Consider the following 109426-nt stretch of genomic DNA (forward strand, 5'->3'; position numbering starts at 1 on the left):
CTGTGGCCGAAGCCGTCCAGGATCAGCAGGACCAGGGGACGATGGGTCGAGGGCATGGTGTGCGGGTTCCTGTAGTTTGTTGGTCGAACGAGATAAGGACGCGGATTTTAACCTGTTTGGCGGCCCGGGGTCAGGTATTGCATCCCGAAGATCTGGTTAAGATTTACTCACAATGGTGTATACTCCCGCCCTCTCCGGTCCCACGGGGCCGGAGCCGGATATTCGGTGCCGGCGCCATGGCGCCGGCGGGACGAGCAAAAACAAGACAAGAAGATAGGGGGACGAATTGGACTTCTTCGTCTTTATGAGTGAGCAGTGGCTGCTGGTCAGCCTGCTGGTGATCCTGTTATACGCGTTTGCCTTCAGCGAGCGCTTCCGGGCCGGTACGCCGGCCTCGGTGCACGAAGTGACCCGATTGATCAACGTGGATGGCGCACAGGTGCTGGATGTGCGCGATAAGGCTGAGTTCCGTGCCGGACATATCGTCGATGCGCTGAATATCCCCCATAGTGAAGTGGCGGACCGCATCGGCGAGCTGGAGAAGCTCAAGGACAAGCCGCTGATCGTGGCGGACAAGATCGGCCAGCACGCGGGCGCCGTGGGGCGCCAGCTGAAAGCGCGCGGCTTCCAGGTGCGTCGCCTGCAGGGCGGTATGTCCGAGTGGAGCAACCAGAACCTGCCGCTGGTCAAGGGCTAGCGGCACGGCGCCCCGGTGCGTCGATCGACTGAGTGGTACCCGACATGCAAGAAGTAACCATCTACACCACCCGCTTCTGTCCTTTCTGTGTGCGCGCCAAGTACCTGCTGGATCGCAAGCAGGTGCCCTACCGCGAGATTCCCGTGGACGGCAACCCGCAGAAGCGCGCCGAGATGACCGCCCGGGCCGGTGCCCGGACGGTGCCGCAGATCTGGGTCGGTGACGAGCATGTGGGTGGCTGTGACGAGCTGATGGCTGCGGAGCGCAGCGGCGAGCTGGACCGGTTGCTGCGGGCCTGAGGGGCATCACCCGCTCACCTGCGCCTGCTAGCGTCAGCGGATGGCTGGCAGCGGATCATCCAGGTGCCGGTTCCGCCCCTGGCGGGATTGTCACCCCGAACGTCAATTTATGGCCTTGAAATGGCATTCGCAGGCCCCATTGAAAGACCCATACAAGGAGTCTTTCTCAGGGAAGGCATAGAGATAAACCATTGAGCATAAAGAACAGGCAGTGACATGGCTGAAGAACAAAACGGCGCAGCGGCAAACGCAGAGGCTTCCAACGTACAATTCCAGATGCAGCGCATCTACCTGAAGGACCTGTCCTTCGAGACCCCGATGGGGGCTGAGGTTTTCAAGAAACAGTGGAAACCGCAGGTTAACCAGGAACTGAACACCAAGACCGCCAAGATCGAAGACGATCTGTACGAAGTGGCGCTGACCCTGACCATCACCGTCAAGCTGGAAGACGAGACCGCCTTCCTGGTGGAAGTACAGCAGGCCGGCCTGTTCGGCATCACCGGGCTGGAAGGCCAGCAGCTGGCACAGGCACTGAACACTGCCTGCCCGCAGATCCTCTTCCCGTACGCCCGCGAAGTGGTCGACAACGTGGTTACCAAGGGTTCCTTCCCGGCCCTGATGCTGCCGCCGATCAACTTCGACGCGCTGTTCTCTGCTGCCATGCAGCAGGCGCAGCAGCAGGCAGAGCAGGGTTCCGAGGAAAAAGCGGAAGCCTGATAGGCGGAAACTTCCCGCCCAGCGAAAAGGCCCCAACCGGGGCCTTTTTTCGTTTTGGGTTGCCACCGGCTTGCCGGGCCGCCAGAGAGTGGTAGTCTGGCGGCAATTGCCCCGGGGAGATAAGGATGGACTGGGATTTACCACGGCCGTTTGTCTGGCCGGTCACGGTGGAGGCCGTGCATGTCGATGGCCTGCACCACGCCAACAATGCGGAGTACGTCCGCTGGTGCGAGCGCGCCGGCTGGAACCACAGTGTGGAACTGGGGCTGGATGTCACTCATTACCAGGCTCTTGACCGGGGAATGGCAATTCGTCACGCCGAGTACGACTATATACTGGCGGCGAGGGAGGGCGACGAGCTGCTGTTTGGCACCTGGCTGACCAGGGTGGACGGGCGACTCAATATGACCCGTCGCTTCCAGGTGTTCCGCGCTGCCGACAGCGCGCTGGTCCTGCGGGCCCAGTGGCAGATGGTGTGCATTGAATTGTCCTCGGGCCGGCCGCGGCGCATGCCGGCGGAGTTCCGTGAGATCTATACCCCGGCGGTGGTGACTGACGAGTAGGGCGCCTCCCCGATGTAATAACCGATTACAGCCAGTGGAGAAGGATCATGACTGAAGAGTTTGTCACCCTGACGGATAACACCGGTGCCCTCAAGGGCCGGACTCTTTTCATCACCGGCGCCAGCCGCGGTATCGGGCGCGCCATCGCGCTCAAGTGCGCCGCTGACGGTGCCAATATCGTGATTGCGGCGAAGTCCGATGAGCCACACCCCAAGCTGCCCGGTACCATCCATTCGGTGGCGGCCGAGGTGGAGGCGGCAGGCGGCAAGGCGCTGGCGCTCAAGGTGGATGTGCGCGAGGAAGACCAGGTGGCTGAAGCCATGGCGCAGGCCGCGGATACTTTTGGTGGCATCGATGCGGTGGTCAATAATGCCGGTGCCATCAATCTCACCAATGTGGAGTCCACCTCGCCCAAGCGCTATGACCTGATGCAGACGGTCAACAGCCGCGCGGTTTACCTGACCGCCCACCTGGCGATTCCCTACCTGAAGAAATCCAGCTGCGGCCATATCCTCAGCCTGTCGCCGCCGATCAACCTGCAGCCGCAGTGGCTGGGGCCGTTTGCGCCCTACGCCCTGTCCAAGTTTGGTATGACCATCCTCAGCATGGGCCTGGCCGAGGAGCTGCACGAAGCCGGTATCAGTGTTGCAACCCTGTGGCCGCGCACCCTGGTGGCGACTGCGGCGATCGAGTTTGCGGTGGGCAACCGCGAGATGTTCCAGCAGAGCCGCAAGCCGGCGGTAATGGCTGATGCCGCCTACGAAATCCTGGTGACGGAAAACATGGCCCTGAGCGGCCGGCAGGTTATCGATGAGGAGCTGCTGGGGGAGCGCGGGGTAAGTGATTTTACGGATTACGCGCACAATCCGGACAATGCGGCCAACCTGGCCCTGGACCTGTTCCTGGATCCGTAAGCCGTCGTGGGGGAGGTAAGATGACGACTGACAATAACCTGTTTCAGGATGCGCTGGGCGAGCTGGGAGACGTGCGCCCGATCGAGCAGGAGCGCAAGGTCGCGCTCAGGAAGGATGACCCGCGCAACCGGGTAAACCGGCAGGCGCGTCGCGAGGCCGCCACTGCGGAAACCGCACGCGAACTGAACCCGCTGGGGGGGGAGTTCGTGGAGCCGGTGGATCCCTGGGATCCGCTGGAGTTCAAGCGCGATGGCGTACAGAACGGCGTTTACCGCAACCTGCGCCTGGGCAAGTACCGCGTGGATGCCCGCCTTGACCTGCACCGGCACACGGTGGAGATGGCCCGCCGGGCACTGTTCGAATTTGTGCGCGACTGCCTGGAAGCTGACGTGCGCTGCGCCCTGGTTACCCACGGCAAGGGCGAGGGGCGCAAGCAGCCGGCGCTGCTGAAAAGCTGTGTTAACGCCTGGCTGCCACAGTTGCCCGAGGTGCTGGCATTCCACAGCGCGCAGAAGCAGCATGGTGGCCTGGGGGCGACCTATGTGTTGCTGCGCAAGAGCGAGCGCAAGCGCCAGGACAACCTGGAGCGTCACCAGCGCCGCAAGTAAAGCCCTTCCCCCCGGCGCCGGGCGGACACAAGGTCCGCCCCTGCGGGCAGTGCGGGTAAACCCCAGGCCGAATTTCCTTGCCCTTTCGTGGTGGGGCCACAGACACGCCTCGATCCATTGCCACCGTAGCTGGAGGGGCGGACCTTGTGTCCGCCCTTTTCCTCACATGGCTAACCCCCTTTGTGATCGCCGGCGCAGGCCGTGATCCTGATATGTTCAGGTACAGCGGGAAACTGTCCACGATAAATATTTACCTGGGAGAGATTCTGGGAAAAATAAAGAGCTGGGCGTATGTGGGCAGGGAGTTTTCAGGGGATTTAATTTGTTTGTAATTTTTCCGGCCTATTATCCCTTTCCAGCGAATGGCTGACCGGCCGCACCGTCAAGGTCGTGTGGGTGGTGCAGGCTTCGTTGATCTTCTCTCATCATCTTGATTGCGTAAATCGCGCTTGCGGCCCACTGCGGGCCGCTTTCTTTTTATTCCCCGGTATTGGCCAGGTAACCGTCCGCGCGGGTTCAGGGTGGCGGGGTTTCCGCGGGCTGGAATTCCAGCCTGGTTGCGCCTGCAGCTCCCTCGAGAATCAACAGCTCGCCATCGAACGACAGTCGCTCGGTCTGCGGCAGGGCCAGCAGGAAATCCTGCTCCAGTTCGCTGCTGTCGCGAAGGTCGATCATCGGGGCAACCGCGGGGGCTTTCGGCCAGGAAAGCTGGTCGCCGGAGCGGGACAGCCGGCCAGTGTAGGGGTTGGAACCGGAGTTACCACGAACATACCCCAGTGCATCGCAGGTGAAGTAGGGGCGCTCCCGCATCAGTTTGCGCCACAGCAGGCCAGTACGATGCTCCCGGCCATCCACCTTCAGGCTTTTCAGTAGCCAGGGTTGCCCGCAGAGAGAGCGTGGTTCCAGGCTCCCTGCCATATCCTCGCTGCCCGCCAGGCCACAGCCGTGCAGGGCGCTGGCAAGGGTCAGCAGGCAGGCGGTCAGTATTGGCAGGCGGGGATTCACCATATCGGGAAACTCGTTGTTTTTCCGGTATTTAAGCGAATATCGGCCTGGGTTACTGTGTCCCAGTTCAAGACTGTGACCCAGTTCAAGGCTGTGGCCCGGTTAAGGACAGTACCCCGTCACAGCACTTTGCAGGACTGAAGGTGACGGGATCTATCAGTGTGATTACACGTCAGGGTTTGTGGGGGTCAGATTTCCGCCTTGACGAACTCGATGTAGATATCCCCCGGCGGGTCGCGCAGGATCAGGCGGTTGCCTCCGGACTTGGTAAAAGCCTGGCGGGTGCCGGCCAGCGCGCGCAGGAACTGGTTTTCCTGCTGCATCAGTGGCTCCGGCCCGGCCATCTTGGTGGATGCAAAGCTGGAAGTGTCCCAGAGGATCAGCCCGTTATCGGTAATCTGCAGGGAGCCGCGGTAGGTGTTGATGCCGCTCTTGCCCATCACGTTGCCTTCCCGGTTGCACAGGAAAGTGAAGCGGCCGGTATCCTCGACCGACACCATGTCACCATTGAGGCGCAGGCGCTTGAGTTCCCACCGGTTACCGCAGACACTGCCGAGGCTGCCGGCACTCTGGGTCACCTGGGGTTCGTCTGTGCCGATGCCGATACAACCGGTCACCACAATGGCCAGTCCCGCCAGCCATAATTGCGCCAGTCTACTCATAACCGTATCGCTCCATGCTCGCATGCAAAAAGGCGGCGCAACTTCCCTGCGCCCATGGCCAAGCTTAGTCCCTGCCCGATGCCACTGCCGCCGGTCCGGATGATTTCGGCGACAAGCTATGCTTACAGGGTGTTACACGCCCCCAGCTGGAATGGAACTGGAACCAAGGGATCCCGGCTTCACCATGTTCAGACGTACAAAAATTGTCGCGACACTCGGCCCGGCTACCGACAAGGCCGACGTGCTCGCACACCTGATCAGCGCCGGTGTGGATACCGTGCGTCTCAACTTTTCCCACGGCCAGGACAGCGACCACCGCCGCCGCGCCGATGAGGTCCGCGCCGAAGCAGCACGGCAGGGGCGGCATGTGGCTGTACTCGGGGACCTGCAGGGTCCGAAGATCCGGGTGGGGCGATTCAGTGAAGGCCGGGCTCACCTGGAAAAGGGCACTGCCTTCACCCTGGATCCACAATGGCAGTCCGGGGGCGGTAATGGCACTGGCGTATCGGTGGACTACCGGGAGCTGGCCGCCGACTGCGCCCCGGGCGATATCCTGTTACTGGACGACGGGCGCCTGCGCCTTGCGGTAGAAACCGTGGTCGACAATGTGGTGCACACCCGGGTCGAGGTGGGTGGCTGGTTGTCGAACAACAAGGGCATCAACAAGCTCGGTGGCGGGCTTACCGCGCCGGCACTGACCACCAAGGATCGCCACGATATCGAGCTGGCGGCGCAGCTGGAGGTCGATTACCTGGCGGTGTCCTTTCCCCGCGATGCCGATGATATCCAGCAGGCGCGGCAGCTGCTGCGCACCGCCGGCGGGCAGGCGCATATCGTCGCCAAGATCGAGCGCGCCGAAGCGGTAGCGGACGAGGAAAACCTGGATCGGCTGATCCTGGCCAGTGATGCAGTCATGGTGGCCCGGGGCGACCTTGCAGTTGAGATTGGCGACGCCGAACTGATGGGGGTGCAGAAATACCTGATCAAGCGCGCCCGCTACCTGAACCGGGTGGTAATCACTGCCACCCAGATGATGGAATCGATGATCTCCAGCCCGGTGCCCACCCGTGCCGAAGTGTGCGACGTGGCCAATGCGGTGCTGGACGGCACTGATGCTGTAATGCTGTCGGCGGAAACCGCGGCGGGGGATTACCCGGTGGATACCGTCGAGCATATGGCCGAGGTGATCCTGGGGGCCGAAAAGCACCGGGTCCTGCGCCGGCCGCCCCGGGTCATGCAGGATAATTATCCCGCCGGCGACGAGTGCATCGCCATGGCGGCGATGACCATCGCCAACCACTGCCGGGATATCAAGGCCATCATCTGCCAGACCGAAACCGGCAACACTGCCCTGCTGATGTCGCGTGTGCGCGCGGATATTCCCATCTTTGCCTTCTGCCGGCACCAGTCTTCCTGTAACCGGGTGGCACTTTACCGGGGGGTGGATCCGGTACACATGCAGGTCGAGGGGTTGGATGCGATGGCCCGGGATGAACAGGCAATCCGCCACCTCAAGCAGCGAGGGTTCCTGAAGCCCGGGGATTTTGCACTGGTCTCCCGCGGTTACCACCAGGACGTCGGTGGCAGTACCGATACATTGCGTATTATGCAGGTGGAGTAATACCGATGCCCGGGCGGCTTTCATTACCCGAGGGGGAAATCGTATAGTTAAGGCTGTACCGGGCAATAGCAGAAACTGGCGCAGCAATGCTGAACAGAAATATCGTGCGGGCCGGCGTGCTCGCCACTTTCGCAGTAACAATTGCAATATCAGGCGGGTGCGCTTCCCCCGGTGCACCGGTAGCGAAGCCCACCGGGCATACTTCACTCTCCTGCCAGGGAGACCCGGCGGTAGGTGTAATCGCCAGCGATGCCTCCCACAGGCGCCTGGCTGCGGCCTTCTTCCGTGAGGGCAGTCGCTTCCAGTTACGTAACCTGTATACCGAGGAAACGCAGGTGCTTTTCGATGGCAAGCCGATCTTCGAGCAGTGTTCCGGTATTGCCAGGACCATCGACAGCGAAGCGCGAGCCCGCGAGATCCTCAGGCTTGCCGGCACCGGGCACTGGCAAAAGCTGGTGGGCACCAGGGTATTTGCCTGTCGCAATGATCGCGCCGGCTGGTTTTTCTTCCTGAAAGAGCCGGGCGGTTTTATCGGCTACGCGGGCAAGCGCCAGTTGCCGGTATTCCTGGTCGGTATGCAATGCGAGCCGGACCAGTAGCCTGGAGTGCCTGCGCCGGCGCGACCGGTTTACGAGCGCACGCAACGCACCAGCGTTTTGGTTTCCAGCTCCTGTTCCACACAGTGAAATTTCTGGCCGTTCAGGCTCAGTGCTCTGGGGGATCCCTCGGGCGCGGTCGTGCTGGCACAACCGGCAACTCCTGTCGCCAAGGCCACTGCTAGCAGAATACAACCTAATTTCTGCACCGCAGATACCTCGTGTTTTCGGGTTTTCAGTCGGAAAAACAATGCATCTCCTGACAGCCTAGGGGAACCAGGTGTCAATGTGAGGCTTGCGGCGCCAATTTGTGCAAAGCCACGCCGATCACATCAGCCGGGCCTTTCGTCAAACCTGTAGGGGCGGACCTCGTGTCCGCCCTTTTCCTGCACAGCCCGCGATCCCGTGGCCAACCCACTGCAGGTGATATTTTCCCAGTAGCCGGCCGGGCGGACGCAAGGTCCGCCCCTGCTAGGAATCGTACGTAATCACCCGGAAGGCAGGATATCGGTAAGCGTCGGTGCCAGGATGGACGGGAGGTACAGAAACAAAAAAGCCGCGCTCCGAAAGGAGCGCGGCAAGTCGTATGCTCAAGGAGCGTGGGGAGCAATCCGGCTCCCCCGAGAGAAAAGTTCCTGTGAGAAGAAAGGTTAGAAGTTGTAGCTGCCGGTCAGGGCGATGGTGCGCGGGGCACCGTAGAACCCGGTATCGAAAGGCCCGCCGAAGGCGTAACCGGCGATGCGGTATTCCTCATCGGCCAGGTTTTTGCCCACCAGGCCCAGCTGCCAGCTGCTGTCCGGGCTGTAGTAGGTGGCTGTCATGTCCACCAGGGTATAGGCCTCCTGGTCCAGCAGGCTGGGTGTTTCGAAAATCTGCGTATCGGCACGGTAGGAGATGGTCGGGTTGATGACCAGTTCCGCACCGCTCTGGAAGGGCAGGGAATAGTTCAGCTGGAACATCGCGGTGGTATCCGGGGTGTTCTGCAGGTCGCGCTGATCGGATACGTCCACGCCGCCGGTGATGAATTCCAGGAATTCAGTATCAGCGTAACCCAGGGCCAGGTTGGCCATGAGGTTGTCAGTCATGGCGAGTGTTGCTTCCAGTTCAAGGCCCTGGATCCGGGCCTCACCGGCGTTCAGCACGGCACTGGCAAAGCCACCACCTTCGACGAACTGCTGAACAGTTACCTGCATATCTTTGTAGTCAGCGCGGAATGCGGCGGCGTTCAGGCGCAGGCGATTGTCGAAGAGATCCGATTTCACACCGAATTCATAGGTATCGACGGTCTCCGGGTCAAAGCCGTCAACAGTTGACGGCAGCTGGCTGGCATCGCCACGCATGTCGAAACCGCCACTCTTGAAGCCAGCGCTATAGGTCGCGTAGACCATGGTGTCGTCGTCGATCTGGTGGTCGATGCCGATATGCGGGGTGAACTCACCCCAGCTGTCACTGTTTTCATAGTCGGTCAGGGCGCCAAGGAAGATCGCCGGGTCGCCGCCGGGTTTGTACTTGTTGGCGAACAGCGGGCTGTAGGTGCCGGCAAAGTTGCCCTTGAATACTTCTGCATTTTTCTCGTCACGGGTGTAGCGACCGCCGAGGCTCAGGTTCCAGTCGGCAGCAAAGCTCCAGTTGTAGTGGGCGTAGGCCGACAGGCTGGTGGTATCAACGGAACCGGCAACCTGTTGGGTCAGGCCTACCGGAAGAATCGGGTTGGCGGGGTCCGGGTTGAGGTTCAGGTAACCCAGTACTGCGTCAAAGGCACCGGCGGCGGTACCGGTGTAGTAGTAAATGCCGGTTACCAGGTCGGAGTTGGTACCGGTCCAGTTCAGCTGGAATTCCTGCGAGGTCTGGTCGTCCTCGTAGTAGGCCGGCACATCGAAGTCCGGGCGATTGACACTGTCGAAGTCGATGGCGGTCTCGGTCTCACCCTGGCGGTAGGCAGTGGTGGACTTGAGGGTGACACTGTCAGAGACGTCCCACTCGGCGGTAACAGAAGCACCGCTGGTTTCCACCAGGTTGTCGTACAGCATGTTGGACTGGGTGTCGTAGACGCTATCGAGCACCGGCTCGCCAGCCAGGCCCGGGGCAAAGCGATGGCCGTGCTTGGGTGCGGATTTGTCTGTGGTCTGGTCTGCGGCAATACGCACCCAGAGGTTGTCCGACGGGTTGAGTTCCAGGGCTGCCCGGGCACTGACCACGTCTTTGTTGTACTGCTCGTCCCCGGTGATGACGTTCTCGCCATAGCCGTCGCGCTGGAAGCTGGCGATGGCGCCACCCAGGTAGACGCCGTCGGCGATGGCGGTGGAGCCGGCCACTTTCAGGTCGGTCTGGCTGTAGCTGCCCAGGGCGCCGCTGACACGGAGGGTCGGGTCACCGGTCATCTTCTTGGTGACGTATTTGACCGCACCACCGATGGTGTTCTTGCCGTACAGGGTACCCTGCGGGCCGCGCAGGACTTCCACGCGCTCAACGTCGAGGATGTCCAGTACAGCGCCCTGTGGGCGAGCCAGGTAAACGTCATCCACGTAGATACCAACACCCGGCTCGAAGCCCCACAGCGGATCCTGCTGGCCGATGCCGCGGATATAGGCAGTCAGGGTAGAGTTGGTGCCGCGGCTGGCCTGCAGGGTGGTGTTCGGGGACAGCTTCTGGATATCGGTCAGGTCGCTGACGCCGTTCTGCATCAGCACGTCTTCGCTGATCGCGGTCACGGCCACCGGAACTTCCTGCAGGGACTGCTCACGCTTCTGCGCGGTCACGGTGACTTCCTCCAGCGCCGGCTGTTGGGCGTAGCTGAAGGTGGCGCCGCAGGCCAGCATTACGCCGGCGGCCAGGGGGTGGAATTTTATTGCTCTCATCGTGGCACTCTCCATTCACCAATTTATGGTTTTTATCGATGGTTCCACTGTATCCGCTCATGGCCCACTTGCCTGTTAGACCAAGGTATGACGCGGTTACAGCTGCGGGTGGAGGACAACTGTCACTGGCTGGGGTAAGGTTTGACGAAACCGGCGGGAATACCCCGCGGTCGCAACTGCCCGCCCAGCGCGGGCAGTTAAAAAGAATAAACAAAAACGATTAGGTGTGCGCGTTTGTTTAGCCTGACCACACTGGCAGCCGTGGCCCTGGCCTACCTGCTGCTCCTGTTTGCCATTGCCTTCTGGGGTGACCGCCTGCCGGCGGCGCGTATCCGCCCGTTCAAGCCACTGATGCTCGCCCTGGCCGGTACCTACACCAGTGCCTGGATGTTCTTCGGTACCCCGGCGCAGGCGGTGGAGGAAGGCTGGCTGGTGCCGCCCACATTTGTCGGTGCCACCCTGATGCTGGTTTTCGGCGCGCCGCTGCTGGCCCGGTTTGTCAGGCTGTCCAAGCAGCAGGGCTCAACCTCCATTGCCGACTTTATCAGCGCGCAGTTCGGCGGTTCGGCCTGGCTCGCGGCGGCGGTCGCAGTGCTCGCCCTCGTGGCCATTCTGCCCTACCTGGCCCTGCAGTTACGTGCCGTTGCGGACAGTTTCCTGTTCCTTGGGGACAGCGGGGAGCTCAATTCCTCCGTGGTGACCGGGCTGGTCAGTGTCACCCTCGGCGCCTTCGCCCTGCTGTTCGGCACCCGCCATATCAACAGCAGCGAGCACCGCAATGGCATGTTGCTGGCGGTGGCCTTCGAGGCACTGGTGAAGATCGGCGCGATCGCGGCGGTGGCCTGGTTCGTGCTGGGTGGTGCCTACGACGGTGCGGCGGACCTGGTGCGCGAGGCGCTGACCAGTGAGCGCGCGGCGCGCCTGGAGAGCCAGCGGCCCGCGGACACCGGCTTCCTGGCGGTGGTGGTGCTGGGGATGGCCGCCATGTTCTGCCTGCCGCGGCAGTTCCATATCCTGATGATCGAGAGTGACAGCGAGCGGGATATCGGCCCGGTGCGCAAGCTGATCCCCCTCTACCTGGGGATCCTGTCCGCCGCCATCCTGGTGGTGGGTTACGGTGGCCTGTTGTGGCTGCCGGACAGCCAGGCCAACCCGGAGCGCTTCGTGCTCGGCATTCCCCTGCAGAGCGGCTCGCCGGCGCTGGCCCTGTTCGCATTCGTGGGCGGGCTCTCGGCCGGTTCCAGCATGGTGATCATCGCCACCATCGCCCTGTCTACCATGATTGCCAATACGCTGGTGGTGCCTTTCTGGCTGCAGCGCCTGCGGGCTCAGGCGGGCGCTGCCGGCCAGGGCGCACTGGGCTCCGACCTGCGGCGGGTGCGGCGGGTCATCATTGCGGTGATCATGCTGGCCGCCTTTGGTTTCAACGAGATCATGGACGCCGGCGTGCGGCTGGGTACCTTTGGCCTGCTGTCCCTGGCGCTGGTGGCCCAGCTGGCACCCTCGATGCTGGCGGCCGTGTGCTGGCCGGGGCACTGGCCGCGCCTGCGCGCCGGCGGCGTGGTGGCCGGCCTCGCAGTTGGTGCCGCCGTCTGGTCCCTGTCGGCGCTGCCGGCGGCCCTGGGCGGGAATGACCTGGTATCCGCGGCGCTGGGACTGGCCTGGAACCCGCTGTCGATTGCCGCCCTGTTCGGCCTGGGCCTGAATATGCTGGTGCTGCTGCTGGTGTCGGTGCTGCTGGACCGCTGGCGACCGCTGCATCGCGGCGGCGCCGAGGTGCCGGTGGACCGGGAGCGGCTGCGGGCCCTGCTGGCGCGGTTTGTCGGTGACGATGCCGCCGCCCGCACCTTCAGCGGTATTGAAACCGGTGCGCCGGGTGCGGCCGGTCCCGGGATAACCGAGCCCACCGCAGACGTCTATCGGGAAACGGTGGAGAAGATCTTGGCCGGGATCGTCGGCTCCACCAGTGCCCGGCGCCTGGTGCGCCAGCCGCTGGGCAGCGAGGATGGCGCGCAGACACTGGAGCAGGCCTCGGCCATCTACCAGTTTGGCCGCGGCCTGCTGCAGAGCAGCATCGACAATATCGACCAGGGCATCTCGGTGGTGGATGCCAACCTCAACCTGGTGGCCTGGAACCGGCGCTATGTGGAGCTGTTCCGCTATCCGCAGGAAATGATCTATGTGGGCCAGCCGGTGGCCGAACTGGTGCGCTACAACGCCAGTCGCGGCGAGTGCGGGCCGGGGGCGGTGGAGATGCATGTACAGAAGCGCGTCGACCACCTGCGTGCGGGCACGGCCTACCGTGTACAGCGGCACCGCACTGATGGCACGGTACTGGAGATCCGCGGCAATCCGTTACCGGGCGGCGGGTTTGTAACCACTTACACCGACGTTTCCGATTACCAGAATGCGCTGGCGGAACTCACCGAGGTGCGGGATTCCCTGGAGCAGAAGGTGACGGCGCGCACCGCCGAGCTGGAGCAGCTCAACAGCGAGCTGCACGCCGCCAGTGCCGGCAAGACCCGGTTCCTGGCAGCGGCCAGCCACGACCTGGTGCAGCCGCTCAATGCCGGCCGCCTGTTCCTCGATGCCCTCTCCGCGCGCCAGCTGGACCAGGACAGCCGTCGCCTGTTGACCCGGGCCGACAGCGCCCTGGCCGCGGCGGAACAGCTGATCACCGATATGCTGCAGATTGCGCGTATGGACGCCGGGGACATTCACCCGAAGATCCAGCCGGTGCCGCTGGACCGGATTCTCGACGACGCGGTGGCCCAGGCGCGCCTGGCCGCCGAGGCTCGCGGTATCCAGCTGCGCTATCGCCCCAGCGATGCCTGGGTACATACCGATGAGAAAATGCTGCGGCGGGTGGTGCAGAACCTGCTCGACAACGCGGTGAAGTACACCCGTGAGGGTGGCGTGCTGCTGGCGGTGCGCCGCCGCGGCAGCGGCGTCTCGCTGGAAGTGTGGGATACCGGCAGTGGTATCGAGGCCTCGCAGCAGCGGGATATTTTCCGCGAGTTCTGTCGTCTCGGTGGCGTCGAGCGCGAGCATGGCTATGGCCTGGGCCTGGCCACGGTGGAGCGGCTGTGCCGGTTGCTGGAATCGCCCATCAGCCTGTCCTCCGCCCCCGGGCATGGCAGCGTTTTCCGGGTGCTGTTGCCCCAGGCGCAACCGGTCACCGGTGGCCAGGTGATCCCGGCTGCGGCGCGCCCCGCGGGTCGCAGCCTCAACCTGGATGTGCTGTGCGTGGACAATGAACCCGCCATCCTCGAGGCGATGCAGGCGCTGCTGGGCGGCTGGGGTTGCCAGCTGCGCTGCGCCCTGGGCCGCGAAGAGGCGCTGGCCATGGCGCAACCGGACCTGTTGCTGATGGACTTCCACCTGGACGACGAATGCGACGGGATCGCCCTGGCGCGGGAGCTGATGGAGTACTGGGGCACCACCGTGCCCTGCGTGATCATTTCCGCGGAAAATACCGATACCGTGAAGGCCAGTGCCCAGCAGCGCGGCTGGCAGTTCCTGCAGAAACCCCTGCGCCCGGCAGCATTGCGGGCCCTGTTGCAGGCGCGCCAGCGCGACCTGGCGGGGGCAGTCGGCGAGGGCCCTGCGACCAAGGTCGTATAGCGGCGGGCAGGTGTCACGCGCAGTCTATCCGGAAGAACCCTGTAGGAGCGGCCCATGGCCGCGATTTTCCGGATGGCATGTCCGCAGCCAGATCGCGGCCATGGGCCGCTCCTACGGCAATCCCCTTTTATCTGCCGGGGGCGATGATGACAACAACGAGGTACCGAAAATAATGAAAAAATACCTGCTGGAAATTCTGATGTTCAGCGCCTATGCGCTGTTCGCCGCATCCTGGGTCTCCGGCGCGATGCTGACGCCGCAGATCCAGGCCTCATTCGGCGAGGAGGGCTTTGCCAACGCCACCTGGGGCAGCCTGATGATCACCATCGCCAAGATCGTGGGCAACCTGGCGGCGGCCATGGTGTTGGTGCGGCTGGGTGCCAAGCGCGCTTTCACGCTGGCCATGTTGCTGATTGCTGCCGGTGGCATCGGCGCTTTCGCCGGTGACTACAGCAGCTGGTTGCTGTCGCGGTTGGCGCTGGGCCTGGGTGGTGCGCTGGCCATTGTCTATTTCAACCCGGTGGTACTGCATTATTTTGCCGCCGAGGAACGCCCGCTGGTCAACGGGATCAACGCGGCCGCTTTCAATACCGGCAACCTGCTTGCGCTGTTGTCCACGGGTGCGTTGACCACCTGGCTGGGGAGCTGGGAGTCGGTGGTGGGCCTGTACGGCATCATGGTGGTGGCACTGGCCCTGCTGTGGTGGCTGGCGGCAGAGAACTTTTCCCCTGATGGCAACCGCCCCGGCGATGCGCCGGTGGAAAAATATGGCCTGCGCGAGGGGGTACGGGAGGGATTCAACTGGTGGCTGCCGCTGGCTTATTGCGGCGTGCTGACCTGCTACATCGCGGTCTTCTCGCTGTTTCCCCTGATTGACGGCTTTGCCGTGGCCAGCAGCCACCTGTCGGCAGTGATGATCGCCGCCGGTATGGTGGGCACGGTGGCCGGTATTATCGTCACCAAACGCTACCCGTTGCGCCTGCCGGTGCTGCGTTACGCGGGGCTGGCGCTGGTGATCTTCGCCGCCCTGATGCTGGCCAGTCGCAACCCGGTGATTGCCTATGCCGCGGCGGCGCTGGCAGGGTTCTTTATGTTCCTGCCCATGACCGCGCTGGTGACGCTGCCGCAGGAACTGCCGGGCATGACGCCGGGGCGTATCACCGTCACTTTCGCCATGTTCTGGTCTATCTCTTACCTGATCGCGACCCTGCTGATTTACGCCGCGGGATTACTGGCGGACATGAGTGGCGAGCCAGCGCTGGCGGCCTACTTTGCCGTGGCCTGCTCCGCATCCCTGTTCATATTCTCGTTCCTGTTGCCGGAGTCCGGCCGCGGGGTTAGCGAAGAAAAAACAGAAGCCGTGAATGAAGAGGGTGGTGAGGAAAATGCGACAGCTTGATGCAAAACTGGAGGAGTGGCTGCAGGGCTTCAATGCCCAGGTGGAACAGCTGAAGGCCGCGGGCTTCGAGCCCACGCCCATCACTGCCCGCGAGGGGCTGGCCAACCTGACCCGTGGCTTCGTCGAGGCGGGCCCGGATATGGCCGTGTGCGAAACCGTGGTGCCGGGCAAGCATTACAATGTGCCGGTGCGGATCTACCAGCCGGAAACAATGTCCCCCGGGCCGGCAATCATCTTCAGCCACGGCGGTGGCCATATGGCCGGCAGTGTGACCGTGTACGATCCCATCTGCCGCCGCATAGCAGCTGCCTGCGAGCGTACGGTGATCTCTGTCGATTACCGGCTGGCCCCTGAAAACCCCTTCCCGGCCGGTGTGGAAGACCTGCTGACCGTAGTGCGCGGTGCCGGCCCGGCATTGGACCGGAAGGGCATCGCCCACAATGGCCACTGGATCCTGGTGGGCGATTCCGGCGGCGGCGCCATGACCGCCAGCGCCTGCCGCCTGCTACAGCACGAGCGCCACAATGTGGCCGGCCAGGTGCTTATTTACCCGAGCCTGGACTACACCATGCAGCTGCCCTCCATTGTGGAGAATGGCAGCGGTTACCTGCTGGAAAAGGAAAAGATCGGCTGGTATTTCGACAATTATTTCCAGGGGGCGGAGAACCGCAGCCAGTGCTCCCCCCTTTATGGCGAGTTCACCGCCAACCTGCCGCCTAGCCTGGTTGTCACCGCGGAGTTCTGCCCCTTGCGGGATGAGGGGATTGCCTACGTAAAACGGCTCAACGATGCCGGCGTGGAGGCACAGTGCCTGCATTTCGATAACATGATCCACGCCTTCCTGAATATGGAGGCGCTGGTGCCGGATGCCTGTGCGCGCTTCTACCGCCATACGGCGGAGTTTGTGCACGGGCTGTCATAGCCCAGACCCAGGCGTGCCCGGTCGCGGCCAGCGGCCGCTCCTACGGAGTGAGCTGTAAATCCAATGCGAATAAACCGTAGGGGCGAACCTTGTGTTCGCCCGGGTCCTGTGGCCGTGCACTGTGGCCGGGCGGACACGAGGTCCGCCCCTACAGGGAAAACGGGCGTAACTTGATTTCTCTTGCCTGCCGGCGTCGAGAGCAGGTTCCCTACAGCTGGGTCAGCCCCTGCGCCTCGCGGATCAGTTGTTTGCGGTCGCGCAGCTCCAGCTTGCGCAGGATGGCGGTGACGTGGCTTTTGACGGTGGGCTCGGTAATGTCGAGCTCGTAGGCAATTTGCTTGTTCAGCTGGCCCTGGGCAATCATGTGAAAGATACGCAGCTGCTGGGGGGTCAGCAGCGCCAGCCGCTGGCCCAGGCCGTCCTGGCAGGGCTCGGCCAGCACCTCCTCATCGAACCACTGCTCTCCTTCAAGCACCGCGGCGATACAGCGGGCAATTTCCTCCGGCCGGGCTGTCTTTGACAGGAAACCGCTGGCGCCCAGGCTGGCCGCCTGCTGGATCACCGTGTTTTTGTCACTGCCGGAAACCACCACCACCGGGATCGCGGGGAAATCGTGGCGCACCTGGGCCAGGCCGTTGAAACCCTCGCTGCCGGGCATATTGAGGTCCAGCAGCAGCAGGTCGACATCGTGGGAGTTGAGCTGGGCCAGGGTCGAATCCAGGTCCTCGCTCTGCAGCAGCGCGGAGGACTGGAATTGCCGCGTCAGGGTTGCGGCGAGCGCGTCGCGATAGAGGGGATGGTCATCGGCAATCAGCAGTTGGTAACTCACAGGGCACCCTGATTTAACTTTATTGTGCGGGTGCCGGAAATACTACTGCGCGGTCCAGCCCCCGTCCACTGGCAGGGAGGCGCCGGTAATGGTTTCGGCGAACTCTCCGCAGAGGTAAACCACCAGCTCGCCAATCGCCTCCGGGCGTGTGGTGCGGGGCATGGGTTGCTTGGCGCCCACCAGTTGCGCCCGCGCCCGGTCCAGGTCGATCCCCTCTTCCCGGGCGATAGCCTCGATCTGGGGCTGGATCAGCGGCGTCTCCACCCAGCCGGGGCAGACCGCATTGGCGGTAACACCGCAATCGGCATTCTCCAGCGCCATCACCTTGGTCAGGCCGATCAGTCCGTGTTTGGCGGCGCAGTACGCTGCCTTCTCCGCCGAGGCCACCAGGCCATGCACGGAGGAAATATTGACTACCCGGCCCCAGCCAGCGGCCCGCATATCGGGCAACACTTCCCGGGCGAGGTAGAAGGCGGCACTGAGGTTTACAGAAATGATTTTTTGCCAGGCATCACTGGGAAATTCATGGCTGGCGGCGGTGTGCTGGATACCGGCATTGTTCACCAGCACGCCGGGATTGCCCAGGGCCTCGCGGGTGTCTGCTGCCAGCTCCTGGCAACCACTCTCCGAGGCAATATCCGCGTTGCTGAAACCGCTGTCGATAGCGTACGTCTCGCTGAATTCCCGCTGCAGCCTTTCCCCCTCTGCACGATCCACCAGGCCGTGCAGCATGATGGGGTGGCCGCTTCGGGCCAGGCTGTGGGCAATGGACAGGCCGATACCACTGGTGGAACCGGTAATCAGGGCTGGTTTCTTATTATTCCGCTGCACAGAAAACTCCCGCGGCTATGCCGTCGCCCTGGCCCTACCGAGCAATCTCAGGCCACAGGCGGACTGTTTATTCGACTGTGGAAAATCCTATCAGGGGGGCGTAGGCAGGTCTGTATGACCAAGGTATGAGGCAGGCATGCAGGTAGGCAGCAGCCAGGGGGATGGGCGTCAACCCATACCCCTGGTGGAAGCAGGTAATGCCTGCAATTCAGCGGCGCAGGCGATGGCTGCCGCCGCGGTAGCGGGTGCCGCCATGATAGCGGTGATGCCCCCGGTAGCGTGTACCGCCGTGATAATGCCGGCCGCCACGGTAATAGTTGTGGCCACGGTAGTGTCGGTAGCCTCGGTAGCGCGGGTAACCGCGATAGTAGCTGCGGTAGCGCGGGTGATACCGGTAGCGGTAGTAGCGTGGTGACGAGTAATAGAGGTACACGCTGCTGGATGGGTAGGTATAGGGATAGCTGGAGTAATAGCCTCCCGACGAGTAGCTACCCGAATAGTAGCCGTCGGTCGCACAGGCGCCGAGCGTGAGCGCTGCACAGACCGTGACGGCGACCAGTCCGGTCTTCAGGGTCCTGTTCATGACGTCAGTCTCCGGTTGGGAAAGTTCCGGTAATTACGGCATTCCCTGCGGCCATCAACTGGCCGCTCGCCTGGTCTATCCAATGCGGCGGGCCCGCCCGGGGACGCGCCTGCCACGCTGAATGCTCAAATTTCGATAGTCTGAAATCACAGTGGGCGGGGCCTGGCGGGTAGTGGCCGCGCCTGCTGGTAGCGGGGGCGGTAGCTGCCACCGCGCCAGTAATAATCCGGGTGGCGCACGTTATGGCAGACACCACCGCGGTTGCGGTGACAGTGGTAGTAGCGCCCCTGTACCCGGTAACGCGTATCACTGGAGTAGCTCCGGCTGACGTAGCCGTCACTGGTGCAGGCGGGCAGGGCCAGCGAGCCCGCGACGAGGACAGCAGTGCCGATGCCCGTGGGCAGCAGCCTGCCAGGTAGCCATTGCATAAGACCTCCACGCCCTATGGCGGGTAAAACGTCTTACATTCAGCCTAGCACCGATGGCGTAGATTTCATCAAATCCGCATCAATGCGGGGGAGTACGTGGAGTGGCGGCCGGATGGAAGGTAGGTGGCCGCCCGCTGGGGGCGGCCAGACAGGAAGTTACTCCCCGGGTTCGACGGTATTGGTGGCGATCACACTGGCATCCTCCAGCGCCGCGGCGAGGCCGGGAATAAAGTTCACACCCTGCTGCACTTGCATACTGGAACCCTCCAGGTCATCCCCAAAGGGCTGCAGGCGACCGCCCAGGCATTCGGACAGGAAAGCCTCTGAGGCAGCCATGAAGGACAGTCGGTTTTCCGGTTTCTGGAACCCGTGGCCCTCATCCGGGTACAGGATATAGCTGACCGGGATCTCCCGCTCTGCCATGGCCTGCACAATCTGGTCCGACTCCGCCTGCTTCACCCGCGGGTCATTGGCCCCCTGGCCGATCAGCAAGGGCCGCACGATCTGGTCGGCGCGATTGAGCGGTGAGCGTTCCGCCAGCATTTTCCTGCCCGACTCGGTCTCCGGGTTACCCACTGCCGCGTGCAGGGTATTGCGGAAGCTTTCCCAGTAGGGCGGGATGGATTCCAGCAGCGTGTTCAGGTTCGAGGGACCGACAATATCGACACCGCAGGCGAATTTCTCCGGTGTGAAGGTCAGGCCCACCAGGGTGGCGTAGCCACCATAGCTGCCGCCCATGATTGCCACTTCCCCGGGTGTGGTGATGCCCTGCTCGATGGCCCAGTCCACGGAATCAATCAGGTCGTCGTGCATGGCGCCGGCCCATTCACCATTGCCGGCATTGATAAACTCCTTGCCGAAGCCTGTGGAAGCGCGGAAGTTGACCTGCAGCACCGCGTAGCCACGGTTGGCCAGCCACTGGACCATGCCTGAATAACCGAAGGCATCGCGCCCCCAGGGGCCTCCGTGTACCAGCAGGACCATGGGCACCGGCGCCTCTGCATCGCCCTTGTTATCCACGTGCACCGGCAGCGTCAGGTAGGAAACCAGTTTCCTGCCGTCCCGCGAGGTGATGGTTTCCGGATACATGTTTGCCAGCGGCAGGCCGTCGAGTTTCGGGTGGGTCGAGAACATCGGTTCCAGCTTGTTGCTGTTGGTATCGAACACCATGTAAACCGGCGAGGCACTGGCGGTATCTTCGTAGAGGACCCACTTGCCCGCATCGAGGGTGGAGGCCAGGATACCCCAGTCGCCCTCTGTTTCCCTGTTCAGCACAGCGATATCGTTGGTGTAGGTGCCGTCGAGCGGAATCCACTCGTTGGTGTGGTACTGGACGGCATAGGCAATCGGTGTGTGCTTGCGGGGGTGCATAAGCACATCTGATATATCCGCTTTTTCCGATTCCGCCAGGACCTTTGAAGTCCCGCTTTCCAGCTGGTAGTGGACCAGCGTGGCCTTGTCGCGCCCGCGGCTGTCGAGCATGTAGATGCCGGCATTGGCGGCATCGAAGCCGAGGATGCTGGTAGTGAAGGTATCCTTCACGCCCACCTCGAACACTTCCTCCCAGCTGTCACCTGCCCGCGCGAAAACCTTGAAACCGCCGCTGGGGGTGGATTTAGTTGCAAGCCTCAGGGTGAGTTCGTTGTCAAAATAGAAGCTCCGATACCCGTCGTTTTCGTACAGCAGTTCACGCTCGGCGGTCTTCAGGTCGACGCGGTAAAGGTCGTGCCAGCGGGGATCGCGGTCATTCATGCCGACGATGACCTCACCCGGCCGGGATTCACTCTGGGCGATCATTTCTGCGCGGACCCCCTCATAGGGGGACAGATCGGTGATCTCGCCGCTATCCAGCTCGATGCTGTACAGGTGCCAGTTTTCATCACCATTCTTGTCGCGGGTAAACAGCAGGTGTTCGCTGTCCAGGGCCCAGAAATGCAGGGGGATACCACGGCCTGTATCGCGGGTCACGGGTTTGGCCGCATCGATATCACCGGCGGGGGCCACCCACAGGTTCATCACCCCATCCAATGGTGCGCGGAAACTCATCAGCTTGCCGTTCGGGCTCAGGCGGCCCTGGTAGCGGCTGGGATTGCCGAACAGCAGCTCCCGGTCAATCAGTTTGACCTGCTGGATCGCCGGTTCCGGAGCGGCTGCTTCGGTTTCGGCAGTGGCCTGTTTTTCGCCGCCACAGGCGACCAGTAAAACGGAGAGTGAAATCCCCCCGAGGAACCCCAGAGAACTCTTGCTATTCCGGTTCATGTCTTTTCCCTTTTTTATTGAGCTGTACCTCCCGTTACCGCGCTTGCAGCATTGCACAGGCAGTTTCAATCGGGAAGGGAAGGAAAACGGATCCGGCGGTGGTGGCGCTAATTTGATTTTATTGGGGGGCAATAAAAAGGCGCCGGTCGAAACCGGCGCCTTGTGTATGCTGATTGCAGCAGGGCGGCAGTGAAACGGCAGGGCCATTCACCCGGGGCTTACTCCCCGCTTGGCAGCATGTCCTGTTCCAGGAACGGCAGGTATGCGGCACTGGCCAGCAGTTGCTTGGCTTCCTCGATATCCGGGGCGAAGTAGCGGTCCTTGTCGTAGAAGCTGACGCGCTCGCGCAGCTTCGCCTTGGCCTGTTCCAGTTTATCGGTGCTCTTCAGCGGTGCACGGAAGTCCAGGCCCTGGCAGGCGGCCAGCAGTTCCACGGCGAGAATGCCGCAGGTATTGTCGGCCATGTCCCGCAGGCGGCGGCCGGCGAAAGTGGCCATGGAGACATGGTCTTCCTGGTTGGCGCTGGTAGGCAGGGAGTCGACGCTGGCCGGGTGGGCCAGGGACTTGTTCTCGCTCGCCAGTGCAGCGGAAGTCACCTGGGCGATCATAAAGCCGGAGTTCACCCCGCCATTTTCCACCAGGAAAGGCGGCAGGCCGGACAGGTTGGTGTCGATCAACAGCGCCATGCGGCGCTCGGAAAGTGCGCCGATCTCGGCCAGTGCCAGCGCCAGGTTGTCGGCGACCATTGCCACCGGCTCGGCGTGGAAGTTGCCACCGGAAATAATGTCAGAGTTTTCCGGATTTTCCTCGTCGGTAAATACCAGCGGGTTGTCCGACACACCGTTGGCTTCCGCCAGCAATACTTCCGCAGCAAAGCGGATCTGCTGCAGGCAGGCACCCATGACCTGCGGCTGGCAACGCAGGGAGTAGGGGTCCTGCACCTTTTCACAGAACTGGTGGGATTCGCCGATCTGGCTGCTGTCGCCCAGCAGCGCGCGATAGCTCGCCGCTACCTCGCGCTGCGCTTTCTGGCCGCGGACCATATGAATGCGGTCGTCGAATGGGCGGCGCGAGCCCTTGGCGGCTTCCAGCGACAGGGCGCCGGTGACGATACCGCCGGCGAACAGGTCCTCGGCGGCGAACAGGCCCAGCAGCGCAAAAGCGGTGGATGCCTGGGTGCCATTCAGCAGGGCCAGGCCCTCTTTCGGGGCCAGGGTCAGCGCTTCCAGGCCGGCCTTTTGCAGGCCTTCGGCGGCGGGCCGGCGCTGGCCATCGATAAAGCATTCGCCCTCGCCCAGCAGTACCACGCTCATATGCGCCAGCGGCGCCAGGTCACCGGAGGCGCCCACGGAACCCTTTTCGGGAATGGCCGGGAAGACGCCGGCATTGACCAGCTTGATCAGCGCATCGATGACCACCGGGCGCACACCGGAAAAGCCGCGCGCGAGTGAATTGATTTTCAGCACCATCAGCAACCGCACGGTGGCCTCGGCCATAAAGTGGCCGGTACCGGCAGCGTGGGACAGCACGATGGCGCGCTGCAGGGTTTCCAGGTCTTCCTTCTCAATCCGGGTGTTGGCCAGCAGGCCGAAACCGGTGTTGATACCGTAGACGGTGCGCCCTTCGCTCAGCACCTGTGCCACGGTTTTGGCGGATGCCTCGATCGCCGGGTAGGCGCCCTGGTCTAGGGACAGCTCAACCGGTTCACGGGCGACGCGGCGCAGCTGGGCCAGGCTCAGCTGGCCGGGGGTGATTTTCAGTTTGTACATAAATTCTCTCTTGTGCTTCGAGCGCGGAGCTCCAGCTCCGCTTCAGGCCCTGGGCCCGAGCCATATCAGGTTCCGGGGGCCGGCTTCGCCGGCGGGAGGAGCTGGCTGCGGAAGTGCCCTGGCTCCTCATTCCCGGGGTGTTAATCTTTCAGCATCGGCAGGTCGAGGCCCTGCTCGCGCGCACAATCCCTGGCGATGTCGTAACCGGCATCCGCATGGCGCATCACGCCGGTGGCCGGGTCGTTCCAGAGGACGCGCTCGATACGCTTGCGCGCCGCCTCGGTACCGTCACAGACGATCACTACGCCGGAGTGCTGGCTGAAGCCCATGCCCACACCACCGCCGTGGTGCAGAGAGACCCAGGTGGCACCGCTGGCGGTGTTCAGCAGGGCATTCAGCAGCGGCCAGTCGGAGACCGCGTCGGAACCGTCCTGCATGGCCTCGGTCTCGCGGTTGGGGCTGGCCACCGAGCCGCTGTCGAGGTGGTCGCGACCGATGACTACCGGTGCTTCCAGTTCACCGCTGGCCACCATCTCGTTGAAGGCCAGCGCCAGGCGCGCACGATCCTTCAGGCCCACCCAGCAGATACGTGCCGGCAGGCCCTGGAACTGGATGCGTTCGCGGGCCATATCCAGCCAGTTGTGCAGCTGCGGGTCGTCCGGGATCAGCTCCTTTACCTTGGCATCGGTCTTGTAGATGTCCTCCGGGTTGCCGGACAGCGCCGCCCAGCGGAAGGGGCCGATACCCTGGCAGAACAGCGGGCGGATGTAGGCGGGTACAAAGCCGGGGAAATCGAAGGCGTTCTTCACACCCTCTTCCAGTGCCATCTGGCGGATGTTGTTGCCGTAATCCAGGGTGGCGGCGCCGCGACGCTGCAGTTCCAGCATGGCTTCCACCTGCACGGCCATGGACTGCTTGGCCGCCTTCACCACGGCCGCCTCATCTTTCTTGCGCATCTCGGCGGCGTATTCCATCGTCCAGCCCTTCGGCAGGTAGCCGTTCAGCGGGTCGTGGGCGGAAGTCTGGTCGGTGACCGAGTCCGGGGTGATATTGCGCTCCACCAGTTCCGGGAAAACGTCGGCGGCATTACCGAGCAGGCCCACGGACACGGCTTCGCCTTTTTCCTTCGCGCTATTGATGATCTCCAGCGCCTCGTCGAGGGTAGTGGCCTTTTTGTCCACGTAGCCGGTGCGCAGGCGGAAGTCGATCCGGGTCTCGTCGCATTCCACGGCGATCATACAGAAGCCGGCCATGGTGGCTGCCAGTGGCTGGGCACCGCCCATGCCGCCGAGGCCACCGGTCAGGATCCACTTGCCGTTTGCCTCGCCGTCGAAGTGCTGGCGCGCCACTGCGGCGAAGGTTTCGTAAGTGCCCTGGACAATGCCCTGGGAACCGATGTAGATCCAGGAGCCGGCGGTCATCTGGCCGTACATGGCCAGGCCCTTTTTATCCAGCTCGTTGAAGTGCTCCCAGGTGGCCCAGTGCGGTACCAGGTTTGAGTTGGCAATCAGTACCCGCGGTGCATCGGCGTGGGTCTTGAATACACCCACCGGCTTGCCGGATTGCACCAGCAGGGTTTCGTCGTCTTCCAGGCGCTTCAGTACCTCGACAATCTTGTCGAAGCATTCCCAGTCCCGCGCGGCGCGGCCGATACCACCGTAGACCACCAGGTCCTCCGGGCGCTCGGCCACTTCCGGGTCCAGGTTGTTCATCAGCATGCGCAGAGGCGCCTCGGTCAGCCAGCTTTTGGCGTTCAACGCGCTGCCGTGGGGGGCGCGGATGGTGCGGCTCGGGTCGTGGCGTTTGTCGGTCATATCTGCCTCACGAAATATTGATAACTTTTCTTTCGTCTTTCCGGACTGCACCGGGATGACGAGGATTGCGTGTAGGGGCGCACCTTGTGTTCGCCCCGGGTCGGGGTTGCCAATGGGCCGATGTGCCCACCGCGGCCGGGGCAAACACAAGGTTCGCCCCTATAGAAAATCTCTAGAAACGCAGCTGTGCCCCCAGCCGGTAGCGGCTGCCCGGGTGCACCAGGCGCGCAAAGCTGACAATCCCGGAGCGGCTCATGGTGCGGCGCCAGATCTGCAGGCAGGCGTTGCCGGTCTCCACTTGCAGGGCGCCGGCGATTTCGTCTCCCGCGGCGATCGCCTCCACGGTGGTGTCCGCCTCGGTCAGCGGTGCCACCCTGGTCAGGTAGGCATTGGGGGTGACACGGCTGAAATCCTGTTCCAGGTAGTCGGGCGCCAGCTCCGGGTTGGTATAGCGCTCCTCCCACTGGATCGGCAGGTCGTTATCGCGGTGCACAATCACCGAGTGGAAGACCCGCGCACCCTCTGCCAGGCCCAGTGCCCGCGCCACACCTGCTGATGCTTCGGTCTCCTCGAGCAACAGGATAGTGCTGCTGTAGCTGTGGCCGCGGGCGGAAACCTCGTCGGCGATGTTGCGTACCTCCAGCAGTGACCCTGCCGGCACCGGCTCGGCGACGAAGGTGCCCAGGCCCTGGGTTCGCATCAGCACGCCCTCGTCGGTGAGCTCACTCAGGGCGCGGCGCGCGGTCATGCGGCTGACGCCGAACTCCCGCGCCAGGTGGTTTTCGGAGGGCACGCGAAAGTGCACCGGCCATTCGCCGCACTCGACCTTGTCGCGGATATGCCGCTTGATGGCGGCATATCGGGGTTCCCTGTCCTGGGCTGAGGGTTCTTTACCCATAGCTGAAGGCTCCTTGTTTGGCGTTGAGGGCTCTCTTGCAGTATTCATGGGCTCAGGTACAGTGCATGTCTTGCTTGTATATTCTTGTATATACAAGCTGCTACTATGGATTTGCCGCCGATGGCTGTCAAGCTGCCCGCTGGACTGTGGTCGGGGGCGCAGTCATATGATGTGAATTGCGCCAAGTGACCGGTATCGAACTATCGTTAATGGGAATCGCGGCCGATAGCGCCGCCTGATGGAATACCTATGACTGAACGCTGCGACCTGCTGATCAGCAATGTAAATGCCGCCACCATGGATCCGTCCCTGCCCGGTGGCTACGGCGCCGTGGAAGATGCCGCGGTGGCGGTTACCGGTGGCCGGATTGTCTGGATCGGGCCGCGCCGGGAGCTGCCCGAGTGCGCCGCCGACCAGGTCATCGACGGCGAGGGCCAATGGCTGACACCGGGGCTGGTGGACTGCCATACCCACCTGGTTTACGGCGGTCACCGTGCCTCCGAATTTGCCCGGCGGCTGGGTGGCGAGAGCTATGAGGAGGTCGCCCGTGCCGGTGGGGGCATCCTGTCGACGGTGCGCGCCACCCGCGCGGCCAGTGCCGAGCAGCTTTACCACGGTGCGGAGCCGCGCCTGAAGGCACTTTTGTCCGAGGGTGTCACTACCATAGAGGTGAAGTCCGGTTACGGCCTGGAGCTGGATACTGAATTGAAGCAGCTGCGCACCGCGCGCCGGCTGGCGCAGCACTACCCGGTGGACATCGTCACCACCTGCCTGGCCGCCCATGCGCTGCCGCCGGAATACGACGGCCGCGCCGATGAATACATCGACCTGGTGTGCGGGGAGATCCTGCCGGCAGTGGCGAAGGAACAGCTCGCGGATGCGGTGGATATGTTCTGTGAATCCATCGCCTTTTCGGTGGAGCAGTGCCAGCGGGTGATTGAGTGTGCCAGTGAGCTGGGCCTGCCGGTCAAGGCACATGCCGAGCAGTTGAGCAGCTCCGGCGCCACCAGTATGGCGGCGAAAGCCGGCGCCCTGTCGGTGGACCACATCGAGTACATTACCGATATGGATGTGGCCGCAATGGCCGAAAACGGAACCGTGGCAGTGTTGTTGCCCGGCGCTTTCTATACCCTGCGGGAGACGCGGGTGCCGCCAGTGGACAAGCTGCGCGCATCCGGGGTCAGCATGGCGCTGTCCACGGACCTCAACCCGGGCAGTTGCCCCATCGCGTCCCTGCGCCTGATGATGAACATGGGCTGCAACCTGTTCGGCCTGACACCGGCGGAAGCGCTTGCCGGGGTGACCCGCTCTGCGGCGCGGGCGCTGGGCCTGTGCTGCTCACGCGGGGTCCTGCGTGCAGGGCTGCGTGCGGACATGGTGCTGTGGCCCATGGATACACCGGACCAGCTGGCCTATGAATACGGGGCCATCAAGCCGACCGGGATTTTCTTTGGAGGTAAGAATGTTACAGCTGGCTGATATGCGCCTGTGGAGTGGTCGTACCGACTCCGAGGACGGCAAGGCGGGCGAGCGCTGGCACCAGCGCATCACCCCGCTGCAGCTGGACAGCGCGCCCGGGCTTGCGATCCTGGGTTTTTCTTCCGATGAAGGGGTGCGCCGTAACAAGGGCCGCATCGGTGCTGCCAAGGGGCCACGTATCCTGCGCCTGGCCATGGCCAACCTGCCGGCCACGTTTGACGCCCCACTGTACGATGCCGGCAATGTGCGCGTGGAAAAAGAGGACCTGGAATCCGCCCAGTCGCTGCTGGGTGCACGGGTCACCGAGTTGCTGGACGGCGGGCACTTTCCACTGGTCCTGGGTGGCGGCCACGAGATTGCCTACGGCAGTTACCAGGGCGTAGCCCGCTGGATGCGCGAGCTGCACCGGGACAAGACCCTGGGGATCATCAATTTTGATGCCCACCTGGACCTGCGTATTCCCGCGCCGAAAGGTTCATCCGGGACGCCTTTCTACCAGATTGCAGAACAGTGTGAGATTAACGGCAAGCCGTTTAATTACCTGTGTGTGGGCGCCGCCGACAATGCCAACACGCCGGCACTCTATAACCGCGCGGACGAACTCGGTGCGCAGGTTATCCGCGACCGGGAAATCACGCCCTGGAACCTGGACAATGTGCGGGAAATTATCGAGGGCTTTATCGGCGGGGTGGACCTGGTTTATTTAACGGTCTGCCTGGATGTCTTCCCGGCGGCGGTGATGCCGGCGGTCAGTGCCCCTTCCGCCCGCGGTGTGCCGCTGGAGCTGTTCGAGCCGCTGCTGGATACTGTGCTGGAATCCGGCAAGGTGTGCCTGGCGGATATGGCCGAGTTCAATCCCTACTTCGATATCGAGGATCACGCCGCGCGCACGGCGGCCCGGATCGGTTTCCAGATTGCCAATGGGGCTGCCGCTGCAAAATAAATGGTACCAGGCTCGGGTACGGGCCTGGGATGACACCTGCAGCGGGCGGCGTTCAGCCCGCTGATGACAGCGCCGGTAATGCGGTAAATAAAATGGTGGCTGCCAGCAGGACGACCGATGGCCACGTGTTCAGCAGCTTTTTCCATGGCCGCCCGGCATTTCTCAGGGTTGCTTGCATCCCATTGCCTCCTTTCGATCGGTAAGTATTGCCTTGGAGTAAGTAAAGTGCCCGATTGTTTCATCGGCCACTGAAAAATTCTTTCGTTTGCCCGGGGCTGTCACATTCACCGGTACTACCAGTCCACGAATCAGTCCCGCTGCAAATTTCCTCTCATCGCCAGGGGGCACCTGCCCCAGGTTGGCCTGGTCGTTGATGTCCCCGGAACAGGACTTGTTTGACATTGCTGGCTTCTCGGGGAGAGGGTGACGCGAGACGGCCTATTTCAGCCCGGGTATTTTGCCCCGCAAGGCAAAGGGGCCGATATAGCAGACCTGCGAAGTTATTGCGGGATCCTGTCGCGACGGTAAAACACGAGTCAGCAGGCCGGGCAACAGTGACAATGCTGGAATTGCAGTGACGACTGTGCCCGGCCCGCTGGGGGTGCTCTGCGGGCGTCAGGTGGTTACGTGCAAGCGTACTTCGATGTTGCCGCGGGTGGCGTTGGAGTAGGGGCAGACCTCGTGTGCGCGCTCGACCAGTTGTTCTGCCTCCGCCTGCTCCAGGCCGGGCAGGTTTACATGCAGGTCCACATCGAGGCCGAAGCCACCTTCCACCTGGCCAATGCCCACTTCACCGCGCACATTGGTCTCTGCTGGCACCGTGACCCTGGTCTGGCCGCCGACAAATTTCAATGCGCCGATAAAGCAGGCGGAATAGCCCGCAGCGAACAGTTGTTCCGGGTTGGTGGCCTCACCACCAGCACCACCCAGTTCTTTCGGGGTGGCCAGGTTGACGTCCAGCACCCCATCCGAGGAAACGGCCTTGCCGTCACGTCCGCCGGTTGCTGTGGCTGAAGCTTTGTAGAGTACTTTCATGATTTCATCTCTTCTCTGGGTCGGGTTGTGGCGCGATGCGCTGTTGCTCGCGCCAGCCTTGAATTCGGGAGAAGGTTATCGCGATAACAGTTATCGCGATAATTAAATGTGACTATGAACGCGATAGTCCCGGGCGGGGGTCGGTTCCGGTGTCAGAGATGGGTATTGATGGTGTCGCGCAGCGAATCCAGCTGCTGCTTCAGTTTGCGCGCAGTTTTCTCATCGAGTCCGCTGATGCAGAAAATGCGTTCGGGAACATCCCTGGCCTGCCGCTGCAGCTTCCTGCCCGCTGCCGACAGCAGGATCAGCACCCGGCGGTCGTCCTCCGGGTCGCGCCGGCGATCGATCAGTCCCTGGGTTTCCAGCCGGCGGATTACCGGGCTCAGGGCACCCTTGTCCTGCATCAGGCGGGCGCTGAGCTCAGTGGCGGTGATGCCGTCCCGCTCCCACAGCACCATCATCATCAGGTATTGCGGATAGGTGAGGCCCAGCTCATCCAGGATCGGCTTGTACAGCTTGCCCATTGCCAGCGACGTGGAGTAGAGACTGAAGCAGAGCTGGTTGTCGAGCCTGAGGTCATCATCTTTGGATCTGGGCATGGGGTGCCGGAACCTTACAGCAATCTGGGACCGCAAGTGTAAAGCAGGCCGCCCGGCACTTGTACACAGTCTTTCGGCATACTCCCTGCCGAAGGCTTCTCAGGGGCTTGTTGTCCAGGGTGTCCTCCGGCAGCTTTCCGGAATGGATTCAGGTGCCAATATGCAGGCGTACATCCACATTGCCGCGGGTGGCATTGGAGTAGGGGCATACCTCCTCATGGGCGCGGTTGGCGACTTTCTCCGCCTCCTCTTTGGCCATCCCGGGCAGGCTGATGTGAAGGTCGATATCGAGCCCGAAACCCTTCTCCTGCGGACCGATGCCCACCTCGGCGCGCACACTGGTGTCATCCGGCAGCTTCAGACCCCCTTTTTCGGCGACATGTTTCATGGCGCCGATAAAGCAGGCCGAGTAGCCGGCAGCAAAGAGCTGTTCCGGGTTGGTGCCGTCGCCACCACCGCCGCCCATCTCCTCGGGCACGTCCAGCTTGACGGCAAGTTTTCCGTCGGACGATTTGGCCTCGCCGTCACGGCCACCGGTGGCGGTAGCGACAGCGGTATAGAGGGTCTTCATTATTGCGCTCCCTGGTTCATTAATTGGTGCCCCAGCAGTGTAGCCAGCTCTTTCCCGGCCGGGGCGGGCCGGGCACGGCCAGGCTGACAAAAAATTTGTGTAAGCTTTTTGCCGCCGTCGGTACTGTAGAACCGGATGACACCAGGAAAGGGTTAAGGAGTAGCCTTGAAGGCCCGCGACACGCAGTTTCAGCAGCTTCTCAATGATTACGGCGCGGGCATTGCTCGTGTCGCGGGGACCTATGCCCGCACCACGGAGGAGCGGGATGACCTGTTGCAGGACATCTGGCTGGCCATCTGGCGGGCGCTGCCGGGCTTTCGGGGTGAGTCCAGTGTGAAGACCTTTATCTTCCGCATTGCGCACAATCGCAGTGTTACCGAGCTGGCCCGACGGCGACCGGACCAGGACGATACGTTGCTGGAAGGTGTGACAGATAGTGCGCCGGGCCCGGCCGAGCGGCTGGCAGGACAGCGGCAGTCAGAACAACTTCTCTCTGCGGTGCAGGCACTGTCGCTGGGTCTGCGCCAGGTCATCAGCCTGCGGCTGGAGGGGCTCAGTTACAGCGAGATTGCCGAGGTACTGGGTATCAGTGAATCCAATGTGGCGGTGCGCCTGAATCGTGCCCGCCAGCGACTGTCGAAACGGCTGGGAGAACACAGTGAGCGATAACCCCCATCAGGCGAACGACCACCCGGGACGTGATCCGGCGGATGATTGGTCCGGTCTGGAGAACCTCTGGCAGGAGCAGGTCCGGCCAGTGCCGGCAGGGGCAGAGATAATCCGGCATGTGCGTCGGCAGGAACGCCGGCTGCGCATCAACGCGGGTCTCGAGTGGCTGGTTGCTATCGCCCTGGTGACGTTTGCCCTGGTGCGACTCTTCTCCGCAGCATCCACAGAGAACATCCTGCTTGCGACGCTAATCCTCTTGCTGGTGGTATGGGCCCTGAATTTTTCTATCGCTAATCGCCGGGGATTGATGGAGCCCCATGGCGAATCCGTACAGGCGTACATGGACCTTGCCCTGCTACGTCTCCAGCGCCGCCGCCGCGGCGTGCGCTTCGCCTGGTTGTTGTATGCCGTGGAAATCTCGATCTTTATTCTCTGGGAGCTGGCCGAAAGGTTCGGGGGCATCGATACAGGCTTCAACCTGTTATCGCCCGGTGCGCTGGTAACTGTGCTGGCGATAACTGCAGTCATGGTTGCCTGGAGCCTGTTGGTCTGGCGCCAGACCGGTCGCGAAAAGCGCGTAATCGAGTCGCTCAGTCATTAAGCCGGGAAGAAATTTGTAAGGTTTGTTTTTGCGCTGGGACTGTAGGAATACATGTTTAGCAAGGAGCAAACCATGAAAACAAACCGATCTATTATCTGGCTGGGAATCCTGCCGGCGCTTATCGTGCCTGCTGCAATGGCGGGGCTTGCCGAGCGTCCCGGGGATAAATCGCCGCAAAACTGCTTCGGACTGCGGGTTGCCATTGTGCAGCCGGTTCAGCCCTTTGTGTGGGACCCGGGAATGGCAGGTGAAATCAATGTAATCCGGGGGCAGGCATGATGAGCGATATTGAAGCGCTGGTGCAGCAATTCTGGCAGGCGCTGCAGTCCATGGGGCTGCTCAAGGGCCTGCTGTTTGTCCTGTTTTTCCTGGCTGTCTGGTTCCTGCCGGCCCTGGTGGCGCTGGTGGCCAATCGTCGCCATGCGGGGAAGATATTTCTCGCCTGCATCCCGGCCATCGCTTCCTGGATTGCCTGGCTCGCACTGCTAGCCTGGGCGGCGACGGGACGCTACCAGCAGTGGGGGCGGAAGCCGGTGGCTGTTGAGACGCACCCCGATCCGGAGCGGTAGCCGTGCACGGGTCAAGGGGGTTGTCACAATCCGGCAATTGCAGCCTCCGGGGGCAGGGGTTATGTTATTGGCAATAACAATAACCAGCCGAGGTCCCCCATGGCCGAATCCGGGATGATCGCCAGCAATGCCCCCAAACCCAGCCGCCTGCGTATCGGGCGGCGCTATCGTGCCAACCGTCTTGATGGCCCCTACGATGCCATCCTGGTCGGCTCCGGTATCGGCAGCCTGACCACGGCGGCGCTGCTGAGTGAAGCGGGCAAAAAGGTCCTGGTGCTGGAGCAGCACTATACCGCCGGCGGCTTTACCCATGCCTATGACCGCAATGGCTATGAGTGGGATGTCGGCGTCCATTACATCGGTGATGTGGGCGGGCATCCCACCATGACCCGCCGCCTGTTCGATTTCCTCTCCGCAGGCGCGCTGGAATGGGCGCCGATGGACGGTACCTACGACCGGATCTGTATCGGCGAGCAACAGTATGACCTGCGCGCGGGGCCGGAGAATTTCAGGCGGGAGTTATTACAGAGTTTTCCGGGCGAGGAAAAAACGCTCGACCGGTATTTCGAGCGTATCGCAGCGGTGGGCAAAGCCATGCCACTGCTGACCATGGAAAAACTCCTGCCGCGCTGGTGCGCTCCAGGCCTTTCACTGTTGAAGAAATGGCGCCTTCCCTCCTACCTCAACCGCACCACTTACGAGGTGCTGCGCGAACTCACTGACAATGAGGAGCTGATCGCGGTACTGACCGGCCAGTGGGGCGATAACGGCATGACGCCCAAAACCAGCAGTTTTATTATCCACGCGTTGATCGCCAAGCATTACATGTACGGTGGTTTTTACCCGGTAGGCGGAGCCAGCCGGATTGCCGAAACCATCATTCCCAGGATCCAGGAAAGCGGTGGCGAGGTATTCACCTACGCGCGAGTGGAGACCATCCTGCTGGACGGCCATCGCGCCCGCGGCGTGCGCATGGCGGATGGGACCGAGATACTGGCGCCGGTGGTGATTTCCGGCGCGGGGGTATTCAATACCTTTGAACGCCTGCTGCCCCACAGCGCCACCGAGGCTGCCGGTTACGATCGCCAGTTGCAGGACGTGGAACCCTCCATGGCGCACCTGTGCCTGTATATCGGCCTGCAGAAGACGGCCGAGGAGCTGGGCCTGCCGAAAACCAATTACTGGCTCTACCCGAGCGTCGATTACGAAGGGGATGTGGACAGGTTCCTGGCTGACAGTGAAGCCGAGATTCCCCTGGTTTATATCTCTTTCCCGTCGGCCAAGGATCCCAGTTTCAATGCGCGCTACCCGGGACGGGCCACCATCGAGATAGTGGCGCCGGGCCGGTACGAGTGGTTCGAGGGCTGGAAGGAGCGGCCCTGGGGCAAGCGGGGTGACGACTACGAGGCGCTCAAAGAGGCATTCAGCCAGCGCCTGCTGGAGCATCTCTACCGGCACTTCCCGCAACTGCGGGGCCAGGTCGACTACTGTGAACTTTCCACGCCTCTCTCCACCGCCTGGTTCTGTGAATACCAGCGCGGGGAAATCTATGGCCTGGACCACGATCCACAGCGCTTTGAGCAGGGCTGGCTGCGCCCGAAGACCCGCATAAAGGGGCTGTACCTGACCGGGCAGGACATCATGAGTTGCGGCGTGGCCGGGGCAATGTATGGCGGTGTGATTGCGGCGCAGAGCATCCTCGGCTGGCGCCGGGGCGTGCCCCTGCTGCGCCGGGTATTCTCGGGATCTGCGCCCGGAGAATATACTGTTCCCAGTGCCAGGGCCCCCGGCTGATATCCGAAACCCTCAGAAGTAATACCAAAAATATTTGCAATAAATATTTTTAGAAGTGCCGAAAAAATAAAGTACCAGCTTTATATCGACTGGAGAGTGGCTACTGGGGGCGGCTGCTCGACCTTCCCGGCAGAAAGGGGAGCGATCAATGATTACTTCACCTGTCTATTGCAATCAGATACGACGGCCGCAGAATCACGGTGCTTGACCGCAGAGTTGCCAGAAAACTATTTCCCGGGCTGCTCGAAGGGTAATGGCATAAAAAGGTTGATCACTACCTGGGCCGCTTACCTCTGTATACATTATATGAGTTGCGTATAATACGCGGTTCGATTCGCAGTGTGTGCTCGAAGGATTATTAAAGAGCGGTTTCCCTAGAATAAATAAATGCAGGTTTACCGTTCTGTACAGGGAAGTGAGCGTATTGTACCCATGCCGAAATATTTTAGAACAGTAGCCACTTTTCTGTTGGCAGCATTACCTTTGCTGACCGCAGCACAGGGCCCTCTCCCCGCAGAATCACACACTCAGGAGTTGCAGCGCCAGCAGGAGCGCGAGCGGGCGTTGCGTGAGCAGCAGGAAAAAAAAGCTGATGTGCGTTTCAGGGATCCGGGTTCCATTGCAGAAATGGAATTTATTCCAATAAGCGAGGATCCCTGTTTTCCCATCCGGGAAATTCTCCTCGAGGGAGACGAGGCTCGCCGGTTCCGGTGGGCCTTGAATGCAGCCGATCCTGCCGAAGACCCGGCTACCGGGCGTTGCCTCGGCACCAGCGGTATCAATATCGTTATGAAGCGCGTTCAGAACGCGATTATCGCCAGGGGGTACGTTACCACCCGGGTACTGGCCGCACCGCAGGACTTGAACACTGGTGTGCTCACGCTGACGCTTGTGCCCGGCCGTATCCGTGAAATCCGTTTTATCGACGACACCGACCCCCGGGCTACCTTCGGCAATGCCCTGCCGGCGGAAACGGGTGAGCTGCTGAACCTGCGCGATATCGAGCAGGGCCTGGAAAATTTCCAGCGGATTCCCACCGTAGCCGCCGATATCCGTATCGCGCCCTCTGACCGCTACGGCGCCGAACCGGGGGAAAGCGATCTCCTCATCGCCTGGCAGCAGCCCGCAATGGTGCGCACCAATATCTCTCTGGATGATTCCGGCAGTGAAGCGACGGGAAAGCTGCAGGCCGCTGCGACCCTGTCCGTGGACAACGGGTGGATGCTGAATGACCTGCTGTATCTCAACGTTGGAAACAGCGTTTTTAACGGCGGTGGGAAAGATACCGGCAATTGGACCGCACACTATGATGTGCCCTACGGTTACTGGCTCCTGGGAGTAACCGCCAGCAGCTACGACTACCGCCAGACGGTGGTCGGCCCCTATGCTTCCTATGAGTACAGCGGTTCCAGCCGCAATGCCGATCTACGCGCAACGAGGCTGCTGTATCGCGATGCAAACTCCAAAACCGGCGCCTATGCCCGGGGTTGGTGGCGCAAATCGCACAGCCTGATTGACGATACCAAAATCCTGGCCCAGAACCGGCGCACAGCCGGATGGGAAGCCGGCCTGACCCACAAGCAATTTATCGGCCCGGCAACCCTGGAAGCCAGCCTGGCCTACCGTCGTGGTACCGGCGCCTTTGCTGCGCAGGCCGCACCAGAGGAGGCATTCGATGAGGGGACATCGCGCATGGAGGTGATCACTGCCAGCGCGCAACTCGCCCTGCCTTTTCAGGTCAGCCGCTACCAATTGCGCTACAGCGGATCCTGGCGCGCGCAGTGGAATCGCACATCCCTGGTACCCCAGGACCTTTTTTCCATTGGCGGCCGCTATACGGTGAGGGGTTTCGATGGGGAAACAACCCTTTCTGCCGAACGCGGCTGGCTGTTGCGCAATGAACTCGGCCTGCCACTGGGCAGCGCGCGGCAGCTGTATCTCGGCCTGGACTACGGAAGAATCGGCGGCCCCTCCGCCGGCTGGCAGTCGGGCAATGAACTGGCCGGTATCGCCCTCGGCCTGCGCGGCGGCTGGGGTAATTTTCAGTGGGATACCTTCGGGGGTACCCCGATCTACAAGCCGCAGGGTTTTCCCGCTTCCGGCATCACTGCCGGGTTCCGTATGAACGCCTCATTTTGATATCGGGCTTTTCAGTGCATTGAGTAATAGCCGGAAAAAGAAAGGAACAAGGACGTCCCATGAATCATGTTTTTCGCACTGTCTATAACTGCACGCTGGGAGTCTGGCAGGTCGCATCAGAGCTGGTGACCGCGCGGGGTGGGGGTAATACGGGCAGCGCCTGCGCCGGGCGCCGCAGCGGGGTTTCCGCGACTTTGCGCCCATTGAGTTTTGGCCTGTGGTTGGCGCTGGGGTGGGTGGGCCTGGCCGCGCCGGCCCTGGCCGAGGCGGAGCCGGTAGGAATGGCGCAGGTGCAGGGACGCATCCTCGCCGATCCCAAGGCACCGGGTGGACAGCGCCCGACAGTGATATTCGCCCCCAATGGCGTGCCCCTGGTCAACATCACCACGCCGAGCGAGGCCGGGGTGTCACGCAACCTGTATAGCCAGTTTGATGTGGGCAGTGACGGTGCGATCCTCAATAATTCGCGCAGCGATACCCAGACCCAGCTTGGCGGCTGGGTTCAGGGCAACCCGTGGCTGGCGACCGGCACCGCAAAGGTAATCCTCAACGAAGTCAATTCCGCCGACCCCAGCCGCCTGCACGGATACATCGAAGTGGCCGGTGCCCGCGCCGAAGTGGTCATCGCTAACCCGGCGGGCATCCAGGTTAACGGCGGCGGCTTTATCAATACCCCTCGCGTTACCCTCACTACCGGCCGCCCGGTTCTCAGCGGCGGTGCCCTGGACCACTACCGGGTGGAGCGCGGTGCTATCCGTGTGGAGGGCGCCGGCCTCGACACCAGCCGGGTGGATTACACCAATATCATTGCCCGCGCGCTGGAAGTGCACGGTGGCATCTGGGCCAATGAACTGCGGGCCACCCTCGGGACCAATCGCGTCAGTGCGGACCACCAGCAGGTGACCGCCACGGCCGAATCCGCGGCCAGCGGTGACGCTTATGCCGCGCAGCCGGAGCTCGCCCTGGACGTGGGCGCGCTGGGGGGGATGTACGCCAACAAAATCTGGCTGGTGGGCAATGAACAGGGGCTCGGGGCGCGCAATGCCGGCGATATCGGTGCCCAGGCCGGGGGCCTGGTGGTGACCGTCGATGGCCGCCTGGAAAATACCGGTGCCCTGCAATCCACCGGCGACGCGCAGGTCAGTGCTACCGGTGGCCTGGCAAACGCCGGAACCCTCAGCGCCGCGCGCGAACTGTCCCTCTCTACGGGTGCTGATATCGACAATCGCGGCGGCACGCTCAATGCCCGGCGCCTGGACCTCAGTGCCGATGCCCTGCGCAACCGTGACGGCACTATAGAGCAGACCGGAACGCAAGAGCTGGCCATTGACACCGGATCTCTCAGTAACCGGGATGGTGGCCGCATCGGGCTGTCGCAGCCGCTGTCTGGTGATGGCGGCGGGGCTGAGGGCGGCAATAACGGCACACCGGCAGACGACAGCCCGGTGCCGGAAGATGGCGCCGACGCGGGTAATGGGGATGGCGATGGCAGTACCAGCCCGCCACCCAGTGCTGCGCCGCTGGCGGGTGGTGTTATCGACATTGCCGGCATCCTGGACAATGACGGTGGCCAGATCGTTGCCGGCGGTGCCGTGGACCTGAATATCAGTAGCGGCTTCGATAACAGCGGCGGCCAGCTCGGTGCACGCCGCCTGGCCCTGCAAGGCGGCGACCTGCACAACCGTGACGGCAACCTGATTGTCAGTGATGCCGCCCGTATCGAAGCCGCTGGTGTCGATAACGACGGCGGCGTGCTGACTTTCCGGGACACCCTTACCTTTGCGGCCGGGGAATTTTCCAACCGCGGCGGTAATCTGGTCCACAATGATGCCGATGATCTTGCCCTGCAAATTACCGGCACGCTCGACAACAGAGATGGCACTCTTGAGACCCGCGCTGGGACACTGACCATCGACAGTCATACCCTGGTCAATGAACAGGGCCGGATCACCCATGCCGGCAGCGCGGGGTTCGAGCTGCGGGCCGATACCTTCAGCGGTGCCGCCGGTACCATTACCACCGCGGGCGAAGCTCAAGTTAACGTCGGCAATGCCGACCACCGCGGCGGAACCCTGAGTGCTAGCCGCATCACCCTCGACGCGGACAATTTTGACAACCGCGGTGGCACCCTGGTCGGCAGCGGCGAGCAGGACAATACAATCACCGTGGCCGGCACCCTGGACAACGGCACCCACAACGCCCGGGGTGGCAGTATCGCCAGTAACGGTGACCTGCAGATTCAGGCCGGCACCCTTGGCAATGCCGGCGGCAGTATCCAGCACGCGGGCACCGGCAGCCTGCAAATCGCTGCCGACAGCCTTGCAGGTGCCGGTGGCACCATTGCCAGCAACGGTGACCTGACCCTCACGGGCAATACAATCGATCTCAGCGGTGGCAGCACCAGTGCCGAACGCATTGCCATCGTTAGTGCCGACCTCGCCACCAGCGATGGCAACCTGGTGGCCACGGGTGAAGAGGCGTTGCAACTTGATATTGCCGGTACGCTGAACAACGACCGCGGCACCCTGGCTACCAATGGCGCCCTGGATCTCAGCGCCGGAGAACTCAGCAACCGTGAGGGCAGCCTGCAGGTGGCCGGCACTGGCCACAGTCAAATTGAGGTGGGCGGTAGTTTCGATAACACTGAAGGCCGCTTCATCACCGCCGGTGATGTCGACATCGATGCGGCGACACTGCTGAATACCGCTGGCAGCCTGCAGGCGGCCGGCGAATCCAGTCTCCGGCTGGCGGTTGCAGGGCGCCTGGACAACAGCCTTGCGGGCCAGATTGGTGCTGGTGACACATTGCAGGTCACCGCCACAACCCTCGTAAACACCGCCGGCCAGATTGAACACGCCGGCGATGGCAACCTGCAGATCGATGCCGTCACGCTCGAGGGTCCCGGTGGAAGTATCGCCAGTAATGGCTCGCTCCTCGTAACCGGTGACCGCGTCGATCTCAGTGGCGCCACCACCAGTGCCGAGCGCATCACAATAGACGCCGGCGATCTCACTAATGCGGAAGGCAGCCTGGTCGCCTCTAGCGCAGAAGCGCTGCAACTTTCCGTTACCGGCAGCATGAACAACGACCGCGGCACCCTCGCCACCAATGGCGCCTTTGAGCTGGGTATCGGTGAACTCAGCAATCGCGAAGGCAACCTGCAGGCCGCTGGTACCGGTGCCAGCCGGGTTCAGGTAAGCGGCAGTTTTGATAATAGCGGCGGCAGCCTGATTGCCGGCGGTGATACTGATATCACTGCTCGCAGTCTCATCAATAGCGGCGGAAGCCTGCAAGCGGCCGGTGAATCCAGCCTGCAGCTCACCGTCGAGGAGCTGCTGGACAACAGCCTCGCCGGCCTGATCGGTGCCGGCGGTGAACTGCGTCTCAGCGCCACGACCCTCGACAACAGCGCAGGCCGCATCGAACACGCCGGCCGCGGTAGCCTGCGGATCGACGTCGCCAGTCTCGAGGGGGCCGGCGGCACCATTGCCAGCAACGGCACGCTTGCTGTCACCGGCGACAGTGTCGATGTCAGTGGCGGCACCACCAGTGCCGAGCGGATCACGATAGGCGCCGGTGAGCTCACCACCGCGCAAGGCAGCCTGATAGCCACCGGGGAAGACGCGCTGCAACTCCAGGTCTCCGGCAACCTGAACAATAACGGCGGCACCATCGCCGGTAATGGCGCCTTCGATTTCAGCATCGGGGAACTGAGCAACCGCGAAGGCACCCTGCAGGCTGCGGGTTTCGATCCCAGCCAACTGTTGATCAGTGGAAATTTCGATAACAGTGACGGCAGCCTGATCACCGATAGTGACACCAGCATTGTGGCCGGTAACCTCATCAATACCGGTGGCAGCCTGCAGACGGCCGGTGCATCGGGCCTCCGGCTTACCGTCGAAGACCTGCTGGACAACAGCTTCGCTGGCCTGATTGCCACCGGCGGTGAGTTGCAACTTGTTGCCGCCACATTCAATAACAGCGCGGGTACCGTCAACGCTGGCGATGCGGTCGACATCGCCACGCAAGAACTGGACAACGATGGCGGTACGCTGGTCGGCAATGGCGCATTGATCCTGGGTGCCGACAGCCTGAGCAACCGGCAGCAGGGTGTCATCGCCTCCCTGGAGAACAGTGTCGAGCTGGATATCGCGGGCCTCACCGACAACCGCGGCGGCACGATCCAGGCGGCCCTCGACCTGACCCTCGCCAGCTTCGGCCTCGACAATGCCGGCGGCAAGATCCTGGGCGGCACGCTCAATGGCAATACGACTATTGATACCCGCGGGCAAAACCTTGAAAACAACGGCGGCACCATTGCCTCGGCCAGCGGTACCCTCGATATCCGGAGCGGCGCCCTGGGCAATGACGGCGGCTTACTGCAATCCGCCGGAAACCTACACCTGGATACCGCCGGCCAGGCACTGGTCAACACCAACGCCGGGGACAGCGGTGGACTCGTCAGTGGTGGTAGCCTGGTACTCGCGACCGGCGCGCTGGACAACCGCGCCGGCCTCGTCCATGCCGGGGGTGACCTCATCGCGCGCAGCGATGTGCTCGACAATCGGAGCGGTGGCCAGTTCGGTGGCAGCGGCAATGTCGACCTGCAAGGGACAGAGCTGCGCAATAACGGCGGTGTTCTCCATTCGGGCGGCGATCTCGGGGTGTTGCTCACCGGCACTGCCGACAACGATGCCGGCCTGATCAGTGCCGGCAGTGGCCTCAGTATCACAGCGGCAATTGTCGACACCCGCAATACGCAGGGAGAAACCCCGCTCGGCCCTCTCGGTCTTCAGGGCGACAGCATCGACCTCAGCGCCGGCCGCATCGAAAACCGCAATGGCCTGGTCGCCGCGGATACGCGCATCGAGATCACCGGCAGCCAGCTCGACAACACCCGCGGCGAAATCTCTTCCGCCGACACACTTGGCCTGACCGTCGACGTTGTCAGCAACACGCTCGGCACCCTTTTCTCCGGCACGTCGCAGACAATCACCGCCGACAGCCTCAGCGGTGACGGGCGTATCCTCTCGCAGGGCGAGCTCACCCTCACCCTGAAGCGGGATTTCACCAATACTGGCGAAGTCACCGCTAATGGTAGGGCCGAGATCAATACCGATGGCCTGCTCATTAACGAGAGCACCATCCAGGCCGGCGAGCTTCTTCTCCGCGCCACGGATATCGACAATACAGCCGGCGGCGAAATCAGCGGTGGCTTCACGCAGCTGAGCGCCAGCGAGAGCGTGACCAACCGCGGCCTGATCGACGGTGCCCAAACCCGCATCGACACCGACACCCTCGATAATATCGGCAGCGGTCGCATCTATGGCGACCATATTGCAATCCAGGCCGAAACGATCACCAACAGGGAGGAGAGCCTCGGAGGTGAAACCAGGTCCGCGGTTATCGCCGCCCGCCAGCGACTCGATATTGCCACCGGCTCACTGATCAATCGGGAAGAATCCCTGATCTTCAGCGCTGGTGCCGGCGCCGAGGCACTGAATATCGGCGGCCAGCTGGATGAAAATGGCCATGCCACTGGCCGTGCCGGTTTTGTGCATAACGCCAGTGCCACCATCGAATCCCTCGGGGGCCTCACCATTGACACCACGCGCCTGCTCAACAGCAACGAGCACTTTGCCAGCGCGGAGATACAGGTCGCCGGGCCCACTGATATCGTGCTGATCCAACCCAAGGGATATCAGGACAAATACACGCAAAGCGAACTCTTCGCGCTGGGCTGGACCTATACCAACTGGAAGGGTGTTGGCGCCTACTATGATCCATCCGGCAAGCGCGTCGAAGATTGGACGCAATACGAAGTCACTCGCACCGAATACGAAACCCAGGTAACCGAAAGCGCTCCGGCTGTTATCCGCTCCGGTGGTGATATGACCCTGCGAGGCGGCGAGCTGGTGAATGACAAAAGCCAGATTCTCGCCGGTGGCGCCCTGATCATTGACCAGGACAGTCTGGACAATATTGACGCCGAGGGTGAATACCGGATCAACGAAATAGGCACCAGCCGCGCAACCTGGGTCAAGCTTACCGGCTGGGATGACGACCATAAACGCAAATGGGGCCAGGAGTCGGTATACGCACCTGGCGATCAAGTCACCAGCTTCGATTTGGGTTTAGCCAGAGCCGAGGAAAACCTGAGCGGCGCGGGAGACGGCTACAGTATTGTCGACCGCAATACCGATACGGCAGCCAGCGGTAGCGGCCGTGACAGCGCGGACGCAAGTACTGACTCCCGTGAGATTGAAGCGGTGGTGGCCGGCCTTCATGAAACCGACGGCCCGCAGAGCGAGTGGCGCCCGGAGATCGACACCACCGACGGTGCATCCGTCGGGGAAGGCCAAACAGCAGGCGCCGCCACAGGCCCACAATCGAGCGCGGGCATCACAACGCAGCGGGCCGATGGCTCCGTTCCCACAGAAATTCGCACCGTGGGCGCCGATACCGCCATCCCCCAGAGCAGCCTCTTCCGGGTGCAACCGGAGAGTGGCGACTACCTGATCGAAACTGACCCACGTTTTGCCAGTTACCGCGGCTGGCTTTCTTCCGACTACCTGCTGGACGCTCTGGATTACGACCAGGACCTGGTGCATAAACGCCTGGGCGACGGCTTTTACGAACAGACGTTGATTCGTGAACAGGTTGCCCAGCTTACCGGTCGCCGTTTTCTCGGCGATTACTCCAGTGATGAGGACCAGTACCGCGCCCTGCTCGAAGCCGGGGCCACCTACGCCGAAGCCTGGGACCTGCGCCCCGGTGTGGCGTTGACCGCCGAGCAGATGGCACAGCTCACCAGCGATATCGTCTGGCTGGTGGAGGAAACCGTCACCCTTCCGGACGGCAGCACTACTACCGCCCTCGTGCCCCAGGTCTACGTCCGCGCGCGCCCCGGTGACCTGGACGGTAATGGCACGCTGATTTCAGGCGAAAGCGTCCAGTTTGACCTGGCCCAGGATCTCACCAACACCGGCACCATTGCCGGCCGCAGCGCAGTCAAAATTACCGGGCAGAATCTCCGCAACCTCGGCGGTCGAATTACCGGCGACCAGGTATCGCTGCACGCCCGCAAAGACCTGGACAATATCGGCGGCACCATCGATGCCGAGAGCGGCCTCGCCGTCAGCGCCGGCCGCGATATCAGTATTGCCGCCACTACCCAGAGTGATAGCAACCGCGCCGGCCTCAGCGACTTCAGCCGCACCAATATCGATCGCATCGCCGGACTCTACGTCAGCAAGGGCAACCTGGTGGCCACTGCCGGCCGCGACTTCACCCTGCAGGCCGCCGAGATCGTCAATAGCGGTGACGGCGCAACGCAGGTCAGCGCCGGCCGCGACCTCGGCCTGGAAACCGTGGAGACCCAGTACCAGGAAAATACGGTCGGCGGTGACAACTACCACCTGAAGCAGGGCCATACCGAAGAAGTCGGCAGCAGTGTCCGCGGCGGTGGGCAGCTGCTGCTGAGCAGCGGTGGCGACACCAGCCTGCGCGGTGCCGAAGTCAGCGCCGGTGGCGATATCGGCCTGGTCTCCGGCGGTGACCTGCTGATCGAATCCGCCACCAATACCCGTAACTACGATTACTATCACAAGCAGGAAGCCAGCAGCTCCCTGAGCTCGGAAAAAACCACCGCCACCCAGCACTACACCGAAGAAGTGGTCGGCAGCAGCATCACCGCCGGTGGCGGCGTCGCCATGGTTGCCGAAGGCGATATCGCGATCCTCGGCAGCCAGGTGGATGCCGAAGATGATATCGTCCTGGACGGGCGCGACATCACCATTGCCGCCAGTGAGCAACGGCAGAGCCACTACCACGCCAGCAGCAAATCCGGGCCCCTCGGCAGTGAAGGCGCAGGCCAGGCCAGCGCTCAGCTACAGCTGGCTGCTGCCGAACTGAAGAGTGCGGCGGGCGATATCAGCCTCGACGCCGCGCGCAATATCACCATTGCCGCCAGCAACCTGGAAACCGTCACCGGCAACATCAACCTCACGGCCGTGGACGACCTGCTGATAGCCGCCGGCGAAGTGCTGGAAACCAGCAGCAGCTGGTCAGAAGACAGCGGCTACTTTACTGGCGGCGACTTCTACGCCTCCGAACAGCGCGCCGGCACCACCGAGACCACCGGTGCCCAGGGCAGCAACATCAGTGCTGGCAACAACCTTAATATCGACAGTGGCCGCGCCACGGTGATCGGCTCAGACCTTGGTGCCGGCAATAACCTCAACATCGAAACAGATATCGGCGATATCGAAATCCTCGCTGCCCGCGAGACCAGCCGAACCACCTACGGCGAAGAGGAAACGCGGGTCAGCTTCGGCGACGTGGCCAGCAGCCTCTCCAACCCCGACGAGCTGGTCAAGTCCGAAGACGGGCAGCTCAAGATCAAACTCGCCGACGCCGAGTATCGTGCCGTCGACAGCGAAAGCACCGAAGTCAGCTACCGGGGCAGTAACCTCACCGCCGGCAACGATCTGAGCCTTGATGCCATCGGCGACCTGACCGTGGAAGGCTCCAACCTGATCGCCGATACCGACGATAGCGGTGCCGGCGATATCGCGCTCGCCGGCGAAAACGTCGTCATCAGGGAAGCCAGGGACAGCCTGCAAACCAGTAGCGAGGAAACCAGCGGCAGCGCCGAACTCAATGTGGTGGTCCAGCACCAGGCTGTGGAAGTGGCCAAGGCGGCCAAAGCCCTGGACGAAGCCGCCGATAACCTCAAGCAGGCCAAGGAAGACTACCGCAAATATGAAAAAGACCTGAAAAACCTGAAGGGCACCCTCAAGCAGCTGGAAGCCGACTACCAGAACGGGGCCCCCGGTGTTAGCCAGGAGGATATCGTTGAACTGAAACAGATCATCGACGATGCCGAAGGCGACAAGGAGTGGTACCAGGCCGGCATTGTTGCCGCCGCTGCGGAGGTCACTTCAAAGACCACTGCGCTGACACAGCAGACCGCCGCCGCAGCCCAGAGCAGTGGCACCTACGGCTTCAATGCCGGCGTGCAGCTGGATGTCGACGCCACCCGTACCGGTAGCGAAAGCCAGCAGACCAGCTCCCTGGCCAGCAACCTCAGTGGCCAGAACATCACCATCAACACCGGCAATGAGGACGGTACCAGCGACGGCAGCACGCAAATCCGCGGCAGCCACCTGCAGGCCGACAACCAGATCGCCATCGATACCGGCGAACTGGCTATTGAAGCCAGCCGCGATACCGCCAGCCAGCGCACCCAGACCGACCACGGCCAATTCAGCGTGCAGCAAACCTTTTACGGTGCCGGCGGTGGTCCAACCGTCAGCGGCAGCATGGATAGAAGCCAGGCCCGGGACCGGCAAACCACTTACAACAACAGTACCCTCAGCGCTGACCAGATCGCCCTCAACAGCAGCGGTGACACCACCCTGGCAGGCGCAAACGTGCATGCGGGCAGCCAGCTGGATGTGGCCGTGGGTGGCGACCTAACCGTCGAATCCCAGCAAAACCGCGCCAGCGGCTCAAATAACAGCGCCGGTATCAGCGGTGGCTTCGGCACCAGCGGAGGAGATGACAGCGGCCTCACCAGTGTCAACGGCGGCGCCAACAGTGCCAACGGCAGTTACCAGAGCAAGGAAACCGTGCTCACCAGCCTCACCTCCGGCGGCGCGGCCGATATCGACGTCGGTGAACACACGCAGATCACCGGCGCACTGGTAGCCACCGTGGACGAGGAGGGTAATGACCTCGGTAACCTTGAGCTCAGCACCGAAACCCTCGACTACGCCGACCTCAGCAATACCGACTACACCAGCCAGCAGAATGCCGGTGCCAGCACCAGTGTCGGCTTCACGGGCAGCAACCCCGCCGATCCGGCACAGCAGAATGCTCAGGACGCGACCGGCGACGACCTGCGCCTGAACACCTCCAATGTTCAGTACAGCAACGAGAGTCAGTACAGCAAGGACAAGACCCTCGCGACTGTGGGCCAGGGTAATATCACTGTGCGGGATGAGGACAGTGAGGAGAATGGAGACCTGGCGGGCCTCAATCGCGATGTGAAGAGCACCGAAAAGGAGCTTTTCGAGGTTGAGCGGCAGGAAGGGAATATCGATGTAACCGTTGATCACCGGATACTACAAGAAGGGCTGATCGACACCATCGCTGGAGACCTTGAAACGATTGAAGCAGGTATCCAGCAGTGGGCAGAAACTCCACTGGGGCAAACACTTCGGGCCGGCTACACAGCGCTCCTTGAAGCATTCAATAACGGTACTATTGACGACGCCGAACTGCTTGCCCAAGTGAAAGCAATGGCTCGCACCATTGAGGAGCGAGAGCGCTGGTATAGAGAGCAAACTGGCACCATAGAGGAGGAAAGCACTCCTCCGATGCCTGGGGACTCTGAAGGCAATACCTATGACTATGCAGAAATCACCCTGGAAGGACCCCCCCAATCCGACGATGTAGAAAGTCAGGATGTGCCGGAATCACAAGAAACTATTCCGACGCAAGGTGAAGTCCTGGCTGAAATCGCCATACCGGCCTTCGACGCCGTGCTGCAGGACCTGGGTGGCAATGGTCTGGTTTCGGACGAGATCGCCGCGGGCTTCGGCAACCTGATAGAGACAGCCTACGCGAATCACCCGGAGGCGACGGAGGCGGCACTGGGCGCCCTGCAGTCTGTACAGGAAGCCGGTGCGGAGGTCCTTTTCGCTCTTGACGATGCCACCGGCAATGTTGTCATTTCCAACTGGAATAGCCTGAGTGAGGAAAACCAGGCACGTTTATCCGGAATGGCTGCGATTATTCCAGTTGCCAGGGCAAGGACGCCGGATCTGGATGCGCCTGAGAAACCTACATCCAATGACGGCGATTGGGGAGGAAGTTCAGGCGATGGTTCGGATATTGGGTCTGATGGTAAAGGAGGGGTTGAAACTTATTCGGGTTCGAATCCGGGGGTCGAGCCAGGTGCAGCTGATGCTGAGGCTGGTGACCTTTTAGCCAGAAATGATGGCGACCGCTTTGATCTAGATTATCATGAGAATCATATACCACCAGGAAGTAGAAATGGTGGGCACTTGTTGGAGAGGCATGTCGGATTATCTGATGCAGAGTTGATTGCAAGATCCAATGGTACAGGTGGGCAGCGTATACCGCTGGGTGGCTCTTCTTCTTTCTCTAGCAAGCAAGCTGCTGAGCATTATGTAAATCAAACGTTGAACAGGAATGAGGCTGAAATAAATTCTTGGTTGCAAAGCAATCCAGGCTCTAAGCCAAAAGCTTTCGACTCAATTTTTGTTCAGCCAACTGGCCGATACGTTCCTGCAAAAAGCTCTACTGCATCTAATGTCAATGGTGTTAGAGTGGTTGTGCAGGCTGACTCAACGAGCCCAAATGGCTACCGAATAATCACAGGTCACCCAATTGATGAGTAAAAGATATCCAGCGTTATTTAATTTGTTAGCGGGCCCGTTTTATCAGTGTTGGTACGAATATGACTGTAGGCCGGCATCTGAAATACTTTATGATGCTGTTGCTCAGTCAAAAGATGAAGAAAAAAGTTTAGCAATAAATGAGATTAATAAAATAGTTTCATGTTGCTATGAGTCTTCTCAGTTGGATGAGATTTTGGGGAAAGAGATTGGGTGCAACTACAACCCGGGTGATGATGGAATATCTAGCCTTGATTGGCTTTTAGAGATTAAAGAATCCTTGGAGAAGGAATTGAAAAAGAAAAAGGGAGTGTAAAAGGGGCACCCATTAACTGAATAGATACGCACGAATCACGTTTGCGTATACGTTATGATTCAGATCAATCAATATTTTTTTCGAAAGTAAATAATATGTTGAAGGCTGCGCCAATAGGCTTTGTGGAAGCAGCGAGTTCTCTCGCATCTAGCATGCGATGGCGCTATCTAAAAGAACAAAAAACTGTTACGGGACGGACAGTGGCGAAAAGTAGCGCTCGCAGTCGCGAATACCGTGAACCCAAGGTTTGCCTAGCTGCTCGCAGGCTTGGCGCACAGCATGGGCGCTACCGACCAGGCTCTTGAAGCGGCTCTCAAAGTTCCGGTTCAGGTAAAGCCAGTGTCGTGGATCAATTTGCAGGCGCTCGAGGATCGGCCGCAGCTTGCTGTCGATAGCTCCGCGTTTATTCTCCCGTAGGCAGCGTCCACTCCAGTCCACCAGCTCCAGGTAGTCCGACAGACGGAAGGGCATCCCCTCTGGCATGGATTGCCGGGGATTGCCCACGAAGGGGAATAGCTGATCAGGCTGATAGCCGCCATCCCTGGTCGCGGCAGTACGCCGCTGGACCGAGGTATGGTCGGAATCTTCCGGTGTCTCGGCCATTGTTGCCCGGATCGGGTTCAGGTCTACGTAGGCCATACAGGCTACCAGTGCCCGCTCGTCCAGCAGGGCCTGGGACTTGAAGCGGCCCTCCCAGAATCGACCGGTGCACCGGTCTTCCCGGTTGGCCTCACGGGCGATGGGCTCGTTGAGATAGCGCATAAACCAGCTGATGTCGGTAAGTCGCGCACGCCAGCTCTCTGCGACCACAGCAAGGCGGGCAAACTCAGCGGAGCCCAGGGCCTCTCCACGGACGAAACGCTGGGAAAGGCTCGTACCTTTGCACAGCTGGTGCCAGCGCTCCACTACTTCGCGTAGGTCCCAGTCAGCCGTCTGTGCGGAATTCACGTACAGCACCACATGGTAGTGGTTGCTCATCACAGCATAGGCACAGATCTCCAGCGCAAATATACGGGAGAGTGAAAGAAGTTGTTCCTCAATCCATTGCCGGCGGTGCTCAAAGCTCTGTCCCGTACGCTCGTCCCGCCCACACAGGAAGGCGCGTCGTACGCAGCGTGACACGCAGTGATAGTATGGAGTGGTTTCCGGGCAGATCTGGGTCTTACGCGGCCTGGTCATCGGTAGATTTCAGATTGCTGGATGGATAAACAGTATTTTGCATGGCTTGCCAAAGAGTGCAACAAGGAGGGCGCAGGATTGTCTTTATTTAATGGGTGTCCCTTTTATCGTCTTACGCCGTGCTGCAGGACCTGGGTGGCAATGGTGTGGTTTCGGACGAGATCGCCGCGGGCTTCGGCAACCTGATAGAGACAGCCTACGCGAATCACCCGGAGGCGACGGAGGCGGCACTGGGCGCCCTGCAGTCTGTACAGGAAGCCGGTGCGGAGGTCCTTTTCGCTCTTGACGATGCCACCGGCAATGTGGTCATTTCCAACTGGAATAGCCTGAGTGAGGAAAACCAGGCACGTTTATCCGGAATGGCTGCGATTATTCCAGTTGCCAGGGCAAGGGCGCCGGATCTGGATGCGCCTGAAAAACCTACATCCAATGATGGCGATTGGGGAGAAGACTCTGGCGGTAGTTCGGATAGCGGGCCTGATAGTAGTCGTCTCGCTGATTCGGCGGATGCATCGGAAACGCCTGAATGGGATACTGCGCAGACTCGAGTGGATGGGGAATTTGATACGCCTGAGAGGGAGGTGGTTTCTGGTGATGCTAAAAATACAACTGTTGAAGATGAGATACCAAATGAAGTATTTGATCCAGGATTAAACATTACCCCAGACAGCACGATAGACGAGTACCCGTCTATCGGTGCTGATGGAACGTTTGTGACTGACTCAAAAGCTATTGAAAGCGTAATTGGTCCAATTCCCGAAGGAGCATCTGAAATTAGAATAACAAGACACCAAGCTGATGAACTTGAATCTGACCTTGGCTTAAATCCGGGCAGTTTAGAAAAGTCAAATACGCTTTCAGTAATCTCTAATATTGGCGAACGCTGTCCGCGATGCCCAGTCGGTGACGCCGGAAATGAACTGTTTTTAGGTGATGGTCAGGGTCTTCCTGGTGGAGGTCCAGAGTTGGTTGTAGAGAGTATTCCTTCTAATGGTGGCGACGGTGTTAAACAAATAAAAGTCATTGTCGAGGATTAGTTATGGACCCTGTACTAGAAAGAACTGGAAAAGAAATAAAGTGCCCTAAATGCTCATTTAACTTAAGGTATTCTTGGCTAAGCCTAATCAATAAAAACTGGATCGGGATGTACTCAAAAGATGGATTTTCTTTGTTGGTTAGCGAACAGTTGGCGAAAATGGCTGATAAAGAAGAGTTGCTAGAAAAAGTAGCTCGCACCTATGAGGAAAATAGAAATTTCGGCAAGCACTACGGGTTTTCTGTAAGAAATGAGATGAAGTGCCCAAATTGCAAGTTTCCGTTAACGTCGCGCACTAAAGAGAAGTACAGAAAAATAATAGATAGTCGTCTTGTGTTTTTAGACGGAATGACATTTATTAATGATGAAAAAAGTTACCAAGTGCGAATAAAAGTAAAGGATACCCATAACTAAAGTTTAGAGTGAGCTGAATCGGCAGATGCCTCCGTAGTCGTTCCGTCCGCAAAGAGATACACAACATAAATCCTGAAGGCGTGTCATTCTCTGATGAGTTGTGAGGTTTATAATGGATGATATCCCTGTTGCGAAAAATGAGTGTAAACCTTTATTGGAGCTTATTGAGTTAATTGGTGAGGCCGAGTGGAGGAAAGGTACTGCTAGCGAGTATGTCGCAAGAGAGAAAGGTAAATGGGTATTAAGAAAACAAACTCAATATCCCCCATCAGTTTCCTTTCGTTTCAAGAACGAAAAATCGGAAACTGTGAGTCGTTTGAAGCGTGCAATAGAGGGGTACGTGGGGTGCATAAGCTGGACCTTGACTAAGCATAAACGTGTAGATTTGCCGGGGACTAATTGGACAATAGAGCCTGCGCGGCTATGGGAGATAAAGGATAAGGCCAAAGAATTGGGAGTAACCCCCAAGCAATATATCGCCAAATATGAGCCAGGTTTTGGTCCAGTTGCTTTTGAGGACCTTTCTGGTTTAATTGAATATCTACGTAATGAATTTAACGTGCTAGGTTAACCGGAAACAGCAGGGAATGTATTTCAATATTAGGGGTCACCTAATACCTAATAAAAAGGACACCCATTAATTATTTATCTTGAGGCCAACTTCTACGGACCTTGCTTCTGTGTGATTGAGGATGGGTGCTCGACGGAGTAAAGGGCTAATTTGTGGGTGTCCGCGCCAGACCACTCTATGGAGGCGTAATGATTCCTCGCATCAGGTATGCGATGGCGCTATTTGAAAGCGTAGTTAGGTTTTACGTGACCGAAGGTGGGGAAAGGTAACGCTCGCAGTCGCGAATACCGTGCACCCAGCGTTTGCCCAGCTGCTCGCAGACTTGGCGTACAGCATTGGCACTACCCACCAGGCTCTTGAAGCGGCTCTCAAAGTTACGGTTCAGGTATAGCCAGTGCCGGGGATCAATTTGCAGTCGTTCAAGGATCGGCGGCAGCTTGCTGTCGATAGCCCCGCGTTTATCCTCCCGTAGGCAGCGCCCACTCCAGTCCACCAGTTCCAGGCAGTCCGACAGGCGGAAGGGCATCCCCTCTGGCATGGATTGCCGGGGATTGCCCACGAAGGGGAATAGCTGATCAGGCTGATAGCCGCCACCCCTGGCCGCGGCAATACGCCGCTGGAGCGAGGTATGGTCGGAATCTTCCGGTGTCTCAGCCATCTTGGCACGAATCGGGTTCAGGTCCCCGTAGGTCATACAGGCTGCCAGTGCCCGCTCATCCAGCAGGGCCTGGGACTTGAAGCGCCCTTCCCAGAATCGACCGGTGCACCGGTCTTCCCGGTTGGCCTCACGGGCGATAGATTCGTTGAGATAGCGCATAAACCAGCTGAAGTCTGTAAGGCGCTCACGCCAGCTTTCAGCGACCTCGGTAAGACGGTCAAGCTCGGCCGAGCCCAGGGTGTCCCCACAGGCGAAACGCTGGGAAAGGCTCGAACCCTTACATAGCTGATGCCAGCGTTCTACTACTTCGCGAAGGTCCCAGTCAGCCGCCTGTGCGGAATTCACATACAGCACCACATGGTAGTGATTGCTCATCACGGCATAGGCTCAGACCTCAAGCGCAAATACGTGGGAGAGCGAGAATATGCGGTCCTCAATCCATTGCCGGCGATGCTCAAAGCACTTCCCGGTACGATCGTCCAGTCCACATGGGAAGGCGCGCCGAACACAGTGCGATACGCAGTGATAGTATGGAGTGGTTTTCGGGCAGATCAGGGTCTTACGCGGCCTGGTCATCGGTAGATATCAGCTTGCTGGATGAATAAACAGTATTCTGCATGGCTAGCCAAAGAGTGCAACAAGCAGGGCGCAGGATTCTCTGTATTTGATGGGTGTCCCTTTTAATAATCGCTGTGAACTTTCCACGCCTCTCTCCACCGCCTGGTTCTGTGAATACCAGCGCGGGGAGATCTATGGCCTGGACCACGATCCACAGCGCTTTGAGCAGGGCTGGCTGCGCCCGAAGACCCGTATAAAGGGACTGTACCTGACCGGGCAGGACATCATGAGCTGCGGCGTGGCCGGCGCAATGTATGGCGGTGTGATTGCGGCGCAGAGCATTCTCGGCTGGCGCCGGGGCCTGCCGCTGCTGCGACGGGTTTTCGGCAATTCCGCGGGGGGTAAATCCGTGGATCACGGGGGTGGAGGCATCTCGGCACCGGTACAATCTTCCGAGTCTTCCTGAGGCGTTCCTTCGCCCGGCAAAGCTTCTGCCTCCATGGCATCAAGGACAGGAATATAGGAGTGCGCGGTGATAAAGGATTGCAGCCGCAATGGTGGATTGAAAGCGTTTCTCTTCCTGTCGGCAACCCTGGTTGCCGGCCTCTGTAGTGCCTACGATGAGGCGCTACCACGCTATGCGCTGGTGATCGGTAACAGCGATTACGCGTTTGCCCCGCTCAGGAACCCGGTCAATGATGCCCGGGATATGGCCAAAAAGCTGCGGAAGTTGCGTTACCGCACGACCCTGGCCACAGATATGAACCCGCAGCAGCTGCGGGCGACGGTGGCCGAATTCTATCGTTCCGTCTCCGGCGACAATGCGGTGACAGTGTTCTACTACGCCGGCCACGGGGTGCAGCTGCAGAATACCAATTACCTGGTACCGGTCGGGGTATCCATCGATGACCCCATGCAGCTGGTCGCCAACGCGTATTCGATCAATGAGCTGCTGCGGGAAGTGGAGCAGTCCGGCAGTAGCCAGAATATCGTGATCCTCGATGCCTGCCGCAACAATCCGTTCAGGAAGACCCGGGCGGTGGAGTCCCAGTTAAGGCAAATCCAGGCGGGATTGGCGATGGTGGAAGCGCCCCCCAGTACCCTGATTGCCTACGCCACCGAGCCCGGCAATGTGGCCGAGGATGGCCGGGGCAGGAATGGCACCTATACGCGGGCGCTGTTGCGGCATATTACCCGCGCGGAAACTGCCGAGGAGCTGTTCAAGAAAGTGCGCCGCGACGTTTTGCGGGCTACCGATAACCGCCAGACGCCGTGGGAGCATTCCTCGCTGCTGGAAACCTTCTACTTTGCCCCACCCAGGAACAAGAAGATTCCCAATGTGGTGAGTTTCTAGCGGACAGGGTCCTGTCCAGAAGTTAACTGGCGGAGGTTAACTGGCGAGAGTTTACCGGTCAGAATACGCCGATAATTCCCGTCAGCAGCATGGTGGACTGTTCGCTGACACTGTCAAAGCGGGCGCTGCCGAAACGGATATCCTGCTGGTAACTGTTATACCGGAGCTTGCTGCGGAACAGCAGGCTGCCGGACATGGGTATTGTCCAGCCCAGGTTGATGGAATAGCCGCTGCTGCTACCACTGGTCTTGCCGTAGATGTCATCAAACTCCAGCATTTCGCCGGCTTCGACGCCATCGCCGTCACCGAAGAAGCGATTGTCGGCATCCAGTGAGGCATAGGCGACAGAGAAATCCAGTTTGCCGGCATTGGCAAAGCTTTTGCCGATATTGATTCCGGCAAATGGCCCGGACTGCCGGTAATACTCGTAATCCGTCGCGCGCGTGGCGCTGTCCCGGACAAACAGGTCCAGGTTGGTCTCCCCCGACTTGTAGCCAATAAAAACGCTGAACAGGTCGCTGGCCTGGTAGCCGAACGTGATATCCAGGTCCTGCCGGCTGGCGTCGCCGATAAAGTCCTCCTCGGAAACCTCGGCATCTTCCACCGAGCCGGAAATATTCAGGGCAAGGTTAAAGCGCTGGTAGGCCAGGCCGCCGGTGAGGTTTGCGACCGGGAAGACGATGGTCTGGTCGAGTTTTTCCGGAAAGGCATAGGTACCGTAGCCCATCTCCAGCCCGCCAAATTTGTGGATCTCCAGGCCCGGCGCGTCTTCCCCAGCCTGGGCGACAAGCACGGGCGATGCTGCGATGAGAAGGGAGCAGGCAAGCGCTCTACTGATATAGGTGGGCATCCGTTGCTCCATGGTTCCTTGTGATTAGGCCGGTACTTCTGTGCCGTCCTGTGTTTTCCCGGTTGTCGGCCTGACAGCGATCAGCCCGAGGGCAGTGGAGAGCAGGGCAAAGCTGAGGATAAACAGGCCATTGAGTTTTACCTGGTTATGCCTGATGGAGGCCGGCGTCCAGATCTTGCCCGGATCAAAGGCATAATCCATCAATAGCTCGGCCGGCAACAGGTTGCCGGGTTCGACGCCGGGGCGGTACTCATTGCCGATGGTGACGCGGATGTTTCGTGTGCCGTCCTGGGTGGGGACCGGCTGGGAGACGACGACACTGAAATAGGTAAGGAGGTAGAGGGCCAGTGCCGGTAACCCGAGCAACAGTGTTGCGCTTGCCAGCAACCGTCGCGCTGTCCGGCCCAGGGCCGGGCCCCAGATCCATACCAGGAACAGGCAGATGCAGCAGAAGGGAACGGCCATCTTTACCGCAAGGCCTGCGGGGTCCGGTGGATCTATTTCCCCGGCCCAGACTCCCAGGGGACCGGCCACCACCGCAGCCGTAGCTGCAGCCCAGAGGGAGCCAATGTTTTCCAGTGACGACCTGATATCCATGGCCGCCACTAGAGAGGTTGGATCACGTGGATAAACGGGTCCTGCAGGATGGTGATCTTTTCATTGAACACCTGGTCATTGCCGGAAACACGAAAGCGGTAATTGCCGATCTTGATCTTCGAGCCGGGGGTGTAGCTGGTCCAGTCTTCTCCACCGGCGCGAAATGCACCCTCCGGCATATAGTGCATATATGAGCCCTCGCTGGCCGCACTAATCTGGGTACGACAGTAGGCGCTATCCGGAACGTCACTGTCTATCGCGCCACGTGCGGACTGGATGTTTTTATCGGCTGATTCGATATGTTCCGAAAGTGATGCCCAGGATCGGCTATTGGCAGCCTGCCAGGCCGACTCCAGCTGCGCTGCCGCATCGGCCCGGTTCTGGCTGATGGTATCTACCATCAGTTGCAGGACTGCCGGATCACCCTGGGTCCGCTGGCGCCACTGCTCGATCTCCTCGTCCAGTGCGATGACCTCATTGGCCATAAAAAACAGTTTCTGGCTGTTGGGGCTGCCGTCGTTCTCGATCACCAGTGGTGGCGCGCTGTCACGCTCGATGGTGATTTTGGGATAAGTGGGAATGAGCGGCTCGATTTCGGAGGTGTTGCTACAGCCTCCTGCCAGCAGGACGGCGAGTAAGGTCAGGACAATACGTGGCACGTAAGTTCCTTTTATGCAGTGCCGCAATTCCCGCGGGGGAGGTGAAGTGCGGCGGGGTTTCTTTTTTATACAGCCACATCATCGTGAATCTTATGCGTATCGGGACCTGAGCACAATAACAGCCGCTACTGGCCCCGCCTAAGATTCCGCCCGTCCCTGTGCGTCATTGCGGGGATTGCGCGCGCTGACCGGGAAGGGCTACGATGCCGCGACTGCCCTATTGTTTGCGGCAGCCAGCGCGCGTCGCACTGCGGCGTGAACAGCCGTTGGTAATCCAGTTGAGGAAGTGCGAATGTTCAGTCATGTAATGGTCGGTGCGAACGACCTGGAAGAGTCGAAGAAATTCTACGATGCGATCCTGGCGACCCTGGGTTACAAGCCGGGCGTTTTCGATGAGAAGGGTCGTTGTTTTTACTTTTCCGACAAAGGCATCTTCGCGCTGACCCGGCCGATCGATGGCGACCCGGCCAGCCATGGCAATGGCAGCACCATCGGTTTTGCTGCAGAAAGCCCGGAAATGGCGGATGCCTGGCACGCCCAGGGCCTGGCCAATGGTGGCGTCGCCTGCGAGGACCCGCCCGGGGTGCGTGAGGGCTCGGGCATGAAGCTGTACCTGGCCTACCTGCGCGATCCCTCGGGCAACAAGATCTGTGCGATGCATCGCGTGGCCTGAAGCCCCCGCTTCACGATTCAGGGTGGCCAGGGTGACGGCCGGCCTGTGACTCGGGATCGGGTCATCATGTAACAGGGATGTTGATATGAATCTGCAGAAAATGGGCGGCATAGCCGCCCTGGTCGAGGCGCTCGCCTATATCGTCGGTTTCACCGTGATGCTGACGCTGCTCTCCCCGGACAATGCCGCGGAGATGGTGGCGGCGGACTGGCTGGCCTTCAATATCGAGCACAGTGCCGTGCTGGGTGCATGGAACCTGTTTATCTACGTGGTGTTCGGGTGCTTCCTGGTGGTACTGGTCAATGCGTTGCACGAGCGCCTCAAGCGCCGTGCACAGGCAATGATGTCGACGGCTTCGGTGTTTGGCTTTATCTGGGCCGGGCTGGTGATTGCCAGTGGTATGGTGGCGAATATCGGCCTGGAGCGGGTGGCCGGGCTCCATGCCTCTGAGCCGGGGCAGGCACTGGTTATCTGGCAGTCCATCGGTGTGGTCCAGGACGCACTGGGTGGTGGTGTGGAAGTCGTGGGTGGCCTGTGGGTGTTTTTGCTGAGCTGGGCGGCCCTGAAACAGGGGGCGCTGCCCCGGCCGCTGAACGTGATCGGCCTGCTGGTGGGGCTCGCCGGGATCCTGACGGCAATACCTGGCCTGGGTGGGCTCGGGGCCCTGTTTGGCCTGGGCCAGATTCCCTGGTTTATCTGGCTGGGGATATTCATGCTACGCAATGATGTGCCGGACCAGCGCCCGCAAGTCAGCGCTGGCGCCGGGGCGACGCCGGCCGGGTAGGAGATCGGGCCAGAGGTTTCAGTTTGAACAGCGGCCGGGGCCTGATGGGCGACACCGGCGGTATGCTGTCATTGAGAACGTCTGCATGCCGCCTGTCAGCCGCCTCGCTGAATTCTTTTTAACAGCTCCCGGGTCTGGCGAATACCCTCGGCCTCGTCCAGCCGGTTGCCCTCGTACTCGATGCCCACCCAGCCCCGGTAGCCTGCACTTTTTACGATCTGCATCATGCGCTGGAAATCGGTCTCCACTGCTTCGCCCTGCGCATCGAAATCATAACTCTTGGCACTGACGGCTTTCGCCCAGGGCATCAGCTCCTCAACACCCTGGTAGCGGTCATACTGCTCCCCGCTGTCGCGGTCGATCACGAAATTGCCGAAATCCGGCAGGGTGCCCACGCGCGGGTGATCCGCGCGGCGCATAACCCCGGCCAGCCACTGGCCGTTCGATGAGAGCCCACCGTGGTTCTCCACCAATACATTCAGGCCCAGGTCCGCGCAGTCCTCCGCCAGCAGGCGCAGGCCGTCCGCGGCCTTTTTCATCTGCTCTGCATAGCTGCCGGAACTCTGCGCATTGACGCGGATCGCATGGCAGCCCAGGGCGTGGGCCATCTCCGCCCAGCGCCGGTGGCGCCTGGCCGTCTGCCGGCGCTCAGCTTCAGAGTCCGCCCCCAGCTGGCCCTCGCCATCCACCATCACCAGCAGGCTCTGCACGCCCTCGCTGTCGGCCTGTTTTTGCAGGTTGTTGACCAGGCTGTCGCTGAGCCTGTCGGCGTAGAACTGGTTGACGTACTCGACCGCCTCGATATCGAACAGCTGCCGGGCCATGCGCGGGAAGTCTTGCGGGCTGGCGTCGCCGCTGTGGAAAGTGCGGTGCAGGGACCACTGGGCCAGGGAGATGCGGAACCAGGGAGAGGATTCAGTGGATTGGCTGCACCCCATGGGCAGCAGTGCGGCGGTAAAGGCTGTGGAGGTCGTTTTCAGGAACTGGCGGCGGGATGGATTGTGCATCGGGTTGGCTCCCGGATTATTTTTGTGGAATTGCAAAGGGTATCGCGGCCATGGGCCGCTCCTACAAAGTCTGTGCTGTAGGAGCGGCCGCCGGCCGCGAATGGCCGGAAAAGAATTACTTCTTCTTGCCGGACATGGCCGCCGCCAGCAGGTCGCCCATGCTGCCGCGGCCGTTGCCGCCGCCCCGTTGCTGGCGGTTGCGGTTGTTGTGCCGTTGCGCCTGGCGGCCCTCGCGCTGGTCCCCCTTCTTCACGCCGCCGCTGCCCTGCTCACCGGGCTCGTCGGACAGGCGCATGGACAGGCCGATACGCTTGCGCGGCACGTCCACTTCCATCACCTTCACCTTGACGATATCGCCGGCCTTCACCACTTCGTGCGGATCCTTGACGAACTTTTCCGACAGGGCGGAAATATGCACCAGGCCATCCTGGTGCACGCCGATATCGACGAAGGCGCCGAAGTTGGTGACGTTGGTGACCGTACCCTCGAGCACCATCGACGGGCGCAGGTCCTTGATTTCCTCGACACCCTCTTCGAACTGGGCGGTGCGGAATTCCGGGCGCGGGTCGCGGCCGGGCTTTTCCAGCTCGGCAATGATGTCCTTGACCGTCGGCACACCGAATTTCTCGTCGGTGTAGTCCGCCGGGTTGAGGCGGCGCAGGAAGCCGGAGTCGCCGATCAGGCTGTTGATCTCGCGGCCGTTCTTCTCGGCAATGCGCTTGACCACCACGTAGGACTCCGGGTGCACACCGGAGCGATCCAGCGGATCCTCGCCGTTATTGATGCGCAGGAAGCCGGCGGCCTGCTCGAATGCCTTGGGTCCCAGGCGCGGCACTTCCTTCAGCTGGGTGCGGTTCCTGAAGGCGCCGTTCTGGTCGCGGTAGCTGACGATATTGTTGGCGATTGACGCGCTCAGGCCGGAGACCCGGGCCAGCAGGGGCGCCGAGGCGGAGTTCAGCTCGGCGCCAACGCCGTTTACACAGTCTTCCACTACCGCGTCGAGGGAGCGGGCCAGCTGGGTCTGGGAAACGTCGTGCTGGTACTGGCCTACACCGATGGACTTGGGCTCGATCTTCACCAGTTCCGCCAGCGGGTCCTGCAGGCGGCGGGCAATGGAGATGGCGCCGCGGATGGTTACGTCCAGGTCCGGGAACTCCCGCGCGGCGAACTCGGAGGCGGAGTACACCGAGGCGCCTGCCTCGTTCACCATCACTTTCTGGGCCGACAGCTTGTATTGCTTGATGGTCTCGCCCACGAACTTGTCGGTCTCACGGCTGGCGGTGCCGTTGCCGATGGCGATCAGGCCTACATTGTATTTCTCACACAGGGCGGCGATGACCGCGGCGGACTCGCGGGTGCGGTTCTGCGGCGGGTTGGGGAAGATTGCGGTGTGATCCAGGATCTTGCCGGTGGCATCCACCACGGCGACTTTCACCCCGGTGCGCAGGCCCGGGTCCAGGCCGATGGTGGCCTTCTGGCCCGCCGGGGCCGCCAGTAGCAGGTCCTTGAGGTTGCGGGAGAATACCTTGATCGCCTCTTCCTCGGCTTTCTCGCGCAGTTCGCCCAGCAGGTCGGTCTCCAGGCTGGTCAGCAGCTTGATACGCCAGGTCCAGCGCACCACCTCGCCCAGCCACTTGTCTGCCGCGCGGCCCTGGTCCTCGACGCCCACGTGGCGGGCGATCATCACCTCGCAGGGGTGCGCCTGGCTGGGGGCGCGCTCCTCGTCGCCCTCGAGCCCCAGGTTGATGGCCAGGATGCCCTCGTTGCGACCGCGGAAGATGGCCAGGGCGCGATGGCTGGGTACCTTCGACCAGTCCTCGGCATACTCGAAGTAGTCGCGGAACTTGGCGCCTTCCTGTTCCTTGCCGTCCAGCAGCTTGGACTTCACCTGGCCGTCGCGCTTGAGGAAATCGCGCAGCTTGCCCAGCAGCTCCGCGTCTTCGGCAAAGCGCTCCATCAGGATGAACTTGGCACCGTCGAGGGCGGCCTTGATATCCTTGACGTGCAGGGAGGCGTCCTCGTTATCCGTATTGATGTAAGGCTGGGCCTGCTCTTCGGGATTCAGGGTCGGGTCGTTGAACAGGGCGTCCGCGAGGGGCTCCAGGCCGGCCTCGATGGCGATCTGGCCCTTGGTGCGGCGCTTGGGCTTGTAGGGCAGGTAGAGGTCTTCCAGCCGGTTCTTGGTATCGGCGGCATTGATCTGTTGTGCCAGTTCCGGCGTAAGTTTGTCCTGTTCGTCGATGCTCTTGAGGATCGCGGCGCGGCGGTCTTCCAGCTCGCGCAGGTAGCGCAGTCTTTCCTCCAGCGTACGCAGCTGGCTGTCATCCAGTTCGCCGGTGACCTCTTTCCGGTAGCGGGCGATAAAGGGCACCGTGGCACCTTCGTCCAGCAGGGCCACGGCGGCAGCCACCTGCCGCGTATTGACGTTGAGTTCTTCGGCAATTCGCGCGTTGATATCCAGCATCTTATTTTCTACATCCATTCCGCGGGGTGTACTTCTCAGCGCCGACGGGCCCGTTACAGGCGGTATCGGCTGGCTATTTGGGACGAGCATTATGCGCGAGCGGCGCCCGCTGCGGAAGGTTTGCGGCAGGCCCACTGGATGTTGCGATGGTCTGCATTCAAAAAGGCTTCTTTCCTTGTGGAACTCCAGTAGAATGCGCAACTAGTCAAATTTTGATCAAATTTTACTTGCATTCCGGTCGAGGGTCTTTGTGAGAATTTCCGAAAAGAACAAAATTTTTGCGGCCGTTATTGCCGTTGGAGTCGTGGCCATAGGCTTGGTGTGGCTGTTGCAGCCCAAGCCGGAGGAAAAAGTTGCCGAGAAGGCCGTGCCCCCGGTAGCGGACATCGTTTATGTCGACCCCGCCCGCCACACCCTGCTGGTGCCCAGCCAGGGCTCCGTACGTGCCCGCCACGAGATCGAGGTGGTGGCGCGGGTCGGCGGCACCATCGAGAGCGTCAGCGAGGCTTTCGTCGCCGGTGGCTTCTTTAGCAAGGGTGAAAAGCTGCTGCAGATCGAGCCCGCCGACTACCGGCACCAGCTGACCCGCACCGAGGCCAAGCTGGCCAATGCCAAATCGGTACTGGCACAGGAACAGGGTCGCTCCAAGCAGGCCAAGCGCGAATGGCGCGACCTGGGCACCGCAGAAGCCAATGCACTGTTCCTGCGCAAGCCCCAGCTGGATGCCGCCAAGGCCGAAGTAGCCGCGGCCCGCGCGGATCGCGACCAGGCCAGGCTCGACCTGGCGCGTACCCGCCTGCAGGCGCCGTTCGCCGGCCGGGTGGTGGAAACCTTTGTCGACCTGGGGCAGTACGTGACCCCGGGCACCAGGCTGGCGCGGGTGCACAGTACCTCCATCGCCGAGGTGCGGCTGCCGCTCACCGACCAGCAGCTCTCCCTCCTCAACCTGCCGCTGGGCCAGGCCATCGATAACGGCCCGGCCGTGCGGATGCGTGCACGGGTGGCCGGCCAGGAGCGCGAGTGGCGCGGCGAGATCGTGCGTACCGAGGCGAATATCGATCCCAACAGCCGTTTCGTCTATGCCGTGGCCCAGGTCCACAAGCCCTACGAGGGCGAGGTGCCGCTGATCAACGGCCTGTTCGTGGAGGCGCATATCGCCGGCAAGACCCTGGACGATATCGCGATCCTGCCGCGCCAGGCACTGCACGAGGGTGATCACCTGCTGGTACTGGATGCGGAGAACAAGCTGCGCTTCCGGGATGTGGAACTGCTGCAGACGGTCGAGGAGGAAGTCTGGGTGCGCGGTGATATCACCCGCGGCGACCGCGTGGTGGTCTCCAGCCTGGGTTATTCCCGCGAGGGCATGGTGCTTACCCCCAACCCGCTGAACGAGAAGCCCGCCGGCTTGCAGGTCGGCGACGACAGCCCGTCGGAGAGCGATGAGGCCGAGGTGGGTGTCGATGAGGCGCGGGCGACTGTTGCCGCCGACACCAAGCTGGAAAGAGAGGGCTGATCATGCAGGGCATCATCGGATGGTTCGTCCGTAACAGCAGGGCCGCCAACCTGCTGATGATCATGATTGTCATCGGCGGCCTGTTCGGTATTTCACATATCGGTCGCGAGGTGTTCCCGGCCATCAACCCGGGTGTTGTGCGGGTGGAAATCAGCTATCCGGGGGCCGGTCCCCGGGAAGTGGAGCAGCAGGTTACCCTGCGGGTCGAGCAGGCCATCTCCGAGGTGAAGGGCATCAAGGAGGTGAATTCCTTCTCCCGGCGCAGCCACAGCTCGGTCCGTATCGAGGCGACAGATGGTTATGACGAGCTGCGCCTGCTGAACGATATCAAGGTGCAGGTGGACTCCATCAACACCTTCCCCGAGAGCATCGAGCGGCCGGTGATCCAGCTGGAGGAATGGGCGCCGCAGATGATGATGATCGCCATCGGCGGTCCGGTGGGCCCGCACGAGCTCAAGGACACCGCGCTGAAGCTGCGCGATGAGCTGATCCTGCTGCCCGGCGTGCGCCGGGTGGACGTGTGGGGTGATCGCGCCGACGAAGTCTCCATCGAGGTGTCGGAAGTGGACCTGCGCCGCTACAACCTGACCTTCGACGATGTGGCCGGCGCCGTGCGCCGCTCCTCCATCGACCTGCCGGCGGGCATGGTGCGCTCCGACCGGGGCGATATCCAGGTGCAGACCCGTGGCCAGGCTTACACTGCTGACGACTTTGCCAGTATCCCGCTGGTAAGCCGCGCCGACGGCACCCGGCTGCTGCTGGGTGACGTGGCCAGTATTGATGACGGCTTCGAGGAAGAGGGTTCGGTGATCCGCTTCAACGGCAAGCCGGCGATGAACCTGCGGGTGTTGCAGGGCGAGCCGCTGGATGTGGTGGCCACTGCCGACCATATCAAGCAGTTCATGGCCGAGGCCCGTGAACAGCTGCCCCCGGGAATGGAGTTCGAGATCTGGTTCGACTTCTCCAAGGCCTACGAGGGCCGTATGGAGCTGCTGGCCGGCAACGCCCTGGGCGGCCTGGTGCTGGTGTTTGTGCTGCTGATGCTGTTCCTGCGCCCGGCGCTGGCCGTCTGGGTGACCATCGGTATCGCCACCGCGTTTATGGGTGCCTTCTGGCTGTTGCCCACCACTGGCGTCACGCTGAACATGCTGTCGCTGTTCGCCTTCCTGCTGATTCTCGGTATTGTCGTTGACGATGCCATCATCGTCGGGGAGGCGGTGCATGCCGCCCACGACCGCGGGCTCACGGGCCTGCAGGCCGCCGAAGCGGGGGTGAAACAGGTCTCGACGCCGGTGATCTTCGCCGTGGTTTCCACCATGGTGTTCTTCATACCCATGCTGTTCCTGCCCGGCAACACCTCGCAGATGATGTATGCGCTGCCGGTGGTGGTGCTACTGTGCCTGGCTTTCTCGCTGGTCGAGTCGCTGCTGATCCTGCCGGCGCACCTGGTGAATATGAAGCCGGAAAAACAGGCCACCTCCGGGCTGGGATTGAAGCTGCAGAACCTTCGGGCCAGGTTCGCCGGTGCCATGAAACAGGCCGGTGACCGTTATTACCTGCCGCTGCTGGAAAAATCCCTCTCCAACAGCCGCGCCACGGTGATGATCTTCCTCATGGCGCTGTTCCTGTCTTTCGCGGTATTCAAGGGGGGCTACGTCGGTTCGGCGTTCTCGCCCAAAGTGCCGTCCGACATGCTGGAGCTGCGCACCACCATGGCCCCCGGTGAGTCCTTCGAGGAAACCAAGCGGGTGATGGAGAAGTTCGAGGCTGCCGGCGACAGGCTGGCGGCCGATCCGGAACTGCTGGAGAAAAACGGCGGCGTACCGTTTGTCGAGAACACAATGGTGTTCCTGTGGCGCGGTAACGTCACCGTGCTGCTGCAGCTGACCGATGGCGAGCAACGCGACGTTACCTCCGAGGAGCTGGCCCTGCGCTGGCGGGAATTCGTGGGTGAGCTGCCGGCCAGCGTCGAGGAAATGCGCATACAGCACACCATTAATGATGGCGGCGCCGGTATGTCGCTAAACCTGAGCACTGCGTCCGGCGATATGGACGAATTGCGCATGGCTGCCGATGCGGTCAAGGACGCGCTGGACAATTACGCCGGGGTTTACGATGTGCGCGACAACCTGGTCAGTGCGCGGCAGGATATCGAGATCCAGCTGAAGCCCCACGCCACCAACATGGGCATCGACCTGGCCGGCGTGGCCAAGCAGGTGCGCCAGGGTTTCTACGGTGAGGAGGTACAGCGTATCCCCCGCGGCCGCGAGGATGTGCGCGTGATGGTGCGCTACCCGCAGGAGGAGCGTGCCAGTGAAGAGCAGATTGACCGCATCCGTATCCGCACCAACGAGGGCGAGGTGCCGTTCAGCGCGGTGGCCGATGCAGTCTATGTGCCGGGGTACACCACCATCCGCCGCAGCGATCGTGAGCGCACAGCCCGGGTTACTGCGGAGCTGACGCCGGGTAGCGCCTCGGCGCAGGAAATCCTGAAACAGCTGCGCGACGAGCATGTGCCGCAGTGGGAGAAACAGTTCCCGGGCTTTGCCCTGAAGACGGCTGGTGAAATGCAGGAAGAGGAGGAGTTCAGCACCGCTATTATCGCGTTCTTTGCGTTGTCGCTGTTTGCGATCTATGCGTTGCTGGCGATCGCCTTCCGCTCCTACTCACAGCCGCTGCTGATCATGACTGCGGTGCCGTTCGGGTTTTTTGGCGCGATTGTCGGTCACCTGTTGCTGGGCTACGAGATCAGCATCATGTCGATGCTGGGCTTCCTGGCCGCCGCAGGTGTGGTGGTCAACGATAACCTGGTACTCATGGATCGTATCAACCAGCTGCGCGCTGAGGGTGTGGCAGTGATGGAGGCGGTGGTCCAGGCGGGCCGGGACCGCTTCCGCCCGATTATCCTGACCTCCATCACCACCTTTGTGGGGCTGGTGCCGATCATGTTCGAGCGCTCGATCCAGGCCCAGTTCCTGATCCCGATGGTGGTCAGCCTGGCGTTCGGTGTTCTGTTCGCCACTGCGGTGACATTGCTCCTGGTGCCGAACCTGTACAAGGTGATCGAGATCATCCGCGCCCGGCTGCACAGCCGGCGCGGCTCCGACCCGGAATTGTCGGTGAGCCTCGAAAAGGCCTAAACTACCAGCCTGACAGAAAACGCCGACCCCGGGTCGGCGTTTTCGTATTTCCCTTTCCCTGTCGAGGAATGATTGTCGATGCGCGTGCCGCGTATTTATTCCCATGAGCCCCTGGCCGGGCGGACCGAAATCGAGCTGGACGAGGGCGCCAGCCGCCACCTGGTCAAGGTGCTGCGCCTGCAGGCGGGCCGCCCCCTGGTTCTGTTTGATGGCCATGGGGGCGAGTACAGTGCCGAACTCGCAGAGGCCGGCAAGCGCGCCCGCGTGCGGCTGCTGGACTGGGTCGAGGGCGATCGCCAGTCACCGCTGGCACTGACCCTGGCCATCGGTATTTCCCGCGGCGACCGCTTCGACTGGGTTGTGCAAAAAGCCACGGAGCTGGGGGTGGCCCGGATCCAGCCGCTGTTTACCGAGCGCTGTGAAGTAAAGCTGAAAGGCGAGCGACTGGAAAAGAAGCTGGCCCACTGGCAGCAGGTGGCAATCAGCGCCTGCGAGCAGTGCGCGCGCAACCGGGTGCCGGAAGTGTCGACACCACAGAAATTCTCCGGCTACCTGGGCGACGCGGGCGCTGACAGCGACCTGAAACTGGTGCTCCACCACCGTACTGAGAAACACCTGCGGGACCTGGAGTCCGAGCACGGCCGGCCCGGCTCGGCCCTGTTGCTGGTGGGTCCGGAAGGCGGCCTGTCCGCGGCGGAGATCGATGCGGCTCTGGCGCAGGATTTCCTGCCATTGCGGCTCGGCCCGCGGGTATTGCGTACAGAGACTGCACCAGTCGCCGCATTGTCTGTGCTGCAGTACCAGTGGGGGGATCTCTGAAACCGCGCCGGGTTTTCCATTAAGCGCTGCGCGGGTTAATCTTCGGGTTCGACAGTTTCATCCAGACAGGGAGAGGATGTGATGGTTAAACTGATTCTGTGGTTGCTGGGCCTCACCATCCTGGTGCTGTCCATCGCAATCATCGCCAAGCCCTCACTGGCGCGCAGCATGAGCGAGCGCCTCAATGAGACCGGCTATGCAATTTCCGCCTGGGGCCGCCTTGTCGTGGGGCTCATCCTGCTGCTGATCGCCGATACCCGGGCCTGGAACGTCCTGTTCAACGCACTCGGTGTGCTGCTGGTACTGGCCGGTGCCTATATGCTCCATATCGGCTTTGAACGCAGCAAGGCGCTGGCTATAAAGATTGCCCAGGGCAACGAGACGTTCCTGCGGGTCAGTGGGGCCATAGGCGTGCTGCTGGGCCTGCTGTTACTTTCCGCGAGTTGAGATCAGGTGACTGCCACAGATGTTTGCCACTGAACTGGTTATCTTTGACTGCGACGGCGTGCTTGTGGACAGCGAGACCATTGTCTGTCGCGTCCTGGCCGAGGAAATGAACAAGCTCGGCATGGAGGCCACTGCCGAGGAGCTGGACGAGCAGTTCAGCGGGCGCCCGGCAAAAGACTGCCTGCTGGAAATCGAGACCCGCTACGGCGGGCCGCTTCCCGACCACTATTTCGGCAATACTGAACGGCGTATCCGCGAGGCTTTCCACCACGAGTTGCAGCCGATCGCCGGCATCGAGGACCTGCTCGATCACCTGCTGCAGGTCAGCCTGCGCAGCTGTGTGGCCTCCTCCGGCTCCCATGAAAAAATGCAGCTCACCCTGAACAAAACCGGCCTGTTCGAGTACTTCAATGGCCGCATTTTCAGTGCCGATGACGTCAGGCGTGGCAAACCCTGGCCCGACCTGTTCCTGCATGCCGCCCACACCATGGGGGTGGAGCCCCATCGCTGCCTGGTGGTGGAGGATTCCATCGCCGGGGTAAAGGCGGCGGTGGCCGCGGGCATGCCTGTCGTGGGCTACAGCCGCCACCCGGTGCGCGCACCACAGCTGGAGCGCGAGGGCGCGCGGGTGGTCAGCGACCTGATGGCGGTAATGGACTACCTCTGACCACCGGCTACATTGTCTCAGCGGGCCAGGTCGACGATCACCGCTGCACTGCGACGGCCGTTCCGGCTGTCAATAAAGGTGCGTTGATAGCGGATACGCTCTATGCCGCCATCCAGCAGGTCCTCCACCAGCCAGCGCGGCACCGACACCCGTTCGGTTGCCGTATCGCCGCCATCGCTGAAAAGTGGCTCACCGGTGGCATAGACGACCCGGTCGCCCACCATAAAGTAACCGCTTTCCGATTCGGCCCGCACGCCGCCGATATCCCCGTGCAGCTGCCAGCGCACCATCATTTCCCGCGAGTCGCCACTCAATGTCTGCCGGGCCGGCTGCGCGTCCAGTGCCACCAGCCGTCCGCTGGCGGGCAGGTCGATCAGCAGGAAGTTCGACAGGCTGCCGGCCGGGCCGGCAAAGCTGCGACGGTAGCCAAGCCTGCGTACCCCCTCACCATACCAGGCCCGCAGCTGCCCTGGTGCCAGCCGTACCTCCTCGTTCAGTCGCGCCATGTCGGCGCCGAATGCGAGTGGGCGCTCCACTTTCTGCAGTACCCGGTTGCGGTCCAGGTCGACAAACTCGCCGTGCGATGAGCGGGCACCGCCGGCACTGGCCACGCGCCAGGTTAGCGATACCCTCAGGCCCCGCTGGGCATCCACCAGGGCGGTGTCGGGGGCCACGGTAAGCAGTTGCGGGGTATTGGCGTGGGAGGCGAGGAAAGTAAAGACTCCGGCCAACAGCAGTAGGGGCACCAGTAGCATCCAGCTGTACAGGCACTTGGCGGGACAAACGGACATGGTGGCCTCCCGTGGCTGCAGGGCCTGCGGGTATCCTAGGGTGCGCCACGAGACACTGGTACGTGGCCACTCCGGGGCGTCACTGCTTGTGGCTGCTGTGCGCCAGCCAGCCTCTGCGGCGCATCCTGTGCGGCCCAGCCTATGCGGCCCAGCCTCTGCGGCCCAGCGTGTACTACAATGAAAATGACGCCAGCCAGTCGGGGAGCTTTCCTGATGACGCGATTTTTCTGTGCCTTGGTATCTGGCCTGCTGGTCACGGTGTCCCTGCCCGCCTGTTATGACGATCCCAACAAAAAGTATGCGCTGGAGCCGCTGCCCAATGTAAAGGAGGGCGCAGCGGAGCAGCTGGCACGCAAGGCGAACCCGTTTGGGGATGCCATGGTGCGCTACCTGCGTGGCAAGCCCCGTGAGGACGGGAACGAATTTATCCTGGGCGTGCGTTTTGAGCCCGGCGGCTTTGCCCCGCGTATGGATAGCATCGGTGATGTCGAGGCGCTGCTGGTCATCATGCGCGATTACCCGGCCATGCGTATCGTGATTGAGGGGCATACCGACAACGAGGGCGACCCGGAGAAGAATCGCAGGCTGTCCCAGGTGCGGGCAGACTGGGTGCGCCAGTTCCTGCTCGAGCGCGGCATCGATGCCGAACGGGTGGCAGCAGAGGGTTTCGGGGATACGGTTCCGATCGCTGACAACAGTACCCCTGCGGGGCAGAAGAAGAACCGGCGACTGGTGATACGCGTGGTGAATTTCGATTCGCAACCGGTGTCAGTGCAACTGCAGCATGAAGAACAGCAGGAGTCACCGGAAACAGGCAACCGGCCCGCCGATCAATGACTGCAGGCAGTCGATGAGCGGGCAGGCCGGGCACCGGTTCAGGCGGTGCCGATCTCCAGCGAGCGCAGGATCTCCGCGGTGGGGTCCACCTGGTTCATGGTATAGAAGTGCAGGCCCGGGGCGCCGCCTTGCAGCAGGGTATCGCACAGGTCGGTGACCACTTCCAGCCCCAGCTTGCGGATATCTTCCGGGTTATTGAAGCTCTCCATGCGGTGGCGCAACCAGCGGGGGATTTCCGCACCGCAGTTGCGAGAAAACCGCGCCAGGTTGGTGAAGTTGGTAATCGGCATGATGCCCGGGTAGATGGGCGCATCGATGCCGGCTTTCTCGCACTGGTCGAGAAAATAGAAGTAGGCATCCGGGTTGTAGAAGTACTGGGTCAGCGCGCTGTTGGCGCCGGCCTCGAACTTGCCCTTCAGGTAACGAATGTCGTCGTCGTAAGAGCCCGCTTCCGGGTGAATCTCAGGGTAAGCGGCAACTTCCAGGTGGAACCGGTCGCCGGTATGGCGGCGGATAAAGGCCACCAATTCGTTGGCGTACACCAGCTGCGCCACAGCGCCCATGCCGGAAGGCATATCGCCACGCAGTGCCACGATGCGATCCACGCCCGCTTCCCGGTAGGCGTTCAGGAGTCCCAGCACGGTCTCCTCGTTATCACCGCCGAAAGACAGGTGCGGCGCGATGGAGATACCGTCGCGACGCAGGCCGGTGACGATATCCACAGTGGTTTCGCGGGTGGTACCGCCGGCGCCGTAGGTGACGGAGAAGAACGCCGGGTCAAACTCCTGCAGGGTCTCGCGGGTCTTGTACAGCTTCTCCCGGCCCTCGGGCGTCTTGGGCGGGAAAAACTCAAAGCTGATTCTGGGGGTGTCGGTCATGATACTGTCTTTTCCAGTCCCCGAGGGGCTGGACCCCGCCCGGTGCCGGAGTGCGGCAGGGCGGAATGACGATCTTGCAACCAGCATCGTCACGCCGGCTCGCGCCGGCGTCCAGTCTCGGTTCAATTAATACTTGTAGCTTTCTGGCTTGAACGGGCCTTCCACGGCAACGCCGATATACTTGGCCTGGTCCTCGGTCATGCGGGTGATCACACCGCCGAAGCCCTCGACCATGTAGCGGGCGACTTCCTCGTCCAGTTTCTTCGGCAGCACTTTCACGTACAGCGCGGAAACTTTCTGGTCCGCCGGCAGGTCGGCAAACTTCTCCTGGTACAGGTGAATCTGTGCCAGTACCTGGTTGGCGAAAGAGCCGTCCATGATGCGGCTGGGGTGGCCGGTGGCGTTGCCCAGGTTCACCAGGCGGCCCTCGGACAGCAGCAGCAGGTGATCGTTGTCTGCCGCATTGCGCACGATCTTGTGTACCTGCGGCTTCACTTCCTGCCATTCCCAGTGCTTGCGCATGTAGGCGGTATCGATCTCGTTGTCGAAGTGGCCGATGTTGCACACCACAGCGCCACTCTTCAGCGCTTTCAGCATATGCGCATCGCACACGTTGGTATTGCCGGTGGTGGTCACCAGCAGGTCGGTGTTGGCCAGCAACTCCTTGTTGATACCCTCGTCGGTACCGGTGTTGATGCCGTCCTTATAAGGGGAAACCAGTTCGAAGCCGTCCATGCAGGCCTGCATGGCACAGATGGGGTCCACCTCGGAGATCTTCACGATCATGCCTTCCTGGCGCAGGGAGGCGGCGGAGCCCTTGCCCACGTCACCGTAGCCGATCACCAGGGCTTTCTTGCCGGACAGCAGGTGGTCGGTACCGCGCTTGATGGCATCGTTCAGGCTGTGGCGACAGCCGTACTTGTTGTCGTTCTTGCTCTTGGTGACGGCGTCATTGACGTTGATCGCCGGCACTTTCAGGGTGCCCTCGCGCAGCATGTCCTGCAGGCGGTGCACACCAGTGGTGGTTTCCTCGCTGATACCGTGGCAGTTATCGAGGATCTGCGGGTACTTGCGATGCAGCAGCTCGGTCAGGTCGCCGCCGTCGTCGAGGATCAGGTTCGGCTGCCAGCCGGCCACGTCGTCACCCACGGTGCGTTCCAGGCACCACTCGTACTCTTCCTCGGTCTCGCCCTTCCAGGCAAATACCGGGATACCGCTGGCAGCGATGGCCGCGGCGGCGTGGTCCTGGGTGGAGAAAATGTTGCATGAAGACCAGCGTACTTCGGCACCCAGCGCCACCAGGGTTTCAATCAGCACTGCGGTCTGGATGGTCATGTGGATACAGCCCATGATGCGCGCACCGGCCAGCGGCTGCTCTGCGCGATACTTCTCGCGCAGTGCAATCAGGGCCGGCATCTCGCCCTCGGCGATTTCAATCTCGCGGCGGCCCCAGTCCGCCAGGGTAATATCGGCGACTTTGAAATCCTTGAATTCAGTGCTCATCTGGTTCATTCCAACCTCTTTGAATTTGTGTTTTCTGTAGGAGCGGCCCATGGCCGCGATTTCTGCCTGTCTCGAAGCGTGTATCGTTCGCGGCCATGGGCCGCTCCTACGGTTAAGTTCATTATTTCCCGGGTTTACAGGCCCGCGTGCTGTCGCAGGATCTCGGCCTTGTCGGTTTTTTCCCACGGGAAGGCAGTGAAGGTCTCGCTGCGTTGCTGGCCGCTGCTATCGGTCCAGCTGTAAGTGTGCTCGAACGGCTCGCGCCCGAAGTGGCCGTAGGCCGCGGTCAGCTGGTACATCGGGTGTAGCAGGTCCAGGGCCCGGGAGATGGCGTAGGGACGCAGGTCGAAGTGCTCGCGCACCAGCTCGATCAGTTTGTCCTCACTTACCTTGCCGGTACCGAAGGTATTGATCGACACGGAAGTGGGCTCGGCCACGCCAATGGCGTAGGACACCTGGATCTCGCAGCGCTTGGCCAGCCCGGCGGCGACAATGTTCTTGGCCACGTAGCGACCGGCGTAGGCGGCGGAGCGGTCGACCTTGGACGGGTCCTTGCCGGAGAAGGCGCCGCCGCCATGGCGGGCGGAACCACCGTAGGTGTCGACGATGATCTTGCGCCCGGTCAGGCCGCAGTCGCCCACGGGACCGCCGATCACGAACTTGCCGGTCGGGTTGATGTGGTACTTGGTGCCCTCGTGCAGCCACTCCTGCGGCAACACGTGGTGCACGATCAGCTCCAGCACCGCCTCGCGCAGGTCTTCCTGGCTTACTTCCGGGCTGTGCTGGGTGGACAGCACCACCGCGTCGATGGCGCACGGCTTGCCGTGCTCGTCGTAGCGGAAGGTGATCTGGCTCTTCGCGTCCGGGCGCAGCCACGGCAACAGGCCGGACTTGCGCGCCTCGGCCTGGCGCTCCACCAGGCGGTGGGCGTAGTAAACCGGCGCCGGCATAAAGGTCGGGGTCTCGTCGGTGGCATAGCCGAACATCAGGCCCTGGTCCCCGGCACCCTGGTCTTCCGGCTTGGCGCGGTCGACACCCTGGGCGATATCCACCGACTGCTTGCCGATCATGTTCAGCACGCCGCAGGTGTCGCCGTCGAAGCCCACGTCCGAGGAGGTGTAACCGATATCGGTGATCACCTTGCGCACCAGGTCTTCCAGGTCCACCCAGGCACTGGTGGAAATCTCGCCGGCAATCACCGCCACGCCGGTCTTTACCAGCGTCTCGCAGGCCACGCGCGCGTGCTTGTCGCGCGCCAGCAGTGCGTCGAGCACCGCGTCGGAGATCTGGTCGGCGATCTTGTCCGGGTGCCCCTCGGATACGGACTCCGAGGTAAACAGTCTGTATTCACTCATGTGAAAGTCTCCATGTCTTGCCTGCGGCAAACGAAATAATGCTCGGTGTTATTGCGGGAGCCTCCAGGGCAGGCTCCCGCGGTTAAATTACGGTTTCAGGAATTCCCGGATCTGGATCTGGAAGCCATTGCGCAGGGCGCTGTATACGCTGCGACCATCCTGCAGGCCGGCGTCTTCCGCCCAGGCCTGCAACTGCTCCGGGGCAAAACCCAGCCACAGGTCACCACAGGCCTCGCGGGCCCAGTCCTGGCGGTGGTCCTGCAGCTCTGCCACCAGCAGCTGGCCGCCACTTTTCAGGGCCTGCTGCAGGTCCTGGAATATCTGTGCCGGCTCCGGCGTATGGTGCAGCACCATATTGACCACGATGCTGTCGGCGCTCTGTGGCCGCGCGGCGGCCTCGCGGGTGTCCCCGCAGACAAAGTCGATATTCGCCAGGTTGCGGTCATCGGCAAACTGCCGGGCCCGCGTGAGCATGGTCTCGGACAGGTCAAGCGCGGTGACGTTGTCGAAGCGGGGGCTCAGCTCGGCGAGAAACTCCCCCTCACCGGGGCCTACCTCGAGGGCCCTGGTCCCGGGCTTCAGCAGCTGGGCCACCTGCGGGCCGTAGACTTCGTAGCCAGCGATCAGCTCCTGCTGCTCGCGGAAGCGATTGCCATAGTCGGCGAAGAAGCGGCGCGAAGCCTCGGCGCGCTCCCGGGCAATGGTCGCCACGGCGGCGGTCCGTTCCGGGGACAGGGGCAGGCGGTCGAGGCTGGCAAACAGGCCCCGCAGCGCCTCACCGTCACCACTGCGGCGGTAAAACAGGTTGTTGCCCTCGCGCCGCTTGCTCACCAGGCCGGCCTGGGCCAGTACTTTCAGGTGATGGCTGAGCGCCGGCTGGCGCAGGGTGAAGATGCGGCACAGCTCCAGCACGCTGTAGGAGTCCTGGCTCAGCAGGCGCAGGATCTCCAGGCGCAGCGGATCCCCCGCGGCCTTGAGGGTCGCGGCCAGCTGGGGGATGGCGTCCGGAATGGTCTGTTCCGGTTGCTGGATGGCGTGCTGGGGATCTGGCATGAGGCGCAGTCTAGCAGCGTTCCAGCCTGCATCAAAGGATTTTGATATAGCTCCATAAAAATATTTTGATGCAGGTGTGTTGTTTTAAGCGCCGGCACCTGCGGAGCAATTTTGTTGCGTGAATAACGCGACAATCGGCCACCGGCCTTTGCGCAGCGCCGCCGATTGCGTGAAAATACGCCTCCTTTTTCGCCGCCGTGGCCTATGGTGAATGCGGCCCGGCCCCGCAAACTGACCTGAGAGCAGAGCCCTATGACTTCTTCCAACCCGACCCGCACCGAACTGGCCAATGCCGTTCGTGCCCTGTCCATGGATGCCGTGCAGAAAGCCAAGAGTGGCCATCCCGGCGCGCCCATGGGCATGGCAGATATTGCCGAGGTCCTGTGGAACGATTACCTGAAGCACAACCCGGCCAACCCCGACTGGGCGGACCGCGACCGTTTCGTGCTGTCCAATGGCCACGGCTCGATGCTGCTCTACTCCCTGCTGCACCTGACCGGCTATGACCTGCCGATCGAGGAGCTGCAGAACTTCCGCCAGCTGCACTCGAAGACCCCGGGGCACCCGGAGTATGGCTACGCGCCCGGTGTCGAGACCACCACCGGCCCGCTGGGCCAGGGCATCACTAACGCGGTGGGCATGGCGCTGGCAGAGAAAGTGATGGCGGCGCAATTCAACCGCCCGGGCTATGAACTGGTGGATCACCACACCTACTGCTTCCTCGGCGACGGCTGCCTGATGGAGGGCATCTCCCATGAAGCCTGCTCCCTGGCCGGTACCCTGGGGCTGGGCAAGCTGGTTGCCTTCTACGACGACAACGGCATTTCCATCGATGGGGAGGTTGAGGGCTGGTTCACCGATGACACGCCCAAGCGCTTCGAGGCGTATGGCTGGCATGTGATCCCGGGTGTCGACGGCCACGACCCGGCGGCGGTGAAGCAGGCCATCGAGGAGGCCCGCGCCGAGACCGCCAGGCCCACCCTGATCTGCTGCAAGACCGTGATCGGCTTCGGTTCCCCTAACAAGCAGGGCCGCGAGGAGTGCCACGGCGCGCCGCTGGGTGATGACGAGATCGCCCTGGTGCGCGAGACCCTGAACTGGAACCACGGCCCGTTCGAGATCCCCGAAGATATCTACGCTGGCTGGAACGCCCGCGACAAGGGCGAGGCGCAGGAAGATGAGTGGCGCGATATCTTCGCCGACTACCAGGAGGAGTTCCCGGAGCTGGCGGCGGAATTCGAGCGTCGCATGAGCGGCGAACTGCCGGCGGACTTCCTTACCAAGGCGGATGAGTACATTCGCGAGTGCCAGGAAAACGGCGAGAAGATAGCCTCGCGCAAGGCGAGCCAGAATGCACTGAATGCCTATGGCCCCATGCTGCCGGAATTCCTCGGCGGCTCTGCCGACCTGGCGGGCTCCAACCTCACCATCTGGTCCGGTTCCGTGGGCGTGCGCTCCGATAACGCCGCCGGTAACTACGTTTACTACGGTGTGCGCGAGTTCGGCATGAGCGCCATCATGAACGGGATCGCCCTGCACGGCGGTTTCGTGCCCTACGGTGCCACCTTCCTGATGTTCATGGAGTATGCGCGCAACGCCGTGCGCATGGCCTCACTGATGAAGCAGCGGGTGATCTTTGTTTACACCCACGATTCCATCGGCCTGGGCGAGGACGGACCCACCCATCAGGCGGTGGAACAGCTGACCGCCCTGCGCTCCACCCCGAACCTGTACACCTGGCGCCCCTGCGATGCGACCGAGTCAGCGGTGAGCTGGAAGATGGCAGTGGCCCGCAACGACGGCCCCAGCGCCCTGATCTTCAGCCGCCAGGGCCTGGCGCCGCAGAGCCGTGACGCCGGCCAGCTGGCCCAGGTGGAGAAGGGCGGCTACGTGCTGTCCGACTGCGAGGGCCTGCCGGAGGCCATCATCATCGCCACCGGTTCCGAAGTGGAACTGGCGATGGAAGCCCAGAAGCAGCTGTCCGGCCGCAAGATCCGTGTGGTCTCCATGCCCTGTGCCGAGGCATTCATGGACCAGGACGAGGCGTACCGCGAGTCGGTGCTGCCGTCCAGCGTCCGCGCCCGCGTCGCTGTGGAAGCGGCCCACCAGGATTACTGGTACAAGTTTGTCGGCTTTGACGGTGCCATCGTCGGTATGAAGACCTTCGGCGAATCCGCCCCCGGTGGCGAGCTGATGGAATATTTCGGCTTCACCGTCGACAATGTGGCGCAGACCGTCGAGAAACTGCTGAAGTAAAACGTGCGTTGCACGACCTTCTACCTGGATGCCGGCACTTGCCGGCATGACGGCTGCGAAGCCTGACTTTGCCCTGCCGTCGTCCCGGTTCCGGCCGGGATCCAGCACCCACGGGAGTCAGCTCAATATGCTGATACTGGCTGGAAGTTCATGAGTATCAGACTTGCCATCAACGGCTACGGCCGCATCGGCCGCTCCGTCCTCCGTGCGCTGTATGAATCCGGCGCGCGCGATCGTTTGCAGATCGTCGCCATCAATGAGCTGGCCGACTGCGCCACCATCGCCCACCTGACCCGCTACGATTCCGTACACGGCCGCTTTGGTGGTGATGTCGAAGTGCAGGGCGATGCCCTGGTCGTTAACGGTGACCGCATCGCGGTGACCCACCATGAACAGCTGGAAGACCTGGACTGGCGCAAAGACCGGGTTGATATCGTGCTGGAGTGCACCGGCAGCTTTACCGAGCGCGCCCGCGCAGAGCTGCACCTGAAGGCCGGGGCAAAAAAAGTCCTGTTCTCCCAGCCCGCCAGCCGCGATGTGGACGCCACCATCGTCCACGGCGTCAACGACGATGTCCTCACTGGCAAGGAGACCATTGTCTCCGCCGCCTCCTGCACCACCAACTGCAGCGTCCCGGTGATCGCCGCGCTGGATAAAGCGTTTGGTATCGATGCCGGAGTGATCACCACCATCCACGCCGCCATGAACGACCAGCCGGTAAGCGATGCCTATCACCATACCGACCTGCGCAAAACCCGTTCGGCGGTTACCTCCATTATTCCTGTCGATACCGGGCTTGCCCGCGGTATCGAGCGTATCCTGCCCAGCCTGGCCGACCGCTTCGAGGCCCAGGCGATGCGCGTACCCACGGTCAACGTGTCCGCAATCGACCTCTCCGTGCAACTGCACAACACCGTGACCCAGGCCGAAGTAAACGATGTACTGAGTGCAGCGGCAAAGAACGATTTTGCCGGCGTGCTCGGCTACACCGAAGAGCCCCTCGCCTCCTGCGACTACAACCACGATCCCCGCTCCGGCATCGTCGATGCCAGCCAGACCCGCGTTGCCGGTGGCAAACTGGTGAAAGTGTTGATCTGGTTTGATAACGAGTGGGGATTTGCCAACCGGATGCTGGACGTGGCGATGCAATTAAAGAGCCTGGAAGGCCGTGAGGCCAGTCACCACGACCACATAAAATAGCTTCTGCGCCAACCTGCTCGCATTATTGAGAGGCAGTTCTCAAATTTCTTTATTGGGATTGCTGCTCACCAATCCCTGCCGTTATTTCCTTCTACGATAAGAAAGCTTTGCCAAAAATTTTGGAGTAATGCCTGTTGGAGTCTGCCCCGCAGGGGCGCCTTTATATGGTCGATGTACCTTAAACCTGTGGATAACGATAAAAATTACACTGGGGGTATGCAATGACATGTTTCTGGCCTGGCCGCATGCTGGCGGCTATTTTTCTGTGCACCACAATAATCGTTTCCGGTTGCGGTGGCGGCGGCGGTGGTGGTTCGACATCGGGCACAGGGGGCACTGGTGATTCTGGGGGCGCGGGTGGCTCAGGTGGTTCAGGAGGCTCAGGAGGCTCTGGAACTGGAGATACGACTCAAAACCAGCCTCCGATAGCCCATGCTGGCGAAGACATAGTGGCTAATGAAGAGACCACCATCCTCTTGTCTGCCGGGCAATCTACAGACTCTGACGGAATGATTGATAGCTTCCAATGGGAGCAGCTTTCTGGTCCCTCGATTGAAGTAGAAAGTTGGGAAGGAGAGTCGATATCGTTCGTGGCCCCAGTTGTAGAGGTGGAAGCTGTATTCGAATTCCAGGTTACAGTCAATGATAACGAAGGCGCTTCAGCCATTGACCAGGTTATTGTAACTGTTGTGCCTTACGCTCCGATCAGTCAGTTGGATATCAGGTTTCCTTACAATGGGAGCCGTTTCTTTGGAAGCACAATAAGCGTAGTAGGTTCGATTGAGAGGGCGAGGGCTGCCGTTGATAGCGTCGGGGTGAGGGCTACAGCTGGAGCGGGTGAGATATCTGTCGAGGTGCAGGAAAATGGTGTTTTCTTAATAAATGATTTGCCGTTGCCAGCCAATGATCAAAGTCCGATCATTCAATTAGACGCATATCAAGACGGTGTTATTGATAAATCTGTACAAGTCAGCATAGAAAATAAGCCTACCTTGGTGCGTCCACTTTTCGCATTGGACAAGGCTAATACGGATAAAATCTTTGCACTTGATTCCACCTCAATTTCTAACGATCGGCTTTTTCGCGTTGATCTGAAATCAGGTAAATTTGATAGCTTAATAGGTACTGATACAAGGTTGCCGGGACAACCATGGGATATAGTTCATGATGTTGATCGCAATCGGCTTCTGATTCTCAATGTTTCTACACATTTGGTCGATTATATCGACCTCGAGACCTATGATTCAGGGGTGGTTTCCAGCCAGGCTGTCGGAAGTGGCCCAATACCGGAGCTGATCTATGATATAGAGATAGATCCACTCGGAAACCAGGTGTTAGGCATAGATGAGAGCCAAGAGGCTCTCTATTCAATAAGCCTAACTACAGGCGATCGAAAAATAGTTTCCTCAAATGACGTGGTTGGTACCGGTATCGCGTTTTCAAACCCCAGTCGGCTAACTGTAGACACGGAAGGCAGGTTTGCTTACGTGTATTCGAATGCGTCGTTGATTGCAGTTGAACTGGAGACCGGGAATCGATCAGTGGCTACATCCGCCAGTGTTGGAGAGGGGCCGACTATTGCAGACCCATTTTCAATGGCATTTGACCCTGTCAGGAAGGCTGTAGTTTATTCTCAGCCATGGAGTGATATATACAGGGTATTTGTCGATAGCGGTGATAGTGAGGTTTTCTCTGAGAATGGGCAGTCAGGAGTGACGGCTGGATACTCTGTTAATGTATTGTATGACAGCCACTATGATCGATATCTGGTCGGAGATATAGGAGGTTGGTCTGAGGATTCCGATTCTGTTTTCACTGTTGATAGTAGTACGGCTGAACGTTCAATAATAATTGAGCAAACTGTTGGTAGTGGACCCGGTGTGGGAGAATTTTACGACTTCTACCTTGGTCAAGAGAATAATGGTTACCTCCTGGATTATGGGAGCGGGTCCCTGCAAAAAGTTGATTTATCGACAGGTGTGAGGACTGAAGTTTCTGGTGTTTCCCGGGGCAGTGGTCCGGTCCTTCAGTGGCCGAGAAAAATGGAGGTAAATTCAGTCGCAGGTACCGCTTATATATTGCAGCAGAAGGATGATGCCTCTGGTGCATCAGCCCAAGTCCTGAGGGTTGATTTGGAGACCGGCGATCGAACTTCTATTGCAACAGACTCAGATGGTATGGGCCCTGTGATTATGTCCGCTCGGGGGATTGCTTTCAGTAATAAGAATAATCAGCTGTATTTTGCCGATGCTGAAGTGGGGGCAGTGATTGCGCTGAACCTTTCGGATCTCAGTCGAGAGATAGTGTCAAGCGCTGAAATTGGATCTGGCGAAGGGTTTATTAATCCTACAGGCATTAATTATGACTCTGCGACGGATAGAATTTTCGTTGCCGACGCGGGCTTGGGCGGAACGGATTCCGCAAGGGTTTTTTCGATTGACGTTGCTTCTGGAGATAGAACAACAATATATGAACCTTATCAGGGGGTAGGGCCATACATGAACGGCGTGGCTGATCTCGACTTGATGCCTGACGGAAAATCCCTGTTGATTAGGTCTGATTTTGACCAAATTTCTTTGCTAGACATTGAGACTGGAGATCGGGCAGTGGTGGCAGACCAATCTGCAGGGGAGGGAGAATTCCTTATGAATATAAGGTCTGTCGCTATTTCTCAGGATGGGTTGGTCGCTTACTTTACAGGTTATAATCATCAGGCATTATTTGCTGTTAACCTGAAAACAGGGGATCGGATCATGATCGCCAGGTGAAGGATAAAATAATCAGTAATTATAAAGGTGAATTCCCGGACTTTTTTCAATGCTATCTTACCAGCCGTGAGATTTGTATAAGTAATTATAATTGGGGTCTATGACTTAAAGTCATGGAATAATTGCGGTACGGCTAAGCTTTTGACGCTCAATTTTACCGGATTCAGTTCATTTTTTATTCTTAGGCCATGTGTTCAAGAAGTGATTCATGGCCTGCTTGTCCAGGCTCGATCTTGTGGGCACCACCGGCATGTGATCCGATACAATGCGCAATGAGCGGCAAGTGTGTTTTTGCAGTGAGGATGTTCCCATCGCCTACGCTGGCTAGCTGCGCATTTATGCCGATGTGTATGGAGTCTAGGTGCATGCCTGGTCATGCTGCATCCTGAATACCTGAAACTGAGGCGATACCCGAAGCAGCGCCGGGTATGATGCTGTGCGCTCTTTGCGGCGCGTATAGCCCCATCTGTTGCCGAAAAAATAGCATTGACGACCGACCGGGGGCTGGCGCTGGCTGATGATCGCTTCCAAGCAGCAGTGCCAGCGCCGTGTCACGCACCTGAAAGCGGTTCGCCCGAGGCTGGCGGTGTCTGGCTGAAACTGGCAGTGGGATGGTACGCTAGGTCCAGAGTTAGTTTCCGTAGCATTTTTGCATTCCAGTTACCGGCCGTTGCCTCTTGAAGATTTACCTGCTTACCCACGAACGCGAGATACACCGCCCGACAAACACTGGCTCAATCGCCACAGCCACATGTGGCGATCTGGTCCGGCGGGTCATCTGGCAGCGCCGCCACCCTGATCCTGAAATAGTCGAGCTGATCCAGGCTGGCGATGCCGCACTTGTTTATCCTGGGACTGAATCCGGGCTGTCCCTGAAACCGGTTTCCGCCTTCGAAACATTCATCCTGCTGGACGCCACCTGGCAGGAGGCCCGTAAGATGTATAACCGCAGCCCCTATTTCAAGGGGGCGGAACGGGTGAGCCTGGATCCGGGGATTGAGTCCGCTTACTGCCTGCGCCGCAACCAGCGGGAGGGCGGGTTGTGCACGGCCGAGTGCGTGATTGAGCTTCTGCAGGCGAAAGGATTTGGTGCGGTGGCAGAGAATTTGCGAGAGGAGTTCGGGCGATTCAACCAGCGATAAAGGGCCCGGGCTGGAATTGCCAGGATATTAAATTTTCTGTTTCAAAAGTATTGCTGGCTGCCCGGCTGAAACCGGTCATCAAGCATAACAGGAGTCCTTAATGGCCGATCGGGTTTCCCTGCTGGTGGATGTCCAGAATATCTACTACACCACCCGCCATGCGTATGGGCGTAATTTCGACTACAACGCCTTCTGGCGCCAGGCGACCGCCGGACGGGAAGTGGTGAGCGCAATTGCCTATGCCATCGATAGAGGCGACGAGAAGCAGCGCCAGTTCCAGAATATCCTGCGCGGGATTGGCTTCGAAGTGAAGCTGAAGCCTTTTATCCAGCGTGCCGACGGCTCTGCCAAGGGTGACTGGGATGTGGGAATTACTATCGATGCGCTGGACTGTGCGGCGGGATCCGATGTACTCGTACTGGTCTCCGGGGACGGTGACTTCGACCTGTTGGCCGACCGAATCCGATCGAAGTTTGGTATCCCGGTCGAGGTATACGGGGTGCCCTCGCTGACAGCCGGCTCCCTGAGGCACGCGGCCTCTCGCTTCGTGCCGATCGAGGGGGAGCTGTTGCTGAAGAGTACTGCCCAGTGACTCCTGATCACCAGCTGCGCCCCGGCGGTCACGGAAGCGCCAGACAGGTTCGCGATCTTCTCCGGGCCTGATAACCTAGGTCCCAGCATTTACCGAACTTGCCAGGTGCGGACCTGTGGCACTGATTATAGTCCTTCCGCGCACCAGAATAACGACCAATTGGGGAGTGACATGAAGCTACGCATGGGACTGATCGCCGTGATACTGGCACTGGCCGCGGTCACCGCGCAGGCCGCCAGTATCTCTGAATACGCCGCCGGCATGGAGCGCCAGCCCGGCTACTACGATTTCTACTGGGACGACACCACCGGCCGCATCCTGCTGGAGGTGGATGAGTTCGACCGGGAATTCCTGCTGCTGACCGGCCTGGCCCAGGGCCTGGGCTCCAACCCGGTGGGACTGGACCGCAACCAGGGTGGCGAGAACCAGCTGGTGCGCTTCGAGCGGGTGGGCAACAAGGTCCTGCTGCACCAGCGCAATATGCAGTACCGGGCCCACTCCGATAACGCCGCCGAGCGCCAGGCGGTGCGGGAGGCTTTTGCCTCCTCGGTGCTGTGGGGCTTCGAGGCGGTGGCGCGGGATGGCGATACCCTGTTGATTGATTTCACCCCCTTCCTGCTCAGTGACCAGCATGGGATTGCCAGCCGGCTCAAATCGACCGAGCAGGGCACTTATAGCGTCGACGCCTCCAAATCCGCGGTTTACCTGCCGCGTACGAAGAACTTTCCCCGCAACAGCGAATTCGAGGCGCAGCTGACATTTGCCGGTGGCAATCCCGGCAAGTACCTGAACGAGGTGGTGCCGACGCCGACCCTGGTTTCCCTGCGCCAGCATATCTCCCTGGTGGAGCTGCCGGATGACGGCTACCGCCCGCGTGCATTCCACAGCCGAAGTGGTTACTTCCCGTTTATCTTCCGCGACTATGCCACCGCGATCGACCAGCCGCTGGACCAGCGCTTTATCTATCGCCATCGCCTGGAAAAGAAACCGGGCAGTGACGAGCCGGTGGAGCCGATCGTCTATTACGTCGACCCGGGGGTGCCGGAGCCGGTGCGCAGTGCCCTGATTGACGGCGCCAGCTGGTGGAACCAGGCATTCGAGGCGGCCGGGTACAAGAATGCCTTCCAGGTGAAACTGTTACCGGAAGGGGCCGACCCGCTGGATATCCGCTACAACGTGATCAACTGGGTGCACCGCTCCACTCGTGGCTGGTCCTACGGCTATGCCATTGCCGACCCGCGCACCGGGGAAATCCTCAAGGGCAACGTGACCCTGGGCTCCCTGCGTGTGCGGCAGGACTACCTGATCGCCCAGGGCCTGCTGCAGCCCTATGGCGACGGGGATGCAGATACCTCTGCGCTGAAAGAGCTGGCCCTGGCACGTATTCGCCAGCTGAGCGCCCACGAGGTGGGCCATACGCTGGGCCTGGCCCATAACTTTATCGCCAGTGCCAGTGAGCGTGCCTCGGTAATGGACTACCCGGCCCCGCTGGTAACCCTGCGGGGCGAGGAGATGCAGCTGGCGCAGGCCTATGACACCGGTATCGGTGAGTGGGACAAGCTGGCGGTGCGCTACGGCTATGGCGAGGCGGTGGATGAGCAGGCGTACCTGGCAGCCGTGATCGAGGACGCCACAGGGCAGGGCCTGCGCTTTATCTCCGACCCGGACTCCCGCGACATCAATGACGCCCATGCGGACTCCCACCTCTGGGATAACGGCGCCGAGCCACTGGCGGAGTTCGCCCGTATGGCCGAGCTGCGCCGCCATGCCCTGGATAACTTCTCCAGCGCGGCCAACCCGGCGGATGCACCGCGTTCGGCACTGGAGGAGACGCTGGTACCGGTCTACTACGGCTATCGCTTCCAGGCCGAGGCGGTGGGCAAGCTGATCGGCGGGCTGGATTATGATTACCTCTACAACGATGCCGAACAGGTGTCCTACAACCTGGTGCCGGCAGAGGAGCAGCGCCAGGCAGTGGATGCACTGGTCTCCACCCTGGAGCCGGAATTCCTGGCCCTGTCCGAGCGGGTGCTACAGTTGCTGCCACCGAAGTCCTATGGCTACAGCCGCACCGCGGAGAGCTTTCCGGCCCGCACCGGCGTCGCTTTTGATGCGGTATCCATGGCCGAGGCGGCGGCCGGCCACACCCTTTCAATCCTGCTGAATCCCGAGCGTGCCGCACGCCTGGAAGAGCAGTCGGCCCGCCGTGCGGGACACCCGGGATTCGCCACGGTGCTGGAAAGCCTGACCGAAAAAGCTCTGGACAACGGCGCCTACGACGGGCTGGCGGCAGCGATTCACCAGCGGGTCAACCATGCCTATTTCCACCACCTGATGCTGCTGGCGGGCAATGCCGGGGCCGCGGAATCTGTGCGGGCCAGGGCGAGCATGGAGCTGGCGCGGATCCAGCACAGCATCGGGCGCATGAAGCTGTTCGGTGATGATGCCGAGGGCTATAACGCCCACTACTACTACCAGGCCCAGAGAATCGGGGCCTTTACCAGCGGCAAGCTGGAGCCGAAGGCGGATGAGCTGCAGGCCATGCCGCCGGGCTCGCCGATCTGACCGATAGCCGCTTCGCCGGCCGGACTGTGGGTTTGGCCGGCCCGGGGCGGTGTCAGGACCGGCGGGGTTTGCAGGCAGGGAGTCGGGTGCGGGTAAAGGCTGGCGGGCACCAATAAAAAAGGCCGCTTGCGCGGCCCTAAGCGGGGGGTCAATCAGTTCACTCTTCCAGGGTGACCAGGTCGTAGCCTGAAAGGGCGGGAATGGATGCGTGCAGCGCCTCTTCCTGCTGGTCCAGGGTTTCCAGCTGGGCGCAGAACTTCTCTGCCCTGGCCTCGAGCACTTCTGCCCGGGCCTCGACATCGCGCTCCACTTCCTCGGCCAGCTTTTCTGCGTTGCGTTCGATACTGCGGCCGCCGGTAAACACGGCTTTCAGCGCGTGCCAGGCGATACTGCCGGCGGAATCCATGGCGAGCTCTTCGATACGCGGTTCCAGGTCCTCACCGATGGTCTCCTCGATAAAATCCCCGACACCCTGGTCGCCAAATACGAATACATTGCCTTCGACATCAAAGCGCTGCTGGGCCCGCTCGCGTATCTCGGCGGAAGTCTGCTGCAGCCCGTTGAAGTTGGGGTGATCCTGTCCGGCGAGCGCGGCCAGGGCTACGGAAACGCCGGTCAGGGCGATATCCACCGCATCCAGGGAGATCATCGTCAATTCCCGGCTGGCCCCGTACAGCTCGCCGTGGTAACGCTGTAGCTGCTCACCCTGCTCTGCAGAGATATCCACCGGGTTACCCTCCACCAGCAGCTTGTCCGGCGACTGGAAGATCACCAGGGCTTCATCGTCTTCAGGCTTGGCAAAAGTCTGGAAAAAGTCCGGGCCCACCTGTACGTGATAGTGCAGGTCTGCGTTGCAGCTATCCTGGTCATTTATTTCAAGATTGATGTCACTGGCGGCCGCCTGGCCGGCCAGTGCCAGGGCACTGGTGAGGATAAGTGGTTTCCACATGGGAATGCTGTTCTCCGATTTCTCTGGTTCTGTCCCTAGGACGCGGTGCAGGCGCCGGCTGGATGCAGGTAGCTACGAAAATTTCCGCTGTCGCGGTGTTTGAGTAAAGGCGCCTGACAAAAGTGACATTTGGTATTTTCTGTTGGGGCAGACACGGGTAACCCGTGTCACGTCGATTCATTCACGGCATCGAAGGAAATTCTGGCGCATATCCGTACCTGCCGTAACGCCATTCCAACCCGCTACCGGCGGCATCCGTCGCAGCCACGCTAGAATGAATGCCCCGATGACAATAAAAGCGATAAATGGGAGGAAGCGGTGACCGGATTCCTGATTCATGTTCCCCTTATTTATGTTCCTTTCTCTTTCCCTTGCCCTGGCTCGTGCATTCGCGCCACTGCTGCGGTGCTGGCGGCCCTGCTGTTGTCCGCCTGCACCGATGGGGAATCGGCCCCGGGCAGGACGAGTGCACAGGGCGGAGAGCCCCTGGTGGTGGCCCGTATCGGTGAGCGGGAAATAACCCTGGCCGAACTCGACCGTAGCATCCAGTTACCCCAACACGACCTGGCCCTGGCCGAATATCGCCTGCGCGCCGGCGCATTGCGCCAGCTGCTGGAGCGGGAGGCCGGGGATGGTGGCGGCGCCAGTGCCGAGTGGCTGCTGGAGCCTCCGGCTCCCCCGCGCGAGGAGCTGCCGGTGGGCGGCCGCCCGTTGCGCGGTAACCCCGATGCACCGGTTACGCTCAGTATCTTCTGCTCTTACCAGTCACCGCATTGCGCCGCGCTGCAGGCCACAGTGCGCCAGCTGCTGGAAAGTTACGCCGGCTGGCTGCGCCTGGTGCATTTTGACCTGCCGCTGCGTTATCACCGCGAGGGACCACGGGCGACCGCCGCCGTGCACTGTGCCCGGCAGCAGGAGCGGGGCTGGCCCTACGCGGATGGTCTCTATTCCCAGGCACAGAAACTGGGGGATGAAACCTACCTGCGGCTGGCCCGGGTCCAGGGCCTGCAGCCCGGGGCTTTCACCCAATGTATGGCGGTGCACGACAGCGCACCGGCGCTGCAGCGGGACCTGGCTGTGGCCGGTGAGCTGGGGCTGGAGACAGTGCCGGTGGTGTTTATCAACGGGCTGTATATTCGTGGCCCGCGCCCCTACGAGGAATACGCGCACTGGGTCGACGCCGAGCTCCAGCGCCTGGGCCACGATTCCTCCATTCCACACCCGCAGGCCAGCCGGTTTGCAATAAATGGCGGAGGGCCGGGGGAGACTGACCTGCCACTGGTATTGACTGGCACCAGTGTGTCCAGTGAGCGGGACAACTCCACCGCCCTTATCGCTGTGCAGGATGCGGCGGCGACCAGCTTCAGCAATGGCAGCAGCCTGATGCAGGGGGTCAGGCTGGAGAGCATCCGCGCAGACCATGTATTGCTGGACAATGATGGAACCCTGGAGCGCCTGTCCCTCCGTGGCCAGGAGGGGGAAGGGGTACATGTGCCGCTGACCTCGCCGGAGCCCCGGGACAAGGAAACCATGCGCCGGATAGAGCAGCCGGAAGGAGAGACGCGCAAACTGGTGGCCCCCTCGGGCGTCCTGCCGCTCGGCCGGAAATGGCTTGCGGAACAGTTGCGCAATCGTGATGAACTGGAAAAACGCTTTGTCGAGGCAGAGCACCAGGTGGATGGGCATAACCTCCTGAAACTGGAGGGGATCGAGGATAGTGAATTCTTTGCCGCCCTGGGGCTGGAGGAGGGGGACGTGGTGGTGCGGGTCAATGATACCTGGGTTCATAGCGACCAGAACCAGCTGTGGGACGCGCTTACCAGTGGGCAGGTGGTGGATGTCACTTTTATGCGCAATGGGCGGCCGCAGCGTATCCAGTATGTTGTTGAAGAAAAGGGTTACTTCGAGGAGGGCGACTCGGGCGATGGCGAGTCGGGCGAGGGGCAGGAAAACAAGGCTGACGAATGAGCGGTAATGGCCCCGCGCTGCCGCGGGGCCCGCTCACCGGAACTCCTTACTTATCTGGGTTGCCGTTCCACATCAGGCCGGCGATCTTGTTCTGGCCCTGCCGGCTGGGGTGGAAGCAGTCACCGCCATCGATATCGTCTTTGCCGAACTGGAAGGTGCCCACATTCTGCTGGCCCTCACCATTGTACTCGGCGACAACCTCTACACCGTTGACGCCATTGTAGGCGGCGGCCTCCTGCTGCAGCACCTCGTTATAGAGTCGCTGTGCCGCAGTGACACCGGCCAGGCGGGTGGCAAAGCTCTCCCCATTGAGGGTGCCGTCATTGGTGGCGATCCGGCAGATGCCGAAAGTGGACCAGGCGCTCTGGCAGTTAACCCGCCAGTTACCGGTCTGCTTGGCCACGCCGGCATCATAGAGATCCTGAACCCTCGGCACCGAGCCCAGCAGCACCGTGGATCCGGCAGGCAAGCCGTTGACCAGTTTATCCAGCCCCGCCTGGACCGCCGAGCGCCACTCCCCCTCTGTATAGAGCGGGTCACCGCAATTGGCCGGGTCGACACAGTCACGGTTGCAGATATCGTTGCCGCCCAGTACCACTTCGACATGGTCAGCCACCAGTGTCTGCGACAGGATCCGGTCTGCCTGGATGCTGAAGCTGTCACCGCCACCGCGCATTTCCGCACCGGACTCTGCCGCCGCCTTGTTGGCAGCAATATTCGGGTCCAGCTGCAGGTAGCGGTCGTGCACGCTGAACACATCCGAGTCGTAGCCATCAAACCAGCTGTGCTCGGGCTGGTCACCGCCCAGCAGGCAGAAAAAACCACCGGTAAACCAGGTGTTGCCGGTGCAGTCAGCGGCAAAACCCATGGTGATACTGTCTCCCGCCGCCACGGCCTTGGACGGCGCGGCCGTGGCCTGCCCGGTACTCAATAATGTACTCAATGCCAGTAATGTGAGTAGATTGACTCTGTGCATGGTTATTCTCCAGTCACGCTGAGATTTTTATTCGTTAGGGTTTATTCGTGATTTTTCGGTGAGCAGCCTGATAGTAGGTGGGTTGTGGGGATTTGCCGCCTGCAGAATGCCGACCCGGCAGTCGCATGTGCGCTTTGGGAGCTTCTTCGCAGTTATGACGTATGCTCCCACAGCATTGGTGAAGCTGGTTGGGGCGGGCGGCACCCGAAAATTAACTTGCACATTTGTACGGTTTTGGGGCGTGAAGTTTTGGCTGGGCGGAAGAGGTAAAGCTAACAGGCCGATTGGTGCTACATCTGGCATGGTTTGCCTGCGTGGCATACCCGGTGACCGTCACAGCATGGCAGAACCTGGTGCAAGGGAGGTTGCCAGAACGCCCCTGAAGGCCGCTCTTCAATAAAATAGTTGCACTAACTTGTTCCATGCCCGGCAGGTCGAACCAGAGATAAAGCGCTTATCAATAACCTCCTGATAATTTTCCGGAGGAATTTATAGAACCTTTTCTCTTTGTCCTGACTTACGCAAAAGTATTTGATTTTGAAATATTTTTATTCCTTCATTGGCCTGGAATAACTGAATCCCGATCCCTTCCCAGCCGCTCTCTGCCAGTCCCGGAAACTGGGCGATGGCATACATATTGCTGAATAGCCTTTGACGGTTATCAGTTTTTTGATTCCGGGAAGCGGGAAGGGGTGGTAAATAATTCAGTGCACGTTGGCACCGTTACGGTGCTTTCTGATAATGCGGAGAGTTTGCAGGCCTGGTCTGGCTCGTCGCACTCCCCGGCAAGTATTGCCCCTTTCCGGATAACAATCAGGAGCAGCCAGAAAAAAGGGGCAGGGAATGAATACCAACAGGAAATTGCTCAGCTATACCATTGCGGTACTCGGTTGTGGCATGGGTGTATCGCCATCCATCGGAATTGCAGAGGAAATCGAAGAGGTGGCGGTAACCGGAACCCGCGGGCAGCCACGCACCGTGTCGGATTCACCAGTGCCGGTCGATGTATTCAATACCGAGATGATTGAGGCGGTTTCCTACACCGACACAAACGACATCCTGAAAACCCTTGTCCCGTCTTACAATGTCTCACGGCAACCGATCAGTGACGGCGCCACCTTTATCCGTCCGGCCCAGTTGCGCGGTATGCCCACCGACAAGACCCTGGTGCTGGTGAACTCCAAGCGTCGCCACCGGGCGGCGCTGGTCTCCATCGGTGGCTCGGGTACGCAGGCTCCGGATGTGGCCACCATTCCCAGTGCGGCGATCAAGACTGTGGAGGTGCTGCGTGATGGCGCTGCTGCACAGTATGGGTCCGATGCGATTGCCGGCGTGGTGAACTTTATCCTGAAAGATAACGCTGAGGGAGGCTCGTTCGGCGTTCAGGCGGGTGAATATACTGAGGGCGACGGCTTCCAGACCACCGCGACGGGCAATATCGGCATGCCACTGGGAAGCGATGGCTTCGTCAGTATCTCCACCGAGGTTTCAGAGTCAGAATTCACTTCCCGCTCCGAGCAATACTGTGAAAGCTGGTTCTGCCTGGACAAGAACAACCCGGTCTATGACAGCAGCGCCGGTTATGCCGAATTCACCGAGAACGATGAGTTTATGGCCGCGGTCGACAATGCCTCCCTTGAGGGTGATGTGGTGCAGCCCTGGGGGCAGCCCAATTCGGGGGCCTCGCGGGTATTTGTCAATGCCGGCTATGACCTGGGGGCTGGCCGGGAGCTGTATGCCTTCGGCAACTACTCGGCCAGTGAAGCCGATGGCAGCTTCTTCTACCGTTATCCCTACAACGGCACCATCGAGGACCTCCGTGAAGCCGATGGGTCTATTTATAATCCCCTGGAAATTTTCCCTGGCGGCTTTACGCCCCGCTTTACCGGTGAGGTCACCGACTATTCCGGTGTGGCCGGCCTGCGGGGCCTGTGGGCAAATGGCGTAAGCTATGACTTCAGTGCCCGCTATGGGTACAACGAAATCGACTACCTGCTGGAAAATACCATCAACCCGTCACTGGGGCCGGATACCCCCACGGCATTCCGGCCGGGTATCCTCAGTAATGAGGAAATCCAGCTGCAGGCCGATTTTTCCCGTGAGTTCGAGGTCGGGCTGGGCAGCCCGCTACTGGCCGCTGCCGGTTTCAGCTTTATGGACGAAACCTACGATATCGCGGGGGGCGACCCGGACTCCTTTGCCGCCGGACCCTATGCCACTCCCGACCCCTGGGGATTCTGTAACAGTGACGGCACTCCTACCGCTGCAGGCAGTGATACAATCGTCTCCGGGTCCAGCCTGGACTGTGCCAATCCGGATGACCCTGTGTATACCGTGGTGGGCGTGGGGTCCAATGGCTTTCCCGGTTATTCCCCCGAGTACTCGGGCAGCTACAGCCGCGATTCCTATGCGGTTTTTGCCGACATCAGCAGCGACGTCACCGAACGCCTGTTCCTGCAGGCCGCGGTCCGTTATGAGGACTACGCCGATTTCGACTCAGAGCTGGTGGGCAAGCTGGCAGCGCAATATGACCTGACGGAAAACATCGGCCTGCGGTCTTCAGTGGGCACCGGATTCCGTGCGCCGACACCGGGACAGCAGGGCACCACCAATGTCTCGACCCGTTTGCCGAACGGCTTCCCGGTGGCAACCGGACTCTTTCCCGCCGCGAGCCCGGTTGCTGCGGCCTTGGGTGCGGAGCCGCTGAAACCGGAGACCTCAAATAACTTTACCCTGGGCATGACAGCGGAATTCGATCGCCTGAGCCTGACCCTGGACATGTACCGCATCGACGTCGATGACCGGACCTATGCCATCTCCACCCTGGATGTCTCTGCCGACAGTGGTGCGGGTGATGCTTATGACAACTATCTCGCCCTGGTCAATGCCAATGTGGTGGGAGCAGAGTCCATTGGCGGTGTGTTCTATTTCACCAATGCTTTCGATACCCGCACCCAGGGCGTGGACCTGGTAGCCACCTATCCGCTGGAGTGGTCGAATGGGAGCATGACCACACTGATCGCTTCCGCCAACTATAACCAGACGGAATTTACCTCGGATCCCGGTGCCTACCTGAACGAAGAAGACCAGTTTGATTTCGAAAACCTGAATCCGGAGCTGCGCGGGGTTCTCACTGCCGTGCACGATATGGGCGATTTCGGCCTGATGGCCCGGGCCAACTGGTATGGTTCCTACGAGAACTACAATGCCGGTGAAGTGCAGGAGTTCTCGCCGCTGGTTATGCTGGACCTCGAAGGTAAGTATCACTTCAGCGAGGCCATCAGCCTGGCGATGGGTGGCAGGAACATTCTCGACGAGTATCCGGAGAAAGACGAGATCGGGGATTACTGCTGCGGCCGGCTTTACTCCTCGGGCACAGTGGTCGACTGGCAGGGCGCCTTCTATTACCTGCGCATGAATTACACCTTCTGACCGGCGTATTTAACGCGCCCATATTCTCTTCAATTGTGAGCGTCTGCTTGTCCCCGCCATTGCGGGGACTTTTTTGCCCCGGGTTTATGGCTGGCTTGGCTAGTGTCCGGGGCATGAAAAAGCCAGCCTCATGGCTGGCGTCGATGGAGCGAAACCGCGCGCTGTAAAGCGCGTAATGACTCGTTACGAGCTCATGCGATCCAGTACCCGGGGGAGGGCCGCGGTATATTGCTCCACATCCTCCAGGTAGCCCATGCTGACTCGCGACCAGTTGGTGTAGTCACGGTAGATACCGCGAATCAGTACTTTTTCCTTCTCCATTTCCTGGCGGAAGGTCTCGGCATTGAGGTCACCAAGGTTTACGAACATAAAATTGGTGACCGAGGGCAATGTGCTGAGGCCTTGCTCAGCTACTGCTTCACTGACCATCTCGCGGGCCTGTCGGATTTTGTCCCGGGAAAAATCCATAAATTCCTGGTCCTCGTAGCTGGCAATCGCCGCTGCCAGCCCGGCCTGGTTCAGCCCATACCAGCCGATACCGTAGCGCTGCATTTCCTCGATGCGGCCGGGTGGGGCGATCAGGTAGCCCACGCGCATGCCCGCGAGACCGTAGATCTTGGAGAAGGTGCGGGCGACGATCACATCGTGGCCCGCCTTAATCAGCGGAATCATGCTGTTGCCGTCCGGGTTATCGGTAAGCTCGTTGTAGGCCTCGTCGGCGAGAACGGTACACTTCTTCGAGGCCCTGATGCAGAAATCACGCATTTTGCCCGGGTCGAGCAGCATCCCTGTGGGGTTATTCGGGTTGGTCACCTGCACCATGGAAATGCTGTCATCGATGGCGGCGTACATGGCGTCCAGGTCGATCTGCAAGGACTCGAGTTTGGGCAGGCGCCTGATCTTTCCGAGCTCCTGGATTTCCACGACCCGCGCGGTGGTATCCCAGAACAGGTCGGGGCCCAGGATATTACCCTTTTGCCCGGCCACGATGGCTGCCGCCACCAGGCCGGCACTGGAACCGGAGCCCAGGGTGACGTAGTCGGGAGTCAGCCCGTGGCGTTCCGCGATCATGGACTTCAGGTGCATGACACTGTCGTTGACGTAATAGGCGCCCTTCTGTGCCGCCGCCATCATGGCCTTCATCGCTTTCGGGCTGGGGCCATAGGGATTTTCATTGGCATTGAGCTTGGCAATCCCCTTGGCCGGCCCGTAGAGCGGTTGCGGGCGTGGTTTCTCCGCCGCCTCGGCCCGGGGGATGCCGGCGGTGGCCGCCGCGGAAATTGCTGCAGCGGCACCGCCCAGGAATAATCGCCTGCTGATATTGTGCGTCATTATTATATCCTCATGGTTGTGGCCGCCTCAGAGGGCGCCCGTGGTCTTGGCGAACATGGAAATGGAGACAATAACCAGGTACACGCCGAACAGGCGCTTCAGGTGTAGCTCATTCATGCTGTGGGCCATACGCGCGCCGATTGGCGCGGAAATAACGGAGAACAGGGATATGGCCAGCAGGGCGGGAATATTGATATAGCCCACCGAGCCAAACGGCAGGCCCGTTTCACCCAGGCCCATCAACATAAAGCCGATCGCGCCTGGCAGGCCGATCAGGAAGCCGATCCCGGAAGCCGTTGCCACGGCCTGGTGCACCGGCCTGTCGCACAGCACCATGGTCATCACCGTAATGGTGCCCCCGCCGATACCCAGTAGGGAGGAAAAGCCGCCAAGGAAGCTCGCCAGTGAGGCGCGGGCGATACCGGTGGGCATGCTCAACTTGCCGTTCAGGCGGTCGAAAAGGTTCGGGAACAGGAAATAAATGGAATAGACCAGCACGCCGCCGGCAAAGACAAAGACCAGGCTGGTGCTGTCCGTATAGGAGGCAATGACCAGCCCGCCCGCCACACCCAGCAATATCCAGAGTGACCAGTCCCGCAGCACCTGGAAGTCCACTGCGCCCCGGCGCCGGTGTGCCTGGACTGCGCGGGCTGAGGAGATCACGATCGATGCCAGCGAGGTTCCGACTGCCACCCGCATGATTTCATGCGAGCTGTTGGGAAGGAAGGGAAACACCGCCAGCAGAGCCGGCACTACCACAAAGCCGCCGCCATTGCCGAAGAGGCCTGCCGTGATCCCGGCTATCAGTCCGGCCAGGCAAAGCAACAGGATAAAAAGCGACACTTCCTCGATGCTCATCGAATTCCCTGTTCATTTTTATTCCAGCAGGGGATGCGAAGCATGAAGTGTGCCAAGGGGCAGTTGGAGGGCCTGCTGGCGTTGGAGGGAGGCGGGTAGGCGCGACGGGCCCTTTATTCAGCCGCGTATGAAGCGGGATTTCCTCACCCAGTGATCACCACGATAACGGCGGGTTGGGGCCGGGCTCTTCTTGGCCCAGAAAAAATCGCGGTTGAACTGGAATTCGACTTCATAACCCTCGGCCAGTGCGGCCAGGGGCATGGCCTTCCAACTGGCATGGCGGCGCTTGCTGGTGGCCTCAAGCAGGTACTCGCGACCCTCAACGATGGCCACCACCCAGGCATGCCCCTGTCCCTTGTGGGTGCCCATGGCGACCCGGGCGTCCACGCCCAGGTTGATCAGCCAGTCAGCAAGCAGTATGGCGTGGTCCTCGCAGTCACCGCGGGGCTGGTAATAGGCCTGGCGCGAGGTCTGCCAGATATCGGACAGTCCGGCATACTGCAGGTGGTCATACTGGTACTGCTTGCGGGTGGCGAGACTGTAGAGTGGCACCCACAGCTTGTCGGTTTCGAACGGCTGGAAGCCCACCAGGTAGCTGTTGGCGAAATGATGCTTGCTGTCCAGTCCCCGCGCGGAGGCTGTCACGTTGGAGAAGCCCTGCCAGTTCCAGATGGAAACATAAGCGCTTTCGGCCTCTGTGCGCCTGGCCACCATTTTCTGGATCAGTGCTTCGGTAATGGGCTGGCTACTGCCAGTGACGCGGACCTGGCCGCGCTGAGAGTCCCGCTGGTCCCCACCCTCTTCCAGCGAGAGCTGGTAGTGTAGCTCCGGGTCTACCGGCGGCTCGCGCACATCCCGTTCAGCTCGCACAAGCAGTTCCGGCAGCACCATTGCGGTTGCGATCAGTAGGATCGGAAGCCAGCTGCGCATGACTAGCCCTTGAGGCCAAAAGAAATAATCAGGGCGACAAAAATAAGGATGGTGGAGGCAAAGATGGCCACGGCTATATTGCCATTCTTGAGTTCGCCCTCGATATCCACGTGCTTGAGCAGTTTCTTGTCGATGGCGAGCAAGGCAATGATGCCAATGAACAGCGCCAGCAGTGTGTAGAGCAGGTTAATGCCGAGGTTAAAAAGGGTGGCAGTCAGAAATTCCAGTTCCATCTTGGGTGTAACATCCCGTAATTGTTTCGAGCGTGAATTAAATCATATAATCCACCGCGCTTCATCCTGGGGCGCTTGAAATAAAGCCGGTATATACCGGTTAAACCAGCCGGATATTTGCCGGCATTTATAATCGTTGATTTTCAGGGAATTGGGGGAAAGATGATGCGGCCGATTATGATCGCTCTTGGCCTGCTCGGGGCACTGTTGCTGACAGCCTGTGGGGACCGGGTGGAGGTGCCACCGGCACATGTGGGCAAGATCCTGACCAAGAATGGTTACAAGCCCGAAACAGTACCACCATCCAAGTTTCGCCTGGATCCGTGTTTCTTCTACTGCGACAAGCTGGTTACCCTGGCGATTGCCGATTTTGGCCATAAAGAGCGCTTCAAGCTGTTCATGCCCAAGGACCAGCTCAACATGAGCTTCGATATTCGCATGACCGGGGCCATCAGCCGGGAAAATATTGACAATATTTTCGATCGTATCCCACCGGTACAGGACAATATCGCCGTCAATAACGTCTACAACACTTATGCCCAGCCGGTAATCCGTGATGTGGTGCGTCGTGTGGTCGCCAAGTACTCGATCAATGAAATCGCCTCCAGCCGGGAGGCGCTGAGCCAGGAATTATTCTCCGAGGTCAGTGATGCCCTCAAGGGCACACCCATCCAGGTCAAGCGCCTGGGCCTGGCGGACGTGCAGTTCCCCAAGGTGATCACTGAGGCCAAGGAGCGCGCGGCCGAGCGGCGTGAATTGATAGAACAGGAAAAAGCCCAGTTTGAAATCCAGAAAATCCAGATGGAGCGCGACCTGGAGCGGGAGAAAATGAACCGGGCCATCGCCCGGGAAAAGGCCATCGGCCAGAAAGAGGTGAATGACTTGCTGGCCAAGTCGGTCACAGACAAGTACCTGGCCTACCGGACCCTGGAAGTGCTGGACAAAATGGCGGAGTCCGAGAACAAGGTATTCCTGCCGGTTGAAGCCCTGGGCACCATTGGCCTGCAGCAGGCAGTCTTCAATGACCAGGTGCGCCAGACTGCCCGGCGCGATCGCTGAAACAGTATTTATAAAAGGGGAGTAGTTGGTATGCAGTACAACTCACAGATTTCCAACTGGCTGGTATCCGCGCTTGGTGGGCTTGCGACCTGGGCGGTCGTGCTGGCCATTGTGATTCTCCTGCTGGCGATCATTGCGCGGATACGTATTGCCGGGCCCGGTAACTGGCAGCGCCTGCTCTACGACCGGTCCTTTATTATCCGGGCGCTATCGCTGGGTTTCGGTATCTGGGTACTGGCGGGCTTCAGCAGCAATGCACCCAAGCTCTCCCTGGATCCGGACTATTCCGCCGAGCAGGAAGCCATCCGTGCGCAGCTGGAGGCGGGTGCCGGGGACGTGGAAAGCGTGGCACCGGAAAAGGATTCCGCCGAAGAGACCAGCGCCCGGCTGCAGCAGTTGCGAGAGGAACAGCGCGAGGCGGTGCTGGAGGAAGATTGACAGTCTCCGACAGGCCCGCTGCATATGCAGCGGGACAGCACTAAAAAAGGGGGCCATGGGCCCCCTTTTCACCTGTGAGTAAAGCTACGGCCTAGCGATTCTTCGGGCCACCGCCCTTGCCGCCACCTTTGCCGCCGCCACCGCCACCGGAGCCGCCGTCACCGGGGTTGGTGCCGGTACAGGCATTCGCCGCCAGGTAGTCGAACGCGGCCTTGGCCTGCACCAGGCCGTAACCGTAGGCGTTGTCGCGACCCGCATCGCCCAGGTCTTCCGCAGTGGCATTCATCGCCGCGCGGATTTCACCCGGTGCACAGTTGGGGTAATGGCTCCAGACCAGGCCGGCGACACCAGCTACGTGCGGGGTGGCCATGGAGGTACCATTGAAGTAGGCGTAATCACCCGGCTCTACAGTGACTGTAGCCGCAGTGCCCAGCTGGCCCATCAACGCAGCGCCATCGGTGTCGGAGATGCCGACAGAAGGAATGCTGGTTACCACCTCGCCCATGGTGCCGTACAGCATGCCGGGCTCGTTGTTATAGATGATGGCACCTACGCCTCCACCGGCCTCACAGTTGAGGACTTTGTCGGCAAAGCTGATGTTACCGCGTGAAATCAGGCAGATCTCACCGGCGGCATCAGTACAGGCGGATTCACCCAGGCCGCAATCGACCAGTGAGCCTGCAGCGCTATCCAGCGGGCTGCCTTCCATACCGGCAGAGTCAACTGCGTTGCCGCCGACAGTGACAGAGCTGACAACTGCGCTGCCCACGGGTACAGAGGAAAGCACGTCGACGCCCGGGCCGGCCAGTTCCACCTGGTCAGTCTGCTGGGAGAAGTCGGCGATCACCTTGTCGCTGTCGATGGCGGCAATGGACATGACCGAGTCGTAAGAAGCCGGGTAGGAGTGGCGGGTGTTGCCATCGTTGCCGGCTGCGGCGATGGAGAGGACGCCACGGTTGGCGTACAGGTCGGCAAATGCCTGGTCCTCGGTGCGGGACTTCAGCGTGCCACCCAGGCTCATGTTGATCACATTCGCACCGTTATCGGCACAGGTGTCAGCTGCCGCGACCAGCGAGGAGGAGTAGCCCCAGCCATCCGCGTTGAATACCTTGACGATATGCAGCTTGACGTTGCCGTTCGGCATTACGCCCACGACGCCGGTGCTGTTATTGATGGCGGCAATGGTGCCGGCAACGTGGGTGCCGTGGCTGTTCTGGTCTTCGTACCAGTTTCCGGTGCCGGAGTCATTCGTGCCGGTGACCATATTACCGGACAGGTCTTCATGGGAGATGTCGTAGCCAGAGTCGATGATACAGACGGTGCTGTTACCAGCCATGTCATCGGCGACCATATCGGCCTGCACCATGGGAATGCCAAACGGCACTTCCTGGGCCATCAGCCAGCGCTTGGCATCTTTTTCGACGTATTCAACATTGGGGTTGTTCTGCATGGCCTGCAGGGCCTTGTCGGACAGCATCGCGGCTACCGCGTTGCGCTTGTCCAGCGCCAGGGCGGTACGGCCGCCGGCCTTGTTCAGTTGCGCCTTCGCTTCAGCGCTCTTGCCTGCCTTGAACTTGATGATATAGCGGTCTTCGGCGGCACCCGCCTGTGCGGCGACGCTTGTGGCGACGGCACTGGCGAGCAGTGTGGGTAGGATCTTCTTCATGAATCGAGCTCCAGATGGGCTGCTGTTTTCTTATCGTGTAATCACTCTGTCCGGTGCCGGGACCACTGTACTGCGTTGCTCAGGATGACTGGCACGCGTGAGCAGAGACTTGGAAAAGTAGCAGCTCGGAGTTGTGCGGCAATGGAATTGTTTCGCTTATGTGAAGCGACTACCAAAACTGATAATTGGCGCCTTGTTTGCCGTCGAATTCATACGGGATAGGGGCCCTGAACCGTCTAGGAGGTGTCAGCCCTCGAATTTAGTTAGTACAGACGTACGCGTCTATTGGGCAGTAAATCAAATATGATTTGTTAGTCGCAGATGGTACAAATGCACAGCTTGTCGCATTTGTACGGTAGTGACTGGTACATACCGTTCCAGCAATGGGCGCGATAAAAAAAGCCCCTCGGGGAGGGGCTTTCGTTAAAGAGCGTCAATCCGGTGCGGCTTACTGCCCGCCGGCTGCCGCTGCGGCGACGGGCTTGCCATCCACATCCAGTTCGGCGATGGGACCAATTCCCAGGGCCTCGATGCCCGGGCGAATTTTTTCCTGGTCGCCTACCACCACCCAGATAAACTGGTCCGGTTTGATGGTCTGGCGGGCCAGCGTATTGATGATGTCCAGCTCGATATTGCGAATCTGCTCCGCATAGCCGTCCATATAATCCAGTGGCCGGCCGTATTTCAGCATCTTGGCCACCTGCATGGTGACCGCATTGATGGTCTCAAAGCGTCCGGGCAGTTCGTTGATCCGCTTGTCCTTCAGCTTCTGCAGCTCGTCAGCCTGCGCGGGCTCGTCACTGACATAGGCCCGCAACTCCTTGCGCAGTTCCGCCAGTGACTCGCTGGTCTTGTCGGTCTGTACCGGGGCATAGACCATCATCGGCTGCTGGCCCTTGGCGCCGGAGAAGAAGGAGTAAGCCCCGTAGGCCCAGTGTTTTTCCTCGCGCAGGTTCATATTGATCCGCGCCGTGAAGGTGCCGCCGAGGATGTCGTTCATCATATGCAGCGCCTCCCGCTCGGGAATGCTCTCGGAGGGTGCCAGCAAGCCGCCGATAATCATCGACTGCTCGGAACCGGGCTTGTCGATCAGGTAGACGCGGGACTGCTCGGGATGGTCCACCTGCGCCAGGTTCTTCTGCGGCAGGGGGGATTCCGGGGCGCGCCAGTCGGCAAAGTTGCTTTCCAGCTTTTCCGTCAGTGCCTCCATGGTGATATCGCCGACCACGACCATGGTGGCGTTATCGGGACGGATCCAGGTCTGGTGGTGCTGGACCAGGTCCTCACGGGTCAGTGACTCGATGGACTCCTCGGTACCGCTACCGGTGAGCGGGACGCTGTATGCGTGTCCGTCCCCGTACAGCAATGGCGGCAGGGTGCGCAGTGCCATCTGTACCGGCTGGGTCTTTTCCTGCTTGATCATCGCCAGCCAGCGACCGCGCTTGCGTTCGACCTCTTCCTCGTCGAAGGCGGGACGCATTACCACATCAGCAAACAGGGAAACCGATTCATCCAGGGTATTGGTCAGGGCATCGAGACCCACGTTGGAACTGTCGATACTGGTATTGGCGTAGATCCGCGCCCCCAGGATTTCCTGTCGTGCGCTCAGCTCCAGGGCGCTGAGTTCAGTAGTGCCCTCTTTCAGCATCGACATGGTGTAACCGGCCGTGCCGGCCTTCTTGCCCTGGTCGGCGGCGTAGCCGGCGTCGAACATCAGGTGCATATTCACCACGGGCGTGGTGTGACGCTCGGCCAGCACCACTTTCAGGCCGTTGGAGAGTTCAGTGGTCTGCAATTCGGGGAAGGGTACCGAGGGGAACTCGCCGGTGTCCGGCAGCCTGGAGCGATCCACGTCCTGCTCCGCCACTTTGTAATCCGGGAAGGGGTGCACCTCCAGGTTGTAGTCGCCGCTGCTGAGCCACTCCTGCGCAGCAGATTTCACGGCCGCCGGGGTCAACTGTTGTTTCTCGTCAATGGCCTTGAGCAACGCATTGGGATCATCCAGGTAGAGCTCGCCGCGCGCCAGAATTACGCCCTTGCCGGACCAGCCGCCCACCTGCTCAAGGTCCCGCGCAGCACCGGCGTACTCCGACATATTCACCCGGGCCAGCTCCTCGGCAGTGGGTCCCTCTGCGAGGAAGGTATTCAGCTCTTCCTCGATGGCTGCCTCGACTTTTTCCAGGTCGACACCGGGCTTGGCATCTGCGACCACCTGAAAAACGGATGCCAGCTCAAACTCATAAAAATTGATATCGACACTGGTGGCGATCTGGTCGGTATAGACCAGGCGCTTGTACAGGCGGGAGTTCTTGCCATCGCCCAGCACAGCCGCGGCCAGCGACAGTGCGTTGGTGTCTTCGTGCCCCATGTAGGGTGCGTTCCAGACTTTGTAGAGACGCGACTGCGCCACACGGTCGTACATGGTCTCGCGCTTGGACTGGTCGCGCTTGGCAATCCAGGCATCTTTCTTGGCCAGCGGCGGCCCGGCCGGGATATGGCCGAAGTACTTGCTGGCTTTTTTCTTCGCGGTTTCCACATCAATATCACCAGCCAGTACCAGCACGGTATTGGCAGCGCCATAGTACTGCTTGAACCATTCATGCACGTCTTCCAGTGAAGCGGCATTCAGGTCTTCCATGGAGCCGATGGTGGTCCAGGAGTAGGGGTGGCCCTCGGGGAAAATCGCCTTCTGCATATATTCCCAGACCTTGCCGTAGGGCTGGTTCTGTCCCTGGCGTTTCTCGTTCTGTACTACGCCGCGCTGTTCGTCCAGTTTTTCCTGGGTGATCACGCCCAGCAGGTGGCCCATGCGGTCGGATTCCATCCACAGGGCCATGTCCAATGCGTTGGACGGCACTGTTTCAAAATAATTGGTGCGGTCGAGCCAGGTGGTGCCGTTCATACCCGTGGCACCGGCTTTCTCGAACGGCTTGAAGAATTCGTCGTTGTAGTTTTCCGAGCCGTTGAACATCAGGTGCTCGAACAGGTGGGCAAAACCGGTGCGACCGGGCTTTTCATCCTTGGAACCGACGTGATACCAGACTCCCACTGACACGATCGGTGCCTTGCGATCCTCATGCACGATTACCCGCAGGCCATTGGGCAGGGTAAATTTTTCGTGGGAGATGCGCAGGGATTCGGTGGAGATCGAAGGGGTGGTAACGGGAGTGTCAGACGGGGCGGAAGTGCTTTTGGCTACTTGCGACTGGGGCTGCCCGGGATCGCCGCAGGCTGCCAGTGCCAGTGTCAGCACCGCCGGCACCCAGAGGGGCCGTACAATCTTCATATCGGTTCCTTTTTTATTAGCTATTGGTTCCGGGAGCGCGAGCCGCTGCGGCCGATTACCGACAAACGCTGTCCAGCCAGGCGGGTGAATAAATCGGGCCTGGAGTGGCACTTTCGTGCAGCTTGAAGGGGCGCCAGGGACTTGCCTCCCGACCACCTTTATACAAAGTGCGGCCGGGCGTGGCAAACAGGCGCAGGCGAGGGGCTGGTGATCAGTAGGCGTTGCGGATCAGGTCGATGCCGGGCTGGATCGCGCGGCGCCAGGCACCGTCGATAGCCGGGGTATGTTCCGGGTCGTGGCGGGCCACAGTGGCCAGCAGTGCATCCAGCCAGACCGAGTAGAGCTCGGGGCGAATGTTGTAGCCGGAACGGGAGTGGCTGTCGCCGAGCGCACGCAGCTTGGTGTCGGGCATGCCCCGGGCCACGAGGATCAGCTGCATGATGCCGTTGCGCAGCAGGTGGCGCTGCTGGGGCATGTCGGTGTCACGGAACATCGCCCGGATATCGTCGGAACTGCCCATAAACCGATCATAAAAATCGACAAAGAACTGCGGGTTGTTGCAGCAGCGCCCATAGCTCTGGAAAACGATATCGCTGTCGGGTGTGTCCATCCGTAAATCCCCCGGGTCATTAAAAGTCGCCCGCCTCATGCCGGGCGGCGCGATTCTATACCCAACGGTAAATTTCGGGAAGCGCGATACGTCGCGACGGGATGCTTGCGTCAATGCCTGGCTGCGGCCTCCAGAGGCAGGAGTGCGTCGTAGATGGCCTCGACCACACCACCGTATTTCCCGGTGGTGAAGCCGTCGCCGGCAAAACGGTTGGAGTTGTTTTCCGGATCCGGCAGGCGCGAGTGCTTCTTGTTGGTCAGCAGCACAATGCCCAGGTTGTACTGCGGGTCGATCACGGTGAGGGTGCCGGTCCACCCGGTATGGCCGTAGGCCTGGCCACTGGCACCGTTGCCGAACATCCACGTCATGCCGTCTGTCCCGTTGCGGCGCCATCCCAGGCCGTAACCTGGGTCGAGTGGCGACGGCGCGGTAAAGCTGGCGATCACGGCTTCGTCAAACAGGCAGGTATCGCCATAGCCGCCGCCGTTCAGCATCACCTGCAGCAGCACGGCCAGGTCCGCAGCGGTGGAGAAGAGCCCCGCGTGGCCGGATACCCCGGCCATGGAATAAAAGGCTTTCTCGTCGTGCACCTCCCCCTGCAGGGTATGGGTGCGGATATTGGGAAAGTCGATCACCCCGTCGCGGGTATTCCCCAGCAGCTCGGTCGCCGCGAAGTCGTCGGGCACGAACCCCTTCTCCAGCGGCGCAAAGCGCGTGCGCTTGAGCCCCAGTGGCCGGTAGAAAGTGTCCTCCACGTAAGTATCCAGGGGTTGCCCGGTGATGCGCTCGATTACCAGGCCCAGCAGCATATAGTCGGTATCGCTGTAGACGGTCCGGGAGCCCGGTTTGTAGCGCAGTGGTGCCAGGGGGATAAAGCCGAGCGTCTTGTCCCGCTCCTGGGAGAACAGTTCCCCGGATACCGCAGGGTTGTGGAACTGCGGGTCGGGCGCAAAGCCTGCCGTATGGTGCAGCAGGTCCGCTACGCGCAGCCCGGCCTTGCCGGTCACCGGGTCCCCCTCGCGGTCGGCGAATTCGGGGACATAGCGGCGCACCGGGGCTTCCAGGTCCAGCCGGCCCTCGCTCACCAGCCGCTGCAGGGCGAAATTGGTGGCATACATCTTGGTGTTTGAGGCCAGGTCGAACATGGTATCGGCCCGGACTTTCTCGAACTTGTCCAGGGGCCTGTGCCCTTCGAACTTCCTGCGGTAGCCATAATGGGACTGCTTTACGACGCGGCCGTCCCGGATCACCACCAGCGCGGCGCCGGGAAAGCCCGCGGCAATATCGGCCTCGATCAGGCGGTCCACCGCGGCCAGCCCGGCGGTGGAGAAGCCGGCCTCTTCCGGTGTCGCGGCCCGCTCCAGGGTCGGGTAGTCACAGGCGGCCGTTGATGCCGTGACGGGTAATGCCAGCAGTACGGCCAGCCCGGCGGTAATAAAGGCGGCCGTGACGAGGCGGGCTCGCTGGGGGGATAGAAGCATGGGCAGGCCTCGGCTATTGGTACCGGGTCGCTCAGGGGCGCCCGGGATAAATTATTCTTGTGGCTTGGAATTCTGGTAATACTGAGTCGCCGCTGCGAGGGCGTCAAGATGGGCAGCCGCTCAGCCCGCGCTGTCCTCGTCCTGCAGTGCAACAGAGAAGTCGCCGCCCGGGTCTACTGCTACAGAGATCGAGATCGGTCGGCAGCAGACCTGGCAGTCCTCGATATAGGACTGCGAGCCGGCAGACAGGTCCAGCAGCAGGGTGATGGGTTCGCCACAATAAGGGCAGCTGGCGTCATATTCCTGCAGCGCTTCCATCAGCGTCCCTCCGGCAGGTAGCGTGACACCCAGGCGGCCAGGGTCTCCGCCACGTAGTCGGCGTCTTCCTTGCGGGTCAGCAGGTGGTCGGCGTCATCCAGGCTGATAAAGCTCTTGGGGTGCATGGCCCGGTTGTAGATATCCGCCGCTTCGTCGATGGGCACGGTGCTGTCGCGGGGGGAATGGTAGATCAGCAGGGGGCGCCCCAGCTCGTGGATATAGTCCGGTTCGTGGTTTTCCAGGTCGTCGAGGAACTGTTTCTTGATGGTGAATGGCCGCCCGGCCAGGTCCACCTCCGCCTGGCCCCTGGTCTCGATCACGTCCAGGGCACAGGCAAACTGCTTGATCACATGGTCCGGCTCCGCCGGGGCGGCGATGGTGACCACGGCCCGGGCCTCCTCGATATCACCGGCGGCCGCCAATACCGCCGCGCCACCCAGGCTGTGGCCGATCAGCAGGTCTACCGGGTGATGCTCCCGGTGCAGGAACTCGGCAGCACTGAGCAGGTCGCGGATATTGGAGCTGAAGTTGGTATCGGCGAAGTTGCCCCCGCTGTCCCCCAGTCCGGTGAAATCGAAGCGCAGCACGGCGCAGCCCAGGTCCGCCAGCCGCCGGGCAATGCGCGAGGCCGCCAGCACGTCCTTGCCGCAGGTGAAGCAGTGCGCGAACAGGGCCCAGGCCCGCGGGTGGCCCTCCTCGGGCAGCTCCATGATGCCGGCCAGGGGGTTGCCGTTGCCGCCCGGGAAGGTGACTTTCTGCCGCTTTGCCATACTGGATCTCCGTCGCCTGGCTGGTCATTACTGTGTCCATAGTATGAACTGGGCCCGGCCGGGGGCAATCTCAGGGCGAAACGGGCGATTTTGACAGCGTTATCAGGCGCGCAGCGGTCGGCACCGGAGCCCGGCTGTTGATATAATCCGCGCCCACTTTTCTATCTCACCGCAACATTTCACAAAACAGCAGAGGGGATTGGCGATGGCGGTCAAACTGATGTCGGATCTGGACCTGGCGGGCAAGCGTGTGCTGATTCGCGAGGACCTGAACGTACCGATCAAGGGGGGCGAGGTGACCTCGGACGCGCGCATCCGCGCGGCCCTGCCCACCATCAAGGCCGCTGTCGACGCCGGCGCGAAAGTACTGCTGATGTCCCACCTGGGCCGTCCCACCGAAGGCGAGTATGCCGATGAGTTCTCCCTGGCCCCGGTGGCCGCCCACCTGGGCAAGCTGCTGGGCCGTGAGGTGCCAGTCATCGGGGACTGGCGCGACGGGGTCGAGCTGGGCGCGGGCGACGTGGCCCTGCTGGAGAATGTGCGCTTCAACGAGGGCGAGAAGAAGGACGACCCGGAGCTGGCCAAAGCCTATGCGGGCCTGTGCGACATCTTCGTGATGGACGCCTTCGGCACCGCCCACCGCGCCCAGGCCTCCACCCACGGGGTGGCCCGCTTTGCGCCGGTGGCCTGCGCCGGCCCCCTGCTGGCCGCGGAGCTGGATGCGTTGGAGAAGGCCCTCGCCAAGCCGGCCCGCCCGATGGTGGCGATCGTGGGCGGCTCCAAGGTTTCCACCAAGCTCAGCGTGCTGGAGACCCTGTCTGACAAGGTCGACCAGCTGATCGTGGGTGGTGGTATCGCCAACACCTTCCTCGCCGCCAGCGGCAAGCCGGTGGGCAAGTCCCTGTGCGAGCACGACCTGGTGGATACCGCCAGCGCGCTGATGGAGAAATGCGAGATCCCCCTGCCCACGGATGTGGTGACCGGCAAGGAGTTCAGCGAGTCCGCAGCCGCCGAGACCAAGTCCGCGGATGAAGTCGCCGCCGACGACATGATCTTCGATATCGGCCCGGACTCCTCCGCCAGGCTGGCAGAGATCCTGCAGGATGCCAAAACCATCATCTGGAACGGCCCGGTGGGGGTGTTCGAGTTCGACCAGTTCGGCGGCGGCACCGAGCGCCTGTCGAAGGCGATTGCCGAGAGCGATGCCTTCTCCATCGCCGGCGGCGGCGACACCCTGGCGGCGGTAGACAAGTACGGCATTGCCGACAAGGTCTCCTATATTTCCACCGGCGGTGGCGCCTTCCTCGAGTATGTGGAAGGCAAGACCCTGCCGGCAGTGGCGATCCTGGAAGAGCGCGCCGCTGAATAATTTGTTTGGAAACCGGGTCGAACAGCTCGACCCGGTGAGTTTCCGAGTGTTACCCCGGCGCAGATCGGGGAACCATTTACAGAGATGTCAAAACAAAACCAAAGGTACTTTCCATGGCACTGATTAGCTTGCGCCAAATGCTGGACCACGCCGCCGAGCATGGTTACGGCGTGCCGGCGTATAACGTCAATAACCTCGAGCAGATGCGCGCGATCATGGAGGCGGCGAAAGAAACCGACTCCCCGGTGATCGTGCAGGCCTCTGCCGGCGCCCGCAAATACGCTGGTGCGCCCTTCCTGCGCCACCTGATCCTGGCGGCGATCGAGGAATTCCCGGAAATCCCGGTGGTGATGCACCAGGACCACGGCACCAGCCCGGCCGTATGCCAGCGCTCCATCCAGCTGGGCTTCAGCTCGGTGATGATGGACGGCTCGCTGCAGGAAGACGGCAAGACCCCGGCTTCCTACGAGTACAACGTCGACGTCACCCGCCGCGCGGTGGAAATGGCGCACGCCTGCGGCGTATCCGTCGAGGGTGAACTGGGCTGCCTGGGCTCCCTGGAAACCGGCATGGCCGGTGAGGAAGACGGCATCGGTGCCGAGGGCAAGCTGTCCCACGACCAGCTGCTGACCGACCCGGAAGAGGCCGCCGACTTCGTCAAGAAGACCCAGGTGGATGCCCTGGCCATCGCCTGCGGTACCAGCCACGGTGCCTACAAGTTCACCCGCCCGCCCACCGGCGACATCCTGGCCATCGACCGCATCAAGGAAATCCACGCGCGTATCCCGGACACGCACCTGGTGATGCACGGTTCCTCCTCTGTACCGCAGGAGTGGCTCAAGGTAATCAATGAGTTCGGCGGCGAGATCCCGGAAACCTACGGCGTGCCCGTGGAGCAGATCTGCGAGGGCATCAAGCACGGCGTGCGCAAGGTGAATATCGACACCGACCTGCGCCTGGCCTCCACCGGTGCAGTGCGCCGTTTCCTGGCCGAGAACCCGTCCGAGTTCGACCCGCGCAAATTCCTCAAGGCCAGCACCCAGGCCATGAAGGACATCTGCAAGGCCCGCTACGAGGCCTTTGGTACCGCCGGCAACGCCAGCAAGATCCGCCCGGTGAGCCTGGAGACCATGTACCAGCGCTACGAGGCCGGCGAGCTGGAGCCGAAGATCAAATAAACACCTGCGGGGCGGCACCAGCGGCCCCGTGGCAGTTCTTTTGATGCTGTGAATTCGCTTGCTGCGAAAGGAAAAGCCCGCGCTAATGTGCGGGCTTTTTTGATTTTATTGGGGGGGATTGCGGTCGCCTGCTAGAGCTACCACGCAAAAATGCATACCCCATCCTCAAATTCCACGTTCTTGATTTCTGAGAATTGGTTTTCTAGCACGATAGCACAGTTATGCGAATCTTCATGAATTTGCAGGCCGATCAGCTTTTTACCTGAGTTAGACACATGCGGCGCTAATTTTTCAAATATCCTATTCGGGTGATCTTTTTCTTCAATATGAAAAGCAGAAAAATCAGACACCTTGGGAATTGAATGCTTACAAAATAGCGCATTAATTTCAGGTTCTAGATCAGAAATGCTTGAACTCCAATCTGCGATTAATAGATTTCCAGAATCCTGATAGTATTCAAGGAATCCTTGAAATACATCCTCTTCAGGATACTCACACTCAGTATCAGTAAGGCCAGATACATCAATACCCCGGAATTGTTTTAACCCGCCATGCATGGCGTGAAATTCACGCCTAAACTGTATGAATCTTTCAATAAAAGAGTGTAATTGCGGATCAGAATAGGCCAATACTCTAGATAGCTTTACCAGATCCCTATTTTGATCGTTTTTCTGTTTTTTCCTAAAGAGATTCCAGACCATGGTTTATTTTCGGTGCTCGCTCTAACGACCACATTGGTGGCCGTAGTGAAGCGCAGCTGGGCGAATATCCTGGGCCGCGCAACGGGCGACCAGCATGCGCTTGTTATGAATTTCTTATCCGTTTACTTTTTCGGATGTGATTTTCTTTCCATTAATAACCCACCTCCAGAGCTCATCCTGATGTAAGGCAGAGTTGTAAGACCTGGTCATGATTACAATGTCTTTATTTTCTAACCGAGCAGATAGTATGATATCCCCAAGAGATTCACTTGGTGGAATAATGAGCTTTGAATTATTGCCATTGAACAAAAATGCAGTATAAGAAGATCCAGTTGCGCCACTCCAAAAGGTGCTATTTCTTACAAAATATATTTCTCCAGCCTCCGCAATCGAGAAAAACTCTAAGTCCCCATGGCTTTTCAAAATTTCTTTGATTTCTTCAGTATTATTGGCATTAAATATTTTTTCACGTTCTTCAAGAGAATAGTTTCCACTTAAAATACCATTTTCTGAATCTACTCTATGAATTTCACGAGCCAAGCTATGTTGAGCATTGGCGTCAAAGCTTATAAGTACTGCTATCAACAAAAGAAACTTATACTTCATGATTCAGTGATTTCCCAAATAACATCCGGTTTTGTGGCGGACTTGGAGCTGCGAAGCAGCGGAAATACCGTCCGAGCCCCGAAAGGGCGGCAAGAGGCGCTTGTCTGGCTAACCCCAGAAGACTTGGTTGAAGTATTCAGTTCGTTGTTTTGTCATATCGAGAATGCATTCTGAGATATGGATGCCTGACCAGCCTCCTGCTGCGCCGGTACTCTCTCCCTCAAAGCTGCAATGTGCATCTCGATATTTCAACCAAGCTCTTTGAGATATTCTAAACTCTTCCTCAAGATTACGCTTTAAATATTTATCCTCTTCTCGAATCCTTTCAATGGCCGCTTTATAGGCCATGTTGAGTTCTTCATCTGCCTTTTTTAACATGCCTTCAATACAGAGCCCTGCTGCCATAGCGCCGCCGTTCTCTGCTGTACAAGAATCCGCGGAATCCTCGGAAATAGCGTATGAAGAAGCACATGCAAAAATTAATAGCATGATGCGAGTCATTGCGTTCATAGTATTTCCCTTCACATAGCCTAACGAGCCTGTAGAAAAACAGGATGACAACCTGATATCCCATCGGCTCTCTTTCTTATAAGTTTAATGATCACGATTTAAACACATCCGTTTTATATAATCACTCATTGCACGTATTAAGGGCCTCTTTTGCGCAGACGAGTGTGGATATCCCTGTGAATCAGTGGATCGCCCCGTATCTCATCAACTTCTCAATGTTATGCACCAGGCAGAACATACGCCATTGCCCCTGGACCTTCTTACGACCACGTAAAGAGAAACGGCCTAGCCGTTTATTGGTACCAATATTACCGAACACCGGCTCTACCACCGACATCCGGTGACTATAGATCGTCTTTCCCGCGATACTGTCGACGCGCTTTTTCATC

Annotated in this window: 91 protein-coding genes (1 of these 91 cut by a window edge); 46 read left to right on the top strand and 45 right to left on the bottom strand. The window is 60.6% G+C overall.

Annotated elements, in window-relative coordinates; all coding sequences use genetic code 11:
• On the bottom strand, positions 1–56 hold the 5' end (the start) of the coding sequence (gene gpmI, locus ACH6CX_RS12795) for a 2,3-bisphosphoglycerate-independent phosphoglycerate mutase (protein WP_334078460.1). 1483 nt of this gene lie to the left of the window's left edge; the window shows 56 of its 1539 coding nt (coding positions 1–56); it begins with the start codon at positions 54–56; its stop codon lies beyond the left edge, outside the window.
• Between the two features lie 230 nt (positions 57–286).
• On the opposite strand from gpmI, the gene ACH6CX_RS12800 reads away from it, so the two are divergent.
• The 6 genes from ACH6CX_RS12800 (at position 287) to smrA (ending at position 3798) form a co-directional block, all read left to right on the top strand.
• Positions 287–697: a rhodanese-like domain-containing protein gene (locus ACH6CX_RS12800; protein ID WP_232939918.1), complete on the top strand. Its 411-nt coding sequence runs from the start codon at positions 287–289 to the stop codon at positions 695–697.
• A 44-nt stretch (positions 698–741) separates the two neighbouring features.
• On the top strand, positions 742–996 hold the full coding sequence (gene grxC / locus ACH6CX_RS12805; protein WP_232939916.1) for a glutaredoxin 3: 255 nt from the start codon (positions 742–744) through the stop codon (positions 994–996).
• Between the two features lie 216 nt (positions 997–1212).
• A complete protein-coding gene (secB, locus tag ACH6CX_RS12810) occupies positions 1213–1713 on the top strand; it encodes a protein-export chaperone SecB (protein WP_232939914.1) in 501 nt (166 codons plus the stop codon).
• Between the two features lie 125 nt (positions 1714–1838).
• Positions 1839–2276 carry a thioesterase family protein gene (locus ACH6CX_RS12815; protein ID WP_232939912.1) on the top strand — a complete coding sequence of 146 codons (438 nt, stop codon included), beginning with the start codon at positions 1839–1841 and terminating at the stop codon, positions 2274–2276.
• A gap of 47 nt (positions 2277–2323) precedes the next feature.
• Positions 2324–3190: an NAD(P)-dependent oxidoreductase gene (locus ACH6CX_RS12820; RefSeq protein WP_232939910.1), complete on the top strand. Its 867-nt coding sequence runs from the start codon at positions 2324–2326 to the stop codon at positions 3188–3190.
• Positions 3191–3210: 20 nt separating this feature from the next.
• A complete protein-coding gene (gene smrA / locus ACH6CX_RS12825) occupies positions 3211–3798 on the top strand; it encodes a DNA endonuclease SmrA (RefSeq protein WP_232939908.1) in 588 nt (195 codons plus the stop codon).
• A gap of 516 nt (positions 3799–4314) precedes the next feature.
• On the opposite strand, the gene ACH6CX_RS12830 is transcribed toward smrA, so the two are convergent.
• Both ACH6CX_RS12830 and ACH6CX_RS12835 read right to left on the bottom strand, forming a co-directional pair.
• The gene (locus ACH6CX_RS12830; protein WP_334078461.1) at positions 4315–4806 is read right to left on the bottom strand and encodes an META domain-containing protein; all 492 of its coding nucleotides are present in this window, start codon (positions 4804–4806) and stop codon (positions 4315–4317) included.
• 185 nt (positions 4807–4991) lie between these two features.
• Positions 4992–5465 carry an META domain-containing protein gene (locus ACH6CX_RS12835; protein WP_232939904.1) on the bottom strand — a complete coding sequence of 158 codons (474 nt, stop codon included), beginning with the start codon at positions 5463–5465 and terminating at the stop codon, positions 4992–4994.
• Between the two features lie 184 nt (positions 5466–5649).
• On the opposite strand from ACH6CX_RS12835, the gene pyk reads away from it, so the two are divergent.
• Both pyk and ACH6CX_RS12845 read left to right on the top strand, forming a co-directional pair.
• The gene (gene pyk / locus ACH6CX_RS12840; RefSeq protein WP_334078462.1) at positions 5650–7086 is read left to right on the top strand and encodes a pyruvate kinase; all 1437 of its coding nucleotides are present in this window, start codon (positions 5650–5652) and stop codon (positions 7084–7086) included.
• An 86-nt stretch (positions 7087–7172) separates the two neighbouring features.
• Positions 7173–7685, top strand: a complete 513-nt coding sequence (locus tag ACH6CX_RS12845) for a hypothetical protein (RefSeq protein ID WP_232939900.1) — start codon at positions 7173–7175, stop codon at positions 7683–7685.
• A gap of 647 nt (positions 7686–8332) precedes the next feature.
• Here the strand turns inward: ACH6CX_RS12845 and ACH6CX_RS12850 are convergent.
• A complete protein-coding gene (locus tag ACH6CX_RS12850; RefSeq protein ID WP_396675514.1) occupies positions 8333–10540 on the bottom strand; it encodes a TonB-dependent receptor in 2208 nt (735 codons plus the stop codon).
• 234 nt (positions 10541–10774) lie between these two features.
• On the opposite strand from ACH6CX_RS12850, the gene ACH6CX_RS12855 reads away from it, so the two are divergent.
• The 3 genes from ACH6CX_RS12855 (at position 10775) to ACH6CX_RS12865 (ending at position 16485) form a co-directional block, all read left to right on the top strand.
• Positions 10775–14164: a PAS-domain containing protein gene (locus ACH6CX_RS12855; RefSeq protein ID WP_232939898.1), complete on the top strand. Its 3390-nt coding sequence runs from the start codon at positions 10775–10777 to the stop codon at positions 14162–14164.
• Between the two features lie 172 nt (positions 14165–14336).
• Positions 14337–15563: an MFS transporter gene (locus ACH6CX_RS12860; RefSeq protein WP_396675515.1), complete on the top strand. Its 1227-nt coding sequence runs from the start codon at positions 14337–14339 to the stop codon at positions 15561–15563.
• Positions 15550–16485, top strand: a complete 936-nt coding sequence (locus tag ACH6CX_RS12865) for an alpha/beta hydrolase (RefSeq protein WP_396675516.1) — start codon at positions 15550–15552, stop codon at positions 16483–16485. Before ACH6CX_RS12860 ends, ACH6CX_RS12865 begins: the two co-directional genes overlap by 14 nt.
• Positions 16486–16693: 208 nt before the next feature.
• On the opposite strand, the gene ACH6CX_RS12870 is transcribed toward ACH6CX_RS12865, so the two are convergent.
• From ACH6CX_RS12870 to hutC, 8 genes are all read right to left on the bottom strand, one after another.
• Positions 16694–17314: a response regulator transcription factor gene (locus ACH6CX_RS12870; RefSeq protein WP_232939895.1), complete on the bottom strand. Its 621-nt coding sequence runs from the start codon at positions 17312–17314 to the stop codon at positions 16694–16696.
• Between the two features lie 42 nt (positions 17315–17356).
• Positions 17357–18145 carry a 3-hydroxybutyrate dehydrogenase gene (locus tag ACH6CX_RS12875; protein WP_232939894.1) on the bottom strand — a complete coding sequence of 263 codons (789 nt, stop codon included), beginning with the start codon at positions 18143–18145 and terminating at the stop codon, positions 17357–17359.
• 208 nt (positions 18146–18353) lie between these two features.
• Complete coding sequence (locus ACH6CX_RS12880) at positions 18354–18728, bottom strand: hypothetical protein (protein WP_232939893.1); 375 nt, start codon at positions 18726–18728, stop codon at positions 18354–18356.
• A gap of 146 nt (positions 18729–18874) precedes the next feature.
• Positions 18875–19156 (bottom strand): hypothetical protein, encoded by a 282-nt coding sequence (locus tag ACH6CX_RS12885; RefSeq protein WP_232939892.1) that lies wholly within the window; start codon positions 19154–19156, stop codon positions 18875–18877.
• A gap of 156 nt (positions 19157–19312) precedes the next feature.
• Positions 19313–21415: a S9 family peptidase gene (locus tag ACH6CX_RS12890; RefSeq protein WP_237061949.1), complete on the bottom strand. Its 2103-nt coding sequence runs from the start codon at positions 21413–21415 to the stop codon at positions 19313–19315.
• Between the two features lie 218 nt (positions 21416–21633).
• Complete coding sequence (gene hutH / locus ACH6CX_RS12895; RefSeq protein ID WP_232939889.1) at positions 21634–23184, bottom strand: histidine ammonia-lyase; 1551 nt, start codon at positions 23182–23184, stop codon at positions 21634–21636.
• Between the two features lie 140 nt (positions 23185–23324).
• Positions 23325–24998 carry a urocanate hydratase gene (gene hutU / locus ACH6CX_RS12900; RefSeq protein ID WP_334078466.1) on the bottom strand — a complete coding sequence of 558 codons (1674 nt, stop codon included), beginning with the start codon at positions 24996–24998 and terminating at the stop codon, positions 23325–23327.
• A gap of 172 nt (positions 24999–25170) precedes the next feature.
• Complete coding sequence (hutC, locus tag ACH6CX_RS12905; protein ID WP_237061947.1) at positions 25171–25896, bottom strand: histidine utilization repressor; 726 nt, start codon at positions 25894–25896, stop codon at positions 25171–25173.
• 249 nt (positions 25897–26145) lie between these two features.
• Here hutC and hutI point away from each other — a divergent pair, with 249 nt between their 5' ends.
• Both hutI and hutG read left to right on the top strand, forming a co-directional pair.
• Entirely contained in the window at positions 26146–27375 is a 1230-nt protein-coding gene (gene hutI / locus ACH6CX_RS12910; RefSeq protein ID WP_232939886.1) for an imidazolonepropionase, read from the top strand.
• A complete protein-coding gene (gene hutG, locus ACH6CX_RS12915) occupies positions 27359–28318 on the top strand; it encodes a formimidoylglutamase (protein ID WP_232939885.1) in 960 nt (319 codons plus the stop codon). Before hutI ends, hutG begins: the two co-directional genes overlap by 17 nt.
• A gap of 52 nt (positions 28319–28370) precedes the next feature.
• Here hutG and ACH6CX_RS12920 read toward each other — a convergent pair whose 3' ends face one another.
• From ACH6CX_RS12920 to ACH6CX_RS12940, 5 genes are all read right to left on the bottom strand, one after another.
• Complete coding sequence (locus ACH6CX_RS12920; RefSeq protein WP_255701095.1) at positions 28371–28496, bottom strand: hypothetical protein; 126 nt, start codon at positions 28494–28496, stop codon at positions 28371–28373.
• Positions 28481–28720, bottom strand: coding sequence for a hypothetical protein (locus ACH6CX_RS12925; protein ID WP_237061944.1), 240 nt, complete (start codon positions 28718–28720; stop codon positions 28481–28483). Before ACH6CX_RS12925 ends, ACH6CX_RS12920 begins: the two co-directional genes overlap by 16 nt.
• A 213-nt stretch (positions 28721–28933) precedes the next feature.
• The gene (locus ACH6CX_RS12930; protein WP_237061941.1) at positions 28934–29353 is read right to left on the bottom strand and encodes an organic hydroperoxide resistance protein; all 420 of its coding nucleotides are present in this window, start codon (positions 29351–29353) and stop codon (positions 28934–28936) included.
• Between the two features lie 152 nt (positions 29354–29505).
• Entirely contained in the window at positions 29506–29952 is a 447-nt protein-coding gene (locus ACH6CX_RS12935) for a MarR family winged helix-turn-helix transcriptional regulator (protein WP_232939882.1), read from the bottom strand.
• Positions 29953–30100: 148 nt separating this feature from the next.
• Entirely contained in the window at positions 30101–30523 is a 423-nt protein-coding gene (locus tag ACH6CX_RS12940; RefSeq protein ID WP_334078467.1) for an organic hydroperoxide resistance protein, read from the bottom strand.
• A gap of 165 nt (positions 30524–30688) precedes the next feature.
• Here ACH6CX_RS12940 and ACH6CX_RS12945 point away from each other — a divergent pair, with 165 nt between their 5' ends.
• The 8 genes from ACH6CX_RS12945 (at position 30689) to ACH6CX_RS12980 (ending at position 48037) form a co-directional block, all read left to right on the top strand.
• Positions 30689–31192 carry an RNA polymerase sigma factor gene (locus tag ACH6CX_RS12945; RefSeq protein ID WP_232939879.1) on the top strand — a complete coding sequence of 168 codons (504 nt, stop codon included), beginning with the start codon at positions 30689–30691 and terminating at the stop codon, positions 31190–31192.
• Positions 31182–31793, top strand: coding sequence for a hypothetical protein (locus ACH6CX_RS12950; RefSeq protein ID WP_232939877.1), 612 nt, complete (start codon positions 31182–31184; stop codon positions 31791–31793). The genes ACH6CX_RS12945 and ACH6CX_RS12950 overlap by 11 nt, the downstream gene beginning before the upstream one ends.
• A 51-nt stretch (positions 31794–31844) precedes the next feature.
• Positions 31845–32072 carry a hypothetical protein gene (locus ACH6CX_RS12955; protein WP_237061938.1) on the top strand — a complete coding sequence of 76 codons (228 nt, stop codon included), beginning with the start codon at positions 31845–31847 and terminating at the stop codon, positions 32070–32072.
• Positions 32069–32362, top strand: coding sequence for a hypothetical protein (locus ACH6CX_RS12960; protein ID WP_237061937.1), 294 nt, complete (start codon positions 32069–32071; stop codon positions 32360–32362). Before ACH6CX_RS12955 ends, ACH6CX_RS12960 begins: the two co-directional genes overlap by 4 nt.
• A gap of 99 nt (positions 32363–32461) precedes the next feature.
• Positions 32462–34156 (top strand): phytoene desaturase family protein, encoded by a 1695-nt coding sequence (locus ACH6CX_RS12965; RefSeq protein WP_396675517.1) that lies wholly within the window; start codon positions 32462–32464, stop codon positions 34154–34156.
• 534 nt (positions 34157–34690) lie between these two features.
• Complete coding sequence (locus ACH6CX_RS12970) at positions 34691–36295, top strand: ShlB/FhaC/HecB family hemolysin secretion/activation protein (RefSeq protein WP_334079312.1); 1605 nt, start codon at positions 34691–34693, stop codon at positions 36293–36295.
• 59 nt (positions 36296–36354) lie between these two features.
• Positions 36355–47724: a hemagglutinin repeat-containing protein gene (locus tag ACH6CX_RS12975; RefSeq protein WP_396675518.1), complete on the top strand. Its 11370-nt coding sequence runs from the start codon at positions 36355–36357 to the stop codon at positions 47722–47724.
• Positions 47717–48037 (top strand): contact-dependent growth inhibition system immunity protein, encoded by a 321-nt coding sequence (locus ACH6CX_RS12980; protein ID WP_237061932.1) that lies wholly within the window; start codon positions 47717–47719, stop codon positions 48035–48037. Before ACH6CX_RS12975 ends, ACH6CX_RS12980 begins: the two co-directional genes overlap by 8 nt.
• A gap of 186 nt (positions 48038–48223) precedes the next feature.
• Here ACH6CX_RS12980 and ACH6CX_RS12985 read toward each other — a convergent pair whose 3' ends face one another.
• Positions 48224–49216 (bottom strand): transposase, encoded by a 993-nt coding sequence (locus ACH6CX_RS12985; RefSeq protein WP_237061930.1) that lies wholly within the window; start codon positions 49214–49216, stop codon positions 48224–48226.
• A gap of 119 nt (positions 49217–49335) precedes the next feature.
• Here ACH6CX_RS12985 and ACH6CX_RS12990 point away from each other — a divergent pair, with 119 nt between their 5' ends.
• From ACH6CX_RS12990 to ACH6CX_RS13000, 3 genes are all read left to right on the top strand, one after another.
• Positions 49336–50253 carry a hypothetical protein gene (locus ACH6CX_RS12990; protein WP_334079315.1) on the top strand — a complete coding sequence of 306 codons (918 nt, stop codon included), beginning with the start codon at positions 49336–49338 and terminating at the stop codon, positions 50251–50253.
• Between the two features lie 2 nt (positions 50254–50255).
• A complete protein-coding gene (locus ACH6CX_RS12995; RefSeq protein WP_237061927.1) occupies positions 50256–50666 on the top strand; it encodes a hypothetical protein in 411 nt (136 codons plus the stop codon).
• A gap of 112 nt (positions 50667–50778) precedes the next feature.
• Positions 50779–51237, top strand: coding sequence for a hypothetical protein (locus tag ACH6CX_RS13000; protein WP_396675519.1), 459 nt, complete (start codon positions 50779–50781; stop codon positions 51235–51237).
• 241 nt (positions 51238–51478) lie between these two features.
• On the opposite strand, the gene ACH6CX_RS13005 is transcribed toward ACH6CX_RS13000, so the two are convergent.
• On the bottom strand, positions 51479–52270 hold the full coding sequence (locus tag ACH6CX_RS13005) for a transposase (RefSeq protein ID WP_237061923.1): 792 nt from the start codon (positions 52268–52270) through the stop codon (positions 51479–51481).
• Positions 52271–52562: 292 nt separating this feature from the next.
• On the opposite strand from ACH6CX_RS13005, the gene ACH6CX_RS13010 reads away from it, so the two are divergent.
• On the top strand, positions 52563–52919 hold the full coding sequence (locus tag ACH6CX_RS13010) for a hypothetical protein (protein ID WP_237061922.1): 357 nt from the start codon (positions 52563–52565) through the stop codon (positions 52917–52919).
• Positions 52920–52985: 66 nt separating this feature from the next.
• Entirely contained in the window at positions 52986–53807 is an 822-nt protein-coding gene (locus ACH6CX_RS13015; protein WP_396675520.1) for a caspase domain-containing protein, read from the top strand.
• Positions 53808–53865: 58 nt separating this feature from the next.
• Here the strand turns inward: ACH6CX_RS13015 and ACH6CX_RS13020 are convergent, their stop codons facing one another.
• The 3 genes from ACH6CX_RS13020 to ACH6CX_RS13030 are packed head-to-tail and all read right to left on the bottom strand — an operon-like array spanning position 53866 to position 55913.
• Positions 53866–54657 (bottom strand): hypothetical protein, encoded by a 792-nt coding sequence (locus ACH6CX_RS13020; protein ID WP_396675521.1) that lies wholly within the window; start codon positions 54655–54657, stop codon positions 53866–53868.
• Positions 54658–54681: 24 nt separating this feature from the next.
• Complete coding sequence (locus tag ACH6CX_RS13025; protein ID WP_334079298.1) at positions 54682–55254, bottom strand: hypothetical protein; 573 nt, start codon at positions 55252–55254, stop codon at positions 54682–54684.
• Positions 55255–55262: 8 nt separating this feature from the next.
• Positions 55263–55913: a hypothetical protein gene (locus ACH6CX_RS13030; protein ID WP_334079297.1), complete on the bottom strand. Its 651-nt coding sequence runs from the start codon at positions 55911–55913 to the stop codon at positions 55263–55265.
• Between the two features lie 292 nt (positions 55914–56205).
• On the opposite strand from ACH6CX_RS13030, the gene ACH6CX_RS13035 reads away from it, so the two are divergent.
• Entirely contained in the window at positions 56206–56586 is a 381-nt protein-coding gene (locus ACH6CX_RS13035; RefSeq protein ID WP_334079296.1) for a VOC family protein, read from the top strand.
• Positions 56587–56671: 85 nt separating this feature from the next.
• Positions 56672–57370, top strand: a complete 699-nt coding sequence (locus tag ACH6CX_RS13040; protein WP_334079295.1) for a DUF4386 family protein — start codon at positions 56672–56674, stop codon at positions 57368–57370.
• Between the two features lie 95 nt (positions 57371–57465).
• Here ACH6CX_RS13040 and ACH6CX_RS13045 read toward each other — a convergent pair whose 3' ends face one another.
• Both ACH6CX_RS13045 and ACH6CX_RS13050 read right to left on the bottom strand, forming a co-directional pair.
• Positions 57466–58377, bottom strand: coding sequence for a sugar phosphate isomerase/epimerase family protein (locus ACH6CX_RS13045; protein WP_396675522.1), 912 nt, complete (start codon positions 58375–58377; stop codon positions 57466–57468).
• A 115-nt stretch (positions 58378–58492) separates the two neighbouring features.
• Positions 58493–60841, bottom strand: coding sequence for a Tex family protein (locus ACH6CX_RS13050; RefSeq protein ID WP_396675536.1), 2349 nt, complete (start codon positions 60839–60841; stop codon positions 58493–58495).
• Between the two features lie 319 nt (positions 60842–61160).
• Here ACH6CX_RS13050 and ACH6CX_RS13055 point away from each other — a divergent pair, with 319 nt between their 5' ends.
• From ACH6CX_RS13055 to ACH6CX_RS13075, 5 genes are all read left to right on the top strand, one after another.
• A complete protein-coding gene (locus ACH6CX_RS13055; RefSeq protein ID WP_396675537.1) occupies positions 61161–62354 on the top strand; it encodes an efflux RND transporter periplasmic adaptor subunit in 1194 nt (397 codons plus the stop codon).
• Between the two features lie 2 nt (positions 62355–62356).
• Positions 62357–65494: an efflux RND transporter permease subunit gene (locus ACH6CX_RS13060; RefSeq protein WP_334079293.1), complete on the top strand. Its 3138-nt coding sequence runs from the start codon at positions 62357–62359 to the stop codon at positions 65492–65494.
• A 78-nt stretch (positions 65495–65572) separates the two neighbouring features.
• A complete protein-coding gene (locus tag ACH6CX_RS13065; protein WP_232939859.1) occupies positions 65573–66313 on the top strand; it encodes a 16S rRNA (uracil(1498)-N(3))-methyltransferase in 741 nt (246 codons plus the stop codon).
• Positions 66314–66394: 81 nt separating this feature from the next.
• A complete protein-coding gene (locus ACH6CX_RS13070; protein ID WP_232939858.1) occupies positions 66395–66760 on the top strand; it encodes a hypothetical protein in 366 nt (121 codons plus the stop codon).
• A 19-nt stretch (positions 66761–66779) separates the two neighbouring features.
• Positions 66780–67427 carry an HAD family hydrolase gene (locus ACH6CX_RS13075; protein WP_396675523.1) on the top strand — a complete coding sequence of 216 codons (648 nt, stop codon included), beginning with the start codon at positions 66780–66782 and terminating at the stop codon, positions 67425–67427.
• Positions 67428–67444: 17 nt separating this feature from the next.
• Here ACH6CX_RS13075 and ACH6CX_RS13080 read toward each other — a convergent pair whose 3' ends face one another.
• Complete coding sequence (locus ACH6CX_RS13080; protein ID WP_396675524.1) at positions 67445–68218, bottom strand: hypothetical protein; 774 nt, start codon at positions 68216–68218, stop codon at positions 67445–67447.
• 213 nt (positions 68219–68431) lie between these two features.
• Between ACH6CX_RS13080 and ACH6CX_RS13085 the strand changes: the two genes are divergently transcribed.
• Complete coding sequence (locus ACH6CX_RS13085) at positions 68432–69055, top strand: OmpA family protein (RefSeq protein WP_232939853.1); 624 nt, start codon at positions 68432–68434, stop codon at positions 69053–69055.
• 38 nt (positions 69056–69093) lie between these two features.
• Here the strand turns inward: ACH6CX_RS13085 and metF are convergent, their stop codons facing one another.
• From metF to ACH6CX_RS13105, 4 genes are all read right to left on the bottom strand, one after another.
• Positions 69094–69933: a methylenetetrahydrofolate reductase [NAD(P)H] gene (gene metF, locus ACH6CX_RS13090; RefSeq protein WP_237061911.1), complete on the bottom strand. Its 840-nt coding sequence runs from the start codon at positions 69931–69933 to the stop codon at positions 69094–69096.
• A 126-nt stretch (positions 69934–70059) separates the two neighbouring features.
• On the bottom strand, positions 70060–71445 hold the full coding sequence (ahcY, locus tag ACH6CX_RS13095) for an adenosylhomocysteinase (RefSeq protein WP_232939849.1): 1386 nt from the start codon (positions 71443–71445) through the stop codon (positions 70060–70062).
• A 125-nt stretch (positions 71446–71570) separates the two neighbouring features.
• Positions 71571–72791, bottom strand: a complete 1221-nt coding sequence (gene metK / locus ACH6CX_RS13100) for a methionine adenosyltransferase (protein ID WP_232939847.1) — start codon at positions 72789–72791, stop codon at positions 71571–71573.
• 87 nt (positions 72792–72878) lie between these two features.
• Complete coding sequence (locus ACH6CX_RS13105) at positions 72879–73844, bottom strand: metalloregulator ArsR/SmtB family transcription factor (protein WP_396675525.1); 966 nt, start codon at positions 73842–73844, stop codon at positions 72879–72881.
• A gap of 252 nt (positions 73845–74096) precedes the next feature.
• Between ACH6CX_RS13105 and tkt the strand changes: the two genes are divergently transcribed.
• From tkt to ACH6CX_RS13135, 6 genes are all read left to right on the top strand, one after another.
• Complete coding sequence (gene tkt, locus ACH6CX_RS13110) at positions 74097–76100, top strand: transketolase (RefSeq protein WP_232939843.1); 2004 nt, start codon at positions 74097–74099, stop codon at positions 76098–76100.
• 150 nt (positions 76101–76250) lie between these two features.
• Positions 76251–77300 (top strand): type I glyceraldehyde-3-phosphate dehydrogenase, encoded by a 1050-nt coding sequence (gene gap, locus ACH6CX_RS13115; protein WP_232939841.1) that lies wholly within the window; start codon positions 76251–76253, stop codon positions 77298–77300.
• Between the two features lie 221 nt (positions 77301–77521).
• Entirely contained in the window at positions 77522–80068 is a 2547-nt protein-coding gene (locus ACH6CX_RS13120) for a PKD domain-containing protein (RefSeq protein ID WP_396675526.1), read from the top strand.
• Between the two features lie 677 nt (positions 80069–80745).
• Complete coding sequence (locus ACH6CX_RS13125; protein ID WP_232939837.1) at positions 80746–81210, top strand: tRNA-uridine aminocarboxypropyltransferase; 465 nt, start codon at positions 80746–80748, stop codon at positions 81208–81210.
• Between the two features lie 100 nt (positions 81211–81310).
• A complete protein-coding gene (locus ACH6CX_RS13130; RefSeq protein WP_237061906.1) occupies positions 81311–81802 on the top strand; it encodes an NYN domain-containing protein in 492 nt (163 codons plus the stop codon).
• Between the two features lie 171 nt (positions 81803–81973).
• Positions 81974–84367, top strand: a complete 2394-nt coding sequence (locus ACH6CX_RS13135) for a zinc-dependent metalloprotease (protein WP_237061904.1) — start codon at positions 81974–81976, stop codon at positions 84365–84367.
• 157 nt (positions 84368–84524) lie between these two features.
• On the opposite strand, the gene ACH6CX_RS13140 is transcribed toward ACH6CX_RS13135, so the two are convergent.
• Complete coding sequence (locus ACH6CX_RS13140; RefSeq protein ID WP_232939832.1) at positions 84525–85316, bottom strand: DUF2884 family protein; 792 nt, start codon at positions 85314–85316, stop codon at positions 84525–84527.
• A 318-nt stretch (positions 85317–85634) separates the two neighbouring features.
• On the opposite strand from ACH6CX_RS13140, the gene ACH6CX_RS13145 reads away from it, so the two are divergent.
• Positions 85635–87284, top strand: a complete 1650-nt coding sequence (locus ACH6CX_RS13145; RefSeq protein ID WP_396675527.1) for a thioredoxin domain-containing protein — start codon at positions 85635–85637, stop codon at positions 87282–87284.
• A gap of 46 nt (positions 87285–87330) precedes the next feature.
• Here the strand turns inward: ACH6CX_RS13145 and ACH6CX_RS13150 are convergent, their stop codons facing one another.
• The gene (locus ACH6CX_RS13150; protein WP_396675528.1) at positions 87331–88260 is read right to left on the bottom strand and encodes an SGNH/GDSL hydrolase family protein; all 930 of its coding nucleotides are present in this window, start codon (positions 88258–88260) and stop codon (positions 87331–87333) included.
• An 843-nt stretch (positions 88261–89103) separates the two neighbouring features.
• On the opposite strand from ACH6CX_RS13150, the gene ACH6CX_RS13155 reads away from it, so the two are divergent.
• Positions 89104–91692: a TonB-dependent receptor plug domain-containing protein gene (locus ACH6CX_RS13155; protein WP_396675529.1), complete on the top strand. Its 2589-nt coding sequence runs from the start codon at positions 89104–89106 to the stop codon at positions 91690–91692.
• Positions 91693–91875: 183 nt separating this feature from the next.
• On the opposite strand, the gene ACH6CX_RS13160 is transcribed toward ACH6CX_RS13155, so the two are convergent.
• From ACH6CX_RS13160 to ACH6CX_RS13175, 4 genes are all read right to left on the bottom strand, one after another.
• A complete protein-coding gene (locus tag ACH6CX_RS13160; protein WP_396675530.1) occupies positions 91876–93024 on the bottom strand; it encodes a pyridoxal phosphate-dependent aminotransferase in 1149 nt (382 codons plus the stop codon).
• Positions 93025–93051: 27 nt separating this feature from the next.
• Positions 93052–93882 carry a sulfite exporter TauE/SafE family protein gene (locus ACH6CX_RS13165; RefSeq protein WP_233006665.1) on the bottom strand — a complete coding sequence of 277 codons (831 nt, stop codon included), beginning with the start codon at positions 93880–93882 and terminating at the stop codon, positions 93052–93054.
• Positions 93883–93999: 117 nt separating this feature from the next.
• Positions 94000–94812 (bottom strand): transglutaminase-like domain-containing protein, encoded by an 813-nt coding sequence (locus ACH6CX_RS13170; protein ID WP_233006664.1) that lies wholly within the window; start codon positions 94810–94812, stop codon positions 94000–94002.
• A 2-nt stretch (positions 94813–94814) separates the two neighbouring features.
• Entirely contained in the window at positions 94815–95045 is a 231-nt protein-coding gene (locus tag ACH6CX_RS13175; protein WP_233006663.1) for a DUF350 domain-containing protein, read from the bottom strand.
• Positions 95046–95207: 162 nt separating this feature from the next.
• Here ACH6CX_RS13175 and ACH6CX_RS13180 point away from each other — a divergent pair, with 162 nt between their 5' ends.
• A complete protein-coding gene (locus ACH6CX_RS13180; protein ID WP_233006662.1) occupies positions 95208–96104 on the top strand; it encodes an SPFH domain-containing protein in 897 nt (298 codons plus the stop codon).
• Between the two features lie 30 nt (positions 96105–96134).
• Positions 96135–96542 (top strand): hypothetical protein, encoded by a 408-nt coding sequence (locus ACH6CX_RS13185; protein ID WP_396675531.1) that lies wholly within the window; start codon positions 96135–96137, stop codon positions 96540–96542.
• Positions 96543–96633: 91 nt separating this feature from the next.
• On the opposite strand, the gene ACH6CX_RS13190 is transcribed toward ACH6CX_RS13185, so the two are convergent.
• The 6 genes from ACH6CX_RS13190 to ACH6CX_RS13215 all read right to left on the bottom strand — a co-directional run bounded on the left by ACH6CX_RS13190 (position 96634) and on the right by ACH6CX_RS13215 (position 104673).
• On the bottom strand, positions 96634–98208 hold the full coding sequence (locus tag ACH6CX_RS13190; RefSeq protein ID WP_396675532.1) for a S8 family serine peptidase: 1575 nt from the start codon (positions 98206–98208) through the stop codon (positions 96634–96636).
• A gap of 448 nt (positions 98209–98656) precedes the next feature.
• The gene (locus ACH6CX_RS13195; RefSeq protein ID WP_233006659.1) at positions 98657–101494 is read right to left on the bottom strand and encodes a pitrilysin family protein; all 2838 of its coding nucleotides are present in this window, start codon (positions 101492–101494) and stop codon (positions 98657–98659) included.
• A gap of 211 nt (positions 101495–101705) precedes the next feature.
• Positions 101706–102104 carry a globin gene (locus ACH6CX_RS13200; RefSeq protein WP_233006658.1) on the bottom strand — a complete coding sequence of 133 codons (399 nt, stop codon included), beginning with the start codon at positions 102102–102104 and terminating at the stop codon, positions 101706–101708.
• A gap of 110 nt (positions 102105–102214) precedes the next feature.
• Complete coding sequence (gene pbp4b, locus ACH6CX_RS13205; protein ID WP_255701173.1) at positions 102215–103585, bottom strand: penicillin binding protein PBP4B; 1371 nt, start codon at positions 103583–103585, stop codon at positions 102215–102217.
• A 120-nt stretch (positions 103586–103705) separates the two neighbouring features.
• A complete protein-coding gene (locus ACH6CX_RS13210; RefSeq protein ID WP_233006657.1) occupies positions 103706–103903 on the bottom strand; it encodes a CPXCG motif-containing cysteine-rich protein in 198 nt (65 codons plus the stop codon).
• The gene (locus ACH6CX_RS13215; protein ID WP_233006656.1) at positions 103903–104673 is read right to left on the bottom strand and encodes a S9 family peptidase; all 771 of its coding nucleotides are present in this window, start codon (positions 104671–104673) and stop codon (positions 103903–103905) included. Before ACH6CX_RS13215 ends, ACH6CX_RS13210 begins: the two co-directional genes overlap by 1 nt.
• A 205-nt stretch (positions 104674–104878) precedes the next feature.
• On the opposite strand from ACH6CX_RS13215, the gene ACH6CX_RS13220 reads away from it, so the two are divergent.
• Together ACH6CX_RS13220 and fba are read left to right on the top strand one after the other, a co-directional pair.
• Positions 104879–106042, top strand: coding sequence for a phosphoglycerate kinase (locus ACH6CX_RS13220; protein WP_233006655.1), 1164 nt, complete (start codon positions 104879–104881; stop codon positions 106040–106042).
• Positions 106043–106155: 113 nt separating this feature from the next.
• Entirely contained in the window at positions 106156–107220 is a 1065-nt protein-coding gene (gene fba, locus ACH6CX_RS13225) for a class II fructose-bisphosphate aldolase (protein ID WP_233006654.1), read from the top strand.
• 137 nt (positions 107221–107357) lie between these two features.
• Here the strand turns inward: fba and ACH6CX_RS13230 are convergent, their stop codons facing one another.
• The 4 genes from ACH6CX_RS13230 to ACH6CX_RS13245 all read right to left on the bottom strand — a co-directional run.
• Positions 107358–107921 carry a hypothetical protein gene (locus ACH6CX_RS13230; protein ID WP_233006653.1) on the bottom strand — a complete coding sequence of 188 codons (564 nt, stop codon included), beginning with the start codon at positions 107919–107921 and terminating at the stop codon, positions 107358–107360.
• A 114-nt stretch (positions 107922–108035) separates the two neighbouring features.
• The gene (locus tag ACH6CX_RS13235) at positions 108036–108527 is read right to left on the bottom strand and encodes a hypothetical protein (RefSeq protein WP_233006652.1); all 492 of its coding nucleotides are present in this window, start codon (positions 108525–108527) and stop codon (positions 108036–108038) included.
• Positions 108528–108635: 108 nt separating this feature from the next.
• The gene (locus ACH6CX_RS13240) at positions 108636–109037 is read right to left on the bottom strand and encodes a lysozyme inhibitor LprI family protein (RefSeq protein ID WP_396675533.1); all 402 of its coding nucleotides are present in this window, start codon (positions 109035–109037) and stop codon (positions 108636–108638) included.
• Positions 109038–109218: 181 nt separating this feature from the next.
• On the bottom strand, positions 109219–109426 hold a 208-nt coding region (locus ACH6CX_RS13245; protein ID WP_396675534.1), incomplete at its 5' end, for a transposase.

Source organism: Microbulbifer sp. JSM ZJ756, assembly GCF_044383805.1.
Lineage (GTDB): Bacteria > Pseudomonadota > Gammaproteobacteria > Pseudomonadales > Cellvibrionaceae > Microbulbifer > Microbulbifer zhoushanensis.

Coding starts and splice junctions, on each gene's coding strand:
- ACH6CX_RS13200 (WP_233006658.1), bottom strand. CDS start 102,104: ATGGACACACCCGACAGCGATATCGTTTTCCAGAGCTATGGGCGCTGC.
- grxC (WP_232939916.1), top strand. CDS start 742: ATGCAAGAAGTAACCATCTACACCACCCGCTTCTGTCCTTTCTGTGTG.
- pyk (WP_334078462.1), top strand. CDS start 5,650: ATGTTCAGACGTACAAAAATTGTCGCGACACTCGGCCCGGCTACCGAC.
- hutC (WP_237061947.1), bottom strand. CDS start 25,896: ATGGGTAAAGAACCCTCAGCCCAGGACAGGGAACCCCGATATGCCGCC.
- ACH6CX_RS12985 (WP_237061930.1), bottom strand. CDS start 49,216: ATGACCAGGCCGCGTAAGACCCAGATCTGCCCGGAAACCACTCCATAC.
- ACH6CX_RS13190 (WP_396675532.1), bottom strand. CDS start 98,208: ATGAAGAAGATCCTACCCACACTGCTCGCCAGTGCCGTCGCCACAAGC.
- ACH6CX_RS13075 (WP_396675523.1), top strand. CDS start 66,780: ATGTTTGCCACTGAACTGGTTATCTTTGACTGCGACGGCGTGCTTGTG.
- ACH6CX_RS12890 (WP_237061949.1), bottom strand. CDS start 21,415: ATGAACCGGAATAGCAAGAGTTCTCTGGGGTTCCTCGGGGGGATTTCA.
- ACH6CX_RS13150 (WP_396675528.1), bottom strand. CDS start 88,260: ATGCACAGAGTCAATCTACTCACATTACTGGCATTGAGTACATTATTG.
- ACH6CX_RS13235 (WP_233006652.1), bottom strand. CDS start 108,527: ATGAAGTATAAGTTTCTTTTGTTGATAGCAGTACTTATAAGCTTTGAC.
- ACH6CX_RS13065 (WP_232939859.1), top strand. CDS start 65,573: ATGCGCGTGCCGCGTATTTATTCCCATGAGCCCCTGGCCGGGCGGACC.
- ACH6CX_RS12885 (WP_232939892.1), bottom strand. CDS start 19,156: ATGCAATGGCTACCTGGCAGGCTGCTGCCCACGGGCATCGGCACTGCT.
- ACH6CX_RS13020 (WP_396675521.1), bottom strand. CDS start 54,657: ATGCCCACCTATATCAGTAGAGCGCTTGCCTGCTCCCTTCTCATCGCA.
- ACH6CX_RS13085 (WP_232939853.1), top strand. CDS start 68,432: ATGACGCGATTTTTCTGTGCCTTGGTATCTGGCCTGCTGGTCACGGTG.
- ACH6CX_RS13035 (WP_334079296.1), top strand. CDS start 56,206: ATGTTCAGTCATGTAATGGTCGGTGCGAACGACCTGGAAGAGTCGAAG.
- ACH6CX_RS13010 (WP_237061922.1), top strand. CDS start 52,563: ATGGGTGTCCCTTTTAATAATCGCTGTGAACTTTCCACGCCTCTCTCC.
- ACH6CX_RS13005 (WP_237061923.1), bottom strand. CDS start 52,270: ATGAGCAATCACTACCATGTGGTGCTGTATGTGAATTCCGCACAGGCG.
- fba (WP_233006654.1), top strand. CDS start 106,156: ATGGCACTGATTAGCTTGCGCCAAATGCTGGACCACGCCGCCGAGCAT.
- ACH6CX_RS13230 (WP_233006653.1), bottom strand. CDS start 107,921: ATGGTCTGGAATCTCTTTAGGAAAAAACAGAAAAACGATCAAAATAGG.
- ACH6CX_RS12975 (WP_396675518.1), top strand. CDS start 36,355: ATGAATCATGTTTTTCGCACTGTCTATAACTGCACGCTGGGAGTCTGG.
- ACH6CX_RS13045 (WP_396675522.1), bottom strand. CDS start 58,377: ATGCACAATCCATCCCGCCGCCAGTTCCTGAAAACGACCTCCACAGCC.
- ACH6CX_RS13170 (WP_233006664.1), bottom strand. CDS start 94,812: ATGCGCAGCTGGCTTCCGATCCTACTGATCGCAACCGCAATGGTGCTG.
- ACH6CX_RS13210 (WP_233006657.1), bottom strand. CDS start 103,903: ATGGAAGCGCTGCAGGAATATGACGCCAGCTGCCCTTATTGTGGCGAA.
- tkt (WP_232939843.1), top strand. CDS start 74,097: ATGACTTCTTCCAACCCGACCCGCACCGAACTGGCCAATGCCGTTCGT.
- ACH6CX_RS12865 (WP_396675516.1), top strand. CDS start 15,550: ATGCGACAGCTTGATGCAAAACTGGAGGAGTGGCTGCAGGGCTTCAAT.
- smrA (WP_232939908.1), top strand. CDS start 3,211: ATGACGACTGACAATAACCTGTTTCAGGATGCGCTGGGCGAGCTGGGA.
- ACH6CX_RS13105 (WP_396675525.1), bottom strand. CDS start 73,844: ATGCCAGATCCCCAGCACGCCATCCAGCAACCGGAACAGACCATTCCG.
- ACH6CX_RS13135 (WP_237061904.1), top strand. CDS start 81,974: ATGAAGCTACGCATGGGACTGATCGCCGTGATACTGGCACTGGCCGCG.
- hutU (WP_334078466.1), bottom strand. CDS start 24,998: ATGACCGACAAACGCCACGACCCGAGCCGCACCATCCGCGCCCCCCAC.
- ACH6CX_RS12925 (WP_237061944.1), bottom strand. CDS start 28,720: ATGTCAAACAAGTCCTGTTCCGGGGACATCAACGACCAGGCCAACCTG.
- ACH6CX_RS13240 (WP_396675533.1), bottom strand. CDS start 109,037: ATGAACGCAATGACTCGCATCATGCTATTAATTTTTGCATGTGCTTCT.
- ACH6CX_RS13000 (WP_396675519.1), top strand. CDS start 50,779: ATGGATGATATCCCTGTTGCGAAAAATGAGTGTAAACCTTTATTGGAG.
- ACH6CX_RS12850 (WP_396675514.1), bottom strand. CDS start 10,540: ATGAGAGCAATAAAATTCCACCCCCTGGCCGCCGGCGTAATGCTGGCC.
- ACH6CX_RS13120 (WP_396675526.1), top strand. CDS start 77,522: ATGACATGTTTCTGGCCTGGCCGCATGCTGGCGGCTATTTTTCTGTGC.
- pbp4b (WP_255701173.1), bottom strand. CDS start 103,585: ATGCTTCTATCCCCCCAGCGAGCCCGCCTCGTCACGGCCGCCTTTATT.
- ACH6CX_RS13215 (WP_233006656.1), bottom strand. CDS start 104,673: ATGGCAAAGCGGCAGAAAGTCACCTTCCCGGGCGGCAACGGCAACCCC.
- ACH6CX_RS12980 (WP_237061932.1), top strand. CDS start 47,717: ATGAGTAAAAGATATCCAGCGTTATTTAATTTGTTAGCGGGCCCGTTT.
- hutH (WP_232939889.1), bottom strand. CDS start 23,184: ATGTACAAACTGAAAATCACCCCCGGCCAGCTGAGCCTGGCCCAGCTG.
- ACH6CX_RS12830 (WP_334078461.1), bottom strand. CDS start 4,806: ATGGTGAATCCCCGCCTGCCAATACTGACCGCCTGCCTGCTGACCCTT.
- ACH6CX_RS13175 (WP_233006663.1), bottom strand. CDS start 95,045: ATGGAACTGGAATTTCTGACTGCCACCCTTTTTAACCTCGGCATTAAC.
- hutI (WP_232939886.1), top strand. CDS start 26,146: ATGACTGAACGCTGCGACCTGCTGATCAGCAATGTAAATGCCGCCACC.
- ACH6CX_RS12920 (WP_255701095.1), bottom strand. CDS start 28,496: ATGCAAGCAACCCTGAGAAATGCCGGGCGGCCATGGAAAAAGCTGCTG.
- ACH6CX_RS12955 (WP_237061938.1), top strand. CDS start 31,845: ATGTTTAGCAAGGAGCAAACCATGAAAACAAACCGATCTATTATCTGG.
- ACH6CX_RS13160 (WP_396675530.1), bottom strand. CDS start 93,024: ATGACGCACAATATCAGCAGGCGATTATTCCTGGGCGGTGCCGCTGCA.
- ACH6CX_RS13060 (WP_334079293.1), top strand. CDS start 62,357: ATGCAGGGCATCATCGGATGGTTCGTCCGTAACAGCAGGGCCGCCAAC.
- ACH6CX_RS13155 (WP_396675529.1), top strand. CDS start 89,104: ATGAATACCAACAGGAAATTGCTCAGCTATACCATTGCGGTACTCGGT.
- ACH6CX_RS12960 (WP_237061937.1), top strand. CDS start 32,069: ATGATGAGCGATATTGAAGCGCTGGTGCAGCAATTCTGGCAGGCGCTG.
- ahcY (WP_232939849.1), bottom strand. CDS start 71,445: ATGAACCAGATGAGCACTGAATTCAAGGATTTCAAAGTCGCCGATATT.
- ACH6CX_RS12835 (WP_232939904.1), bottom strand. CDS start 5,465: ATGAGTAGACTGGCGCAATTATGGCTGGCGGGACTGGCCATTGTGGTG.
- ACH6CX_RS13025 (WP_334079298.1), bottom strand. CDS start 55,254: ATGGATATCAGGTCGTCACTGGAAAACATTGGCTCCCTCTGGGCTGCA.
- ACH6CX_RS12860 (WP_396675515.1), top strand. CDS start 14,337: ATGAAAAAATACCTGCTGGAAATTCTGATGTTCAGCGCCTATGCGCTG.
- ACH6CX_RS12930 (WP_237061941.1), bottom strand. CDS start 29,353: ATGAAAGTACTCTACAAAGCTTCAGCCACAGCAACCGGCGGACGTGAC.
- ACH6CX_RS13050 (WP_396675536.1), bottom strand. CDS start 60,841: ATGCTGGATATCAACGCGCGAATTGCCGAAGAACTCAACGTCAATACG.
- ACH6CX_RS13185 (WP_396675531.1), top strand. CDS start 96,135: ATGCAGTACAACTCACAGATTTCCAACTGGCTGGTATCCGCGCTTGGT.
- ACH6CX_RS13165 (WP_233006665.1), bottom strand. CDS start 93,882: ATGAGCATCGAGGAAGTGTCGCTTTTTATCCTGTTGCTTTGCCTGGCC.
- metF (WP_237061911.1), bottom strand. CDS start 69,933: ATGACCGACACCCCCAGAATCAGCTTTGAGTTTTTCCCGCCCAAGACG.
- secB (WP_232939914.1), top strand. CDS start 1,213: ATGGCTGAAGAACAAAACGGCGCAGCGGCAAACGCAGAGGCTTCCAAC.
- ACH6CX_RS12845 (WP_232939900.1), top strand. CDS start 7,173: ATGCTGAACAGAAATATCGTGCGGGCCGGCGTGCTCGCCACTTTCGCA.
- ACH6CX_RS13080 (WP_396675524.1), bottom strand. CDS start 68,218: ATGTCCGTTTGTCCCGCCAAGTGCCTGTACAGCTGGATGCTACTGGTG.
- ACH6CX_RS12820 (WP_232939910.1), top strand. CDS start 2,324: ATGACTGAAGAGTTTGTCACCCTGACGGATAACACCGGTGCCCTCAAG.
- ACH6CX_RS12965 (WP_396675517.1), top strand. CDS start 32,462: ATGGCCGAATCCGGGATGATCGCCAGCAATGCCCCCAAACCCAGCCGC.
- ACH6CX_RS13130 (WP_237061906.1), top strand. CDS start 81,311: ATGGCCGATCGGGTTTCCCTGCTGGTGGATGTCCAGAATATCTACTAC.
- metK (WP_232939847.1), bottom strand. CDS start 72,791: ATGAGTGAATACAGACTGTTTACCTCGGAGTCCGTATCCGAGGGGCAC.
- ACH6CX_RS13180 (WP_233006662.1), top strand. CDS start 95,208: ATGATGCGGCCGATTATGATCGCTCTTGGCCTGCTCGGGGCACTGTTG.
- ACH6CX_RS12815 (WP_232939912.1), top strand. CDS start 1,839: ATGGACTGGGATTTACCACGGCCGTTTGTCTGGCCGGTCACGGTGGAG.
- ACH6CX_RS13195 (WP_233006659.1), bottom strand. CDS start 101,494: ATGAAGATTGTACGGCCCCTCTGGGTGCCGGCGGTGCTGACACTGGCA.
- ACH6CX_RS13140 (WP_232939832.1), bottom strand. CDS start 85,316: ATGTGGAAACCACTTATCCTCACCAGTGCCCTGGCACTGGCCGGCCAG.
- ACH6CX_RS12995 (WP_237061927.1), top strand. CDS start 50,256: ATGGACCCTGTACTAGAAAGAACTGGAAAAGAAATAAAGTGCCCTAAA.
- gap (WP_232939841.1), top strand. CDS start 76,251: ATGAGTATCAGACTTGCCATCAACGGCTACGGCCGCATCGGCCGCTCC.
- hutG (WP_232939885.1), top strand. CDS start 27,359: ATGTTACAGCTGGCTGATATGCGCCTGTGGAGTGGTCGTACCGACTCC.
- ACH6CX_RS12935 (WP_232939882.1), bottom strand. CDS start 29,952: ATGCCCAGATCCAAAGATGATGACCTCAGGCTCGACAACCAGCTCTGC.
- ACH6CX_RS12880 (WP_232939893.1), bottom strand. CDS start 18,728: ATGAACAGGACCCTGAAGACCGGACTGGTCGCCGTCACGGTCTGTGCA.
- ACH6CX_RS13220 (WP_233006655.1), top strand. CDS start 104,879: ATGGCGGTCAAACTGATGTCGGATCTGGACCTGGCGGGCAAGCGTGTG.
- ACH6CX_RS13040 (WP_334079295.1), top strand. CDS start 56,672: ATGAATCTGCAGAAAATGGGCGGCATAGCCGCCCTGGTCGAGGCGCTC.
- ACH6CX_RS12940 (WP_334078467.1), bottom strand. CDS start 30,523: ATGAAGACCCTCTATACCGCTGTCGCTACCGCCACCGGTGGCCGTGAC.
- ACH6CX_RS13070 (WP_232939858.1), top strand. CDS start 66,395: ATGGTTAAACTGATTCTGTGGTTGCTGGGCCTCACCATCCTGGTGCTG.